We start from the raw sequence: 93,473 nt of genomic DNA, 5'->3' as shown, positions 1-93,473 counted from the left end.
TTCTCGTCACCCGCTTTGAACGAAAGGTTCATACCAAGTTTTTATAACTTGGGCGCGTAGCTCAGGTGGTTAGAGCGCACGCCTGATAAGCGTGAGGTCGGTGGTTCGAGTCCACTCGTGCCCATTTGAATATTTTATGGTCCGTTGGTCAAGGGGTTAAGACACCGCCTTTTCACGGCGGTAACACGGGTTCGAATCCCGTACGGACTATATCATTTCTTGGAGGATTACCCAAGTCCGGCTGAAGGGAACGGTCTTGAAAACCGTCAGGCGTGTAAAAGCGTGCGTGGGTTCGAATCCCACATCCTCCTTTTAGTTGAATAATAGTATCGCGGGATGGAGCAGCTAGGTAGCTCGTCGGGCTCATAACCCGAAGGTCGTAGGTTCAAATCCTGCTCCCGCAATAAGGCTCGGTAGCTCAGTTGGTAGAGCAATGGATTGAAGCTCCATGTGTCGGCGGTTCGATTCCGTCTCGCGCCATTTTATTAATATGATTTTGGAAGGGTAGCGAAGAGGCTAAACGCGGCGGACTGTAAATCCGCTCCTTCGGGTTCGGGGGTTCGAATCCCTCCCCTTCCATAAACCTTTACGGGCATAGTTTAAAGGTAGAACTAAGGTCTCCAAAACCTTCAGTGTGGGTTCAATTCCTACTGCCCGTGTTTGATAATATGGCGGGTGTGGTGAAGTGGTTAACACACCAGATTGTGGCTCTGGCATGCGTGGGTTCGATCCCCATCACTCGCCTATTTATTAATATTGGGGTATAGCCAAGCGGTAAGGCAAGGGACTTTGACTCCCTCATGCGTTGGTTCGAATCCAGCTACCCCAGTTAAACTTGAGCCGGCGTGGCGGAATTGGCAGACGCGCTGGACTCAAAATCCAGTGTCCTCACGGACGTGCCGGTTCGACCCCGGCCGCCGGTATAGCTTAAGTTTACTGAAGAGACAAGATTTGTGGACCTTGTCTTTTTTTTGAGTTACTAATTTTTCCATTATTAAATATTATATCAAGTTTATAAGTCAATAGTTTCTGTTTGCTTGGGGACAAGTGATAATATGAATTAATTGTTATAGTAGAATACCACCTTGTCATTGATTGATTTGAGTGTTTCAAATCATGATTTTTTATTTTTTTTAAACCTTTTATCTATTATATTTTTTATTCTGATTTTATTTCAATGATTTACAAGCCCAATAGAAGTTGGAATGGTGGGGTTGTGTATAGTAATGAAGAAATGGTTGAGAAATTCAGAGATTTTAACAGTTAATTGTTCCTTAGAGATTTTTTAAGATTGTGAAAAAGTGGACCGAGTTTATAGAATAAGCATAGAAAGTGAAAAAGCTATAGAATTGGGAAATCTAATTTCTTCAGTCGAAAATTTAATGAATGTTACCAGCAAGTATACAGGAGTCAAATCTACGAACAGGGTTAAATTATTTATAAATGATGTTTAGTATCTATTTAAAAAATTTGATTATTTCATATTGACTTATCTAAAAAGTTGACTCATATTTTAAGTTTTACTTATTGAGTCAGGTTAGTTGTTGTTAGCATTCAAAAAAAGACAAGGTTTTTTCACCTTGTCTTTTTAGTTTTAGTATTGCTTTTGTTTCAATTTCAATAAGTGCCTTCTTTTTGGAGTATTCTATATATTCGAGGTAACATCATCATCGTATAGATCAGGAGAGAAACCCCTCCAAATATGAATATCAGACCTCCGTTTATGTCCTTTTGAAATAGATAAGTAAATACAATGGTACCTATCGGCATGATAGACGTATTTAGTGTGAACAAAGTACTCATTACTCTTCCTAAATAATTCGTTTCAATGCTACTTTGAAGATAAGTCATGACGACAATATTTAGAATAACGAGAGTAAATGCGATGATTCCCATGAATAAACCGCCAACGGAAGAAATAATCACTTGGGTTTTACTAGTTGCAAATGTAATTCCCAAACCAACGATAGCGATGGTTAGAAGAAAAAGTGGAACGCGAATTCTATAAGAGAGAAGTGTATTATTTTCTTTTTTGTCTGGCAATAGTGACATCGACACACTGGCTGATAACATTCCAACCGCAGACATAGTTTCTAGGATACCTACTGTTGCATTATCTAATAAGAGTTGCTCTTTGACTACAAATGGGACTCCAATGCTAATGGAAGTATAAAAGAAATTCAGTACAACACTAACAAGAATAATATATTTGACAATCTGATTTTCTTTTAAAAATCGGATAATTTCTTTGACTCCATGTTGATGTTTTTCATTCTGTTTAATCTCAGTTTCCTGTTCTTCGTGTTCATAGAAGAATTTCATTGTAAGTAAGATACCTAAAGCAAGGAAATTTGCAATGATTTCTATTAGAATAAAGCCTGAGAAGCCTAACCAATTATAAAAAATGACTCCAATAGCTGGAGAGAGCATGGTTGCAATAGAGATGGCGGTTTGTGTAACAGAACTTAATCGCTGAATTTTTGTATCGTTTACCAACTCGTGGATAGAAGCTGAATAACAAGTATCATTAATGTTAACTGTAATAGAGTGGAGGATGACAAACGGTATTACTAAATACAAGATAGTAGCTGAATTCGTTAAAAAATAAAAAACATAAAACAGAAAGAAGATGAAGAGCCTGAAGATGAAATTATAAATTAAGATCTTTTTATGACGGTATCGGTCTACTAAATTACCGATTGGAACCAAGAAAATCAAACTGACTAAAGGATAGATGATCATATTGATTCCAAAACTCATTGCCGATTTTGTTTGGTCCAGTAACATTAATCCTAAAGCGAAATTAAAAGCTTTTCCACTTAAAGAACTAATAAAACTACTAATAAAGTCTTTGATGATTTGTCTATTAGACATTTCATCACTTATTAAATTCTTAATATTAATCCCCTCCATTCGTGTCAACATTGCTTCGGTTATCTAATCCTATTCAATGAACCTGTGTTGTAAGGTAATTGGAATATTAGATAAACCATAATTTTTGTTATTAAGATTTTATCAATTATGCTAATAAAAGTATATTAAAAAATGTAGAAAGAAAGTATTTTTTAGATCAGCAGTTGTATTATTCAACTACTAAGAAATAAAAGGAATGACTCACTGTTTATGGAAGTAATTATTTAAGAGAGGAGGATGAGTTACCAATAAGTTACAGAAATTTGAAAAATGAGTCTATTTTCGAGATTCGAAAGTCCTAAAACCCTATTAAACCAAAGTTATAAGATTTCAAAAAGTATTCGTAGAACTCAAAATTCAGTGTCCTCATAGAAGTACTGGTTCGACCCCGGCCGTCAGTATAGCTTAAGTTTATTGGATTTTTTATCTCTTTTTTATTGTGTTTACTTTGTTGATTTTAAAGTAAATGATTTAGTTTGTATTAATTTTTTGATTCTAGTTTAACTTTTTATTTGATTCTTTTTTTAATTGTGTTATAATTAACCAGTGAAACATTAACCGGTTAAGTAAAAAGAGGAGGGAAATCATGTCACAGTTAGCTCATAAGATTGATTCTTTTTTAAATGAGATTATATTAAAGGCTGAGAACCAACATGAGATTTTAGTTGGTTCATGTACTAGTAATGTATCTTTAACGAATACGCAAGAACATATTTTGATGTTGTTAGCTGAAGAGATGTTGACCAACTCTGATTTAGCTAAAAAATTGAATGTAAGTCAGGCAGCTGTGACCAAGGCTGTTAAGTCATTAATAAATCAAGGGATGTTGGAGACTTTTAAAGATAAGAAGGATGCTAGAGTAACTTTTTATCGCTTAACTGAATTAGCACAGCCAATTGCTGATGAACATGAACATCACCATGCTCATACCTTGGAAACTTATCAAAGTTTATTGGATAGATTTTCTGAAGATGAACAGCAAGCGATTGAAAAATTTTTGGAGGCCTTAGTGGGAGAAATTGGGAAATGAGATATATAACAGTGGAAAATTTATCTTTCTACTATGATAAAGAACCTGTTTTGGAGCATATTCATTATTTTTTGGATAGTGGAGAGTTTGTTACGCTGACAGGGGAGAATGGTGCTGCTAAGACTACTTTGATCAAAGCTAGTCTAGGTATTTTGCAGCCTAAGCATGGTGAAGTCAAGATTTCTAAGACAAATACTCAAGGAAAGAAATTACGTATTGCTTATCTACCTCAGCAGATAGCTAGTTTTAATGCTGGTTTTCCTAGTACGGTATATGAATTTGTCAAGTCAGGTCGTTATCCGCGTAAAGGTTGGTTTCGTCGTTTGAATGAGCATGATGAAGAACATATCAAGGCAAGTCTTGAATCTGTAGGGATGTGGGAACATAGGGACAAGCGGCTTGGCTCTCTTTCTGGCGGGCAAAAGCAGAGGGCTGTGATTGCTCGGATGTTTGCTTCAGACCCAGATATATTTGTCCTAGATGAGCCAACAACAGGGATGGATGCAGGCAGTAAAGACGAGTTTTACAAGCTCATGCACCATAGTGCTCATAAGCATGGGAAAGCTGTCTTGATGATTACGCACGATCCGGAGGAAGTCCGTAAATATGCTGATCGTAATATTCATTTGGTTCGGAATCAGGACTCACCTTGGCGATGTTTCAATGTGCATGAAAGCGACAATGGACAGGAGGTGAGCCATGCTTAATCTATTTTCCTATGATTTTATGCAGCGAGCCTTTTTGGCAGTTATTGCCATGAGCCTATTCTCACCGATCCTGGGGACTTTCCTGATTTTACGTCGGCAGAGTCTTATGAGTGATACGCTTAGCCACGTGTCACTAGCAGGTGTTGCTTTTGGCTTAGTTCTTGGCTTGTCTCCAACTCTCACAACGGTAATTGTGATCATGATTGCAGCAGTCTTTTTAGAGTACTTGCGGACTATTTATAAGAATTTCATGGAAATCGGGACGGCCATTCTCATGTCTACTGGCTTAGCTATTTCCTTAATTGTTATGAGTAAGGGGAAGAGTTCTAGTTCCATGAGTCTGGATCAGTATCTATTTGGCTCCATTGTGACGATTAGTACGGAGCAGGTGATTTCTCTTTTTGTTATTGCCGCTGTGGTACTTGTCTTAACCTTCCTCTTCATTCGGCCTATGTACATCTTGACCTTTGATGAGGATACGGCTTTCGTGGATGGGCTACCGGTACGGACCATGTCTATTCTCTTCAATATCGTGACGGGTGTTGCGATTGCTCTTATGATTCCGGCTGCGGGAGCCTTGCTGGTTTCGACCATTATGGTCTTGCCGGCCAGTATTGCTCTGCGGATTGGGAAAAACTTTAAATCGGTTATTTTGCTAGCAAATATCATCGGTTTCTTTGGTATGATTGCTGGCCTGTATATTTCTTACTACGCAGAGACGCCGGCAAGTGCTAGTATTACAATTATTTTCGTTAGTCTGTTTTTACTGGTCAATTTGATCAAAAAATTTGTGAAATAGGAGAAAAAAATGAAGAAAATTAGCTTACTATTAGTTGGTTTATTTAGTGTATTCTTGGTGGCTTGTTCCAATCAGAAAAAAGCGGATGGCAAGCTCAATATTGTCACGACTTTTTATCCCGTTTATGAGTTTACCAAGCAGGTGGCTGGAGATGAAGCCAAAGTTGATCTTCTAATTAGTGCTGGAACAGAGCCACATGATTATGAACCTTCTGCAAAGGCGGTTGCGACGATTCAGGACGCAGATGCCTTTGTCTATGAAAATGAAAATATGGAAACTTGGGTACCAGATTTGCTCAATACATTGAAGAATAAGAAGGAAACTGTAATCAAGGCGACTGGAAAGATGCTCTTACTTCCTGGAGGAGAAGAGGAAGACGACCATGATCATGGTGAAGAGGGACACCATCATGAGTACGATCCTCATGTTTGGCTGTCTCCAAAGCGGGCCATTCAAATGGTGGAGCACATCCGAGATAGCTTGAGCAAAGCTTATCCTGAAAAGAAAGCTGCTTTTGAGAAAAATGCTGCAGCTTATATCAAGAAGCTAGAAGCCTTGGATAAGGAATATGAAACTGGTTTGGCTAATGCCAAGCAAAAGAGCTTTGTTACCCAACACGCTGCCTTTAACTATCTAGCATTGGACTATGGTTTGAAGCAGGTTCCAATTTCTGGACTTTCACCAGACAGTGAACCATCGGCTTCACGCTTGGCTGAATTGACCGAGTACATCAAGAAGAATAAAATCAAGTATATCTACTTTGAAGAAAATGCTTCTCAGGCCTTAGCTTCCACTTTGGCTAAGGAAACAGGAGTAGAATTAGATGTCTTGAATCCACTGGAAAGCTTGACCGAAGAACAGACCAAGGATGGGGCAGACTATATTTCGATCATGCAGGCTAATCTAAAGGCTCTTAAGAAAACGACTGATCAAGAGGGAGTAGAGATTGCGGCTGAGAAAGAAGAAGATACTAAGACTGTTCAAAATGGCTACTTTGAAGACAGTGCCGTCAAGGATCGGACCTTGTCTGACTATGCTGGTGAGTGGCAGTCTGTATACCCTTATCTGAAGGATGGTACCTTGGACCAAGTCTTTGACTACAAGGCTAAGCTGACTGGGAAAATGACAGCAGCTGAATACAAGGACTACTATGATAAAGGCTACAAGACAGATGTTTCCAATATCAATATCACAGATAAAACTATGGAATTTGTGGTAGATGGAAAATCCAAGAAATATACTTATAAATACGTTGGTAAGCATACTCTGACTTACTCTAAGGGAAATCGTGGAGTACGATTTATGTTTGAAGCGACAGATAAAGATGCTGGTCAATACAAGTATGTTCAGTTTAGCGACCACAACATTGCACCAACTAAGGCGGCTCATTTCCATATCTTCTATGGCGGTGAGAGTCAGGAAGCACTCTTTGACGAGCTGGAAAACTGGCCAACCTACTATCCAAGTAAATTGACCGGTCAAGAAATTGCCCAAGAGATGTTGACGCATTAATATGGACAAACTTGAGAAGACGGGATTATCCCGCCTTCTTTTTTGTATATCGGAAAATGACGATAAAAATACTTGACAAATTACGATTACAAATGTAAACTAATAAAGTATTGAATTACAAATGTAAATAATAAGGAAGTGTTAAACAATGGAACAGCAAAATATTAGCCAAGCAGAATGGCAAGTTATGCGCGTGTTATGGGCGTATCCGCATAGCCGTAGCACAGAGATTATAGCGCGTTTGGAGGCAGACTTCTCATGGAAGCCGGCAACTATCAAAACACTTTTGAATCGTCTCAAAACCAAAGAATTTATAGCTATGGAAAAAATAGAGGGTAAGTTCTACTATGATGCTCGTATTTTAGAATCAGATCATCTGGAAAGTACTTTGCAGGCTCTCTTTGATAATATCTGTAACACCAAGCATGGAGAGCTTTTAATTTCGATGATTGAGAGAAGTCAGTTCAGCCAAGGAGATTTGCAACTGCTTAGTCAGGCCATTGATAAGAAAAGGGCTTCAGCCCCACTAGAAATTGAATGCCATTGTCCGCAAGGTCAGTGTCGCTGTGGTCGTAGATAAGGAGATTATGATGGAGAAAAAAGAATACAAGCTATCAGGAATGACCTGTGCATCTTGCGCTATGACAGTTGAGATGGCGGTCAAGGATTTAGAAACGGTCGAGGATGTTAATGTCAATCTAGCCACAGAACGTCTCAGTTTAGTCCCTAAGGCGGGATTTGATAGTCAGCAAGTGCTAGATGCGGTAGCTGAGGCCGGTTATCAGGCAGAAGAAAAAGGCATAGCCAAACCGTCTGACGTAAACGAAGAGGCTGTAGCTAGAGTGCAAATTTTACGAAGAAAGAAACAAGAACTACTGATTCTTTTGATTACCGCTTTGCCCTTGCTTTATATCTCTATGGGTAGTATGGTCGGCCTTCCTCAGCCTAGCTTCTTGGACCATATGAAGCATCCCTTGCTCTTCGTCCTTTCTCAACTACTTTTAACGTTGCCTGCTGTGTGGATCGGTCGTGGTTTTTATCAGAGAGGATTTCGTAATCTTATCAAACGACATCCCAATATGGATAGTTTGATTGCGGTGGGAACCAGTGCAGCATTTCTTTATAGCCTCTACTCGGTCAGTCAGGTTTTTCTAGGTCATCATCCCTTTGTCCATCAGCTCTATTTTGAGTCTGTTGCAGTGATTATTACCTTGGTTCTGCTGGGAAAATATCTGGAAAGTTCAGCTAAGGGGAGAACGTCTCAGGCAATTCAGTCTCTGCTTGAGTTAGTGCCTAGTCAGGCGACAGTGATTCGTTATGGTGAGGCTGTGACCATTGATACAGAGGATATCCGAGTTGGAGACATTATCCGTATCAAGCCAGGAGAGCGTATGCCAGTAGATGGCCTTGTGACGGAGGGACAGACCTTTGTGGATGAGTCCATGATGACTGGTGAAAGTGTCCCGATTGAAAAAAAGGTTGGCGATACCATTACCAGTGCAACGATCAATCAAAATGGAAGTATTGATTACCAAGCAACTAGGGTGGGTTCGGATACGACCTTAGCTCAGATTGTTAGATTGGTGGAGGAAGCGCAGGGGTCTAAGGCGCCGATAGCGGCTTTGGCCGATAAGATTTCGCTTTATTTTGTCCCAATAGTGCTGAGCTTGGCTACTTTATCCGCGCTTGGCTGGTATTTTCTAGCTGGTGAGAGCCTTAGCTTTTCCCTGTCAATCTTTATTGCAGTTCTGGTCATTGCCTGCCCTTGTGCGCTGGGATTAGCGACTCCGACAGCTATCATGGTTGGGACTGGTAAAGGGGCCGAAAATGGAATTCTGATTAAGTCTGGACAAGCATTGGAAGCAGCTTATCAACTGGATACTATTGTTCTTGATAAGACGGGGACGATTACGGTTGGTAAACCCAGCCTAACTGATCTGCTGCCCTTGGGTGATTTGAATCGTCCCGACTTGTTGCGACTAATAGCCAGTGCTGAGCAGCATTCTGAACATCCTTTGGCTCAGGCTATCTTAGAAGCTGCTAAAGAGGAGGGACTTGACTTGCTGCCTGTCAGTCATTTTGAGGCTATGGTTGGACGAGGTTTGTCAGCTCAGGTTGAGGACAAGCGGCTTCTAATCGGAAATGAAAGATTGATGAAAGAAAATAACATTGACAGCAGTGCCTTTCAAGAACAGTTGTTGGAGCTATCCCAGAAAGGGAAGACAGCCATGTTTGTCGCAATAGATGGACAGCTGGTAGGTATTTTAGCGGTAGCAGATGAGATGAAGTCCAGCAGTCTGAAGGCGGTGCAAGAGCTCCAGTCTATGGGGCTAGAAGTCATCATGCTGACAGGGGATCGTGAGGAAACAGCGAAAGCTATTGCCCAGAAAGCTGGCATCCAAAAAGTTATCGCAGGTGTATTGCCGGATGGTAAGGCCACTGCTATCAAGGGCTTGCAGGAAGCGGATAAAAAACTGGCCATGGTCGGAGACGGTATCAATGATGCGCCAGCTCTGGTTCAGGCAGATGTAGGAATTGCCATCGGATCAGGCGCTGATGTAGCTATCGAATCAGCAGATGTAGTGCTCATGCATAGTGATCTGCAAGATGTGGTCAAGGCCATCAAGCTTAGCCAGGCGACCATTCGTAATATCAAGGAAAATCTTTTCTGGGCCTTTGCTTATAATACACTAGGCATCCCGATTGCTATGGGTCTGCTGCATCTTTTCGGCGGCCCCTTACTCAATCCTATGTTGGCTGGTCTAGCCATGAGCTTGAGCTCAGTATCGGTTGTCGTCAATGCTCTACGTCTAGGACGCTTTAAAATGAACTAAATATACGGAGGAATAAATCTATGAAACAAACAGTCCAATTAGAAAACTTATCTTGTCAAAACTGTGTCAAACACGTCACCCAGCATTTCCTATCTATGGTGGGAGTGTCAGATGTGGTTGTGGACTTAGAAAAACAGACAGCTCAAGTGACAACGGATAAACTTTATGGTGCATCTGACTATGAAGCGGCTTTAGCTAAAACGATTTATAAGGTCTTATCAGTTGATTAATGCTTAATTTAAGATAAGATCTCACTTTCTTTTGAACCTGTTTGGTCTTTCATTGTAATATTTTGTAAAACATCTTGACTTAATGTTACAATTCTATTACAATGAAATAAAGAACCGGTTAAGGGGAGGAAATTATATGAGTAAGAAGCTACTTATTGGCTTAATCACAGCATTGTTTATCGTTATAGCAGTCGTGTTTATTTATTTTAAATTTTTTACCATTTCTGAAAATAAACCTTCCTCAACAACTTCACAGTCCAGAATTAGCACAAGTCAGTCTAGCCAAAGCTCAACCAAGAAGGAATCAAGTGAGGATTCTAGTAGCGTAACGACTAATTCGACCTCAGAGAAACCTTCAAATGAGACTGGAAAACCGAGTGACCAAGCAGAAGGTAAGGAGCAAATAAAGGCTCGTTCAACTGTATTTGATTTTAATGCGATGACTCATGGGAATTTTACAAGCGTAAAAGGGACATGGAAGAATGCTGAAGGTCAGACAATTACCTTTGATGAGAAGGGCATAGTGGCTGATGAAACTAGCATTTCTTCTTTCAACTATGATGCTGCAGGCAATTTGATCGTAAATGTTCAAACAGGATTAACAGGATATTCAATCTGGTTTGTGATGAAGGGAAATGCCATTGTACCAGAAGGAGATACTTCTGATACAAATCGTGATAGAATTTTTGCAGGTCAAGGAATGCCAGAAGATATCGCAAGTGCAGCTTACTACCGAGTTGATCAGTAAGACGGTTGCTAAATTAATAGAAAAAAGATACAATAAGTCCTATACTAGAAAATAGAAAAGGGCTTATTTTTTAAGCCTGACAAATGAGGAAAAATATGAAAAAAAGAATATTGTTAACAACTATTTTAATAGCTTTAGGAGGAGGACTAGTCTTGTCAGGATGTTCTGGAAAAGGAGAAACAAAAGAGAGCTCAGCTTCTTCAAGTCAAATAGCATCTTCGAAGAGTTCAGTAACTTCGACCAGCTCTGAATCCAGTAAGACTTCAGAAAGTTCTACAAGCCCTAGTCAGGAAGCGGAGAAAAAAATGAACATTAGTGAATTGGCTGATGGAAATTTTGCAAGCATTCAAGGCACATGGCAAAATGATAAAGGGGAACGACTTGTATTTGATGAAAATGGTCTAGTTTCAGCTGAATATGAATTTGGTGGTGCTTCTTTAACCGACTACGGAACAGCAGCTGGCGGTGTATATGGTGGCCAAACAGGAGGTTTCTTGCTAGAATTTGTTCCAAGTGGTGTCAAGCTTGCTGATACAGAAAACTTTAAAGATAGCTCTGATACTAGTCGTGACCGTCTTTGGACTGGGGTTGGTATCCAGTCCTTTGCTGAACAAGGTAGTTTTTACTATCGTATTAAATAAGAGAAGATATTAAAAAGACAAGCTTTTAAAGCTTGTCTTTTTTGCTTTTTCCAATCAGAATGGTAGCAGAAATGGTAATTTCTGTGAGATCAGACCAATCAATTTCTTCCTGCTTAATATGAAAGAGGAGGGGGGTCATGCCAATGAGAGCTTCCTTTTGGATTTCATTGATTGGATAGGTGACAGTAACCTCTTTCTGTTCAAGAATTTCAAATGAGGTCTCAAAATGGTCTAGTATATCTTGGTTGGAATAATCTTGCTTTTGTAGCTGCCCGGCAACCCTTTTGCGGATTTCCTGAACATGCTGACTGGTAGGAATGACCTTGAGCAGGAGTCCTTGTTTAGTCAATACACGTTGGAATTCCTGGTAGTTTGCAGGAGAAAAAATATCTAAAATAAGATCAATGCTATGATTCTTTACAGGGAGTTTGGCCAAATCTCCCACAAACCAATTGATAGAAAGGCTAGTATCAGTTTTGCTGGCTAGCTGGATGGAGTCTTTGGAAATATCAAAAGCATAGAAATCTTTGTCTGGGAATACTTTTTGCAATTTCAGACTATAGTATCCTTGGCCACAACCAACATCTAAAATAGTTTGGGTATCGGGTGATTGTTGCAAAAAAAATTCAATTTCCTGTAAAATATGTTGGTAAAAGCCGGCCTCTAAGATGATTTGGCGCTGAATAAAGTTGTCTTTATCATAGTCTTTTGATTGTCTTATCTGGGGTGCTAAGTTTACGTAACCGTATTTTGCAATGTCAAAAGAATGTCTGTTTGTGCAGACTAGGCTATGGTCTTGAAATTTGAGTTCTTCCTTACAAAGAGGACAAGCAAAAGTTGAGGCTCTAGCAAATCGAGCGATTTTTGGTTTCATGAGTCGTTTCTTTCTGTGAAAATAGAAGATCTTGTTGAAGAAGATATGGAAAAGGAAACCCGTCTGTCTTTCGAGTTTCCTTTAGGTTTAATAAGTCAAGACAAAGTATTTTTTCTTACCACGGCGGATGACGGTCAATTCATTTTCTAATTTGTCTGCATCACTCAGAGTATAGTCAAGGTCTTGGATGCGGTCTCCATTGACGTAGATAGCTCCGTTTTGGACATCTTCACGCGCCTGACGTTTGGAATTAACAACTCCAGCTGTAACAAGTAAATCAACAATGTTGAGGTTGTCTTCTGCTTGGACTTGATAATTTGGAACACCACGGAGTCCTTGTTTCAGCTCTTTAACAGAAAGGTTCTTAATATTTCCTGCAAATAGCTGTTCTGTAATATTTAAGGCTTCTTGGTAAGCTTTTTCGCCATGAACTAGAGTGACCACTTCACGTGCTAAGATTTTCTGAGCCAAACGTTCATGTGGTGCTGCCTCAAACTGCTTGCGGATCTCTTCAATTTCATCTAAACTTAGGAAGGTGAAAATTTTAAGGAAACGAACGGCATCATCGTCCATGACATTCATCCAGAATTGGTACATTTCATATGGGCTTGTCTTGTCAGCGTTCAGCCAAACAGCATTTCCTTCTGATTTACCAAATTTCTTACCGCTAGCATCGGTGATAAGAGGAACAGTAATGACATGTCCAGTCTTGTCAGCTTTACGACGCAAGAGTTCTGTTCCAGCAGTCATATTTCCCCACTGATCAGAACCACCAATTTGCAGAGTAACATTGTGTTTTTGATTTAAGATGAAAAAGTCGTATCCTTGCATGATTTGGTAGGCAAATTCAGTATATGAAATCCCTGTTTCAATCCGTTTTTTAACAGATTCTTTACTCATCATGTAGTTGACTGTGAAGTATTTTCCAACGTCACGTAGGAAATCGATAAAACTGATATCTGAAAACCAGTCGTAGTTATTAACCATTTCAGCTTTGTTCTGGCCGTTTTCAAAGTCAAGCAAGCCTGCAAGCTGCCCTTGGATGCTTTTAACCCAGCCTTCTACGGTTTCTTTGGTTTGTAAACTACGTTCAGCATCCTTAAAAGATGGGTCGCCAATAAGACCAGTTGCTCCTCCAACTAAGGCGTAAGGTTTGTGTCCAGCCAACTGTAGGCGACGGCTTGTTAAGATGGCTACAAGGTGACCAAGGTGCAGGCTGTCTGCTGTTGGGTCATATCCAGTATAATAAGAGACTTGACCTTCTTCTAGTTCTTGGCGCAGGGCTTCTTCATCAGTAGTTTGAAAAATCAACCCACGTTCTTTGAGCTCATCAAAAATGTGCATGTCTGTCTCTCCTTTTCAAAGTTTTAAATTCATTCTCCCATTGTATCACAAACCAGGAAAAGAGTGTAATAAAATTGCAAAAAAACTAGTAAAAAATCTCCCCGAGCTCTTGTAAATCGCGCTGTTCTTGTCATATGGACGAAGATTTTGATATAATAGGCAATACGAGGATATAATATGTTGGAACAAAAAGTAAAAAAGTTTCTTGAAATTTTAAAACCATTTATTAAAAAAATTCAGATCCTATGGAAAAAAGTAGCTGAAAAATCCCGCCTTTTCTTTGGGAAAATCGGGAAGTGGCTGGAGTCAAAGCTGCAAACTGACGGAGAGCCTTGGTCTCCTATGGATATTGGGGCTACTGTCTTGCGAACAATCAAACTTCTTTCGAATACCCTGTTCGTCCTTTTGTTTCTGGGATTTTTATTTGGTGCAGGGATTGCGACTGGCTATGCCTTAAATTTATTTAATAATGTAGCAGTACCCGAAAAAGATACTTTGATCCAGAAAGTTCAAGATATATCAGCTATTTCAGAATTAACGTATGCTGATGGTAGCCTGATTTCGACAATAGATAGTGACCTGATAAGGGTTACGGTGGATAGCTCGGCGATTTCTGAAAATGTTAAGAAGGTTGTAATTGCAACAGAAGATGAGAACTTCATGAGCCATAAGGGAGTCGTTCCTAAGGCTGTTTTACGGGCCACTCTGGGGTCAGTAGTTGGAATTGGTTCTGCTAGTGGTGGTTCCACTATTACGCAGCAGGTTATCAAACAGCAAGTTGTTGGAGATGCTCCTACCTTTAATCGTAAAGCAACAGAAATCATTGACTCCTTAGCATTAGAGCGCTATATGAGTAAGGATGAAATACTGACAACCTATCTCAATGTATCACCTTTTGGTAGAAATAATAAAGGCCAAAATATAGCTGGTGTTGAAGAGGCTGCTAAGGGAATTTTTGGTGTTAGCGCAAGTAAATTAACAGTGCCTCAAGCAGCTTTTATTGCGGGATTGCCTCAAAGTCCAATTGTATACTCTCCCTACACGGCAAAGGGGACTTTGAAAGATTCAAAGGACATGGCCTATGGTTTGGAGAGGGCTAAGGACGTTCTTTATAATATGTACCGGACAGGTGCTTTAAGCCAAGATGAGTACAATCTTTATAAAGATTATGATTTGACCAAAGATTTTTTACCTGCTGGAAATGTTGAAACGGCATCACGTGGCTATCTATATTATCAAGCCAAGTCTGAAGCTGAGGATGCCATGTATCAGTATCTCATCAAGAGAGATAATGTTTCCCAGCAAGATCTGAAAAATACAGCCACTGTTAAGGCTTATAAGGAATTAGCAGCAAAAGAACTAAGTGAAGGTGGCTATACCGTTAAAACCACAATTAATAAGGCAGTTCATAACGCCATGCAAAATGCCGTTGCTGCATATGGTGGAATCCTAGATGATGGAACTGGACAGGTTCAAGTTGGGAATGTTCTTTTAAATAACCAGACCGGTGCTATCCTAGGGTTTATCGGTGGGAGGAATTATGCCGAGAATCAAAATAATCACGCTTTTGATACGGAGCGTTCACCTGGTTCGACCATCAAGCCGATTTTAGCCTACGGGATTGCAATTGACCAGGGGCTGATGGGAAGTGCAAGTGTCCTATCTAATTATCCGACAACCTTCTCAAGCGGAGACCCTATCATGCATGCGGACAGTCGAGGGACGGGTATGATGGATTTGCAAGAAGCCCTGAATACTTCTTGGAATATTCCTGCCTACTGGACCTATAAGCTCCTGCGTGAGAAAGGAGTCAATGTCAAAGGCTACATGGATAAAATGGGCTATTCAATTCCTGACTATACAATTGAGAGTCTGCCATTGGGAGGAGGGATTGAAGTCTCTGTTGCCCAGCATACCAATGGTTTCCAGGCGCTAGCTAATAATGGGACTTATCAGAAGCGCTATATGATTGAAAAGATCAGTGATAGATCAGGTAAAGTTATTTATGAACATAAGGCTAGTCCAGTCCAGGTCTATACACCAGCGACAGCGACTATTATGCAAAGCTTAATGCGAGGAGTCTTGGAATCTGGGTCTACAACGACTTTTAAATCACGACTAGCGCAAGTAAATGGTGGTTTGTTGAGTGCTGACTGGATTGGGAAAACAGGAACTACCAATGTCAATGGTGATATGTGGCTGATGCTTTCAACGCCAAAGGTAACTTTGGGAGGTTGGATAGGACACGATGACAATACTTCGATGGGGGCTCTAACTGGCTATAATAATAACGCAAGCTACATGGCTAATCTTGTAAATGCCATCTATCAAGCAGATCCAAACGTCTTTGGTATTAGTGATCGTTTTAACCTAGATTCTAGTGTTATCAGTTCAGAAGTTTTAAAAGCTACTGGAACAAAACCTGGTCGTACGACCGTTAATGGCCGTGATATTTCGTTGGGTGGTCAAACAGTCACTAGCTACTGGGCTAAGAATGGAGCGCCAGCTCTATCTTATCGCTTTGCTATCGGTGGTACAGATAGTGATTTACAGCAGGCCTGGGCGGCACTTGCTGGCAACCAAACTTCCGACCGTAGGGTTAGAGAAGACAAAGAAAAAGAGAGCGAGACAAGAAACGAAAAAGAGGAAAAAGAAACGAGCAGTTCGAGTAAAAAACAAGAAGATTCCTCTACAGATAAAAATTCTAGTCAAAGCCAGACAAATTAAAATAAAAAGGCTTTCATAATGCCGATAATCTTGCATTTTCAGGCAAAATAAGGTACAATATTATTAATAATTTGTCGTCTGCTTTTTTGAAATATTGTCCAAAAGAGCTTACAGCAGTTAAATCAAACTTTCATAAGTCAGATTTAGCTGCTCTTTTTGTGTCTATTTTTAGGAAAAATGAATCATGTAATCATAATTTAATTTTTCTGAAAATTAAACAAGAGGGACTGATTGTAGCTGTTTTGCAGTTTGACAAAACAGAATAGAGGAATTGCCTCTGAAAAGATTTAATTGAACTCGCCCTAAAAGAGCCGGTAAGAAGTTCCTGGTTAGAACAAAATCATTTTCTTCTGAATCTAAAATCTGGAATTTCTTTAAGCTTTGTTGATGGGCTGCGTATCTTACTATAAAGGAGTAAAAACTTGGCAGGACATGACGTTCAATACGGGAAACATCGTACCCGTCGTAGTTTTTCAAGAATTAAGGAAGTTCTTGATTTACCTAACTTAATTGAGATTCAAACAGATTCTTTTAAAGACTTCTTGGATCATGGTTTGAAGGAAGTTTTTGAAGATGTGCTTCCAATTTCAAACTTTACCGACACTATGGAGCTGGAGTTTGTCGGTTATGAAATTAGGGAACCAAAATATACGCTGGAAGAAGCACGGATTCATGATGCCAGCTACTCAGCGCCAATTTTTGTGACTTTCCGTCTGATTAACAAGGAAACTGGTGAAATCAAGACTCAGGAAGTCTTCTTTGGTGATTTCCCTATTATGACTGAAATGGGAACCTTCATCATTAATGGTGGTGAACGGATTATCGTATCCCAGTTGGTACGTTCTCCAGGGGTTTACTTCAACGATAAAGTCGATAAAAACGGTAAAATCGGCTATGGATCAACTGTTATTCCTAACCGTGGAGCATGGTTGGAGCTGGAAACAGATTCAAAAGACATCGCCTATACTCGTATTGACCGGACGCGTAAAATTCCATTTACGACTTTGGTTCGTGCGCTTGGTTTCTCAGGTGATGATGAAATCTTTGACATTTTTGGTGATAGCGACTTAGTGCGCAATACTATCGAAAAAGATATTCACAAAAACCCTATGGATTCCCGTACAGATGAAGCTCTGAAAGAAATCTATGAGCGTCTCCGTCCAGGTGAACCCAAGACAGCTGAAAGTTCTCGTTCACTTCTTGTAGCTCGCTTCTTTGATCCACATCGCTATGATTTGGCAGCAGTTGGACGTTACAAGATTAATAAGAAGCTCAACATCAAGACTCGTTTGCTGAACCAAACAATTGCTGAGCCTCTTGTGGATGCTGAAACAGGTGAAATCCTTGTTGAAGCAGGAACTCTTATGACTCGCAGTGTGATTGACAGTATTGCAGAGCAGTTGGACAATGGTTTGAACAAAATCACATATATTCCAAATGATTCAGCTGTTTTGACAGAGCCTGTAGAGCTTCAAAAGTTCAAAGTTGTGGCACCAAATGACCCAGACCGTGTTGTGACCATTATTGGGAACGCGAATCCATCTGACAAGGTTCGGACTGTAACCCCTGCTGACATTTTGGCTGAGATGAGCTACTTCCTCAACTTGGCAGAAGGTATCGGTCGTGTGGACGATATTGACCATTTGGGGAACCGTCGTATTCGTGCGGTTGGTGAGCTTTTGGCTAACCAAGTTCGTCTGGGACTTTCTCGAATGGAGCGTAACGTTCGTGAACGGATGTCTGTTCAGGATAATGAAGTTCTCACACCGCAACAAATCATTAATATTCGTCCAGTAACTGCGGCAATTAAAGAATTCTTTGGTTCTTCACAGTTGTCACAGTTCATGGACCAACACAATCCGCTGTCTGAGCTTTCTCACAAGCGTCGTCTGTCTGCCTTAGGACCTGGTGGTTTGACACGTGACCGCGCTGGTTATGAAGTGCGGGACGTGCACTATACTCACTATGGTCGTATGTGTCCGATTGAAACACCTGAAGGACCAAACATCGGTTTGATCAATAACTTGTCTTCTTATGGACACCTTAACAAATATGGATTTATTCAAACGCCATACCGCAAGGTAGATCGTGAAGCTGGTGTCGTAACCAACGAAATCGTTTGGTTGACAGCTGATGAAGAAGATGAGTTTATCGTAGCTCAGGCAAACTCTAAGCTTAATGAAGAAGGTGGTTTTGCAGAGCCTATCGTTATGGGACGCCACCAAGGTAACAACCAAGAATTCCCATCAGATCAAGTAGATTACATGGATGTATCGCCTAAGCAGGTAGTTGCCGTAGCGACAGCATGTATTCCTTTCTTGGAAAATGACGACTCCAACCGTGCCCTCATGGGTGCTAACATGCAACGTCAGGCCGTGCCTTTGATTGATCCAAAAGCGCCTTATGTTGGTACTGGTATGGAATACCAAGCGGCTCACGATTCTGGTGCTGCAGTCATTGCCCAGCATGATGGTAAGGTCACTTATGCAGATGCAGATAAGGTTGAAGTTCGTCGTGAAGATGGATCGCTTGATGTTTATCATATTCAAAAATTCCGTCGTTCTAACTCAGGGACTGCATACAACCAACGTACCCTTGTTAAAGTTGGCGATGTCGTAGAAAAAGGCGACTTTATCGCTGACGGACCTTCTATGGAAAATGGAGAAATGGCATTGGGACAAAACCCAATCGTTGCCTACATGACATGGGAAGGTTACAACTTCGAGGATGCGGTTATCATGAGTGAGCGTCTGGTGAAAGACGATGTCTACACCTCTGTTCACTTGGAAGAATACGAATCAGAAACACGTGATACAAAGCTTGGGCCTGAAGAAATTACCCGCGAAATTCCAAACGTAGGGGAAGATGCCCTACGCAATTTGGATGAAATGGGTATTATCCGTATCGGAGCGGAAGTTAAAGAAGGCGACATCCTAGTCGGAAAAGTAACTCCGAAGGGTGAAAAAGACCTTTCTGCTGAAGAGCGCCTCTTGCACGCTATCTTTGGAGACAAGTCTCGTGAAGTTCGTGATACTTCGCTTCGTGTACCTCACGGTGCTGACGGTGTCGTTCGTGATGTGAAGATCTTTACCCGTGCAAATGGTGATGAGCTACAATCTGGTGTTAATATGCTGGTTCGTGTCTACATCGCTCAAAAACGTAAGATCAAGGTCGGAGATAAGATGGCCGGTCGTCACGGAAACAAAGGGGTTGTATCCCGTATCGTTCCTGTGGAAGACATGCCATACTTGCCAGATGGAACACCAGTAGATATCATGTTGAACCCACTCGGGGTACCATCTCGTATGAACATTGGTCAGGTTATGGAGCTCCACCTTGGTATGGCGGCACGTAATTTGGGTATTCACATTGCAACTCCAGTCTTTGACGGAGCTAGCTCAGATGATCTTTGGGATACTGTTCGTGAAGCTGGTATGGATAGTGATGCTAAGACCGTTCTTTATGATGGTCGTACAGGTGAGCCATTTGACAACCGTGTATCTGTCGGTGTCATGTACATGATCAAGCTCCACCACATGGTAGATGACAAACTCCACGCCCGCTCAGTAGGACCTTACTCAATGGTTACCCAACAACCACTCGGAGGTAAAGCTCAGTTTGGTGGACAACGTTTTGGTGAGATGGAAGTTTGGGCCTTGGAAGCTTACGGTGCTTCGAACGTTCTGCAAGAAATCCTGACTTACAAGTCAGATGATGTCAACGGCCGTTTGAAAGCTTATGAAGCTATCACTAAAGGTAAACCAATTCCAAAACCAGGTGTGCCAGAATCCTTCCGTGTCCTTGTTAAAGAATTGCAATCTCTTGGTCTGGACATGCGCGTTCTCGACGAAGATGATAATGAAGTAGAACTGCGCGACCTAGACGAAGGAGAAGACGATGACGTGATTCACGTTGACGATCTTGAAAAAGCGCGCGAAAAAGCAGCTCAAGAAGCGAAAGCAGCCTTTGAAGCTGAAGGAAAAGAATAAGAATTCACACTGACTAGAAAATGAAGAAAGGTAAGAAATAGTGGTTGATGTAAATCGTTTTAAAAGTATGCAAATCACCCTAGCTTCTCCCAATAAGGTCCGTTCATGGTCTTATGGGGAAGTGAAGAAACCTGAAACAATCAATTACCGCACACTTAAACCAGAACGCGAAGGCCTCTTTGACGAAGTTATTTTTGGCCCAACCAAGGATTGGGAATGTGCTTGTGGTAAGTACAAACGGATTCGTTACAAGGGAATTATTTGTGACCGCTGTGGTGTTGAAGTAACCCGCGCTAAAGTTCGTCGTGAACGTATGGGCCACATCGAATTGAAGGCACCTGTTTCACATATTTGGTACTTTAAAGGAATTCCAAGCCGCATGGGACTCACTTTGGATATGAGTCCTCGTGCTTTGGAAGAAGTCATTTATTTTGCGGCTTATGTGGTCATTGATCCTAAGGATACACCGCTAGAGCACAAGTCAATTATGACTGAACGTGAGTATCGTGAACGTTTGCGTGAGTACGGTGCAGGCTCATTTGTAGCGAAAATGGGAGCGGAGGCTATTCAAGATCTCTTGAAACAAGTAGATTTGGAAGCTGAAATTGCTGTTCTCAAAGAAGAATTAAAAACTGCGACTGGACAAAAACGTGTGAAGTCAGTTCGTCGTTTGGATGTCTTAGATGCCTTCTACAAGTCTGGTAATAAACCAGAATGGATGGTTCTCAATATCCTGCCAGTCATTCCGCCAGATTTGCGTCCGATGGTTCAGCTGGATGGTGGTCGTTTTGCGGCTTCTGACCTTAATGACCTCTATCGCCGTGTTATCAACCGGAACAATCGTTTGGCGCGCTTGCTTGAGTTGAATGCACCTGGTATCATCGTGCAAAATGAGAAGCGGATGCTTCAAGAAGCGGTAGATGCTTTGATTGATAATGGTCGTCGTGGTCGTCCGATCACAGGACCAGGTAGCCGTCCACTTAAATCATTGAGCCACATGCTTAAAGGGAAACAAGGACGCTTCCGTCAAAACTTGCTCGGTAAACGGGTTGACTTCTCAGGACGTTCCGTTATCGCCGTTGGTCCAACTCTTAAGATGTACCAATGTGGTGTGCCACGTGAAATGGCGATTGAGCTCTTTAAACCATTTGTGATGCGTGAAATCGTTGCTCGTGATATCGTGCAAAACGTAAAAGCTGCAAAACGCTTGGTGGAACGTGGAGATGAGCGTATCTGGGATATCCTGGAAGAAGTAATCAAGGAACACCCAGTGCTCTTGAACCGCGCACCGACCCTTCACCGTTTGGGAATTCAGGCTTTTGAGCCGGTTCTGATTGACGGTAAGGCTCTTCGCTTGCACCCACTGGTCTGTGAAGCATACAATGCCGACTTTGACGGTGACCAAATGGCCATCCACGTACCATTGTCTGAAGAAGCGCAGGCTGAAGCTCGTATCCTTATGCTAGCTGCTGAGCATATCTTGAACCCTAAAGATGGTAAACCAGTTGTAACGCCATCTCAGGATATGGTTTTGGGGAACTACTACTTGACCATGGAAGAAGCTGGCCGCGAAGGCGAAGGTATGGTCTTCAAAGATATGGATGAAGCTGTCATGGCTCTTCGCAATGGTTATGTGCACTTGCATACTCGTGTAGGTATCACAACCGATAGCCTGGCGAAACCATGGACTGAGTCGCAAAAACATAAAATTTTGATGACCACAGTTGGTAAAATTCTCTTTAATGCGATTATGCCGGAAGAATTGCCTTATCTGCAAGAGCCAAACAATGCTAACTTGACTGAAGGTGTTCCGGATAAGTACTTCTTAGAATCAGGAAAAGATATCAAAGAAGCCATTCAAGCTCTTGAATTGAATGTACCATTTAAGAAGAAAAATCTTGGTAATATCATCGCTGAAATCTTCAAACGCTTCCGTACAACAGAAACATCTGCCCTGCTTGACCGTTTGAAGAACTTGGGTTACCACCATTCTACTTTGGCTGGTTTGACAGTGGGTATCGCTGATATTCCGGTTGTCGAAGACAAGGCTGAGATTATCGAAGAATCTCACAAACGTGTAGAACAAATCACTAAACAATTCCGCCGTGGTATGATCACAGACGACGAACGCTACAATGCTGTCACTGCTGAATGGCGTGCAGCCCGTGAAAAATTGGAGAAACGTTTGGTTGCCAATCAAGATCCGAAGAACCCTATCGTTATGATGATGGACTCTGGAGCGCGTGGTAACATCTCAAACTTCTCACAGCTTGCCGGTATGCGTGGTTTGATGGCTGCGCCAAACGGACGTATCATGGAATTGCCAATCTTGTCTAACTTCCGTGAAGGTTTGTCAGTACTCGAAATGTTCTTCTCAACTCACGGAGCTCGTAAAGGTATGACGGATACGGCCCTTAAGACTGCCGACTCAGGTTACCTAACTCGTCGTTTGGTTGACGTTGCTCAAGACGTTATCATCCGTGAAGACGACTGTGGAACAGATCGTGGTCTCCTTATCACTTCTATCACAGATGGTAAGGAAATGATCGAACCTCTTGAAGAACGTTTGGTTGGTCGTTATACTAAGAAATCTATTAAACATCCTGAGACAGGAGAAGTCCTAGTTCCTGCTGATGTTCTTGTAACTGAGGATATGGCACGTCAAGTTGTTAATGCTGGTGTGACGGAAGTCACAATCCGTAGCGTTCTAACATGTAACACTCGTCATGGTGTCTGCCGTCACTGTTATGGTATTAACTTGGCAACTGGTGATGCGGTTGAAGTGGGTGAAGCAGTCGGAACAATCGCTGCTCAATCTATCGGGGAACCTGGTACACAGTTGACCATGCGTACCTTCCACACGGGTGGTGTTGCTTCAAGTTCAGATATCACGCAAGGTCTTCCTCGTGTCCAAGAAATCTTTGAAGCCCGCAATCCAAAAGGGGAAGCGGTCATCACTGAAGTCAAGGGTGAAGTTACAGCTATCGAAGAAGATGCATCTACTCGTACTAAGAAGGTCTTTGTTAAAGGTCAAACTGGTGAAGGCGAGTATGTGGTACCATTTACAGCTCGTATGAAAGTTGAAGTAGGCGACCAAGTGTCTCGTGGTGCTGCTTTGACAGAAGGTTCTATCCAACCTAAGCACTTGCTAGCTGTTCGTGATGTCTTGTCCGTTGAAACTTACCTGCTTGCTGAAGTACAAAAAGTTTACCGTAGCCAAGGGGTAGAAATCGGTGACAAGCACATCGAAGTAATGGTTCGTCAAATGATCCGTAAAGTACGTGTCATGGATCCAGGTGATACAGATCTCCTTATGGGAACTCTTATGGATATTACAGACTTTACAGATGCTAACCGTGATGTGGTTATCTCAGGTGGTGTACCTGCGACAGCTCGTCCAGTCCTCATGGGGATCACCAAAGCTTCCCTTGAGACAAACAGCTTCCTGTCTGCAGCTTCCTTCCAGGAAACAACTCGTGTCTTGACTGATGCGGCTATCCGTGGTAAGAAAGACCATCTGCTTGGACTTAAGGAAAATGTTATCATCGGTAAGATTATTCCAGCTGGTACAGGTATGGCTCGCTACCGTAACTTGGAACCACAAGCTATCAATGAAGTTGAAATCATTGATGAAGTTGTGGTGACTCCAGAAGATGTAGAGTCTACTGAAACACTAGTAACAGAGTAAGATGAAAGAAACTCGTTTTAAAAACGGGTTTCTTTTTTATCGGAGATAAGCTTGGTTGAGCCCTAAAAATCTCAGGCTTTGGTATTTGCAAGATGAGAGAAAATTCTCCATTTTAGCTGAATTGCTTGATTATAGAGTATAAAATAAAGCATCTCCATTGATTTTGTCTAAAATATAGAACTAACCATGAGCAAATTAGTTTCATTATCAAAGGATTTTGTATATAATATACGGTACAAAGGAAGAAAATATGTACCGAGTAGTAGAAATGTATGGGGACTTTGAACCCTGGTGGTTTTTAGACGGTTGGGAAAATGATATTATTCAAGAACAACGGTTTGAAAAATACTATGATGCTTTGAAATTCTATAAAATTCAATGGCTAAAATTAGAAACAGAATTTAAAGAATATAAGAGTCGCAGTGATTTGATGACCGTTTTTTGGAATGAAAAGGATCAGAGATGGTGTGAAGAATGTGACGAATACGTTCAGCAATATAGATCAATTATCTTGTTAGAAGATGAAAAGGTTATTCCAAAAAGCAAATACCGTCCAGGTTATGCCAAACAAAATGGGCTTGAGAAGCATCGATCATGCCGAATCAAATAAAATAAAGAAGAAAACCGATAAATTTAATCGGTTTTTTATTGTGTTTACGAATAAATAGTTGAAGAAAGGCTTGAAAAAAACTTTTCGACAAAATTTATTTAAGGGAGGTCTTATGGTTCAAAAAATTGCCCAGGCGATTGTCCGGCAAGCTAAGGAAGAGTGTGCTCAGGATATTTATTTTGTACCCAAGGATGATTGTTATGAACTTTATATGCGGATTGGTGATGAGCGACGCTTTATACAAACTTATGATTTTGACCAATTAGCTGCTGTAATTAGTCATTTTAAATTTTTAGCTGGGATGAATGTAGGAGAAAAACGTCGCAGTCAGCTGGGGTCCTGTGATTATCGCTATGATGATAAGGAAACGTCAATTCGTCTGTCGACTGTAGGTGATTATCGTGGTTATGAAAGTTTGGTCATTCGACTTTTGCATGATGAAAAGACAGAATTGAAGTTTTGGTTTACTCATTTTCCTGAGTTTAGAGAGAAGTTTAAGGATCGAGGGCTGTATCTTTTTTCGGGACCAGTAGGGAGTGGCAAGACCACTCTCATGCATCAATTAGCTCAGCTAAAATTTAAGGGTCAGCAGGTTATGTCCATTGAGGATCCTGTTGAAATCAAGCAAGAGGATATGCTTCAGCTACAGCTGAATGAAACGATTGGTCTGACTTACGAAAGTCTGATTAAGCTTTCTCTGCGTCACCGTCCGGACTTGCTCATCATTGGAGAAATTCGGGATAGTGAAACCGCTAGAGCAGTGGTTCGAGCTAGCTTGACGGGAGCTACAGTTTTTTCAACGATTCATGCTAAAAGCATTCCTGGTGTTTACGAACGCTTATTGGAATTAGGTGTTAGCGAGGAGGAGTTGAAAATTGTTTTACAGGGTATTTGCTATCAACGCTTGATTGGGGGAGGAGGTGTGATAGACTTTGCCAGCAACAACTACCAAGAACACGAGCCGACCGTCTGGAATCAGCAGATTGATCAGCTTCTTGCAGCAGGACATATCCATCCTGAGCAAGCAGAAGCAGAAAAAATTAGGAACTAGCAAGCAAAAACAGGTAATTGAACTGTTTAATAATTTATTCTCTAGTGGTTTTCATTTGGCTGAGACTGTGGATTTTTTAGGACGAAGTGCTCTTTTGGAGCAGAACTATGTTCAGCAAATGCGTCGTGGCTTAGCTAATGGACAAGCATTTTCAGAGATTATGACTGGACTTGGTTTTTCTGACGCGGTAGTAACCCAGCTGTCATTGGCTGAGCTACATGGGAATTTATCGCTTGCCTTGCTAAAAATAGAGGAATATCTGGATAATCTTGCTAAGGTAAAAAAGAAGCTAATTGAAGTAGCGACCTATCCCATGATGCTTCTTGGCTTTTTGGTATTGATTATGATGGGATTGAGAAATTACCTATTACCCCAACTCAGCAGTCAAAATTTTGCAACTCAACTCATTGGTCATTTGCCGACTATTTTTCTACTATCTGTCTTAATGTTACTTGGATTAACAGGAGCGATTTATCTGATTTTCAAAGGCCAGAAACGGATCCCTGTATACTCTTTCTTAGCTCGCCTGCCTTTTGTTGGATCCTTTGTAAAGATTTACCTAACCGCCTATTATGCGCGTGAATGGGGCAATATGATTGGACAAGGTTTGGAACTCAGTCAGATTTTCCAGATTATGCAAGAGCAACGCTCGGTTTTATTTCAGGAAATTGGCCAGGATTTGGGTCAAGCCTTGCAGAATGGTCAAGAATTTTCAGATAAAATTGCTTCTTACCCTTTTTTCAAAAAAGAATTGTCTCTAATCATCGAATATGGGGAAGTCAAATCCAAGCTGGGAAGTGAACTAGAAATTTATGCCCTTAAGACTTGGGAAGAATTTTTTGGTAGGGTCAATCGGACCATGAATCTGATTCAGCCCCTAGTCTTTGTCTTTGTAGCCTTGATGATTGTCTTACTGTATGCGGCAATGCTATTGCCCCTTTATCAAAATATGGAGGTTCATCTATGAACAAATTAAAAAATTTACGTGTGAAAGCTTTTACTCTGGTAGAAATGCTAGTCGTCCTTCTGATCATCAGTGTCCTTATGCTCTTATTCGTCCCTAATCTAACCAAGCAAAAAGAGGCCGTTTCAGATACTGGAAATGCTGCGGTTGTCAAAGTGGTTGAAAGCCAGGCTGAGCTCTATGAACTCAAAAATACAGGAGATCAAGCAACCCTCAGCAAATTAGTCGCAGCTGGGAACATTAGTCAAAAGCAAGCAGACTCTTACAAGGCTTATTATGGTAAGAACAATAGTGAGACTCAGGCAGTTGCCAATTAAGGCCTTTACAATTTTGGAGAGCCTCTTGGTCCTGATGATTAGCAGTTTTATCTTGCTGGCTTTATCAAGCTCTGTTCAAGCTACTTTTGAGCAGATTCAGGAAAAGATCTTCTTTTTAGAATTTGAGCATTTTTATCAGGAAAGTCAGAAGCTTAGCGTATCTTCTCAGAGAAAGCTGGTGCTAGAAATCTCAAACCAAGAGATTTCAAACGGCTATGCTCGTCTTCCAATTCCTAAAGGAATCCAAGCACCTGAATCTACACAGATCTATTTTGATAAGGCTGGAGGTAATTCTTCACTCAGTAAAGTTCAGTTTCAAACCAAGGAAGGACTGGTGACCTATCAACTCTATATTGGAAATGGCAAATTTAAGAAAACGACAAATTAAAGGGACCATCTTACTGGAAGCCTTACTGGCTTTGGGAGTTTTTGCTGTAATTGCAAGCTTGTTACTAGGTCAAATCACGCAATCACGCAAAGAAGCAGCTGCCATTTTAGAAAAAGAGGAGGTCCTGCGGGTGGCCCAGATGGCCCTCCAAACAGGGCAGGACCATCTTTCCTTAAATGGTATTGAAATTCGTATCCAGAGAACGAAGGATCAGATTCGAGTGTTCCATCAGGGAGAGGAGTTGATTGATGTTGAAAAAAGGTAAAGTAGGAGCTTTTACCTTGCTGGAAGCCTTAGTAGCCCTCTTGGTCATCAGTGGTGGCCTCTTGGTTTTTCAAGCTATGACTAAGCTTCTAGCCAGCGAAATTCAGCTTCAAGAGCAGACTAAGGCTAAGGAATGGCTCTTGTTTGCGGACCAGCTAGATGTAGAACTATCTCGTAGCCATTTTGAAAAGGTTGAGCAAAACAAGCTTTATGTTAAACAAGATGGTAAGTCGATTGCCTTTGGTAAGTCTAAAAGCGATGATTTTCGAAAGACGGATGCGAATGGCCGTGGTTATCAACCCATGATTTATGGCTTAGAAGCTGCTCAAATACATAAAGAAGGTCAGATAGTTCATTTGCTTTTGCAGTTTAAGGACGGCCTAGAAAGAGAGTACATCTATCGTGTTGAAGAAGAACATTAAGGCTGGGGTCATGCTCTATGCTCTGCTTATGGCTGCGGTTTTTAGTCTGCTTTTGCAGTTTTATCTCAATCGTCAGACGGCCCATCAGCGTAATCTTTTAGCCCAGCAAGAAAGACAGGAGGCTTACGCTATAGCCTTGCTGACAAAAGACCAGAAGCTAGCTGATAGTGGACAATTTTCTTTTAATAAAGGCCAAAGTCAATACCAGAAAGAAAAGGGCCAGTTGGTTGTCAATGTAGTGATCTCTGATCGGACTTACGACTTTACCTTTGCTATCAAGGAGCCATCAGTCAGGTTGGATAAGGATCAGGATAAAGATAAAAAGTCTGAACTGGAAAAAGAAGAAAAAAAAGAAGCAGAGCCTGCCCGTGAAAAAGAGGAAGCCAAAGACGATAATGGCAAAAAAGATTAAATTTTGATAAGATAAGGAGCGGAGGAAACTATGAATTTTGAAAAAATTGAAGAAGCCTATACGCTCCTTTTAGAAAATGTCCAAGTCATTCAAAACAAGCTTTCAACTAATTTTTATGATGCCTTAATCGAGCAAAACGGTATCTATTTGGATGGACAAACGGACTTAGAAATCGTTAAAAAGAATCATCAGACCTTGAAGAGCCTAAAGCTAAGCAGAGAAGAATGGCGCAGAGCCTATCAGTTCATTCTGATGAAGGCTTCTCAGACGGAGCCTTTGCAAGCCAATCATCAGTTCACACCAGATGCCATTGGTTTTCTGCTGATTTTTATCATCGACCAGCTGATGGTAGCATCAGATATTACTCTTCTTGAGATGGGAAGTGGAACCGGAAATCTTGCAGAGACAATCCTGAACAATAGTCAGAAAGAGATTGATTATCTAGGATTAGAGATCGATGATTTACTGATTGATCTATCTGCTAGTATTGCAGAAGTGATGGGTTCAAAGGCACATTTTGCCCAGGGAGATGCTGTGCGCCCTCAAGTTCTAAAAGAGAGCGACTTGATTATCAGCGATCTGCCTGTCGGCTACTATCCGGATGATCAGATTGCCAGTCGCTATCAGGTAGCCAGTCAGACAGAGCACACCTATGCTCATCATCTGTTGATGGAGCAGGCATTAAAGTATTTAAAGGTTGATGGCTATGCGATCTTCTTAGCTCCTAATCACCTCTTAACCAGCCCGCAGAGCGACTTGCTTAAATCCTGGCTCAAAGACAATGCCAGCTTAGTAGCAATGATTGCATTGCCAGAAAAACTCTTTGCATCAGTCTCTCAGGCTAAGACGGTTTTTGTTCTGCAAAAACAAAAAAATATAAAATCAGAACCTTTTGTCTATGCATTGGCAGATCTACAAAATCATGAAGAAATTACTCGCTTCCGCGAAAGTTTTCAAAAATGGCGCAAAGTTAGTGAAAACTGATCAAAATTCTGGTATAATGAGAACTGAAAACGCTTAAAAGAGGTAAATTATGTCTAAAACAATCGCAATAAATGCAGGAAGTTCTAGTTTAAAATGGCAGCTCTACTTGATGCCAGAAGAAAAAGTATTAGCTAAAGGTTTAATTGAGCGAATTGGACTGAAAGATTCCATTTCAACGGTAAAATTTGATGGTCGTACTGAGAAACAGGTGCTTGATATTACTGACCATACTCAAGCTGTAAAGATTTTGTTAGACGATTTGATGCGTTTTAATATTATTGCGTCTTTCGATGAGATTACAGGAGTAGGCCACCGTGTCGTTGCGGGTGGTGAGTATTTCAAAGATTCTGCTCTAGTTGACGAAGAGGTCATTCAAAAAGTTGAAGAACTATCTCTCTTGGCACCTCTTCATAATCCAGCAAATGCCGCAGGGATTCGTGCTTTTAAGGAACTTTTGCCTGACATTACAAGTGTGGTAGTGTTTGATACTTCTTTCCATACGACTATGCCAGAAAAAGCTTATCGTTATCCATTGCCAACGAAATATTATACGGAAAACAAGGTACGTAAATATGGCGCACATGGTACTAGCCATGAGTATGTAGCACATGAAGCAGCTAAACTTTTGGGCAAACCGATTGAGGAGTTGAAACTTATCACCTGTCATATTGGTAATGGTGCTTCTATTACGGCTGTTGATAAAGGTTTGTCTGTTGATACTTCTATGGGCTTCACACCTCTGGGTGGTGTCATGATGGGAACGCGGACTGGTGATATTGATCCTGCAATAATTCCTTATCTCATGAAACATACAGATGATTTTAAAACTCCCGAAGATATCAGCCGAATTTTGAATCGTGAATCTGGTTTACTTGGGGTTTCCGAGAAATCAAGCGATATGCGTGATATTCATGAAGCGATGCGGGCAGGTGATGCCAAGGCTCAATTAGCTAACGACATTTTTGTAGACCGAATTCAAAAATACATTGGTCAGTATCTTGCCGTTTTGAATGGAGCGGATGCCATCATCTTTACCGCAGGAATTGGCGAAAATTCTGTGACTATTCGTAGACTGGTCATTGAAGGAATTTCTTGGTTTGGTTGTGATATTGATCCAGAAAAGAATGTCTTTGGGCAATATGGGGATATCTCGACACCAGAAGCCAAGGTCAGAGTGTTAGTTATTCCAACAGACGAAGAGTTAGTCATTGCGCGTGATGTAGAACGTTTTAAAAAATAATAGGGGGCAAGGCGTTAGCCTCCCTTTTTTATAGATTGGGAAAGAAATGGAATTCTATTTAAAAAAACTAAAATATTGTTTAATTGTGTTGGTGATAGTGGTCTTGACACAAGTTCCTTTCATTGCAATGAGGTATTTAGAAGACAAACAATCACCAATTAGTGTAGGTGGAATAATCATCCTGTACCTATTTATTATTCTTTTAACGCTCTTTCTTGCTAAAAGAGAAGGAATCCTCACATTTGATTTCAGCTTTTTTAGTTGGTCTTCAGTGGGACTTTTGGCCTTATCTTATTTCCTATCAATTCTCATCGGTGCTTTAGGGTTTATTGTCATGAGATTGGAAGGGGGCTCGCTTATTCCTCGTAATCAAGAGAGAATTCAAGAGGCGATGAGCGAGATCCCACAGATTGTCATGATTATCGCAACGGTGATTGGAGCTCCAGTTCTAGAGGAAGTCATTTTTCGTGGCTTTATTCCCAAGAAACTCTTTCCTAAGCATCAACTGGTGGGATTTGTGATAGGTGCGATACTTTTTGGCCTTTTCCATGGTCCGACTAATATTGGTAGTTTTATCGTTTATGGAGGAATGGGAGCAGTCTTTGCCTATGTAGCCTATACGACAGAAAGGTTAGAAATGTCTATTATGGCCCATATGCTTCGAAATGGAATTGCCATATTCCTCATGTTATTTGCAAATAATCAAGCCTGACGAGAAATTTTCTCGTCTTTTTTCTGAGGAAAATATGATAAAATGTTAGTAATTAAGAATTAGTGAGAGAAATAAGATGGCTCAAAAAAAGATAGATGTTAGAAGACTCGTCCCAGACGGTAAGACAGGTTTGTGCGGGATTCTTAATGTAACCCCAGATTCTTTTTCAGATGGTGGAAAATATAACACTGTAGAATTTGCTTTAGAGCAAGCTCAGTATCTGATTCAAGAAGGTGCCCAGATGTTGGACATTGGTGGGGAGTCTACGAGACCCGGTAGCCATTATATTGAGATTGAAGAAGAAATTGAACGAGTGGTTCCAGTGATTGAGGCTATTCGTAAGCAAAGTGATGTCTTGATTTCAGTCGATACTTGGAAAGCGCCCGTAGCAAAAGCAGCCCTGGCAGCGGGTGCAGATATAATTAATGATATCACCGGATTTTTAGGTGATGAAGGAATGGCGCAAGTGGTGGCTGAGTCTTCTGCGGGAGCTATTCTGATGTTCAATCCAGTTATGGCTCGACCTCACCATTCTAGCTCATTGATCTTTCCCAAGTTTGGCTTTCAAGATGTTTTCACGGACCAAGAATTATCAAGATTTACGCATTCAGAAATTGTAGATTTGATGTGGGCCTTTTTTGATAAATCCTTGGCTAGAGCAAAAGTGGCAGGAATAGAGAAGAACAGCCTCATGCTGGATCCGGGTATCGGTTTTGGTCTTACTAAACGAGAAAACCTAATTCTGTTACAGCATCTGGAAGATATTCATCGGGCTGGTTTTCCAATCTTTCTTGGCGTTTCTCGCAAGCGCTTTGTTGTGAATATTCTGGAAGATGCAGGCATTGAGGTTGATCCAAAGACAGATTTGGGCTACCAAAATCGTGATATAGCCTCTAGTCATTTGACCAGTATTGCAGCCAGTCAAGGAGTAGAAATGCTACGAGTTCATGATATTCCTTATCATAAAATGGCGGTGGAGATTGGTGATGCAATTCGTTTAGCTAACCGCGCTGAAGATTTAACCTTGGGACAATACAAATAAGATGATAGATAGAAACGAAAAACCAGACTTGAGTTGGATTGCAAACTATCGGACGGATACTCCGAACTTTGGCTTAGAACGAATGGAAGCCATGCTGGCTTATCGAGGAAATCCTCATAAGCAACTTTCAGTCATTCATATAGCAGGAACCAATGGCAAGGGGTCAACGATTGCGACTCTTCGAGAACTTCTTCAGTTAAGAGGATTACGAGTTGGAACCTTTACCTCTCCGTATATTGTTTCTTATAATGAGCAAATTGCTATAAACGGACAGGCTATTTCTAATCAAAAGTTGAACCAGCTCTTGCAGATTTATAAAGATTTGTTTGTCCATCAAGGACATCATTCGGCTTTCAAGGGTGTGACTGAGTTTGAAATTATCACGGCCCTGGCCTATGATTATTTTGCTCAGGAAGAAGTGGATGTGGCGATCATTGAGGTCGGTATGGGCGGACTTCTAGACTCGACAAATGTTTGTCAGCCGGATCTTACTGCGATTAGTACGATTGGTTTGGATCATATGGCTCTTTTGGGGTCCACCCTTGGGGAAATAGCAGAGCAGAAAGCTGGAATCATCAAGACTTCAATTCCAATAGTCACTGGTAAGATTGATAGGGCAGCCCTGGAAGTTATCCAGAGCGTGGCAACAAGTAAACAGGCTTCAACATATTTGTATGGACTGGCCTATCAGGTTGACTGGCTCAGAAGCGAAGAAACTGGCGAAGTCTTTTCACTGGAAAATGAATGGCGAGAGTCCAGTATTTACCAAACATCACTCCTAGGATCTTATCAAACAGATAATGCTGCCTTGGCTATTGAGATTTGTGATCTATACTGCCAACAAAAGGGCTTGTCTCTTCTGACAAAGGAAGAAATCGACCGTGGTCTTCTAGCAGTTGCCTGGCCAGCTAGGATGGAAAAAATTTTGGAGCAACCTCTGATTTTTTTAGATGGGGCCCATAATCCGCATGCTTTGAGTCCTCTACTAGCTTCCTTCCAAGAACGCTTTGCTTCAAAAGATAAGAAGATTTTATTTACCTGTATTCGGACCAAAGCACTAGATGAGATGTTGCAGTTGTTTGCTCAAGCAGATGTATCTGTCACATTGACATCCTTTGCGGATGAGCGAGCAGTTTCTGAAGAGGAAATGAAGAGACAAGCCTTCCAAACGGGGATAACCTATCAACCTTGGCAGCAGTATGTAGATAGCTATTTACAAGATGCGCATAAGGATCAAGAGGTGCTTCTGATTACTGGCTCCTTATATTTTTTAGCTCAAGTTAGAGCCTATATATTGACAAAGAAAGAGGAAATAGATGGATCAGCTAAGGATTAAAGATTTGGAAGTGTATGCTTATCACGGTCTGTTTGGAGCGGAGAAGGAATTGGGCCAGTGTTTTGTGCTGGATCTGATTTTGGATTATGATATGACTCGGGCTGCTAAAACTGGTGATCTGACAGCTTCTATCCACTATGGAGAATTGGCTCAGGATTTGACCCACTGGTGTCAGGAAAGCAAGGAAGACTTGATTGAGACGCTGGCTTACAAACTGATTGATCGGATTTTTCTGACTCACCCTTTAGTGCAGAAGGTCAGCTTGGAGGTCAAGAAACCTTGGGCTCCTGTTCCTCTGCCTTTGGACACATGCTCAGTCAAGTTAGTACGTCAAAAGCGGAAAGCATTTATCGCTTTGGGAAGCAACCAGGGCAGTCCATCTGCCAATCTGGATGCAGCTCTGGAAAAAATGGCAGAGCAAAATATAAGAATTTTGCAGGTATCAAGTCGTATCGAAACAGAGCCTTGGGGTGGCGTTGAGCAGGATTCGTTTCTCAATCAAGTTGTTGAAGTTGAAACCTGGCTCAATCCTGAGGAGTTGATGCAGACGCTCTTGGCTATTGAAGCGGATTTAGGACGCGTGCGAGAGATCAAATGGGGACCGCGCGTGATTGATCTGGATATCCTTTACATAGGACAAGAAGAGATATACAGTCCAAACTTGATTGTTCCTCATCCTTATGTGGCTGAGCGAGCTTTTGTCTTGCAATCTCTGGTGGAAATCGCTCCGCATTTTGTAGATCCCGTTCAGAAAAAAAGTATCCGCAAGCTCTGGAGCGAAGTGGAAAAGTAAACTCAAAAACTTGTCATTTAAGGCAAGTTTTTTTTCTTGTCTGATTTTCTTCTGAACTTGCCATTGTAAAATAAGGTCAAATAAAGAAAAGGAGTTCAATATGGAACATATTGTAAAAATTGATCGTGTTTCTAAAAAATATGGAGACAAGCAAATTTTAAAGGATATCTCTTTTACAGCTAGGAGTGGTCGCATTACGGCTTTTCTAGGACATAATGGTGCAGGAAAAAGCTCGACCTTGAGGATTCTCTTGGGCTTAGATCGGGCGACAGCAGGAACTGCGACTTTTGATGGACAAACCTATCAGTCAATGATTTATCCTCTCAAAACAGTAGGTGCAGCTTTTGACGGTATTGGCGGTCTGCCAAATAGAAAGGTTTACGACCATCTGCATATTATTGCTGCAAGTAATGCCATTCCAAAGTTTCGGATTGATGAGGTATTGGAGATGACTGGGATCGCTCATAAGAAAAAGGATTTCTTATCAAGCTTGTCTCTAGGAGAGGGGCAACGCCTGGGGTTGGCAGTAGCTTTACTAGGTGATCCTCAGTTTCTAATATTAGATGAGCCGACCAATGGCTTGGATCCAAGTGGAATTAAGTGGTTTAGAAGGTTTATTCGCAAGCAGGCTGATTTAGGGAAAACAGTCCTTCTATCCTCTCATATCCTGTCCGAGGTACAAATGGTAACAGACGATGTAGTCTTGATTCATCATGGGCAAATTATCGAACAGGGAACGCTAGAAGATGTATTACAAGGAACAGATAGTTTAGAAGAGCTCTTCTTCGACTTAACAGAGGAGGTTTAAGATGAAAGAGACGATGTCCTTATTGCATTCAGAGTGGTTGAAAATCCAATCAACCAAGGCTTTCAGGGTAAGTGTGGTCTTTATGCTGTTATTGGTACCTGTTGTGTCATGGCTAGAGGGACGCCAGTATCTGTCTATCGGTTTAGATGCGACCCCTGAGACGGTTCCCGGTCTGGCAGAAGCTATTGATCCGCTGGAATATCTAGGTCTTAATGGCGCTTCAATGGGTGGTATGGTTTTAGTCATCTTAGCTGGAATTTTGGGAGCAATGGAATTTCAGTCTCATAGCTTGCGAACCAGTCTATTGGCCTGTAATAACCGCCTGAAGCTACTTGTGGGGAAAATATTGACCTTTGGTTTGTTTTCACTCATCATTAGCTTATTATCCATTTATTTGAGCTATATTGTCATGCACTTGGCTTTAGGAAAAGAAGGGCTACATCCAATTTTACTTAATCAAGCTGCCTGGAGTCATCTTTTATGGAAGGCACTAGCTACTGCATTGCTAGGTCTCCTGTCCTTTTTATTGGGGTTGCTTGGGCGGACGATGTTGCTTCCCTTACTCTTTCTTGTGCCCCAGATCTATAATCTGGGAAACTACCTAGCTACCCACACGAGTTGGGGAGCTTATTTGCCACAGCCAGCAGGAGAGTTATTTGTTGCAACGCCGACTTCTCAATATGCCAATAATCCCTTGCAAGGACTCTTGATACTAAGCGTATGGTTGCTAATCATCGGCGGCATGGCCTCTCTGCGCTTTTTGAAGACGGATTTAGGAGGACGCTACTGATGATAATAGCTCTGCTTAAAAGTGAATGGATTAAGTTTCGTTCTTACTATCTCGCTCTTGGTGCAGCCTTGGTAGCTCTAGTAGCTGTTCCATTTTTTCTGATGAATCTTGACTACAGTCAGACAGCAGTTGGCCAGGCAAAGGCTCTGAGTGAGGCTTTGCATGCTCTCTATCTGGCACAGCCTGTTGTCGTTATCTTCACTTCGCTCTATTTTGCGCAAGAGTTTGTCAAGTCAGGGATGCGAACGAATTTTTTAGCTGTATCAAATAGAAAAGTTTGGTTGGCTGTGAAAATCTTATTTTTGAGCTTGTTGCTCTTGGTTCTCTATAGTATCATTATAAGCAGCTGTTTCTTTGTTATGTTAGCTCGGTTTGACCTAGACTTTAGCTGGTCCTTACTAGGGAAATTCCTTTATTACAGCCTTTTTGGTCTTCTCAGCAATCTTTTTCTGGCTCTTTTGGCTGCCGGCCTCGCTTTGCTATTTCAATCTTGGATTGTGCCGGTATCGGTGCTCTTTCCTCTCTTGATTGGTCTCAGCCGTTTATTAGCAACCTTCATCAAAGAAGCAAAATACCTGCCCGATCTGGCTACCCTAAATCTTTTTGAGTATGAAGGGCTTCAGCATTCAATAGATCTATCAGGGCTGGGAGTACAGATGATATGGTTAGCTTTGGTTTGGGGCTCTGCTATATTCTTAACCTTGAAACGAGATGTTCGCTAGAGGTATGCTATAATGGAAATCATGAGACAGTATTGTATTTTGGTGGTTGATGACGACCGGAGCATTTTAAAGCTGGTGAAAAACGTCCTAGAGCTCGATGCTTATGATGTGACGACGCTTGATCGGATAGAAGAGCTAGAGCTGACGGATTTTGTAGGATATGATTTGATTCTGCTAGATGTGATGATGGAGCCTGTTAATGGTTTTGAGCTGTGCTCCTACATTCGTCCTCATCTTTCGTGTCCCATCATATTTTTGACGGCTAAGGAGTTGGAGGCGGACAAGGTGGAAGGGCTCTTTCGTGGGGCAGATGACTATATTGTCAAACCTTTTGGGACCAAAGAATTGCTGGCGCGTGTCAGAGCTCATCTTCGGCGGGAGGAAAGGCGGGAGGAGCGATATTCTGAAATTGCTTCTTGTCAATTTTATCCAGAGCGCTATGAAGTTGCCTGTTTTGGTAAAGTCTTGAAATTTTCAGAGCGAGAGTTTAAGTTACTGCATTTACTTGCTAGCAATTCCAAGCAGATCTTTTCAGCTGAACGCCTGCATACCTTGCTTTACCCAGAAAGCTCAGAAACACAGCTTCGCTCCATCTCAGAGTACGTATACCAGATTCGTCAAAAATGCAAACAAGAAGGGCTGCAAGCAATCGCAACAGTGAGAGGAGTAGGCTATAGATGGCAATTAGAACCCGAAATTTCAAAAGCCTAGTCTGGACAACCAGTTTAAAAATCGTCTTTTTCCATGTTTTGATTTTTGTGCTTATAGGCTATGAATTTACGCAAGGAAGTAATCACGTTCTTTTCACCTTGTTCTTTTGGGCAGGGAGCTTGCTGCTGATTACTTTTTATCATATTTTGAAATTGCTCCGAAAAATCGACAGGGAAATAAAAATGCTAAAGAGCGAGAAGCTTTTAGAAGAAAATCAAAGTCAACTTTTTCGGATTGAGGAAATGCTAGAAGTTTATAGCGATTTACGGAGCAGCCATCAAGAAAATGCTCGTCTTCTAGAAAGAGAGCAGCAGCATAATCAGGAGTTGATTTTACAGCTATCAGCGACATCGCACGATTTGAAAACGCCCCTAACTGTGATTAAGGGGAATGCTGAGCTCTTAGAATTGGCGCAGTTGGGCCAGCCACAGGCAGACTATGCTGCTGAGATTTTGCAGGCCAGTCACAAGATGGAAGAGTATTGCGGCTCTTTGATTGATTACGCTAAGACTTTTCAGATTGATTCTAATCAGTTCAGTCGGCTTTCCTTAGGGAGCTTTTTGGCTTCTCTACAGGACGATTGGGCACTGTTTAGCAAACAAGAAAGCCATCGTTTTTCTCTCCAAGAAGATTGTGATCCTAGCTTAAGTTTGTCTATTCATTTGGACTATCTCAAACGTGCTTTGCTCAATATCTTACTAAATGCACTTGAACATGCTGACCAAGACCAAAAAGAAGTGAAGCTGACGGTATCATTACAACAGGACCAGTTGGTTTTTGCTATCTGGAACAATGGCCCTGTATTTTCAGAGGAGATGCTGCTAGGAGCGGAACAGCTCTTTTACAAGAGTGACCAAAGCCGTAATTCAGCTAATCCCCATCATGGCATCGGCTTAGCCTTTTCTAAGCAGGTAGCTCTCTTGCACGGTGGTCGTCTGACCCTGCTCAATCCAGACCAAGGAGGAGCCTGTGTCGAGTTGACTGTAGCTTTAAAAGACAAATAAAAAGGAAATCAATAAAGATGATAAAAGAGAGTGGGACAGAAATCGGTAATTCGTTAGAATTCGATTTCGTCGTCCCACCTCCGCACAGTTGAGTAGGGCTGTAAAAGCTGATGGAATCAGCGTAGTAGAGCCCACTCAACCACTGCGTCTTGCTCGACAATCCAAAGACAATTGAGAGGCTAGGACTTTTGTCCCAGCCTCTTTTTTTGCCGTTTTCTTCTTGACAAAAGATGTAAAGGAGACTATACTATACTTGAAAAGTGAAGTTTGCTTTACATCGTGAAAAGGAGGCAACCTTGGAAAATCGAATTCAAGAATTACGAAAAAGAAAAAAGCTCAGCCAGGAAGAACTGGCTGAGAAGTTAGAAGTAACTAGACAAACAATTATTTCTTTGGAAAAGGGCCGCTACAATGCTTCGCTCCTTTTGGCTCATAAAATTGCATCCTTTTTCAATTTAAGGATTGAAGAAGTGTTTCTCTTTGAGGAGGATGAATCATGAAATGGACTTATATGCTCAAATGGGGACTAGGTTTTTTAGTAGTCCTTGTCTTAATCTTTCTTCATTTACAGTTCGATTTTATCCCTAAGGAAATCCTGCCTTTTGTGGGAATGTTCCTGATTGTGGTGATGTTGAAAATTTTTCAAGCGTATGAAAAATAGGAGGCCGACATGGAAACATTAACTAAACAAGAATTTCGGAAAAAACTTCAAAGGAAAGTTATCGTGGGACGTATCTTAACTTTTATCATCTTGGTAGGATTGGCCTGGAGCCACTTTCATTCTCTGGATGATAAGCAGGAAGGAGTCATGGTCGGCATACTGCTGGGGCTTTCTTTGATGACTATTCGGTATAATCTTGCCCTAAGACGGGAGGAAAATTTTGAGAAGCTCTACATTCAGGTGACTGATGAGCGCAATCGCATGATTGACGAAAAGACTCGCACTCTACTTTTTAATATTCTTTTGCTGCTGGCAGCATGCTTGAGTGTCCTGTCCATGATTTTCCCAATCATCTTAAGTCTCAATCAGTTTCTGACCGTGACCATTATTCTGGTTTTGGGACTTTACTATCTCTTGCGTTTTATCCTGTCCAAGCGTTATTAAGAAAAAAGCTGGCGACGCCAGCTTTCTAAACAAGCTTTTAACAGAGCTTGTTTTTATTTTCTATAAAGTCGATCATACTGGTAAACGGGGTCCATGGTCACATGGATGCCTAGTTTGCGCAGGACGTTTTTGTCTTCATCAGTCAGAGTGACAGTGGAGTGGGCCTCGCTACCTTTGAGATTACCGAGTTGCTGCATAGCATTTGCTGCATCTTGATTTTCCATGGCTGTGATTGCCAGAGCCATCAAGATTTCGTTTGAGTGGAGGCGAGGATTGCGGCTGCCCAGATGGTTGATTTTTAAGCCTTGGATTGGCTTGACATACTCAGGCTCGATCAGCTTAGTCTCTTTGGCAATATTGGCTAATTTCTTAATAGCATTAATCAATACAGCAGCCGTAGGGCCAAAGAGTTCAGAGGTTTTACCAGTTACTATTTCACCGTTTGGCAATTCCAAGGCCAGAGCTGGCTCGCCAGTGCTTTCAGCCTTATCGCGTGCTATAACTGTTACCTTACGGTCCAGCGGTGTGATGCCCAAGTCGTTCATCAAGAGTTCGATTTTCTTGATAGCAGATTCAGAAACGCGCTCCGCCTTGAAATCCAGAATAGTCTGGTAGTAGCGACGGATGATTTCCTGCTGAGATGCCTCGATAGCTGCATCATTATCTACAATAGCAAAGCCGACCATGTTGACGCCCATGTCCGTTGGAGAAGCATAAGGTGATTTGCCTAGGATGCGCTCCAGCATACGCTTGAGGACTGGGAAAATTTCGATATCACGGTTGTAGTTGACAGTGGTTTCGCCGTAGGTTTGCAAGTGGAAAGGATCGATCATGTTGACATCGTCCAAGTCTGCTGTCGCTGCCTCATAAGCTAAATTGACTGGATGGTGCAGGGGCAGATTCCAAACGGGGAAGGTTTCAAACTTGGCGTAGCCTGACTTGATGCCATTGATTTGGTCATGATACATATTGGACAAGCAAGTTGCTAATTTACCAGAACCAGGACCAGGTGCGGTCACTACGACTAGATTACGGCTGGTTTTGATGTAGTCGTTTTTCCCCATACCTTCAGGAGAGATAATATGGTCCATATCGGTCGGATAGCCCTTGATTGGGTAGTGGATGTAGGAGGCGATACCATTCTTTTCCAGCTGGCTGCGGAAGAGGTCCGCCGCCGGCTGACCGGAATACTGGGTGATGACCACTGAGCCTACATAAATATCCAGCTCGTTAAAGGTATCGATTAGTCGTAGCACTTCCTGGTCATAGGAAATGCCCAAATCACCACGTGCCTTAGAGTGCTCAATGTTGTTGGCGTTGATAGCAATGACAATCTCCACTTGGTCCTTGAGCTCTTTGAGCAGTCTGATTTTATTGTCCGGCTCATAGCCTGGCAGGACACGGGCAGCATGGAAGTCTTCCAGCATTTTACCACCGAATTCCATGTACAATTTGCCCTCAAATTGATTAATGCGCTCCAAGATATGGTCGCGCTGCAGGTTTAAGTATTGTTCAGAATCAAAAGCAATTTTTTTCATTTTCATTTTTACCTCTGCTAAGCATTATAACAAAAAAGAGACATTTTGGGGAGCAAAAGTAGTATTTGAAGATAAATAAAAACAAGCAATCAGAAGAAGAAATTATCAAAATAGAACAATAAAAAAACCAAGGCTATTCAGCCAAGGTTCTTAATAGAAAAGAAAGGAAAAGTGGGAGTTTTAGAAAGGAAGTTCCTCTTCTTCCAAGACTAGGTCAGCCAAATCGGCTCCAGAATTATTTTCACGAATAGCCCGCTGGGCACGACTTTCAAGAAGCTGGAAACCATGTCCAAGGACTTCTGTGACATAGTGAGTCACACCGTCTTTTTCATAACGACGGGTCCGTAGTTCGCCGTCCAGAGAGATCAAGCTTCCTTTGCTGGCATAACTTGCTAGAGTCTCAGCCAATTTGCCCCAAAGGACGATATTGATAAAGTCTGCTTCACGTTCACCATTTTGGTCCTTAAAACGACGGTTAACAGCAATTGTTGCGCGTGTGACAGATTTTTCATTGCTAGTTTTGTGCAATTCTGGTGTGGCCGTCAAACGACCGATAATAATGACTTTATTGTACATATAATTTCCTCCTACTTATTTATTCGTAAGAGAAAGAAAAAAATCGTGAAAATCACGATTTTTTTACCCTTGCCAATGTTTTGCTGGATCAAACGCAGTTCCGACGACTTCAGAGTCGGCTAATTCGATAATGCCACGTTTTTGAGGAGCGTTTGGTAATTGCAATTCACGTGGACTGCACATCATACCATAACTTTTCTCACCCCGTAGTTCACCAGGAAAGATAAGGTTTCCCTTAGGCATCATAGCGCCAGGAAGGGCAACGATAGTTTTGAGACCTACTCGAGCATTGGGGGCACCGGCTACGATTTGAAGAGTCTTATCTGCTGCGACCTGTACTTGACAGATGTTGAGATGGTCACTATCTGGATGAGCAATCATTTCGACGATTTCTCCGACGACAAATTTCGGTTGGAGATCATTGATCAGAGTTTCAGAGAAGCCTTCTTTAGCCAACTCTTGGTTGAGCAAGGCAACCTCTTCATCAGTAAGGAAGATTTGACCACTTTGTTGGATGTCTACAATATCAGATACTTGGAAAATGTTCCAAGCGACGGTTTCGGCTGTATCTTGTCGGAAAATACGAGCAACATTTCCTTTGCGTTCAACAGAAAGTTTTGCATCTTCGTTGTTGGCAACAATCACCATCAAAACATCGCCAACAAATTCTTTGTTATAAGTAAAAATCATTCTTTTCTCCATTTGATTAGTTTAATGACGCTAAAAAATCATTGATTTCAGATTTGGTTTTTCGATTGCGATTGACCAACCGACCTATTTCGTGTCCCTTTTCCAGTACAACCAAACTAGGAATCCCATAGACATCCCAGCGTTTAGCAAGATCGATATAGGCATCGCGGTCTACTTGGATGAAGGTGAAATTTGGATTCCCTGCCTCAATCTCTGGTAGGGAGGGCTGGATGAAACGACAGTCTCCACACCAGTCTGCTGTGAAAAAGAAGACAGTCCTCCCCTCTGACTGAACGTAAGTTGCCAATTCTTCTATATTTTCAGGAATAATCATCATTTTTCCTCATAAGTTAGCTGGCCGTTTTCGTAGACAAAGGTAAAGTGGCGGTCATCTTCAAGGACTACTCCACCAACCAGTTTATCTTCGCTGGACTCATAGAGTTGCACATAGACAGTGGCAATCTGTCCTTGACTAGCAAAGAAGCTACGGACCAGGTGAATAATCTCTTCTCTCTTTTTGGCTAGCTGTTGTTCTTTGACGACTTTTCGCGCGCCCAAGGCAAGACTTCCTGCTCCAAGAAGAGCAGCTGTTGTTAAAATGATTTTTTTAGCTTTCATGACAATATTTTAACACAAAAAAGAAGGGGGAACAATGGCCAAGATAGAAAAGGAGAAATTGACAGGCGAGAGGACTTGATTGAAAATTTTTTACTTGGATATTTCTCCTGTAGAGAGTTAGGCTTTTGCTACCTATCTTTCCCAAAAAGTGATAAAATAGGGGGCAGAAAGAAGGTAAATATGACAGACTTATTTTCAAAAATCAAAGAAGTAACTGAGATTTCTGCAATCTCAGCTCATGAAGGTCCTGTAAGGACTTATTTGCGGGAGAAAATGACTCCGCATGTGGATGAAATGGTGACGGATGGCTTGGGTGGCCTCTTTGGTATCAAGCATTCGAGCCTAGCAGATGCGCCTCGAGTTTTAGTGGCCTCTCATATGGATGAAGTTGGTTTCTTGGTCAGTGAGATTAAGCCAGATGGTACTTTTCGTGTAGTTGAAATCGGTGGCTGGAATCCTCTTGTGGTCAGCAGTCAGCGCTTCAAATTGTTTACTAGAGAAGGTCGGGAAATTCCAGTGATTTCTGGCTCTGTTCCACCTCATTTCCTACGTAGAGCTGGTGGGACACCAACCCTGCCACAAGTAAGCGATATTGTCTTCGACGGTGGATTTGCCAATAAGGAAGAAGCAGAAAGTTTCGGAATTCGTCCAGGAGATGCTATTGTGCCAGATAGCTCAGCTATTTTAACAGCTAATGGTAAAAATGTTATTTCCAAATCTTGGGATAACCGTTACGGGGTTCTCATGGTCAGTGAATTGGCTCAGGCTTTATCAGGACAATCTTTAGGCAATGAGCTATATGTTGGTGCTAACGTCCAAGAAGAAGTTGGTTTGCGTGGAGCTCACGCCTCAACAACTAAATTTGAGCCCGAACTATTCTTTGCTGTAGACTGTTCTCCAGCTGGTGATGTATATGGTGGTCAAGGCGCTATTGGTGACGGAACGCTAATTCGTTTCTTCGACCCTGGTCATCTCATGCTGCCTAATATGAAAGACTTCCTGCTAACTACAGCTGAAGAAGCTGGTATTAAGTACCAATACTATTGTGCAAAAGGTGGAACAGACGCTGGTGCAGCCCATCTCCAAAACGGTGGTGTTCCATCTACAACTATCGGAGTTTGCGCTCGTTATATCCACTCCCATCAAACACTCTATGCAATGGATGACTTCTTACAAGCTCAGGCATTCTTGCAAGCAATTGTAAAGAAGTTAGATCGTTCAACAGTCGATTTGATTAAAAATTACTAAACTGATAATTGTCTTTTGTGATACTGCAATCAGTCAATGAAACCGCTCCGCAGTTACCTGAAGCTCCATGATTCTATTTTGGTCATGGAGCTCTTTTAGTGGGGAAGACTAGATTGGAAGTATAGAAAAATTTTGATTATAGCGATGAAAGGATAGTTGGCTTTTTAGAGCAGATTTTGATTTTTTCTCGCTTTGTAATATAATAATTCTGTATATAAGTGTAGCCTACTAGATAGATTGGGGGTATAAATAGTAGTGAAAACAGAAAAGCAAAGAAGTCATATTCATTTTAAAAATACTTTGTGGCCCCTCTTAGCTCTACTTGTACTGGCTTTATCTTTTGTGTATTTTAAGGGAATTCTTCCGGATCCAAAACAGGTCAAGATTGGGGTGACCTACATGACCATGAATAACGACTTTTACAAGACCTTGAATGCGGAGTTAGAGAAAAAAACTAATCAGCAGGGGAGTCGGCTCTATGTTCGAGACCCTGAGCTGGATGAGGGCAAGCAGAGCCAGCAGATTGACTTTTTCGTCCGAGAAAAGGTAGATGTTATTGTGATTAATCCGGTGAAGAGTAATAGTCCAAGTATCATTTCTTCTCTTCAGAAGGCCAAGAAAGCTGGGATTAAAATCATCGTAGTGGATGCGCCAGTCAGTAAGGAAGTGGCAGTCGATACGACAATTGTTTCAGATAATTACCAAGCTGGTGTTTTAATTGCTAAAGATATGATGAAACGTTTGCCAGCTGCGAATATCCTTCTTTTAGAACATCGAAATGCAGTTTCTGCTATGGACCGCATTCGAGGTTTTGTAGAGACAATAAAAGATCAACCTCGTTACAAGATTGTTTCCCAAAAAGAGACGCTTGGCCAGACTGAAGAAGCAATGCCTCAAGTAAAAAATGCCTTAGACGAAGGAATGGACTTTAATGTGGTCATGGCTCTCAATGATCGGGCAGCGATTGGTGCCCTAGCGGCGATTAAAAATGACGGCTTGAACCGAAAGCTTTCTATTTATGGCGTGGATGGCTCACCAGATATCAAAAACTTTTTGGCTACAACAAACGATATAGAGGGGACTGTAGCCCAATCGCCCATTCAGATGGGACGCAAGGTGGCACAGGTAATTGAGCTGATGCAGGAGGGGAAATCCTACGACAGCCAATATCTGATTCCAGTTCATCTGGTTAATAGGGATAATATCAGTCAATACACAGTTACAGGGTGGCAATAATGAGACCTCAAAAAAGTATATTTTACAGCAAAATAGCCCTGATGGTCATCAATCTGGTTGCCATTGTCTATAATGCTTCTATCTATCTCTTTGCGACCAACTATGTAGCGGCTAAGGGCTTCAGTCACTCGCTCTTGGAGCGTTTGGATGCCATTCCGGGCTCTCCCAGCTTGATTTTTTGGGTATCAATTAGCTTGTATGCCTGCCTGCTCTTGGTCATGTACTATCGCGAGCGCCACCCTAATCAGCTGTCCGTCTATGACAAGGCGACTATTATTGAAATCCTGCTCATGCTGGTCATCTTTTCCGTCTTGCACTCGTCCTACAATGGCTTGATTCTCTTGGTGTTTGCGGATATTTTCTATGGTTCTAAGGAGTTCAATGCTTCTAAAGACAAGAAGTACTGGTTTTCTTTCATTATTTTGAGCTTTGGCATGCTGCTCTTGTCCAACTATGACCTCATGTCGCTCTTTATCAAGCTGCCTTCTCTAGATACCTATATTCGTTTTTACCCAGAGTCTGTTCGGCTGTTACTGCTTTTTGGCAAGAACTTTCTCTACTCCCTCAATATCGTCGTCTTTATGATTTCCTTGCTCTTCTATATCTTGTCGGCTATTACGGAGCGTCATCGGATTGAGGAAGAGCTGCGCATGGCTTCTCAGGCCAATCGCGAGTTGAACTCTTATCTGGCCTTGTCCGAAAAAATAGCAGAAGACCGAGAGCGGAAGCGGATTGCCAGAGAAATTCATGATACATTGGGCCATGCCCTGACAGGAATTTCAGCGGGTATTGATGCGGTCAAGGTCTTGGTCGATATTGATACCAACCGAGCTAAGGAGCAACTCAATAATGTTTCAGTCGTTGTTCGAGACGGTATCCGTGATGTCCGAGGCTCGCTCAACAAAATGCGGCCGGGAGCTCTGGAAAACAACACTTTGAAGGAAGCTCTGATTAAGATTATCCGCGAGTATGAAGCCATCTCCAACTTGGAGATTCATCTCCGCTACGAATGGGATAATATTGACTTGGATATTGCAAAGGAAGACATTGTGTTTCGGGTGATTCAGGAGTCTATTACCAACTCTGTCCGCCACGGCCATGCCAAGACCATCTGTATTGAGCTACTGGAGGAAGAAGAAGCTTATGTAATGACCATTCAGGATGATGGTATTGGTTTTGATGAACTCCACTATGGCTATGGCTTCAAGCAGATGCAGGAGCGCCTAATGATTATTGGCGGAAGCGTTCACTTTGAAAATCGGGACGGTTTCTACACACATATCGAAATCCCAAAAATAGGAGGAAGACATGATTAAGGTTTTAATAGCAGACGATCAGGCCTTGATTCGCGAGTCTCTGCAAATCATCCTGTCAGCCCACGCAGATATTGAGGTTGTCGGGACAGTTGGAGACGGCAAGGAAGTGCTGGAAAAGCTTCATCGGGTACGCCCAGATGTGATTTTGATGGATATTCGCATGCCAGTCATGGACGGTGTTCTCTGTACCAAGGCTGTCAAGGAGCAGTATCCAGATGTTAAGATTATCATTCTGACGACCTTTGATGACGATGAATTTATCTTCTCCGCTCTCAAATACGGTGCGTCTGGTTATATCCTCAAAGGGGTTTCGACAGAAGAGCTTCACGAAGCCATTCAGACAGTCTATCGGGGCGGAGCTATGATCAATCCCAATATTGCCACCAAGGTCTTCAAAATCTTTTCACAGATGGCCCAGTCCAACTTTGCTATCACGGTGACTGAGGAAAATGTTGAGGATATGAGTCGGACAGAGTGGAAGATTATCCAGCAGATTGGCTTTGGGATTTCTAATAAAGAAATTGCTGCCAAGCTTTTTCTATCAGAAGGGACAGTCCGAAATTATCTGTCAGGTATCTTAGCCAAGCTCAACTTGCGTGACCGCACCCAGCTGGCTATCTGGGCTGTTCAGACTGGGGTTACCCAGAGAGATTTTAGTAAGGAAAGCGACAAATGAAGTGGAGATTGAGACATTTGGCCCTGCTGGTTGTCCTGATCATATCTGTTGCCCTAGCTTTTGTATTTTGGGCTTCAGCTCAGGAAAAAGTCCTGCGTATCGGCGTCTATGCTGGCTCCAGCTGGGATGTACCTAACAGCCGCGAAAACAGGGTCTTGGACAGCTTGATTAAAAAATTTGAAAAGACGCATCCTCATGTCAAAGTCGTCTATGAAAGCGGGATTCCCAAGGATGATTACGCCGACTGGCTGGCAGAGCAAGTCTTGAAAGGCGAGCAACCGGATCTCTTTATGGTACCGGAAAACGACTTTAGCGTGTTGGCTTCGACTGGCGCTCTCAAATCCTTGGACACCCTCTTACGGGATGATGAGCGAAAGGCATTTTATCCGGTGGCTTATGAAGCTGGGCAATATCAGGGAGTCAGCTATGCTCTTCCAGTTGAGAGCAATCCTATCATGATGTGTGTCAATAAAGACTTGCTTGAAAAAGAAGGAATTAGCATTCCTGAGTCAGGCTGGACTTTAGAGGATTTCTATGAGATTTGCAAGAAAGTAACCAAAGACACCAATGGCGATGGTGTGGTGGATCAGTACGGTATAACAGATTACACTTGGCAGCAAGCTCTGGTAGCTTATGGTGGGCATCTGACAAATAAATATGGTATCAATGTAGACAGCTCAGAGATGCACCAAGCCCTGTCCTTTATGAGCAAATTAGATATGCTCAGTCGGCACTATAAGGTGACTTCTAATGACTTTGATGAGGGAAGGGTGGCCTTCTATCCTATGAGTCTGGCCCAGTATCGGACCTACAAACCCTATCCTTATCATGTTTCCAAATATTCTAGCTTTTCTTGGACCTGTATCCCGATGCCTACAGCCAACAATCAGGTGATGGGAACACAGGTCAAGACCTCGCTCTTTGCCATGTCTTCTAATACCAGTCAAGAAAAACTGGCATGGGAATTTATGCTTTTGTTGTCGCAGGATAAAGAAAGCCAACAGGCTCTATTTGAGAAATCTCAAGGGACTTCGGTCTTACCATCTGTAGTGAAAAGTCAGCAGTCTAGAGAAATCCTACAAGCAGATGATTTTGGCTTGGATTCTTTGACTTCTGAGAGGTTGGATCGCATGATGAATCGCTCTATCATTGATATCAGTCTAGAAGTAGATCAACATACGATGGAGCGGATGGACTATCTGATTCAAAATGCGATGCAGAATCAAGAGATTGATAGTGCCCTACCTAGTATTCAAAAGGAAATAGAAAGCGGAAAATAATCTGCTTTCTTTTTTGCATTTCAATCACAGAATAAACAAAGTTGACTAGACCAATATGACAATTGTCATATTCTTCCTAACAAATGTCATCTAACTAAAGTGACATTTGACAATATGAAACCGGTTCCACAACCTGTAAAATAAAATCATAAAGAAACCTTCGTCATTTAAAGTCTGAATTGGCTAAGAAGTAGAAGGATAAGGAGGCAGGGAAGATGAAATATCTTGTATTGGTCAGCCATGGTGGCTTGGCCGAAGGGGTGCAAAGTTCTTTAGGAATGTTTGCCGGCGACAAGACAGATCAAGTGATTGCTGTTGGTCTAAAAGCAGGTAAGTCAGTAGACGATTTTGCCTTGGAGTTTCGTCAAGCTTTAGCGGGCTTAGCTGGGGAAGATCAGGTTCTTGTGTTGGCAGATATTGTTGGGGGAAGCCCTCTTACTACTGCCTGCAATGTCTTAGCTGAACTTGGGAAACTAGACACAGCAGTTGTCCTAGGTGGCTTAAACCTGACCATGGCTTTAACAGGGCTAGTGATGAAAGATATGTTAGAAGGCAAAGAACTAGCTACGACCATTCTTTCAGAAGCTTCAGCTGCTCTTCAAGAATTCGAAGTCGCAACCGATAGTGACGAAGAAGATGACGACGATATTTAAATACTTAAAGGAGATTTATCATGACAATTTCATTTGTACGGATTGATGACCGCATGATCCACGGTCAGACAGTTACTCGCTGGGCTAAGGAATATCCTTGTGATGGCTTAATTGCGGTCAATGATGCAGCTGCAGGGAATGCCGTGTTAAAACAGGCTTATAAAGCTGCTTCAGATAAGAAAACTTTTGTTTGGACTAAGGAAGCTTTCAAAGAAAAATCACAAAAGGTCTTGGATTCAGATAGTCGCTATTTCTTAATCACAAAGAATCCAATTGATATGAAAGAAATTTTAGTAGACCAAGGCTTTGTTCCAGCTGATGTTAAAGAAATTATCGTCGGCCCTGCTAATGATCGCCCAGGAGCAACGAAACTAGGAAACAATCAGTCCATTACTCAGGAAGAAGCAGAGGCAATTGAAGCAATTGAAAAGGCTGGTTATAAGGTGAAATTCCAATTGTTGCCAGATGTTTCCATCGGCTACTGGAGTGATTTCAAGTCTAAATTTGGTTTTTAATAATACTATAAGCATTAAAGGAGGCTTATTATGACAATTTCTTGGTTACAGGCCGCTTTGCTGGGATTGTTTGCGTGTTTGTCATCCATGCCTGGTCTAGGTGGTACATCAATTGGTAACTATACTCTGGGACGCCCGCTTGTTGGTGGACTTGTTTCAGGGCTTATCTTAGGGGATATTAAACTAGGGATAGTCTGTGGGGTTGCCATGCAATTGGTTTATATTGCCCTGGTTACTCCTGGTGGTACTGTTTCAGCAGACGTTCGTGCGGTTTCTTATATCGGTATTCCGCTAGCGATGGTAGCTATTACGACACAAGGCTTAGCCCTCGATTCTTCAGATGCAGCAAACTTGGCTAAATCAATGGGAACTTTGGTAGGGACAGTTGGTACCGTTCTATTTTATGGTACAGCAACAATGAACTTGCTCTGGCAACATATTGGTTGGAAAGCTGTTGAAAAGGGAGAATTTAAACGTTTATACGCAGTAGACTGGGGCTTCCCATGGATTTCACACATTGTCTTCTCCTTCTTGCCAACTCTAATCATGTGTAAATTAGGGGCAGATGCAGTTACAGCTTTGAAATCAGCCCTTCCTTTGGATGGAATTCCAATGAAAACCCTCTTTACAGTGGGCTCACTCCTTCCATGTGTCGGAATCGCTATTTTGTTAAAACAAATTGTTGAAAAAGCTGTCGACTTTATTCCTTTCTTTGTCGGTTTTACTCTTGCAGCTTCTCTAGGATTAAATCTAGTTTCTTGTGCAGTCATTTCATTGATTTTCGCTGTTCTATTCTATGAAATTCAAATGGCTAAAAACGTCAGAGCTCAAGCAGTAGCAAGTACAGGCGTGATTGATGACGATGATGAGGAGGATATCTAAAATGGCAAAATTAACGAAAAAAACATTAGGAAAATCTTTCCATCATTGGTACTATGGTAACTTGACCTGCTTCTCACAAGAGCACATGCAGACTTTTGGTTATCTTGCGTCTATGCTACCAATTGTGGAAGAACTTTATCCGAAAAAAGAAGATCAAGCAAAGGCAATGCATACTTATACAGCCTTCTTCAATACTGAACCTCAGCTAGGTGCCTTGATTGTCGGAATTACAGCAGGGCTCGAAGAAGCGCGTGCAAATGGTGCTGACGGAGTGGATGATGAAACAATCAATGGACTTCGTGCTGGTTTGATGGGACCTGTTGCTGGTATTGGTGACTCACTGATTGTTGGGACCCTGATCCCGATTATCTTGGGGATAGCCCTTGGTTTGTCAAATGGAGGATCTCCACTAGGTGCTATCTTCTATATCGTTGTCTGGAACTTGCTAGCTTACTTCGGTATGAAATTTGCCTATTTTAAAGGATACGAACTGGGCGACAAAGCGGTTGAATTTCTTGTTGGCCCTCAAGGACAAGCTATCCGTAAATCTGTATCTATCATTGGTGGTATGGTTATTGGTGCGGTAGCAGCTACTTGGGTGCCTGTTAAAACAGCTTTCCAATTAAAAGACTCATCCGGAAAAGCATTCTTGGTTCTGCAAGATCAATTAGACGGAGTTTATCCAGGACTTTTGACTGCATTATTTATCGTCTTTTGCTGGTGGTTAATGGCTAAGAAAAATCTATCTCCAATCAAAGTGATGCTACTTCTTGTAGTTGTTGCATTTATTGGTGTATTACTTGGCTTCTTTAATCCAGGTTTGAAATATTAAAAGGAGAAATCATGACAGAACAAGAATTGATTCAAGGCTATGAAACAGAAATTCACTATCAAAAACATATGATTGAAAATCTAGGACGTTGGTTTAGTCTCTTCTTTACCATTGCGAGTATCGGTCTTGTTCTGATTTATTTCTTCCGCCAAACCAATATGATTCTTTTCATTGTTGGAATTATCCTAGCAGTGATAGGCATTCTTGCCATGTTAGTATTTGGTTATGGTATCTATAAAGGCCGACTCAATCTTCAAAAAGTCATTGATGATTTTGAAGCTAAAATTCAAATAAAATATTAAGCTAGATGCCCCTGATAAAAAGATTATCGGGGGTTGATTATTAAAAATTTTCAGAAATTTTCTAAAAAAGTCTTGACATTGTCTGAAATTAAGGGTATAGTATTAAACAATAAAAACAAGGAGAAATAAAATGGTTAAACAAACGTCATCACAGACAATTAAATTAAATACCTACTTTTACTTTAGTTTCTTTAGATAGACGTTTGTAGCTTCATAGATACAAACGTTCCCCGTTTGTATCTATGAAGCTAAAGCATTTTATGATGAATCCAGCTGATTAGATATCTTTTCTAACTGACTGGATTAAAGTGGATGATTGATTTCATCTATATCAGCACTTAAAAGCCAGTTAGAATAAAATCTAATTGGCTTTTTGTTTTTGAAAAAAATTAAGGAGCATGATATGAAAAAAACACTACTTTCCTTGGTTAGTTTGGCGATGGCCTTACTTCTTGTAGCAGGATGCAGTTCTTCAAAGAAGTCGGAAAAACAGGTCCATATTGGGATTCTTCAATATGTGGAGCATGAGTCCCTGACAGCTGCTCGAAAAGGCTTTGAGAATGAGTTGAAAGATCAAGGGTATATTGATGGTAAGAATATCAAGATTGACTACCAGAATGCCCAAGGGGACCAGTCCAATCTCCAAACGATTTCAACGAGTCTACTTTCTAAGAATGACTTGGTTCTAGGGATTGCAACACCAGCAGCCCAATCATTAGTCAATCTATCGACTGATACCCCTATTCTCTTTACGGCGATTACAGATCCTGTCTCTGCAAAGCTTGTGAAGTCTATGGACAAGGTTGGCGGTCTAGCAACTGGTACCAGTGACCGAGTTTCTGCAAAGAAACAAGTGGCACTGCTGAAAAAAGTCATGCCCAATCTGAAAAAAGTTGGGATTATGTACACGACCAATGAACGAAATTCAGAGATTCAAGTGCAAGAGGCTGAAGTAGCATTTAAAGAAGCTGGTATTGAAACGGTTGTCAAGGGAATTTCCTCTACTAATGATGTGCAAGATACCACAAAGAGCTTGATGAGTCAGACAGAAGCCCTCTTTATTCCAGCTGATAATACCATCGTTTCAGCGATTACCTTGGTGACAGACTTATCTAAAGAAATGAAGGTGCCTGTAGTGGGTGGTTCTGTTGATGTGGTAGATGATGGGGTGCTCTTTACCTACGGAGCTGATTTTGAAGCTTTGGGTCGCCAAACTGCTAAAATGGCTATTCGAATTATGAATGGAGAAAAGGTCGATGATATTTCAGCTGAAGATCCTGAGACGCTGAAGGCAGTCGCTAATAAAGAAATGGCTCAACTTCTAGGGATTGACATCAGCGCCATTGAGCAAGAGGAGCAGGCAAATGCTCAAGCGAAAAAAACAACTCAGAAAAGCTCTTCTACTAAAAATACTGCAAATCCGAAAGTGAATTCTCTTTCTAAATCCAAGTCGTCTGATTCATCTGGTGGTCTTCTAGATATTGTACTCTCTGCTCTATCTCAAGGTTTGCTCTGGTCTATTATGGCTATTGGAGTCTTCATTACCTTCCGGATTTTAGATATTGCAGACCTGACTGCAGAAGGATCCTTCCCACTTGGTGCAGCAACTACAGCCATTTTGATTATGAAAGGCCTGAATCCTCTTCTAGCCACCATTGGCGGTTTCATTGCTGGAATGCTGGCGGGGGCAGTGTCTGGTTTTCTACATACCAAGATGAAGATTCCAGCTCTTCTGACTGGGATTATCACCCTGACTGCCCTTTACTCTGTTAACTTACTTGTACTAGGAAGTTCTAATCTTTCTCTTTCTGGGCAAAAGACCCTGGTAACTATGATGACAAGTTTACTTAGTCTATCCAAGACTGCTTCTGTCATTGTATTAGGGCTTGCTTTCGTTGCCTTTGTTATCTTACTTTTAATTGTCCTACTCAATACCCAGCTTGGCTTAGCTTTGCGGGCGACCGGAGATAATTTGACTATGGGTGCAGCCAATGGAATTAAAGTTGACCGTATCAAAATTTTAGGTTATATGCTTTCAAATGGATTAATTGCCCTTGCTGGTTCCCTTTTAGCTCAAAATAATGGCTACGCGGATATGAATATGGGAACAGGAACTATTGTAAATGGCTTGGCATCGATTATCTTGGCCGAAGTCATCGTTAAATACCTTCCGCTTGGAAAACGTCTCTGGTCCATTGTGGTCGGATCCATCCTATATCGTTTAGTTCTAGTCGTTATTCTGGCTATGAATGTGGATGCTCAAATGCTTAAATTAGCCTCAGCTATTCTTCTTGCTCTCATTCTTTACGTCCCAGAAATTCGTCAAAAATTGCAGATTAAAGCAAACAAAACCTTAACACCAGGAGGTGACAGCTAATGCCTTTATTAACATTAACCAATATTCATAAGACCTTTGAAAAAGGAACAATCAATGAGAATCCTGTTCTCCGAGGCTTGGATCTTGAAATCGAACAGGGAGACTTTATTTCCGTAATTGGTGGGAATGGAGCAGGGAAATCAACCTTGATGAACTCTATCGCAGGTGTCGTAGAGATTGACGATGGAGATATCTTGCTTGATGGCCAGTCTATCAGAAAGTCTTCAGTAGCTGATCGATCGAAAAGTATTAGTCGAGTTTTTCAAGACCCGCGGATGGGGACAGCCACCAATTTAACGATAGAAGAAAACATGGCCATTGCCTACCGTCGTGGGAAGAAGCGGAGTTTTTTCAAACGCTCGATTACGGAAGAAGAACGCCAAATCTTTAAGGGTGCACTGGAACATCTCGGCCTAGGTCTCGAAAATAGGATGAAGACGGATGCTAATTTCTTATCTGGAGGTCAAAGACAGGCTTTGACTCTTTCGATGGCGACCCTAGTTCGACCTAAGGTTCTCTTGCTGGACGAACATACCGCAGCTCTCGATCCTAAAACAAGTGATATGGTGATGAACTTAACGAAAAAAGTAGTAGAAGAGCAGAAACTAACAACCCTCATGGTCACTCATAACATGGAACACGCCATTGAGTATGGTAATCGCTTGATTATGCTCTATCATGGGAAGATTGTCGTGGATGTGAAGGGTGAAGAAAAGGAAAATCTAACGGTAGCTCAGCTCATGGATCTCTTCCATAAAAACAGTGGTCAAGTACTGAATGATGATGCTCTAGTCCTAGGATAAGACAAAAAAACTGACTGGTTTCTCTAGTCAGTTTTTTAAGTTCTTTGAAGAAAAAATAGTATTTTTTTCTTGACTATTTTTGACCAAGTGATAAAATAATAACTATAGATTAGCACTCGGTATACGAGAGTGCTAAAATTCAATCTCAGGAGGGATACTATGTTAAAACCATTAGGTGACCGAGTGGTCCTAAAAATAGAAGAAAAAGAAGAGAAAGTTGGCGGTTTTGTTATCGCTGGTAACAGTCATGCAGCGACTAAGACAGCCGCAGTTGTAGCAGTTGGCCAAGGAGTTCGTACCTTGACCGGTGAATTGGTAGCACCATCTGTCAAAGCTGGAGACAAGGTTCTTGTTGAAAGTCACGCAGGAGTAGAAGTGAAAGACGGTGAAGAAACCTACCTTCTAGTCAGCGAAGCCAATATTCTAGCAATAGTTGAGTAAGATTAGGAAAGAGGGATAAAAAATGGCAAAAGACATTAAATTTTCAGCAGATGCAAGAAGTGCAATGGTACGCGGGGTCGATATTTTAGCGGATACAGTCAAAGTAACCTTGGGACCTAAAGGTCGCAATGTTGTTTTGGAAAAATCTTTTGGTTCTCCCCTTATCACCAATGACGGTGTGACCATCGCTAAAGAAATTGAATTGGAAGACCACTTTGAAAACATGGGCGCTAAATTGGTTTCAGAAGTTGCTTCTAAAACCAACGATATCGCAGGTGACGGAACAACAACAGCAACTGTTTTAACGCAGGCTATCGTTCGCGAAGGAATCAAAAACGTGACTGCCGGTGCCAATCCAATCGGTATCCGTCGTGGGATCGAAGCAGCCGTTGCAACAGCTGTTGAAGCTCTAAAAGAAACTGCTATTCCAGTTTCTAACAAAGAAGCGATTGCTCAGGTTGCTGCTGTTTCTTCTCGTAGCGAGAAAGTTGGTGAATACATTTCTGAGGCTATGGAAAAAGTTGGCAACGACGGGGTTATCACTATCGAAGAGTCCAAAGGGATGGAAACTGAGCTGGATGTCGTAGAAGGAATGCAGTTTGACCGTGGTTATCTGTCTCAATACATGGTAACAGACAGTGAAAAAATGGTAGCTGATCTGGACAACCCTTATATTTTGATTACAGACAAGAAAATTTCTAACATTCAAGAAATTCTGCCATTGTTGGAAAGCATCTTGAAAACCAACCGTCCGCTTTTGATCATTGCAGATGATGTAGATGGCGAAGCTCTGCCAACGCTTGTTCTTAACAAGATTCGTGGGACTTTCAACGTTGTAGCTGTCAAAGCACCAGGCTTTGGTGATCGTCGTAAGGCTATGTTGGAAGATATTGCCATCTTGACAGGTGGAACAGTCATTACAGAAGATCTCGGATTGGAACTCAAGGATGCGACCATTGAAGCACTTGGACAAGCATCTAAAGTCACTGTTGACAAGGACAGTACTGTAATTGTAGAAGGTTCTGGAAATCCTGAAGCTATTGCTAACCGTGTAGCTGTTATCAAATCTCAAATTGAAAGTGCAACTTCAGAATTTGACAAGGAAAAACTTCAAGAGCGTCTGGCTAAATTGTCTGGTGGTGTAGCTGTGATTAAGGTTGGAGCTGCCACAGAAACAGAACTCAAGGAAATGAAACTCCGCATCGAAGATGCCCTTAATGCAACCCGTGCCGCAGTAGAAGAAGGAATCGTATCCGGTGGTGGTACAGCCTTTGTTAGCGTTTTAGATGCAGTTGCTGGTCTCGAATTAACAGGAGATGAAGCGACAGGTCGTAATATTGTTCTCCGTGCCTTAGAAGAGCCTGTCCGTCAAATCGCTTTCAATGCAGGCTTTGAAGGTTCAATTGTCATCGACCGTCTGAAAAACTCTGAAGCTGGTACAGGTTTCAATGCAGCAACTGGCGAATGGGTTAACATGATTGAAGCTGGAATCATTGACCCAGTTAAGGTGACTCGTTCAGCCTTGCAAAATGCGGCTTCTGTTGCTAGCTTGATCTTGACAACCGAAGCAGTAGTAGCGAATCAACCAGAGCCAGCTAGTCCAGCACCAGCCATGGATCCAAGCATGATGGGCGGCATGATGTAATACAAAAAGATAGTGAGGACTGAGATGAAAATCTCAGTCTTTTTATTCTAGAATCATTTTAATCAAGATTGTTTGAGTCAATTTTCTATGGTAAAATAGAATGAGAAACTAAAGGAGCGGCTTATGATTGATGTAGAAGAAATTTTGAGCAAGATGAATCCCAATCAGAAGATTAACTATGACCGTGTCATGCAGAAAATGGTTCAGGATTGGGAAAAGGATCAGAAACGCCCGACCATTCTTATGCATACTTGTTGTGCCCCTTGCTCGACCTATACCCTAGAATATCTCAGTCAATATGCGGATGTAACAATTTACTTTGCCAACTCCAATATTCATCCTAAGGCGGAGTATCAGAGACGAGCTTATGTGACTCAAAAGTTTGTCAGTGACTTCAATGAGAAAACAGGCTACACAGTTCAGTATTTAGAAGCCCCTTATGCACCTCAGGAATTTTTCCGAAAAGTTCATGGTTTGGAGGATGAACCTGAAGGAGGCGATCGTTGCAAGGTTTGCTATGACTATCGTTTAGATAAAACTGCTGAGGTAGCGGTAGAACTTGGTTTTGATTATTTTGGAAGCGCATTGACGATTAGTCCTCATAAAAATTCTCAGACCATTAATAGTGTCGGTATTGAGGTGCAAAAGGTCTATGCGACTCATTATTTGCCGAGTGATTTTAAGAAAAATCAAGGTTATAAACGCTCCGTGGAGATGTGCGAGGAATATGATATTTATCGCCAGTGCTATTGTGGCTGTGTTTTTGGTGCTCAAGACCAGGGAATCGACCTAGTAAAAGTAAAGAAGGAAGCTGCGGCCTTTATGACGGGCAAGGATTTAGAAAAGGACTACTCTCATATCAAGTTCACAGTGATAGATTAGTTCTTGATAGACTCATAGTCTGTGGCCTATAAAAAAAGAACTGCTCTAAGATAGATTGTTCTGTCTTGGGGCAGTTCTTTTAACTATGTAAGTGTTTAAAAATGTAAACTTGGCTGATCATTATCCAATCGCGTAGCTGTTTGGTAGGCTAAGAAGAAGGTAAAAATAGCTAGGGCAGATAGGATGGGTCTTACAAGCGGTATTTCGGTTTCAATAGCTGAAAACGGTGAGTTCCAGATAAAATGTAGGATAAAAGCCGCTAGGAAGTAGATAAGTCCTGTTTTGAAGTTGCTAGCATTCTTTTTGCGATAGCGAATCATCAAGGTCAAGCCGAAAGCAGTCAAGCCTGTGTAGAGCCAATGTGAGGCGATTGAGCCAACCACGCGTCCCAAAATTCCTGAGATAGCGAAAGAGAAGCCTTCTGACATATCAGATAAGATATAAGAGAAGTCCTCACTGATTTGGAAACCAAATCCCGCTACAATTCCTAGAAGTAAGATAGACTTCAAGTTTTTTACAGGAACTAAGTAGAGAGCAAAGGCTACACCGATCAATTTGAGAGGCTCTTCGACAAGTGGCGCTACGATAGCACTTTCTAAATCATTAATAAAAGAAATAGATAAAGTAGAAACACCGTCATGGATATAAGTGTTGGCAAGACCAGAAGTCCATCCCGCGATGAATAGCCCGCCCAAGAAGGCGATGATTAAGCTGGCAAGTGGAGTCTTCCATTTTTTTTGAACGTGTAAAATGATTAAGCTAGCTGGAACGATATAAAGCAAGGCTAATAAGGCAGCCAGTCCAATAATGCCGTATGCTTTGCCGGATAATTCGCCTAGAGTATAGGTCTTTGTTTCGTACTCGATTCCAATACAGATTAGAGCCAGAAATAGGAGAAATACTAATTTTTTCTTCATAAACTTCTTTCTAAGGTGAGCATAATGTGTTGAGTGATAAGAGGGAATTAGTCGTGATGAATCATGGACAAGATTTCCTGTCTCTGATGAACATTTTCTTTGTAAATTCCTTTTGCAACAGTCGTGACAGTCTTACTACCAGGTTTTTTGATTCCTCGCATAGTCATGCACATATGTTCAGCTTCAACCATGACAAATACACCCTCGGGTGACAAAGCTTCATCTAAGGCCGTTGCAATTTGGGCAGTAAGGCGTTCTTGTAGTTGAGGACGTTTGCTAGCCACTTCAACTGCACGGGCTAATTTGCTCAGCCCGGTGACTTTGCCATTGCTTGGTAGGTAGGCGACATGAGCAACACCATAAAAAGGTAAGAGATGATGTTCACACATGGAATGAAATGGAATATCTTTTACAAGAACGACTTCTTCATGACCTTCCGAAAATACAGCAGTAAATTCATCCTTAGGATCTCGACCAAGCCCAGAAAAGACTTCCTGATACATTTTAGCTACTCGCTTTGGTGTGTCAAGCAACCCTTCACGGTCAGGATTTTCCCCAACTAATTCTAATAGTTGGTAAACAGTCTCTTGCAATTTTTCAAAATCAGACATAAAAAACTCCTCATTAGTCAAACTAGTCCTATTATATCGGAAAGAAACAGGGCCGTCAAATACTTGAGCAGTATCAGAACACCTCGTTCACGAAGTTTTAAAGAATTTCCTTGCTATTTCATAGAGAATCTAGTATAATAGTTATTCGTGAGAAAACCTCACTTACCCCTTGCAAAGTCTTGGGGTCATTAGACCAAAAGGAGGAAAAATCAATGGCTAAATACGAAATTCTTTATATTATTCGTCCAAACATTGAAGAAGAAGCTAAAAACGCTTTGGTAGCACGCTTTGACTCTATCTTGACTGACAACGGTGCAACTGTTGTTGAATCAAAAGATTGGGAAAAACGTCGTCTTGCATACGAAATCCAAGATTTCCGTGAAGGACTTTACCACATCGTTAACGTTGAAGCAAACGACGATGCAGCTCTTAAAGAGTTTGACCGTCTTTCAAAAATCAACGCTGACATTCTTCGTCACATGATCGTCAAACTTGACGCTTAATTAAGAAGGTAGATTCATGATAAATAACGTTGTACTTGTAGGTCGCATGACCCGCGATGCTGAACTACGCTATACACCACAAAACCAAGCGGTTGCAACATTTACATTGGCTGTTAATCGAAACTTTAAAAACCATAATGGTGAAAGAGAAGCAGACTTTATCAATGTTGTCATTTGGCGTCAGCAGGCAGAAAATCTTGCAAACTGGGCTAAAAAAGGTGCTCTAGTTGGAATTACAGGTCGTATTCAGACTCGTAATTATGAAAATCAGCAAGGTCAACGTGTCTACGTCACTGAGGTCGTTGCAGATAACTTCCAACTATTGGAAAGTCGTACAAGCCGTGAAGGCCAGTCTGGAGGTTATACTCCAAATAACTTTGGCGGTAATGCAGCACCAAGCTTCGGAGGCGCTGACTCGTCTCACCAAGTACCGAATTTTTCTCGTGATGAGAATCCATTTGGTAATTCAAATCCAATGGATATCTCAGATGATGATCTGCCATTTTAATTGGACAAACTAGAACTATAATATAAAGGAGAAAACACATGGCTCAACAACGTCGTGGCGGATTCAAACGCCGTAAAAAAGTTGATTATATCGCAGCGAACAAAATTGAATATGTTGATTACAAAGATACTGAGCTTCTTAGCCGTTTCGTTTCAGAACGTGGGAAAATCCTTCCTCGTCGTGTAACAGGAACTTCAGCTAAAAACCAACGTAAAGTAACAACAGCCATCAAACGTGCTCGCGTAATGGCTTTGATGCCTTTCGTAAATGAAGACTAATTTGATTAACAGCAGGCTCTGACCTGCTGTTTTTTTGTTTCATCATTGACAAAATGTCAGTTAGGTGCTATACTGACCACAAGGAGGCAGAAATCATGCGTGATGTCAAGGAAGTAGAGGTACGGAGAGCAGAGATTATGTCTGCAGCCTTACAGCTCTTTGCCCAAAAAGGCTATCTAAAGACTAGAACTCAAGATATTATTGATAAGCTTGGAATCTCACGAGGCCTGCTTTACTATCATTTTAAGGATAAGGAAGACATTCTCTATTGTCTGATTGAAAAGAACTCTGAGCCCTTGCTGAGAAAGCTAGAAAAGATTAGCTATCAGCCAAATGTTGGGGCCAAGGAAAAAATCAGAGCCTTTATTGAGGCGACCCTTATCCCAGAGGAAAGCAGAACACAGGAAAATCAAGTTTTGCAGGAAACCGTCAATTTGGAGACCAATCGCTATGTTTTAGATCGCTTTTATCATAGACTCTGTGAGCGGATGATTGTTTTCTTCACTCATATCTTGGAGGAAGGACAGAAATCTGGAGATTTTCATTTGAAATATCCGCATGAGACGGCTTCTTTTCTCATGACTGCCTACGTCTTTGTGTCCAATGATATCAAGATGAGTCAGGAAGAACCAGAGACTTTGCAGGATTATCTCACCAGCTTCCAGGCAATCCTAGAAAGAAGCTTAGGAATAGAAGAATCTATTTTTTAGAATAATCGGCAGTTTTCTGCCTTTTATTTAGAAACACAACTGACAAAATGTCAGTTCGAACCTTCAATCTCTTAATCTAAATTATAAAAAATTTTACGCCAAAACTGACAAAATGTCAGTTTAAATAAAAGGAGAAATTCATGTTAAAAATAGAACATTTAACAAAAGTATATAGCAATGGTAAAAAGGCTGTGGATGATCTTAGTCTGATGGTGGAGCCTGGAGATATTTATGGCTTCATCGGCGCTAATGGAGCAGGTAAGACATCCACCATTAAGTCCATTGTGGGGATTCATGATTTTGATAAAGGAGAGATTTATATCTGCGGGCACTCTATCAGGAAGGAGCCCTTGCTTTGTAAGAAAAAGATGGCGTTTCTGCCGGATAACCCAGACCTTTATAAAAATCTGACAGCAAGGCAGTTTTTGGATTTTGTAGCAGACATTTATAGGGTTTCTATGGAAAAGAGGCAAGCAGCTATAGAAAAGTATTCTAAAATGTTTGAGCTGGATACGTCTTTGGATCAATTGATATCAGCTTATTCACATGGAATGAAGCAACGATTGGCACTAATAGCGGCCCTCTTGCATGAGCCAGAATTGTTGATTTTAGATGAACCTTTTGTCGGTTTAGATCCGAAAGGCGCATATTATTTTAAGCAAATCATGAGAGAGCTAGCCAGTCAAGGGCATGCGATTTTCTTTTCCACTCACGTTTTAGAGGTTGCGGAAGAACTCTGCAATAAGATTGCAATTCTGCAAAAGGGACGTTTGGTGGCTAATGGAAGGACCTCTGAAGTTAAGGGGACATCTAGTTTGGAACAAGTATTTATGGAGTTACAGGAAGATGACTAATATTCTTTTGCTTTTAAAAGTACAATTATACAGCACATTTTCGCTTAATGATTTAAGGAAAGGACGAGGATTGGGCAGGTATTTTAAGCTTGGTCTGCTCTTCTTGCTTGTTTTGCTATTTTCAGGCTATAATCTTTTGACGGCTTTGAGTTTGGTCAAGTTGGGGCAGGCAAATTTGATTCCAGCCTATATGATTGCCTTGGTTAGTTTTATTATTTTCTTTTTCAGTCTGATGCAGTCAAATGGCATCTTGTTTGACCAAGAGGAACTTGATAGGCTCATCGTATTACCGCTCAGTATTAGGGAAATCGTCTATGAGAAATATGCTTTTCTTTATCTTTTGAACAGTGTGTTTGCCATTCTTCTCATGCTGCCAGCAGGCCTCGTTTGGTTTAGGTATGGTGCGTCCTTGTTGGAGTTGCTTTTTTATCTGCTTTTAATGGGATTTGTTCCTCTTTTACCTCTCTGTTTAGCATCTTTACTTGGCTTGTGCGTGGCCTACATAGCCTCAAAGGCCCCTCATAAAAATCTAGTTGCCTTCCTTTTTTCTCTCCTCTTGCTTTTGGGGATGGCAACAGGCAGTATGTGGGCTATGAGAGCTGGACTGTCAGGGGAAAATGTTGGTCTCGTGCTTACCAAGCAGCTGACCTCTCTCTATCCTCCGGCAAGCTTGTTTTTTAACCTTCAGCATTTTTTGTGGGCTAGCCTTCTGTTGATGTTTGCATCTTTTGTGCTGACAGGACTCTTTCTAAGGTATTTAAGTAGAAATTATTTAAAAATGAATCAGATGATAACAGGGGTGAAGTCAGAAAGCAAAGTCTATAGAAGCTGGCAGAAGTCTCCCTTTATGGCTCTTTATAGGAGAGAAGTTGCGAATTTTGTGAGTTCCTATCTTTATATGCTCAATAGTGGACTAGGAACCATTTTAATCATCGTTTTAGCCATCTTGCTTTGTTTTATGAGTTCTGATGTCCTCTTTTCTTCGATAGGACTCAGCGATAGCCGAGAATTTTTACCCCTATTACTGGCTGGCTGTCTCAGTATTTCCAATCCTGCAGCTGTCAGTATTTCCTTAGAGGGTGAAGAGATTTGGCTGCTTCAGACGCTCCCGGTTTCTATGAGGCAGATAATGATGGCAAAGCTGGCCTTGACGGTGTCTTTACATTTCGTGGCCTTGCTGCTGGGCTTGCCTGTTCTGGCCTGGCGTTTCTCGCTAGGAGTCTTGCAAGTAGTGGACTTGGTCCTTATTTCACTGGCTTATTCTCTATTTACAGCTCTTCAGGGACTTGTGGTCAATTTTCATTTTCCTAAGTTCATCTGGGACAATGAAATGATTGTTATTAAGCAAAGTTTTTCAACTATCTTGTCTGGAGGAATTGGCATCTTGGTTCTTGTGTTCCCTCTTTGCTTATCCTTACTATTTGGTATGGACTTGGAGATTTCGTTGCGAATCTCAGCTCTTGGACTTTTGCTTTTGGCAGTCGTCCTTTATAGGCATTTAATAAAGCAAGGATATTTTAAGGAGGTCCATGGCTAATGAAAAAGAAAGATTTATTCGTTTTGTTTCTCTTGGCAGTAATCTTATTTCTGATTATCTGCCTGATGCCAGAGCGGGTTCCCATTCATTTTAACAGTGCAGGAAAGGCGGACATTGTTGTCAACCGCTTTTGGTTGATTCTCAGTTTGCCCATTCCCTACTCTCTTTATTGGAAATATTTCCGAAGCAAATAAAAAAGAGGTCAGTGAACAATTTCTAAGAGAAGCAAGGTGTGAATAGTGTGGAAGATTTCAAGCAAGAAAATTGTTTGGACCTGCCTTTTTTATTAGCGTAAATTCGTTTATATCAAAATATTGGCCAACAGAGATATAAAGCAGGAGATTTTTTCTGATTCAGTATTGAATAGAGTAGAAAAAGTGCAGTAGTAAGTAAAGTTGCTATATTTCTTGGACAAGCAGACTAGGTGTGGCCATCAAAAAAGAACCCCTTATGAACTGAATATAGCTTTCTATACGGTTCATAAGTGGTTCTTTTAAATTTATTCTTTGCAATTAAGGTGATGGTATCTTTTTTACCCATGCTCTTAGAAAGCTTAGATCATTAAAGATAAAAATTAGAAAAATTATTTGGCAGAAGTAATATCCCCAATCAAGCTTATAAATGTCTCTTTGGATGGTGATGGAGAACATTGTGTAAACCATTAAGACAAAACTAGCTATAAAAAATAGAAAAGATTGTAAACTTGCTAGAAAAGGATAGTCTTTGTTTTTTAAAATGAATTTCAATAAAACGGCTAGGGCAGGAAGAACAGATAGAAAAATAAAGGAATTCTTAAAATAGGAATTGTTCAGATCTGCAAATTCTTTTCCACCAAAAATAGGATTATTATTTTGGAATAGATAAATTTGTGATGTTTTATCGTGTAAAAAAGGCATACTAGCAATAACTAAGTAAAGTGCAACTAATAATCCGATTTGCCAAGGGAAACTTACTTTAACCTTTTCTTTATTCTCTGACATCCCTATCTCCTTTCTCTAATTTTTCCTTGCTCAACGACGACAAAATCACCTTCTGCTTCATCAATCGTCCCTAGGACGTAGGCTCCATCTGGCAGGCTTAATTGTTCTAACAACTGTTGGATTTGGTCTCTTAGGTGGATATCTTCTCTGTCGACTCCTTTGGGCAAGATAATTTGGACATAGACAGCTCCTTGTGACAAGGCATGATTTAATGAAAAATCGTACAATTCCTCAAGGATAGAATGTTTATTTTTAGTAGCATCTTCAATGCGATCGCTATACCAAGTTTCACCTCTAACAAAATTAGCTTGATCAGATAGGGTGCTTCTTAACTTAGCTGATGCTCCACTTAGATCTGGAGTTTGATTTAATTTTCTTGTTAAAGACTCTTCTAACTTGGTCCGTTCGGGATTGATTTCCAGCATTTTTTCAATCATTGGTAAATAAACTCTGATAGATTCATCATAAGTCGTCCCTAACTCAGATATAGGGTTGTATCTATCAGATAAATCTATTTTGTCATAATAAGGCATGACTAATTGTTTAAAGCGTACGGATTTTTTCAAGGGCAGAGAAATATTCTTGCCGTTAATTTTTTCAGTATAAGTAAAATTAACATCAATGCCCGTTCTTTTTTCAGCCCAGGAAAAGCCTGTAATCTTAATCTCTCCAGGGAAATTCCGATTAGCATAAAAACCCTTGAGATTGGCCTCTAGATTCTTATAGAAAAACAGGAACAAGAGTGCTAGAAAGCACACGAGGACAAGCATACTTTTCCACTTGTCAGAATTAATCTTCAATATCTTTTTCAATAGCATCCTCCTTAATTACTTGCTTGAACTCTTGATCTGTTTCTACATACTCTTCCCGGCCAGTTTTTGTATATCTGCTCCTAATGGTCCAGTGAAAATAGGAGGCATCAGGATATAAAATCTTTGTCAGAGTTTCACTATCATCTAAGGTCATATTTTCTTTTAAAACTAATAAATAACCATACTTCTTAAGTGTTGCAAGTGTTACGTTATCCTCAGTTTTAACATTACTGCTACTATGATTCTTGTCGGAAGAATTGCCAGTTGAAATTGAGTCTTTATCGTCTTTTTTGTACTCAAACCAAGGTCCGTAACTATGTATATTACTCTCGTCATCACTATATGCCTCAGTAATAAATGATGGATCTGAGAGTGCACGATAGATTCCTCCATAGCCGAATTGGATCGTCTCTTTGGGGCGTTTTTTTGTTGCCTTTTTATTAGTCAGATTGATATAAATTTCGTTATTGTAGTCTATCTGGATTTTTACATAGTCATTTTTTCCATCAGAATACATCTGATTATCTAATTCGCCATTTATAGATACATATCCCATATCTTGAACAATCTTTAAGGCATCAATCGTTTGACCTTCTCCTTTTTCTTGTCCTAGTTGGTAATAACGAATTCGGAAGTATTCTTCCTTATCCTTCTTTTTCAGTGTGCCATCATATTGCTTGGAATCTTGAACTGCTAGATATTTCCGACCTACGGCAAAAATAGATGAGCCCCGTTCATTATCGTCTTCCTTAAAAGAGAGGGCTATCATAGGAAATTCAGGCTCATTCTCTCCAATTGTTACATAATTCGTTAAACGCAAATTCTTCCCTTTATAAACATAATTTCGTTCTTTAACTACATAAGTAGCTTCTTTTACAAAAAAGAAAGAACAAGCACCACCAACAATAAAAACGACCAGCGCTGCTAAAGCATAAATTTGCCACATTTGCCAAGAGAAATTCTCTAGCTTCTTCATCCTACACTCCTTTAAGATAGATTATGCACTATTATATCATTTTTGGGTAAGATTTCTGCTAAAAGTGGCAGAAAAGTATGATAGAATGGTATTATTATATTTTTATTAGGGAAGCGAATATGGATCAAACACGTTTCAAAAAAATCATTAAAATATCTAGTTTCTTTTTTCTCGCTCTAGTAACCTATCTGATCTATTATCCGACGATTAGTCCTGAACCTGCAAAAAGGGAAGTGGTTAGCAAGAATCATAGTCGGACCGAGTCAGAAGATCGATATCGAATAGGTGTTAGTCAGGTAAATGACTTTCAGAAAATCGGAAATATTGCCCTGGCTATCGATAAATTTGGGAAGGTCCAGGAGAAAGATGGCTATTTAGTTGCTCAGAATTACAAACTCCCCGAGGATCCGTATCCTGACGAGGGGAAGGCTTTTTATGATAAAAAAAACACGGAATATTTTTATCAGATTGATATTTACAAAGAGGACGAAGGGATTCAGTCATTAAAGAAGGTCGATGTACGAGCCCTCCTTCTTAAAGAAAAGAAAAAATATAACATTAAGAGTACTGCGAAATTAGACGTGCTTGACTCGTCTCCAGATGCTCCATATATAGAAATAGAGCTGGAAGAGATTGATGGCGACTCTAAAAAAGCATCTCTGATTATTGACTTAAAGACGGCAAAGAGTCGGATTGCTCACTACATAGGAGCTGCACAAGAAGAAGTCTTAACTGCTAGCGATAATAGTGAATTTAAAATTGCTCAAAGTAATCCTGTTTTTGCTGACCGTTTAAAGAGCCTAAGCTTTATTCTTGATGCTAAAAAAGATACAAATCCCTATGATAACCAAGAAAAGCAAAATCAAGAAAAAATTATCATGATGAGACCATATCAGGGTGGAGACCTAATCAATCTCTACCAAGAATATCCTCATGCCCTCGAAATGGCTAAGAAAGGTAGTTTCGCTATCTATCCATTGTTTAAATACACCCAGGATTCCACTCAACAAGCCTCTGATTTTGCTAGCCTCTTTAATTATCCAGGAGAAGCTCCTTTTTGGTCTGCTCAAAAGAAACAAGAGTATGAAGCAGAACAAATCGTAAAACAGAAGAAAAGTCCTGAAACCCCACTTCCTTATGACTTGTTTATAAAGAAGGTGCAGGAGGAAGGGAAAATCAATTGGGCAGAAGGGATTGTCCCGATTGGACTTGATATCGATAGTGAAGAAGTAGTTACTGTTGACTTCAAAAAAGGTCCGGTTTACACGCAGCATTTCGATCTATATGACCACATAAGTGCCTTAGGAAGTTTGACTGATCTTAGCTCTACCAATACGATGCTAAATCAAGTTAGTTTCGATAAAACCAGACGCTATGGAATAAAAACTGTAAAAGACGTCAGCACTCTTATTGATGAATCTAAGCGGTCTAACCCAGCCGGCCCGCAATATATTAATTGGCTTCAATATAACCCTAGTAGCCCTTTGTCTGAAACGTATATGAATACCGTTAAGGAGATTGTGGAGCAAGGACCTCTGTATAGAATTTTCTCCATATTTAGTCTTGAGGTAGGACAGATGACGGTTAGTCAAGCCGAAACTAATGACAATCTTGTGGCAGGATCAATTTCTGTAATGGTTCAAAACGGCAACCAGGCTTTAGTTCCTCTGCAGTTTAAGATAAATAATTTTCATGATTTAACCCCTGATAAAATGATAAAATCGGGACGAATTATCTATGTCCTTATAGATGGTCAGCTTCGTCGAGTAAAAGTTCCGGAGGAAAGATAAGTGAGTCAGATCCTTATAAAGATAAAAAAACTATTTCAAAATAAAATCTTTTTGAATATTGGTGGCTATACTTTAGCATTTGCAATTGGTTTATTTTTGGCTTCTTATGTTGCTGAAAAACAAAAAAACACTATACACTCTCAGCAAAGTCAGACTGAGCAGCAAGAGGTTGGTAAAAATAGGCCAGATAAGGATGCGACTTTTAAGATAGAAAAGCTTGGTGATAATCTCTATATGGTCGAGAATCCTAATTTGGCCATCTTGTCTGACAAGTATATCTTGCAACAAGAGATGAATTACCCCAACAAAACTTTTTACTACGATAGTTACCAGCAATTTAGTAGAGATAAGAACAAGAATAACCACCTAAAAATTAGACTTCTAAACCAAGCTGAAGGGACTTACAAAGATTATGACCTACTCCAGTTGGCTCAAAAGCTACATCCTCAAGCTATTCCAGGAAAAGTGAGTCACCAACTGTACCAAGATCCTCAAGACAGTCAACTCTATTTTGCTTTTGAGGTATATCTACCAGGTGGATCAAATGCAAGCTACTATTCTAGTTCAAGTAGTGGCTCCTTTACCCAGACTCTTTATACGAATATTGAAAATGGTCAGACTTTTTCTCTGGATCGCTATTTCGAACCTCTAACAGCCCATTCGAAGCAACCAATCTATTCAGCTACTGACCTGGATGATAAATTGAATCGTTATGGACTAGTCTTGGCCAATAAAACACAGAATATTACTCTCATCAAGGGAGGAGAGGATTTAAATATCAAGAGTTTGAAATTAAGTAAAGAATTACCTGGTATAGAAAAGAAATTTAGTGCCGGATGGAGCTTATTGATAACTGGCGATGATTCTTATGAAAAAAGTCTAAAGCTTCTAGCTGCTGAAGGGGAAATCGATCTTTATACTAATATCAAACTAGATGGTTCGTACTCATCCGATAAGAAAGATCATCTCTTAAAATCTTATCAAGATTTTCTAAACCTCTACCAAAAAGGTAAAAACTAACTTGCTTCTTTTCTGGCAAAGTTGATCGGACATGGTTGAGAGAAGCTTATACACTTGATAACACTTAAAGAATGTATTCATAGCGATCAAGGACGGCTTTCGTAAAAGGAGACCAAGTAAATCCCTGCTTTTGCAGGGGTTTTTTATTATTCTTTAAAGTGTTAAAATGAGATGAGAATCTGTTATAAGGAGTATGATATGGGTGAAGAGCGAATCGTCAGAAAGATGCTTTTTGAGGATATTGAAGGATTATCAAATGCTTTTGTTGAGCAGGGATGGCCTGAGCGAAAAGATATTCTGCACAAATATTTTCTTGAGCAAGAGGAGGGAGAACGCCAAGTTTTGGTGGCTCTTGTTGGCAGATTTTTGGCAGGTTATATAACAGTCATTCCATCAGCAAATCACGGACCTTTTGCAGGCCTTTATCCGGAGTTAACTGATTTTAATGTTTTTGAAAGCTTTCAAAGGCAGGGGATTGGCACGGCTCTAATCGAAAAAGCAGAGCAAGAAGCCCTGAAATATTCAGATGTGGTTACCTTGGGAGTGGGATTACATAAGGGATATGGGCCGGCACAGCGCTTATATATTAAAAGAGGATATATTCCAGATGGTTCTGGACTTTGGTTTAACAATGAAGCCCTTGCCCCATATGCTCCTTGTGAAAATAGTGATGACCTAGTACTTTATTTTTCGAAAAAAAGAAAATAAAAAAATTCCTAAGCTGGTTTGCTTAGGAATCAAAAAATTAGTAGCGTCTCGGGTTAGCTGTGGCGCTTTTAATGTTGAATTTTTTCTTGAGGTACCAGCGTCCTACTAGGGCAAGACCACCAATCATTATGACAAGGAGGTTTGGCAATTGCGGATTAAGGAAGCTTGGTAGGAAAGCACTAAGAGTGAAGGCTACCAACCAAAGTAGGACAGCACCACTCATAACAATGGCAGATTTCCAAAAAGGTGGTTTAGTACCGTATTCTTGGTCCGGTTCATAGTAGCGATAAATGAAATGGTAGAGTGAATAGAAAACCAAACCTCCTGTTAGACTGCCCAGAACTAGGGTAGTAAATCCGTAAGGATTCGGTGTTTTTGCAAAATAGTTAACTGCTCCTTGGAAAATAGATAAAAGCCCGAAAATCAAAAGAGCAGAATCCAAAATCATGAGGCGCGGATCGTCATTTTGTGCAGGATTTTCAGCTGCTTTTTTCTCTGCAGCGGTTAATTGCTGAACCCAGGCAGTTGGGGATCCGTAGAGACCACGGGCAGTGATTCCTTTGGATTGGTTTTCAAGGATGGTAGGAATAATTTCCTCTAGGAGGACTTTGATTTCCTCATCGGTTTTCCCAGCTTCAATCAACTGGTGAGTCGCAATGCGAATAAATTCTTGGTTCTTCTTGCTAAGTTTGTCTATAGATACTTGTGACATAGGCTTTCCTTCTATCAATTAAAATAGTTTTTTGTGCATGAGGTAAACGGTGAGAGAACCGCTGATGGCAAAGGCGATAAACATGATAATCCAAAAGGCATGCGGTTCGCCATTGAGAGGGATGTCGTTGTTTTTAAAGTTCATACCATAGGCAGAGAAAATCATAGTTGGAATGGACATAACGACCGTTACCAAGGCCAGAGTTTTCATAATGTTGTTCTGGTTATTGGAAATAATGGACGCAAAGGTATCTGTCATCCCACGCAGGATATTTCCGTAAATATCTGCCATCTCGATGGCCTGCTGGGTCTCAATCAAGGTGTCTTCTAGCAAGTCTTCATCCTCTAGGTATTTTTTGATATTACTAGTGGCGCTGGTCAGTTTTTTAATCACGCGCTCATTGGTTTTGAGAGAGGCCTTGAAGTAGACAATGGTTTTTTCCAACTCCATGAGTTCAATCAACTCTTCGTTTCGCGTAGACTGGTGTAGCTGGCTTTCAATCTGCTCGCTCTTACGGTCAATAGAACGTAGGGCTGTCAGATATAGCTCGGCATTACGATAGAGAATCTGAAAGATAAAGCGTGACTTCATAAAGGTGTAAAAGTTGCGCAGGCGACGATGGATGAAGATATCCAACAAGGGGAGTTTTTCCAAACAGGTGGTGATAATAGCATCCTCTGTCAGAATGATACCAAGCGGAATAGTGATATAGTAGGTCTTGTTGTTTCTTTCTTCAGTGATGGGGACGTCCACGATAATCAAAGTATAGTCATCTTCGATGGTTACCCGGGACATTTCTTCCGCATCGAGTGGCGCCCGTAAGTCGGTGATATCAATGCCGAAAGCATTGGCAATTTCAACTGATTCGCTCTGGGAAGGATTGACAAGATTGATCCAAGTACCCGATTCGAGGGAGTCGATCTCTTTGAATTCGGTCGTAGTAGATAAAAAGACTTGTTTCATGCTCTTTTCCCTTTCCAGATTGTTTTTTAAACACCGTACTATTATACTATAAATTCACGATTTTTGGGGCAAAAGAATAGAGAAAATTTTGATATAATAGAGAATGTTTAAAGTGAAGTGAGGTTAAGATGCAAGATAAAATTGTGATCCATGGAGCGCGAGCTCATAATCTAAAAAATATTGATGTAGAAATTCCTAGAGACAAGCTGGTTGTGGTGACAGGATTATCCGGTTCAGGTAAGTCTAGTCTGGCTTTCGACACTCTCTATGCTGAGGGGCAACGTCGCTATGTTGAGAGTTTGTCAGCCTATGCTCGGCAGTTCTTAGGTAATATGGAAAAGCCGGATGTGGACTCAATTGATGGTCTTAGCCCGGCTATTTCCATCGATCAAAAGACGACTAGTAAAAATCCCCGTTCAACTGTAGGGACTGTCACTGAGATCAATGACTACTTGCGCTTGCTCTATGCCCGTGTTGGAACGCCATACTGTGTCAACGGCCATGGAGCTATTACGGCTTCCTCTGTTGAGCAGATTGTTGACAAGGTCTTGGAATTGCCAGAGCGTCAGCGCTTGCAGATTTTGGCGCCAGTTATCCGCAAGAAAAAGGGCCAGCATAAGACTGTTTTTGATAAGATTCAGAAAGACGGTTATGTCCGTGTGCGCGTGGATGGCGATATTTACGATGTGACGGAAGTGCCAGAGCTTTCTAAGAGCAAGCAACATGACATTGAGGTTGTGGTAGACAGAATTGTCATCAAAGAGGGAGTGAGAAGTCGTCTTTTTGATTCGGTCGAAGCTGCTTTACGGATTGCAGAGGGCTATGTAGTTATCGATACCATGGATGGGAAAGAACTACTCTTCTCTGAACATTATGCTTGTCCGATGTGTGGCTTTACAGTGCCAGAACTTGAGCCACGTCTTTTCTCTTTCAATGCGCCCTTTGGCTCTTGTCCGGACTGTGATGGCTTGGGAGTAAAACTAGAAGTAGACCTAGATCTTGTGGTGCCAGATTCTAGTATGACTTTACGAGAAGGTGCACTGGCACCCTGGAATCCGATCTCTTCCAACTATTATCCGCAGATGCTAGAACAGGCGATGACCTCCTTTGGCATTGACATGGACAAGCCTTTTGAAGAGCTGAGTGAAGAAGAAAAGCAATTGGTTTTCTTTGGATCAGATGGACGAGAATTCCATTTCCACTATGAAAATGAATTCGGAGGCGTGCGAGACATTGACATACCTTTTGAGGGAGTAGTTACCAATATCAATCGTCGTTACCATGAGACCAATAGTGACTATACTAGAACTCAGATGCGAACCTATATGAATGAGTTGTCCTGTGTAGCTTGTCATGGCTATCGTCTTAGTCCTCAGGCCTTGTCGGTCAAGGTTGGAGGCGAAGCTGGTTTGCATATCGGTCAGATTTCAGATCTGTCTATTGCAGATCATTTAAATCAATTGGATAAGCTTAGCTTGACAGACAACGAGGCGACTATTGCTCGGCCTATTATTAAGGAAATTCATGACCGGCTAACCTTCCTCAATAACGTTGGTCTTAATTACCTGACTCTATCTCGTTCTGCTGGTACATTATCAGGAGGCGAAAGCCAGCGGATTCGCTTGGCGACCCAGATTGGTTCTAACCTAAGTGGCGTCCTCTATATCCTGGATGAGCCCTCTATTGGCTTGCACCAACGTGACAATGACCGCCTGATTGCCAGCCTCAAGAAGATGCGTGACCTAGGAAATACCCTCATCGTGGTTGAGCATGATGAGGACACCATGCGGGAGGCAGACTGGCTGATTGATGTCGGGCCGGGAGCAGGAGTCTTTGGTGGTGAAATCGTAGCGGCTGGCACTCCTGCGCAAGTGGCTAAGAATAAGAAGTCTATCACTGGACAATACCTATCAGGCAAGCGTGAAATTCCAGTACCACTGGAACGTCGTGTAGGAAATGGGCGGTTTATCGAAATTACAGGCGCAGCTGAAAATAATTTGCAAAACATTACAGCTCGTTTCCCACTTGGGAAGTTTATCGCTGTGACGGGAGTTTCGGGATCCGGCAAATCAACCTTGGTCAACTCTATTCTAAAAAAGACCTTGGCTCAAAGACTCAATCGTAATTCGGAAAAGCCTGGAAAATTTAAAACGATCTCTGGAGTAGATTATATAGATCGTTTAATCGATATTGATCAAAGTCCAATTGGTCGGACACCGCGCTCTAACCCTGCCACCTACACTGGAGTTTTTGATGATATTCGGGATCTTTTTGCTCAAACCAATGAAGCCAAGATTCGTGGCTATAAGAAGGGCCGTTTTAGTTTTAACGTTAAGGGTGGCCGTTGTGAGGCCTGCTCGGGTGACGGTATCATCAAAATCGAAATGCATTTCTTACCGGATGTTTATGTTCCTTGTGAAGTTTGTCATGGAAGACGCTACAACAGTGAGACCTTAGAAGTACACTACAAGGAAAAGAATATCTCACAAATCTTAGATATGACAGTCAATGATGCAGTTGATTTCTTCAAACATATTCCAAAGATCAATCGGAAGTTACAAACAATTAAAGATGTGGGCTTGGGGTATGTTACTTTAGGACAGCCAGCGACTACTTTATCGGGTGGTGAAGCCCAGCGGATGAAGTTGGCTAGTGAGCTCCACAAGAGATCGACCGGCAAGTCTCTCTACATCTTGGATGAACCGACGACCGGACTTCATACAGAAGACATTTCTCGTCTGCTAAAAGTTCTGGATCGTTTCGTTGATGATGGAAATACCGTCTTAGTTATTGAGCACAATCTAGATGTGATTAAGACAGCTGACCATATTATTGATTTAGGCCCAGAAGGTGGTGTCGGTGGTGGAACCATCATCGCAACAGGAACTCCAGAAGAAGTAGCGGCCAATGAAGCCAGCTACACAGGACACTATTTGAAAGGAAAGTTAAAATAAGATTTTAAAAACTCTGCTTTTTTAGGCAGAGTCTTTTTTATAATAAATTACGAATTTTTTCTTTTATAAATGGGTTAAGAGAATAGTGTTTATCAAGATATTCTAGGAGTGCCTGAGCAGATTCAGAGATTCGTTCGTAACCTTGCAAAAAGTAGGGTAATTGTTTGGCCTCATTTGGATAACCTTTTTCAAATCGTCTGTTGCTGTTAAAAATATCTATAAAATCAGATTTAGAAATTTTTTCCAAATTGATTAATTCAGTCCAAAGCTTGACGGATCTGTTTTGGATGAAATCATAAGCAGCCAATTTTTCGCCTCGTTGATAGCGACCTAGTCCTATATATAGATTGCATAAAATTTCTCCCAACAGCCATTCACGGTCTCTATTTTCTTTTGATGGCAATCTTTGTGGCTGGCAGATTGTTCCATCAAAACCGACTTCCTTCCAGATAATCTTGCCTTCAGCGAAGGGAATGTTTGCTAGTTCATGAGCTTCAAAGACAGCAAATTCACAAAAAACATCATCTTCAAATAGAACTTTATGTCCGTCCACTGTATTTTGGTAGTGAAATGCAATTGGTTCTAGCTTACTTAACCAGGTTAGGTCCTGGATATAGGCCTGCTTGTAGCCATCTTTTACAATAACAAAGAAATCCAAATCGGAGTACTGATCCAATCGTTCTCTTTCTGCTCCGCAAGAACCAAGTGCCAGCATAGCTAGTGCTTGTCTAGAATCTTTTAGAGACTGAGCAATATCATCTAGTCTTTGTAATAGTAATTCTGTTTTATTCATATCGTTACCTCATTCTTTCTTGTTTACAGACATTATATATTTAGCGCTTTCAAATGTCAATTTTATCTAATCCTAACTATATAGATTGTATTATTTTCGGTTTTTTTTGCTATAATAAATTGAATCATTTTACGGAGGTTTTCTCATGTTATCAAGAGTTGAAAAATTTGAAGCAGCATTGGCTCAGACAGAATGTGATGCTGTCTTAGTAACCAATTTAAAAAATATATACTATCTGACCGGCTTTAGTGGAACAGAGGCGACAGTTTTCATCAGTAAGACACGCCGTATCTTTCTGACGGATGCCCGTTATACACTGATTGCCAAGGGAGTTGTCCAAGGTTTTGACATTGTTGAAACGCGTGATGCACTTGGTGAGATTGCTAAAATTATAGCGGACGACAAGCTGGAAAAAATTGGCTTTGATGACGAGATTTCCTACGCTTACTTCAAGATGCTAGAAAGTCTTTTCTCAGGGTATGAACTGGTGCCAATGACCGGTTTTATTGAGAATCTCCGCATGATTAAAGATGAGCAAGAAATCGCGACCATCCGCAAGGCCTGCCAAATTTCAGATCAAGCCTTCCTAGATGTACTGGACTTTATCAAGCCAGGTGAGACGACAGAGCTAGCGGTTATGAACTTTTTAGATGCCCGGATGCGTCAGCTAGGTGCTTCAGGTGCCTCTTTTGACTTTATCATCGCTTCAGGCTACCGCTCTGCTATGCCTCACGGTGTGGCTAGTGAAAAGGTCATTCAAAATGGCGAAACCCTGACCATGGACTTTGGCTGCTACTACAATCACTATGTCAGCGATATGACACGGACAATTCATGTGGGGCAGGTGACAGACGAAGAGCGGGAGATTTATGATATTGTCCTGCGCAGCAATCAAGCTCTGATAGAAGCTACTAAGGCTGGGCTTAGCCGAATTGATTTTGACCGAATTCCGCGGCAGATTATTAACGATGCTGGCTACGGTCCTTACTTTAGCCACGGGATTGGCCACGGTATCGGTCTGGATATCCATGAGATTCCTTACTTTGGCAAGTCAGAAGAGCCGATTGAGGCGGGCATGGTCCTGACCGATGAGCCGGGTATTTATCTGGACGGAAAATACGGCGTCCGCATCGAAGATGATCTCCTCATTACAGAAACAGGCTGCGAAGTCCTAACCCTTGCGCCAAAAGAATTGATTGTAATTTAGATTAAGGAATCTTTTCTTCCCCCATTCATTTTAAAGTATAAAAAGAGGCTTATGAAAAAAGGTATTTTAGTATTTGCGACCATCTTTCTTGTTCTGCTCTTCTTTTTAACCCCTGCAGTTGATGCTGGTGTGGGGAATTCTGAAAGTGGTGGTAGCAGCTTGATTGATTCGGGTGGCGGAAGCAGTTGGTCTGGAGGTGACAGTTGGTCTGGTGGCTCGAGCAGTTATAGCTCAGGCTCTGGTTCAGGTTCTTCGGGAAGTTTTGCCGTTGTTGTCATCGGTGGTGTTATTGGTTTACTATATAACTTAGTAAAAGGTACAGATGACACTAGTTCTTCAAGTAATGAATTAAAAAGAACGACTGAGGAAAGAGCCGGCAAGCCGATTCAGAATAATCTCGAAGCGATTAGACAACTGAAACAACAGGATCCAAACTTTGATGAAGAGCGTTTCTTGTCACAGGTGAAGGTGATCTACCTTCGACTTCAATCTGCCTGGACCGAGAAAGATTGGGCTTCGGTTCGTGGCTTAGAAAGCCCGAGTCTCTATGACCAGCACAGCACTCAGCTACAGGAGCATATTCGAGCAAAAACGACCAATGTCTTGGAACGTGTACGAGTGGAAAATTCTAAGATTAAAGACTTCTATCCAAATCCGCAAGGACATGATAGACTGGAAGTGATCCTGTCATCGACTATGAGGGATTATATCAGGGACGATGAAACAGGGCGAATTATCGAAGGTGATCCAACCAAGGACTTATTTACAGTCTATCGCCTAAACTTCATTCGTCTGCATGATGTTAAAACTGAAGAAGTCACGAAGACTGATATTCTTAGTGACCACTGTCCAAACTGTGGGGCTCCTCTGACGATTGACTCTGTTTCCAAGTGTGAATACTGTCAGGCTTCCTTGGTACGAACAGCTCAGGATTGGCTCTTGGACACCTATGATGTTGTCGATGAAATTGAATTTTATAAATAGGAGATAGTATGGGATTTATTAAAGCAGCCCTTTCTGGGAGCATCAGTAGCTTTCGTGATAGCAAGTTTAAAGAAGCGGTTGTTCTGCCTGAGTCAGTTCCGTCAGAAGCCTTGGCAGTTAAAGGTGTTCTGTTGACAAAAGACCCAGACGATCAATCTCGACACGGCAATCAAAATACCGGTCTTTTAACGGATGGCTCTCTGGTAATTGTTCCTCAAGGCTATGTGGCTTTATTGGTCAACAATGGAACTTTTCTGGGAGAACTTTTGGAAGCTGGTAGCCACGAATGGCAAGCTGGCGACAATGCTTGGTTACTAGAAAAAGGTGGGATCAAAGGAACTTGGGAAAACTTTAAGAATCGCTTCTCATTTGGTGGACAAGTTGTGACCCAACAAGAAATTATTTATTTCAAGATCCAGCCTTTCACAGGCAATAAATTTGGAACTCAAAACCCTGTTGAATACTTTAGTGAACGCTATCAACAACTGCTTAGCATCAGATTTTACGGGCTGTATGATGTAAAAATTTCTGATCCAGTTCTCTTTTATATTAGTTCTGTAAGTCGTCAGATTACAGTGGATCAACCATTTACCTTACAAGATGTAGCAAAAGGGACCCTGCGCCAAAATCTGCCACCAAAGATTGCGGTTGCCATCGCAAAGTATACTGCTGACAATCAAGTGGACATCTATAGCCTCAATGCTAATCAAGAAGTCTTTAATGAACTTGCAAAACAAGAGGTCAATCAAACTTGGACGAGCTTATATGGTTTGGAAGTAACCAATGTCCTCCTTGAAGACCTAAGCTATGATGAAGATAGCATGGCGACTGTTCGCAAGCTTGATAGTGAGTTAGCGGCTATGAAATACAACACGATTGAAATTGAGGAGCGCAGGGCGCGTAATGAGGCTCTGATTGCTGCAGCCAAAAACGAAGGCGGAAACGGCATGAATCTTTTGATGGGGATGAACCTTGGCCAAGCCTTAGGTGGAGAACTCCAACAACAAGTTTCGTCTTCTCAAGGCAAGGAAAAAACATTTTATATTGAGGTGGATGGGAAATATGTCCATGTCAAGAAAGATGAAGAGGGAAATATCGTTCCAGTAGACTGAAGTAAGTGTACGGTATGGTATGGTGAACAAGTCTGAAAATTTAGTAGCTGCAACTAATTGGAGTTGATTGTTATTTGAGAATTATTAGGCTTTATGGTACAATAAAGAGTAAATTATTTATTAAAGAGGTAAAAATCACATGATTGAAGCAAGTAAATTGAAAGCTGGTATGACTTTTGAAACAGCTGATGGCAAATTAATCCGCGTTTTGGAAGCAAGCCACCATAAACCAGGTAAAGGAAATACGATCATGCGTATGAAGTTGCGTGATGTCCGTACTGGTTCAACTTTTGATACAAGCTACCGCCCAGAAGAAAAATTTGAGCAAGCTATTATTGAAACTGTTCCAGCTCAATACTTGTACCAAATGGATGACACTGCTTACTTCATGAATACTGAAACCTATGACCAATATGAAATCCCAGTAGTCAATGTTGAAGATGAATTGAAATACATCCTTGAAAACTCTGACGTAAAAATCCAGTTCTATGGAAGCGAAGTGATTGGTGTGACAGTGCCAACAACTGTTGAATTAGTTGTAACTGAAACTCAACCATCAATCAAGGGTGCTACTGTAACTGGTTCTGGTAAACCAGCTACTCTTGAAACTGGTCTTGTCGTTAACGTTCCAGACTTTATTGAAGTTGGACAAAAATTGATCATCAACACTGCAGAAGGAACTTACGTTTCTCGCGCATAATATAGAAGAGGTAATCACTATGGCAACTGAACAATTAGGTGAAATTGTTATTGCGCCACGCGTTTTGGAAAAAATCATTGCGATTGCAACTGCAAAAGTAGACGGAGTTCACTCTTTTGCAAACAAGAGTATGTCAGATAGCTTAGCTAAGCGTTCTTTGAGTCGTGGGGTCTATCTTCATACTGCGGATAATGGCGATGTAACAGTGGATATTTATCTGTACTTGGAGTATGGTGTAGGGGTTCCTACCGTTGCTATGGCTATTCAAAAGGCTGTGAAAAGTGCTGTCCATGATATGGCAGATGTAAGTTTGTCAGCTGTTAATGTCCATGTTGCAGGTATTGTTCCAGAAAAATCTCCAAAACCAGATATGGCTGATTTATTTGACGAGGATTTCCTCAATGAGTAAGGTAATGGTAGACTCAAGACGTGATTTACGTGAGCGCGCATTTCAGGCATTGATGAGTCTGGAGTATGATGGGGATATAGTTGAAGCTTGTCGCTTTGCTTATCTACATGATAAGGAAGAAGAGGAACAAGTTGAACTTCCGATCTTCTTGCTCAATCTAGTTAATGGCGTAATGCAATCCAAAAGTGAGCTCGATGATAAGATTACTCAGTATTTGAAGGCTGGTTGGACCTTGGATCGTTTGACTCTGGTAGAGAAAAATATTCTGCGTTTAGGTTTGTATGAGCTACTAGAATACGACGAGACACCACAGCTTGTTGCAGTTAACGAGGCTATTGAGCTGGCGAAAAAATTCTCAGATGAAAAATCAAGTAAGTTTATCAATGGGATTTTGAGTCAATTTGTTACAGAAGAATAAAAAGCCGAGATTCTTATCTCGGCTTTTTTGCGGTAAGGAATCTAAAAAGAATGCAGATGGAGCTAGTGGTGAAGTAATACAAAAGATCAAAACCCTTACGTGAAGCTAGTCCTTCAAAAAATAGCAAATTATTAGATGCTAAGCTAGGAGTCTTTCTTGACAATCATTATGAAAACGTTATAATTTTATTAGATTAATATTAGGAGGATGTTTTTTTATGAAAGCAACGAAAGCTACCGTAACCATTTTTTCTGCATTGGCATCAGTTATTATTCTGACGAGCTGTGCTTCGAAATCAACAGAAAATAAGACAACAGAGAGCAGTACATCGGATAATAAGATTTCGATGACCTATGAACAGCTTCGTTCGAGAGAAAATACCATGTCTACTCTTTGGTATCAAAAGGCGGCTGAAACCAAGGCTTTGTATTTACAAGGCTATAATGTTGCAACGAATCGTCTGAAAGAATTATTAAAAACACCGACAGAAAAACCTTATTCCATCGTCTTAGACTTGGATGAGACTGTACTGGATAACAGCCCTTACCAAGTGAAAAATGTAAAAGATGGCACAGCATTTACACCTGAAAATTGGGATGTTTGGGTCCAAAAGGCGGAGGCTAAAGCCGTTCCAGGAGCAAAGGAATTCCTCCAATTTGCTAATGAAAATGGTGTACAAATTTACTATGTTTCTGACCGTGCGGCTAGTCAGGTAGATGCAACCATTAAGAACCTAGAAAAAGAAGGCATTCCTGTTCAGGGACGTGACCATTTGATGTTCTTGGAAGAAGGCGTCAAGTCAAAAGAAGGACGTCGCCAAAAAGTTCAAGAGACAACAAATCTAGTTATGCTATTTGGGGATAATTTAGTTGACTTTGCAGACTTCTCCAAAAAATCTTCTGAAGAGCGTGACAAAAAATTGGACGAACTTCAAAAAGAATTTGGCGAAAAATTCATCATCTTCCCTAACCCAATGTATGGATCATGGGAATCCACAGTTTACAAGGGCGAAAAATTAGACGCTAAGGGTCAAGTTGAAGAACGTGAAAAAGCCTTAGAAAGCTTTGATAAATAGTCTGAGAGTTTTTTGAAAGATTAGACATAAAAAAGACAACCTCCTTTTTTGAGGTTGTCTTTTTTGGGATAAAAATCAAATACTTTTGCCAGGTAATAGACTAACTGGTAGGAAATAACCAGTCGTTTGAACTTCTTGACCAGCAATCTTTTTGAGGAGTAGGTCCACAGATAGATGAGCAATATCTTTCAGAGGTTGCTTGATAGTTGCCAGCTGTGGGTAGTAGTTCTCCACAAAGTAGGTGCCATCGTAGCCAATGATTTTTAAATCTTCGGGAATCTTGATGTCCAGCTCTTGAGCGACCTTCATAATTAAAATGGCTGTCAAATCATCTGAAGCAAAGATAGCATCTGGCTTCTCATGGGTCAAAATGTGCTTGATTTCCATTTCCTTTCGGACGGGAGAATAATCACTAGATACATTGATGATTGGGGCGTCTGGAAGAACAGAGGCGAAGCCAGCATGGCGCAGACCAGTCGGGGAATTAGAGTTGTCATTGCCAGTAATCATGATGATGTTTTGGGCTCCAGCCTTGACCAAGGTCTGAGCAGCCAGCACTCCGCCACCATAGTTGTCTGAAGAGACAACTGGGATATCCGGAGAAAGATTGCGGTCAAAGGCAATGATTGGAGCAGTCACGCGATTGTAGTCCTCAATGCCTAGATTGTGGCTACCGGAAATAATGCCGTCCACCTGATTGGCTTCCAGCATCTCAAGGTATTCACGCTCCTTATCAGAGTCATGCTCACTATTGCAGATGATAGTTTTATAGCCCTGTTTAAAGAGCTCATGCTCCAATTTACCAATTAATTCTGCATAAAAGACATTGCTGATATTAGGGAAAATGAGTCCAATTAGCTTGGCCGACTTTCCTTGGAGGCTGCGCGCCAGATTGTTGGGCTTGTAGGCCAATTCTCGCATGGCTGCCTCAACCTTAGAAATCGTTTTGTCGGATAAATAGCCTTTTCTGTTGATGACGCGGGAAACAGTTGTTGGGCTGACTCCTGCAAGTTTTGCTACATCAGTTAGCTTTGCGACCATAATCTAATTCATAGTAAGTACCGGTTGGATTGCCCTTGGTAATAGCAATGCCTGTCTGGTCTTCTCTCGGGAAGACACGGCCGGAAAATACTTTCTCTCCTTCATTGATGAAAATTTCAAAAATTGATTTATCTATAAATATACTAGCATTTGTTGCTTTTTTGTCAATGTTACAGCTTCGGCTGGTTTCAAAGTCTAGAGCAAATGGCTCACCCACCTGACTACGATCAACCGTTACTAGACCTGCTTTGAGGTCAAAATTGATGCGTAACCCCTTGCCATCCTTGTCTGCAAAGAGAACGATTTCGTGTTCATTGTCCGCAGCGAGATTCAGTTCTAGTTCGTAGCTGTTCTTGCTTTCTGACAGAGCAGTGAAAGGCTGAGATTCTGCTCGTAAATCCTTGATAGCAGGCACTGGGTATTGGTAGAGCTTGCCGTCTTTCAGACTTAATTCCTTGACGAGAGAGAATACACCTTGATGGTCGAATCGGTCAGAAGGGTACTCCACATCAGGCAAGCCCAGCCAGCTGACAGCAAGTGCACGACCGTCAGGTGCATTGAAGGCTTGGGTGGCGTAGCAGTCGAAGCCGTAGTCCAGATTTTGGATAGGGCTAGGATTAATCAAAGCAGCGTTATTTATGTCAAACGATTGACCTATTTTATACATGTTTGGATAAATGTTGCCATAGTCCAGTACGTCTTTAGACAAGCCTTGAGGGCAATAGAGTAGTACTGGCTGGTCATTGATGAAGACAAGGTTTGGACACTCCATCATATAGGCCGTTTTGTCATTGGCGAAGTCTAAATCGCCGACGACTTCCCAGTTGGTATAGTCGTTATCAACAGCCTTGTAAAGCTTGACATAGCCTTGCTTGTCTAGATTTTGTCCTCCGACAATGGCATAGAACTGCCCTTTGTAGTTAAAAATCTGTGGATCGCGGAAGTGGTCAGTGGCTTCAGCAGGTTGCTCAATCAAGACCTTATTAATTTTTTCCAGCTTGCCTGATTTGTCTAACAAGGCGCCAATCTGATAGGGATGACGTACCCAATTCTCATCACGAACATTGCCGGTGTAGAAGAGAAAGAGCTTGTCGTCAAACTGCATGGCAGAGCCAGAGTAGGCACCGTGGCTGTCTAGTGCGGTGTCTGGCAGTACACGGAGCCCAGTTTCAGTAAAGTGAACTAGGTCATCGCTCTCCAGCTGAACCCAGCACTTGAGACCGTGAGCTGCTCCGAAAGGAAAGTTTTGGTAGAAAACGATCCACTTGCCATCAAAATAGGAAAAACCGTTGGGATCATTGAGTAGTCCAGTCTGAGGTTCCACATGGTAGCTGGCCCTCCAAGGGGATTTTGCAATATTTTCTTTAATCTGCTGTACTTCATCCTGAGTCCAGTCTTCGTAGCGTCTGTAGCGTTTTTCAGTTGTCCAAGCCAAACCATATTCCTCCGTCATGTGTTTTTTCTTACTACTATAGTAAACGTTTTCCGCCTAAAAATCAACTTTAAACATATAAAAAATAAAATTTCTGCAAAACGCTTGACATATTTTTAGATCATGGTAAAATAATATTCGTAAAGGTGATTAAATCGCTTTCAAAAAAGTTTAATAAATTTAATAAGGAGATTTTTGCAAATGGATTATTCAAAAGTTGCAAAACAGGTTATTGATGCTGTTGGAAAAGATAATCTTGTGGCAGCAGCACATTGTGCAACTAGATTGCGCCTTGTGTTGAAAGATGACAGTATTATTAATCAAAAAGCATTGGACGATAATGCTGATGTTAAAGGGACTTTTAAAACAGATGGTCAATATCAGGTTATCATTGGTCCTGGTGACGTAAACTTTGTTTATGCTGAGATTATAAAAGAAACTGGTCTTAAAGAAGTTTCAACTGATGATTTGAAGCAGATTGCTGCTAGTGGGAAGAAGTTTAATCCTATTATGGCTTTGATTAAACTCTTGTCCGATATTTTTGTACCAATTATTCCAGCCTTAGTTGCAGGCGGTCTTTTGATGGCTTTAGGTAATTTCCTTACCTCTAAAGGATTGTTTGGATCTCAATCGTTGGTTCAAATGTATCCAGCTATTAAGGGCCTTTCTGATATGATTCAGCTCATGTCTGCAGCCCCATTTTGGTTTTTACCAATTTTAGTTGGTATATCAGCTGCAAAACGCTTTGGTGCTAACCAGTTCCTAGGTGCATCTATTGGTATGATTATGGTTGCACCTGGTGCAGCAAATATCATTGGTTTGACAGCAAAAGATCTTATTGGTAAAGCGTCAACAATTGGTGCCTATACAGAATTTTGGGATATTTTTGGCATGCATGTTAAGCAAACAAGCTATATTTACCAAGTTATTCCAGTTCTAGCTGCTGTATGGATTCTATCTTACCTTGAAAAATTCTTCCATAAGAAGTTACCGTCCGCTGTAGATTTCACTTTCACTCCATTGCTATCTGTTATGATTACTGGGTTCCTGACATTTACAGTCGTAGGTCCAGTAATGCTGTTGGTATCTAATGGTATTACAGATGCAATTGTTTGGCTCTACAACACAACAAGCTTTATTGGTATGAGCATCTTTGGTGGAACGTATTCATTAATTGTAATGACTGGACTTCACCAATCTTTCCCAGCCATCGAAACGCAATTGCTTTCTGCTTGGCGAAATGGTAGTGGACATGGTGACTTTATCTTTGTTGTTGCATCTATGGCCAACGTTGCTCAAGGTGCAGCTACATTTGCAATTTTGTTCTTAACTAAGAATGCTAAAACCAAAGGTCTTGCATCATCTGCAGGTGTCTCTGCCCTCTTGGGTATTACAGAGCCGGCTCTCTTTGGTGTAAACTTGAAATATAAATTCCCATTCTTTTGTGCCCTTATCGGATCAGCAGTAGGAGCTCTCTTTGCAGGTCTTTTCCAAGTTGTTGCGGTGTCTCTTGGTTCAGCTGGTTTCCTTGGATTCCTTTCAATTGATGCTAAGTCAATTCCGTTCTATTTCTTATGTGAAGTTATTGCTTTTGCGATTGCCTTTGCTTTGACTTATTTCTACGGTAAGACAAAGGCAGCAGATGTTTTTGCTGCAGAAGCTACTGTTGAGGCAGCTGTTGAAACAGTAGAAAAAGAGGTTGCTGAAGAGCAAGTAGTTGAAAATGAAAATTCACTCCAAGATGAAACAATTCTTGCTCCAGTTGCTGGGGAAGTTGTCGCTCTTGCAGATGTTAATGATCCAGTATTTTCAAGCGGAGCTATGGGGCAAGGTTTAGCAATCAAGCCAAGCGAGGGAGTTGTCTATGCTCCGGCTGATGCAGAGGTTACGATTGCTTTTGCGACGGGACATGCATATGGTCTTAAAACTTCTAATGGTGCAGAAATCTTGATTCACGTTGGTATTGATACGGTATCAATGAATGGTGAAGGCTTCAATCACACTGTAGCTCAAGGTGATAAAGTCAAAGCCGGTGATGTTCTAGGAACATTTGATTCAGCTAAGATCGCTGCAGCAGGTCTTGAGGATACTACAATGGTTATCGTGACGAATACTGCGGACTATGCTTCTGTAACTCCAGTAGGTCAAGGGACAGTAAGCAAAGGTGATGCTGTTATTGAAGTAAAAGCCTAAAAATTTAAGTATAATATAGAAAAACAGATATTCAAATATGGATGTCTGTTTTTTTGTATTTTTCTTTCAAAAATACAACCTTGTAGAAAATAATAAGGATAGAAACTCAAACGATTACACTTGTAAATTTTTTTTAAAAAAATTGAGCATAATTTATTGACAATCCTTTTGTACCATGTTACAATTACAAATGTAAACGAAAAACACAAAACAAAATATCGTTTGCAATTCTTGAAAATGAAGAGGTATAAATATGAATAACAATTACAACAATTTTAATAATATGGATGACTTATTTAATCAATTAATGGCTGGAATGCGTGGTTACAATAGTGAAAACCGTCGCTACCTAATTAACGGTCGTGAAGTGACGCCAGAGGAATTTGCGCAATATCGTGCGACTGGTAAACTACCTGGTCAAGGAGCGAGTGAACAGGACTTACAAACTGCTGGTCATGGACCTAAGCAAGATGGCATCCTGGCTAAGCTGGGTCGTAATCTGACTCAGGAAGCGCGTGATGGAAAGTTAGATCCAGTCATTGGGCGTAATAAGGAAATCCAAGAAACAGCTGAAATCCTTTCTCGTCGGACTAAGAACAATCCAGTTCTGGTCGGAGATGCAGGTGTCGGAAAGACCGCTGTAGTGGAAGGTTTGGCTCAGGCTATCGTCAATGGTGATGTACCAGCGGCTATCAAGAACAAGGAAATTATTTCTGTTGATATTTCTGGTCTGGAAGCTGGTACCCAGTATCGTGGTAGCTTTGAAGAAAATATCCAAAACTTAGTCAATGAAGTCAAGGAAGCTGGCAACATCATCCTATTCTTTGATGAAATCCATCAAATTCTAGGAGCAGGATCTACCGGTGGAGATAGCGGCTCTAAGGGACTAGCGGATATTCTCAAACCAGCGCTTTCTCGTGGTGAGTTGACAGTTATCGGGGCTACTACCCAGGATGAGTACCGTAACACTATTCTCAAAAATGCGGCTCTAGCTCGTCGTTTCAATGAAGTTAAAGTCAATGCACCATCTGCAGAAGATACCTATAAAATCCTTCAAGGTATTCGTGACTTGTACGAAAAGCACCACAATGTCATTCTACCAGATGAAGTGCTGAAAGCTGCTGTAGATTACTCTGTTCAGTATATTCCACAAAGGAGCTTGCCAGATAAGGCGATTGACCTTGTTGATGTAACGGCAGCCCACTTGGCAGCTCAACATCCAGTGACTGATGTCCATGCGGTCGAGCATGAAATCGCTGAGCAAAAAGACAAGCAGGAAGCCGCTGTTGAAAAAGAAGATTTCGAAGCAGCCCTCAATGCTAAGACTCGCATTGAAGAGCTTGAAAAGAAAATTCAAAACCACACTGAGGATATGAAGGTGACAGCTACAGTCAACGACGTGGCAGAATCTGTTGAACGTATGACGGGCGTACCAGTATCTCAAATGGGTGCTAGCGACATTGAGCGCCTCAAGGGCATGAATGACCGTCTCAAAGCTAAAGTAATCGGCCAAGACAAGGCTGTAGAAGCTGTGGCTAGAGCTATCCGACGTAACCGTGCAGGCTTTGATGAAGGGAATCGCCCAATTGGTAGCTTCCTCTTTGTTGGTCCGACAGGTGTTGGTAAGACGGAGCTTGCTAAGCAACTAGCTTTGGATATGTTTGGTACTAAAGAAGCCATCATTCGTCTGGATATGTCTGAATACTCTGATCGGACTGCTGTTTCCAAGCTAATTGGTACGACTGCGGGCTATGTCGGATATGATGATAACAACAATACTTTGACCGAGCGTGTTCGTCGAAATCCTTACTCTATCATTCTCTTGGATGAGATTGAAAAGGCTGATCCACAAGTAATTACCCTTCTCCTTCAAGTTCTGGATGACGGTCGTTTGACAGATGGTCAAGGGAATACTGTCAACTTCAAGAACACGGTTATCATTGCAACTTCCAATGCTGGATTTGGATACGAAGCTGGCTTAGAAGAAGATGCTGAAAAGCCTGATCTGATGGACCGACTCAAAGCTTACTTCCGTCCAGAATTCCTCAATCGTTTCAATGCGGTTATTGAGTTCTCTCATCTCAAGAAAGAAGACTTGATGGAGATTGTCAATCTAATGCTGATTGAAGTAAATCAAACCTTGAGCAAAAAAGAAATTGATCTTGCAGTATCTGATGCAGCTAAGGAATTCCTACGTGACGCTGGTTATGACCAAGTCATGGGTGTTCGTCCACTCCGTAGAGTTATCGAGCAACAAATCCGTGACAAGGTGACTGACTTCCACTTGGATAATCTAGATGCTAAGCATTTGACAGCTGATTTAGAAGATGGTGTCTTGGTTATTAAGGAAAAGGAGGGGGCTAAGTAAGTCCCTTTCTCTTGAACTTTTAAAAGATAGACCAGCTATTAGTGATGTTAAAAAAGTCTTTTAAAATCGTCTTTAAAGCCTTTTGTAGTCAGGTCGAAAGAACAGTCCTCTCTTGTAAAAAAAAGAGAAATTTGTTATAGTAATGAAGACATGAAAAACGAAAGGAGACGACTATGGGATACCAAATGATTATCATGTTTGTGGTCATGGCTGGATTGATTTTCTACATGAACCGCACACAGAAAAAACAAGCGGAAAAACGCATGGAAAGCTTGAATAAGCTCCAAAAGGGTTATGAGGTCATCACAATTGGCGGTTTGTATGGAACTGTTGATGAAGTGGATACTGAAAAACGGACCGTTGTTTTGGATGTTGATGGCGTTTATTTGACTTTTGAATTAACAGCGATCAAGACAGTCTTACCACAAGCTGAAGCAGAAGTTGATCCTGAAGCAAAAGTAGCGATTGAGGCTGCTGGCGTGGAAGAATCTGCTATCGAAGAATAAGAAAAAGAATCTGAGGATCTCGGATTCTTTTTTTACCTTTTTATCAGAGTCTGTAGTTTGGGGACATTTCTTGAAAATTAAAAGAGGAAAGCCTATAATATAAGAAGGTAAGGCCTTTCAAAGGGGTAAGAGGTTAGAATGAGGAGTTTTACGAAGCTTCTTAGCCTAGTTTTGGGAGACTGATGTCAAAAAACTTGCTAAAACAACACTTTTATTAGATTTATGATATAATAAAATGATTAAAATTTAGGATAAAGCTATGTTTCACTTAAAAAAGAAGGAAAAAGTAACCATCCCCCTACAGGTGCCAAAGCATATTGGGATTATTATGGATGGAAATGGCCGTTGGGCTAAGAAGAGACTGCAACCACGTGTGTTTGGACATAAGGCGGGTATGGAGGCTTTGCAGAATGTCACCATTGCAGCCAAAGAGATGGGCGTCCAGGTTTTGACGGTCTATGCTTTTTCAACAGAAAACTGGTCTCGACCAGAAAAAGAAGTCAAATTTATCATGAACCTGCCTGTTGAGTTTTATGAGCGTTATGTGCCAGAATTGCACAAAAACAATGTGAAGATTCAAATGATTGGCGATGTGGCTAGATTACCTAAGGCTACATATGATGCCTTGGTTAAAGCAGAAGAGCTAACCAAACTCAATACTGGCTTGATTTTGAACTTTGCCTTGAACTATGGTGGACGGGCAGAATTAACTCAAGCCATTCGCAATATTGCTCAAGAAGTTTTGGATGCCAAGTTTAACCCAGGTGATATTAGTGAGGAAATGATTGGGGATTATTTACAGACTAGTACCCTGCCTCGTATTTTGCGAGATCCGGATTTGATCATCAGGACTAGCGGGGAACTACGTCTCAGTAATTTCCTTCCTTGGCAAAGTGCTTATAGCGAATTGTATTTTACAAAGACCTTGTGGCCGGATTTTAATGAAAAATCTTTAAAAGAAGCTATCGAAGAATATAGTAAGCGCCAGAGACGCTTTGGTGGTGTTTAGGAGAATATATGGATAAGGATTTACAGACGAGATTGATTTTTGCGGGAGTGGCTCTTGCAATTTTCCTTCCTTTGGTCGTATTAGGAGGAGTCGCTTTTCAGATTGTTGTAGGCATTTTAGCCATGTTGGCAGTACATGAATTGCTCCGAATGAAGGGTCTAGCGACGACAACTCTTGAAGGTATGTTGGCTATGTTAGCGGCCTTTGTCTTAGCAGTTCCGATTGAGTATTATTTTACCTTTTTGCCGATTGATGGCAATGTGATTGCTTATACTCTAGTCGTCTTTTGCTTATTGGGTTCTATCGTCGTTGGTAGCAATTATACTTTTGATGATGTGGTCTACCCGATTGCAGTTAGTTTCTATGTGGGATCAGGTTTTAATGCCCTTTTAGATGCTCGAGTTGCAGGCCTAAACAGGGTGCTTTTGGCTCTTCTAATTGTTTGGGCAACAGATAGTGGTGCTTATCTCTTTGGTCGCCGTTTTGGGATGAAAAAGCTAGCTCCAACAATTTCACCCAATAAAACTGTTGCAGGTGCCCTCGGTGGTATCGCGTCTGCGATGGTAGTCACCTTCATTTTTGTTTTGATTGATGGAAGTGTGGCTGCTCCGCATAATCGCTGGCTTTTGGTTTTATATGCTATTTTCTTTAGTATAGCTGGACAGTTTGGAGACTTGGTGGAAAGCGCCATTAAACGTCATTATGGTGTCAAAGATTCTGGTAAGTTTATACCTGGCCATGGTGGTGTTTTGGATCGCTTTGACAGTTTGCTCTTTGTCTTCCCTCTGATGCGGATTTTAGGTTTATTCTAATTTGTTTAAGATGTGCAGAGTTGGAGATAAGTGGCTTCTTCTGCCTGGAATAAAATTTAATGAAAAACAGAGTACTGGGAGACACTCCCAGCCTCTTTGATTTAGACTCCAGTAGTCAAGATTTAGAAAGGAATGTGTGGTAAGGAAAGTATGGGAATTATGGGACTCCTCACCTTTATCATTGTTTTTGGCATTATTGTAGTGGTCCATGAGTATGGGCATTTCTACTTTGCCAAAAAGTCAGGCATTCTCGTTCGAGAATTTGCCATTGGAATGGGACCGAAAATCTTTTCTCATATTGGAAAAGATGGAACAGCCTATACCATTCGGATTTTTCCTCTAGGTGGCTATGTTCGCATGGCTGGCTGGAGTGACGATACAACCGAAATCAAAACTGGAACACCTGTCAGTCTGACTCTGAATGAAGAAGGCAAGGTTATTCGAGTAAATCTATCTGGCAAGAAGATTGACCAGACAGCCCTGCCAATGAATGTGACAAGTTTTGATTTTGAAGATAAATTAGAAATCACTGGTTTGGTTCTTGAAGAAAGTAGAACCTACTCAGTTGATCACGATGCAACTATCGTTGAAGCAGATGGGACTGAAGTTCGGATTGCGCCTTTGGATGTTCAGTACCAAAATGCAACAATCTGGGGTCGTTTAATCACAAACTTTGCTGGCCCTATGAATAACTTTATTTTGGGTATCGTGGCTTTTTGGATTCTAATTGCTCTGCAAGGTGGGGTTCAAAATCTGGACACAAATCATGTACAGGTTGCTCCAAACGGCGCCTTGGCTCAAGCTGGTATAAAAAATAACGACCAGATTCTAAAGGTTGGTCAGACAGAAATTTCAAACTGGGATGATTTGACTCAGGCAGTTGAAAAAGAAACGAAGGATCAAAAGAATCCCAAACTTAATCTGACGGTTAAAAGCGGAAACGAGACCAAAGAAGTAACAGTCAGTCCTAAAAAAGAAGGCGGTCGTTACTTATTAGGTGTCACGCCAGGTATGAAGTCGGATCTGATGTCCATGCTAGTAGGTGGTCTGACCATGGCTTGGGATGCGGCCTTCCGTATTTTAAATGCTTTGAAAAACTTGATTTTCCATCCTAGTCTTAATCAACTGGGAGGACCTGTTGCTATCTTCCGTGTCAGCAGTCAAGCGGCACAAGCTGGTCTGGATCAGGTGATTAGTCTATTGGCTCTGTTATCAATCAATATTGGTATTTTCAATTTGATTCCGATTCCAGCTCTTGACGGTGGAAAGATTGTTCTCAACATTATTGAAGCAATTCGCAGAAAACCGCTCAAGCGCGAAACAGAGACTTATGTAACTTTAGCAGGTGTAGCGATTATGGTTGTGCTGATGATTGCTGTGACCTGGAATGATATTATGCGTACATTCTTTTAAGTAAGGGCAAGTGAAGATAAAACATAGATTGCTAAAGGGCCTTCACTGCCTTCAAATGTAATTAAAGGAGTTTTTATGAAACAAAGTAAAATGCTAATTCCAACCTTGCGTGAAATGCCAAGTGATGCGCAGGTTATCAGTCATGCCTTGCTTTTGCGGGCGGGCTATGTTCGCCAAGTGTCAGCGGGAGTTTATTCTTATCTGCCATTGGCCAATAGAGTTATTGAAAAAGCTAAAAATATCATGCGCCAAGAATTTGAAAAAATTGGTGCAGTAGAAATGTTGGCGCCAGCTTTGCTAAGTGCAGATCTTTGGCGTGAATCAGGGCGTTACGAGACCTATGGTGATGACCTCTTCAAGTTAAAGAACCGTGAGGGATCAGACTTTATTTTGGGACCAACCCATGAAGAAACCTTTACTGCCCTAGTGCGTGATTCAGTGAAATCTTATAAACAATTACCGTTGAATCTGTATCAAATCCAGCCAAAATACCGTGATGAAAAACGTCCTCGTAACGGTCTTTTGCGGACGCGAGAGTTCATCATGAAAGATGCTTATAGCTTCCATGCAAACTATGATAGTTTGGATGTGACTTATGATGAATACAAGTCTGCCTATGAAAAGATCTTCACTCGTAGCGAGATTGATTTTAAAGCCATCATTGGAGATGGTGGTGCTATGGGAGGAAAGGATAGCCAAGAATTCATGGCGATTACTCCAGATCGAACAGACTTGGATCGTTGGTTGGTATTGGATAAATCCGTTGCAAGCTTGGACGAAATCCCTGCAGATGTTTTGGAAGCCATTAAGGCTGAGCTAAGCAACTGGATGGTTTCTGGTGAGGACACTATCGCTTACTCTAGTGAGTCAAGCTATGCAGCCAACCTTGAGATGGCAACGAATGAATACAAGCCGAGCAATCGAGTAGTAGCTGAAACTGAACTGGT

Annotated in this window: 92 protein-coding genes and 10 tRNA genes (1 of these 102 cut by a window edge); 84 read left to right on the top strand and 18 right to left on the bottom strand. The window is 41.2% G+C overall.

The features are described from left to right. The first annotated feature begins 50 nt into the window (after positions 1–50). The 10 genes from PCY09_RS08270 (at position 51) to PCY09_RS08225 (ending at position 923) form a co-directional block, all read left to right on the top strand. Positions 51–124 (top strand) — tRNA-Ile (locus PCY09_RS08270). 14 nt (positions 125–138) lie between these two features. Beyond that, positions 139–210, top strand: a tRNA-Glu gene (locus tag PCY09_RS08265). A gap of 11 nt (positions 211–221) precedes the next feature. After that, positions 222–311 (top strand) — tRNA-Ser (locus tag PCY09_RS08260). A gap of 19 nt (positions 312–330) precedes the next feature. Beyond that, a tRNA-Met gene (locus tag PCY09_RS08255) sits at positions 331–404 on the top strand. Positions 405–407: 3 nt separating this feature from the next. Beyond that, a tRNA-Phe gene (locus PCY09_RS08250) sits at positions 408–480 on the top strand. A gap of 18 nt (positions 481–498) precedes the next feature. Further along, positions 499–579: transfer RNA gene (locus tag PCY09_RS08245), tRNA-Tyr, on the top strand. Positions 580–588: 9 nt separating this feature from the next. Next, positions 589–659, top strand: a tRNA-Trp gene (locus PCY09_RS08240). 12 nt (positions 660–671) lie between these two features. Then, a tRNA-His gene (locus tag PCY09_RS08235) sits at positions 672–744 on the top strand. A 13-nt stretch (positions 745–757) separates the two neighbouring features. Continuing rightward, positions 758–829: transfer RNA gene (locus tag PCY09_RS08230), tRNA-Gln, on the top strand. A 10-nt stretch (positions 830–839) separates the two neighbouring features. Further along, positions 840–923, top strand: a tRNA-Leu gene (locus PCY09_RS08225). 694 nt (positions 924–1,617) lie between these two features. Here PCY09_RS08225 and PCY09_RS08220 read toward each other — a convergent pair. Further along, complete coding sequence (locus PCY09_RS08220; protein WP_008810082.1) at positions 1,618–2,874, bottom strand: MFS transporter; 1,257 nt, start codon at positions 2,872–2,874, stop codon at positions 1,618–1,620. 625 nt (positions 2,875–3,499) lie between these two features. On the opposite strand from PCY09_RS08220, the gene PCY09_RS08215 reads away from it, so the two are divergent. The 9 genes from PCY09_RS08215 to PCY09_RS08175 all read left to right on the top strand — a co-directional run bounded on the left by PCY09_RS08215 (position 3,500) and on the right by PCY09_RS08175 (position 11,414). Then, positions 3,500–3,943, top strand: a complete 444-nt coding sequence (locus PCY09_RS08215; protein ID WP_125397372.1) for a zinc-dependent MarR family transcriptional regulator — start codon at positions 3,500–3,502, stop codon at positions 3,941–3,943. After that, entirely contained in the window at positions 3,940–4,650 is a 711-nt protein-coding gene (locus tag PCY09_RS08210; protein ID WP_125397373.1) for a metal ABC transporter ATP-binding protein, read from the top strand. Before PCY09_RS08215 ends, PCY09_RS08210 begins: the two co-directional genes overlap by 4 nt. Beyond that, positions 4,643–5,449 (top strand): metal ABC transporter permease, encoded by an 807-nt coding sequence (locus tag PCY09_RS08205; RefSeq protein ID WP_125397374.1) that lies wholly within the window; start codon positions 4,643–4,645, stop codon positions 5,447–5,449. The genes PCY09_RS08210 and PCY09_RS08205 overlap by 8 nt, the downstream gene beginning before the upstream one ends. 9 nt (positions 5,450–5,458) lie before the next feature. After that, positions 5,459–6,961, top strand: coding sequence for a zinc ABC transporter substrate-binding protein AdcA (locus PCY09_RS08200; RefSeq protein WP_125397375.1), 1,503 nt, complete (start codon positions 5,459–5,461; stop codon positions 6,959–6,961). 148 nt (positions 6,962–7,109) lie between these two features. Then, positions 7,110–7,541 carry a CopY/TcrY family copper transport repressor gene (locus PCY09_RS08195; RefSeq protein WP_008810077.1) on the top strand — a complete coding sequence of 144 codons (432 nt, stop codon included), beginning with the start codon at positions 7,110–7,112 and terminating at the stop codon, positions 7,539–7,541. Between the two features lie 7 nt (positions 7,542–7,548). Beyond that, the gene (locus PCY09_RS08190; RefSeq protein WP_080927985.1) at positions 7,549–9,795 is read left to right on the top strand and encodes a heavy metal translocating P-type ATPase; all 2,247 of its coding nucleotides are present in this window, start codon (positions 7,549–7,551) and stop codon (positions 9,793–9,795) included. Between the two features lie 20 nt (positions 9,796–9,815). Continuing rightward, on the top strand, positions 9,816–10,025 hold the full coding sequence (locus tag PCY09_RS08185) for a heavy-metal-associated domain-containing protein (RefSeq protein ID WP_061601802.1): 210 nt from the start codon (positions 9,816–9,818) through the stop codon (positions 10,023–10,025). Positions 10,026–10,161: 136 nt separating this feature from the next. Further along, positions 10,162–10,773: a DUF6287 domain-containing protein gene (locus PCY09_RS08180; RefSeq protein WP_008810074.1), complete on the top strand. Its 612-nt coding sequence runs from the start codon at positions 10,162–10,164 to the stop codon at positions 10,771–10,773. Positions 10,774–10,868: 95 nt separating this feature from the next. After that, the gene (locus PCY09_RS08175) at positions 10,869–11,414 is read left to right on the top strand and encodes a DUF6287 domain-containing protein (protein WP_061601801.1); all 546 of its coding nucleotides are present in this window, start codon (positions 10,869–10,871) and stop codon (positions 11,412–11,414) included. A gap of 25 nt (positions 11,415–11,439) precedes the next feature. Here PCY09_RS08175 and PCY09_RS08170 read toward each other — a convergent pair whose 3' ends face one another. Continuing rightward, a complete protein-coding gene (locus PCY09_RS08170; protein ID WP_125397376.1) occupies positions 11,440–12,288 on the bottom strand; it encodes a putative RNA methyltransferase in 849 nt (282 codons plus the stop codon). An 87-nt stretch (positions 12,289–12,375) separates the two neighbouring features. Next, positions 12,376–13,632 (bottom strand): tyrosine--tRNA ligase, encoded by a 1,257-nt coding sequence (gene tyrS / locus PCY09_RS08165; RefSeq protein WP_008810069.1) that lies wholly within the window; start codon positions 13,630–13,632, stop codon positions 12,376–12,378. A 177-nt stretch (positions 13,633–13,809) separates the two neighbouring features. On the opposite strand from tyrS, the gene pbp1b reads away from it, so the two are divergent. From pbp1b to PCY09_RS08040, 25 genes are all read left to right on the top strand, one after another. Further along, positions 13,810–16,359, top strand: coding sequence for a penicillin-binding protein PBP1B (gene pbp1b, locus PCY09_RS08160; RefSeq protein WP_301556706.1), 2,550 nt, complete (start codon positions 13,810–13,812; stop codon positions 16,357–16,359). Between the two features lie 422 nt (positions 16,360–16,781). Further along, a complete protein-coding gene (gene rpoB / locus PCY09_RS08155; RefSeq protein WP_045634166.1) occupies positions 16,782–20,348 on the top strand; it encodes a DNA-directed RNA polymerase subunit beta in 3,567 nt (1,188 codons plus the stop codon). Positions 20,349–20,388: 40 nt separating this feature from the next. After that, positions 20,389–24,036, top strand: coding sequence for a DNA-directed RNA polymerase subunit beta' (gene rpoC / locus PCY09_RS08150; RefSeq protein ID WP_125397377.1), 3,648 nt, complete (start codon positions 20,389–20,391; stop codon positions 24,034–24,036). Between the two features lie 250 nt (positions 24,037–24,286). After that, positions 24,287–24,646: a DUF1033 family protein gene (locus tag PCY09_RS08145; protein ID WP_125397378.1), complete on the top strand. Its 360-nt coding sequence runs from the start codon at positions 24,287–24,289 to the stop codon at positions 24,644–24,646. 112 nt (positions 24,647–24,758) lie between these two features. Beyond that, positions 24,759–25,697, top strand: a complete 939-nt coding sequence (comGA, locus tag PCY09_RS08140; protein ID WP_125397379.1) for a competence type IV pilus ATPase ComGA — start codon at positions 24,759–24,761, stop codon at positions 25,695–25,697. Then, positions 25,630–26,664 (top strand): competence type IV pilus assembly protein ComGB, encoded by a 1,035-nt coding sequence (gene comGB / locus PCY09_RS08135; protein WP_125397396.1) that lies wholly within the window; start codon positions 25,630–25,632, stop codon positions 26,662–26,664. The genes comGA and comGB overlap by 68 nt, the downstream gene beginning before the upstream one ends. Next, positions 26,661–26,978, top strand: coding sequence for a competence type IV pilus major pilin ComGC (gene comGC, locus PCY09_RS08130; RefSeq protein ID WP_045634162.1), 318 nt, complete (start codon positions 26,661–26,663; stop codon positions 26,976–26,978). The genes comGB and comGC overlap by 4 nt, the downstream gene beginning before the upstream one ends. Then, positions 26,938–27,366 (top strand): competence type IV pilus minor pilin ComGD, encoded by a 429-nt coding sequence (gene comGD, locus PCY09_RS08125; RefSeq protein WP_125397380.1) that lies wholly within the window; start codon positions 26,938–26,940, stop codon positions 27,364–27,366. Before comGC ends, comGD begins: the two co-directional genes overlap by 41 nt. Next, positions 27,338–27,631: a competence type IV pilus minor pilin ComGE gene (gene comGE / locus PCY09_RS08120; RefSeq protein ID WP_045634160.1), complete on the top strand. Its 294-nt coding sequence runs from the start codon at positions 27,338–27,340 to the stop codon at positions 27,629–27,631. Before comGD ends, comGE begins: the two co-directional genes overlap by 29 nt. Continuing rightward, positions 27,615–28,052: a competence type IV pilus minor pilin ComGF gene (gene comGF, locus PCY09_RS08115; protein ID WP_125397381.1), complete on the top strand. Its 438-nt coding sequence runs from the start codon at positions 27,615–27,617 to the stop codon at positions 28,050–28,052. The genes comGE and comGF overlap by 17 nt, the downstream gene beginning before the upstream one ends. After that, the gene (comGG, locus tag PCY09_RS08110) at positions 28,033–28,464 is read left to right on the top strand and encodes a competence type IV pilus minor pilin ComGG (RefSeq protein WP_227250393.1); all 432 of its coding nucleotides are present in this window, start codon (positions 28,033–28,035) and stop codon (positions 28,462–28,464) included. Before comGF ends, comGG begins: the two co-directional genes overlap by 20 nt. A 30-nt stretch (positions 28,465–28,494) precedes the next feature. After that, complete coding sequence (locus PCY09_RS08105) at positions 28,495–29,448, top strand: class I SAM-dependent methyltransferase (protein ID WP_125397382.1); 954 nt, start codon at positions 28,495–28,497, stop codon at positions 29,446–29,448. A 49-nt stretch (positions 29,449–29,497) separates the two neighbouring features. After that, a complete protein-coding gene (locus PCY09_RS08100; protein WP_008810056.1) occupies positions 29,498–30,688 on the top strand; it encodes an acetate kinase in 1,191 nt (396 codons plus the stop codon). Between the two features lie 46 nt (positions 30,689–30,734). Then, positions 30,735–31,400, top strand: coding sequence for a CPBP family intramembrane glutamic endopeptidase (locus PCY09_RS08095; RefSeq protein WP_125397383.1), 666 nt, complete (start codon positions 30,735–30,737; stop codon positions 31,398–31,400). Positions 31,401–31,476: 76 nt separating this feature from the next. Beyond that, positions 31,477–32,442, top strand: coding sequence for a dihydropteroate synthase (gene folP, locus PCY09_RS08090; protein WP_125397384.1), 966 nt, complete (start codon positions 31,477–31,479; stop codon positions 32,440–32,442). A 1-nt stretch (position 32,443) separates the two neighbouring features. Then, entirely contained in the window at positions 32,444–33,778 is a 1,335-nt protein-coding gene (locus PCY09_RS08085) for a folylpolyglutamate synthase/dihydrofolate synthase family protein (RefSeq protein WP_185760637.1), read from the top strand. Next, positions 33,759–34,571 (top strand): 2-amino-4-hydroxy-6-hydroxymethyldihydropteridine diphosphokinase, encoded by an 813-nt coding sequence (folK, locus tag PCY09_RS08080; RefSeq protein WP_301556705.1) that lies wholly within the window; start codon positions 33,759–33,761, stop codon positions 34,569–34,571. Before PCY09_RS08085 ends, folK begins: the two co-directional genes overlap by 20 nt. Before the next feature lie 100 nt (positions 34,572–34,671). Then, positions 34,672–35,379 (top strand): ABC transporter ATP-binding protein, encoded by a 708-nt coding sequence (locus tag PCY09_RS08075; RefSeq protein WP_125397385.1) that lies wholly within the window; start codon positions 34,672–34,674, stop codon positions 35,377–35,379. Between the two features lies 1 nt (position 35,380). After that, positions 35,381–36,169 carry a lantibiotic ABC transporter permease gene (locus PCY09_RS08070; protein ID WP_125397386.1) on the top strand — a complete coding sequence of 263 codons (789 nt, stop codon included), beginning with the start codon at positions 35,381–35,383 and terminating at the stop codon, positions 36,167–36,169. After that, complete coding sequence (locus tag PCY09_RS08065; protein ID WP_125397387.1) at positions 36,169–36,891, top strand: lantibiotic ABC transporter permease; 723 nt, start codon at positions 36,169–36,171, stop codon at positions 36,889–36,891. Before PCY09_RS08070 ends, PCY09_RS08065 begins: the two co-directional genes overlap by 1 nt. A gap of 12 nt (positions 36,892–36,903) precedes the next feature. After that, on the top strand, positions 36,904–37,602 hold the full coding sequence (locus PCY09_RS08060) for a response regulator transcription factor (RefSeq protein WP_125397388.1): 699 nt from the start codon (positions 36,904–36,906) through the stop codon (positions 37,600–37,602). Beyond that, on the top strand, positions 37,569–38,606 hold the full coding sequence (locus tag PCY09_RS08055) for a sensor histidine kinase KdpD (protein WP_125397389.1): 1,038 nt from the start codon (positions 37,569–37,571) through the stop codon (positions 38,604–38,606). The genes PCY09_RS08060 and PCY09_RS08055 overlap by 34 nt, the downstream gene beginning before the upstream one ends. A gap of 296 nt (positions 38,607–38,902) precedes the next feature. Beyond that, the gene (locus tag PCY09_RS08050) at positions 38,903–39,106 is read left to right on the top strand and encodes a helix-turn-helix transcriptional regulator (protein WP_002896748.1); all 204 of its coding nucleotides are present in this window, start codon (positions 38,903–38,905) and stop codon (positions 39,104–39,106) included. After that, positions 39,103–39,267 (top strand): hypothetical protein, encoded by a 165-nt coding sequence (locus PCY09_RS08045; protein WP_185759708.1) that lies wholly within the window; start codon positions 39,103–39,105, stop codon positions 39,265–39,267. Before PCY09_RS08050 ends, PCY09_RS08045 begins: the two co-directional genes overlap by 4 nt. A gap of 9 nt (positions 39,268–39,276) precedes the next feature. Beyond that, positions 39,277–39,711, top strand: coding sequence for a hypothetical protein (locus tag PCY09_RS08040; RefSeq protein WP_125397390.1), 435 nt, complete (start codon positions 39,277–39,279; stop codon positions 39,709–39,711). Between the two features lie 53 nt (positions 39,712–39,764). Here the strand turns inward: PCY09_RS08040 and PCY09_RS08035 are convergent, their stop codons facing one another. The 5 genes from PCY09_RS08035 to PCY09_RS08015 form a co-directional block, all read right to left on the bottom strand. Further along, the gene (locus tag PCY09_RS08035) at positions 39,765–41,249 is read right to left on the bottom strand and encodes a DUF1846 domain-containing protein (protein ID WP_125397399.1); all 1,485 of its coding nucleotides are present in this window, start codon (positions 41,247–41,249) and stop codon (positions 39,765–39,767) included. Positions 41,250–41,429: 180 nt separating this feature from the next. Continuing rightward, positions 41,430–41,825, bottom strand: coding sequence for a single-stranded DNA-binding protein (locus tag PCY09_RS08030; RefSeq protein ID WP_046164720.1), 396 nt, complete (start codon positions 41,823–41,825; stop codon positions 41,430–41,432). A gap of 63 nt (positions 41,826–41,888) precedes the next feature. Continuing rightward, the gene (gene ytpR, locus PCY09_RS08025) at positions 41,889–42,515 is read right to left on the bottom strand and encodes a YtpR family tRNA-binding protein (RefSeq protein ID WP_125397391.1); all 627 of its coding nucleotides are present in this window, start codon (positions 42,513–42,515) and stop codon (positions 41,889–41,891) included. Between the two features lie 16 nt (positions 42,516–42,531). Then, a complete protein-coding gene (locus PCY09_RS08020) occupies positions 42,532–42,849 on the bottom strand; it encodes a thioredoxin family protein (protein ID WP_046164718.1) in 318 nt (105 codons plus the stop codon). Further along, the gene (locus PCY09_RS08015; protein WP_125397392.1) at positions 42,849–43,133 is read right to left on the bottom strand and encodes a DUF4651 domain-containing protein; all 285 of its coding nucleotides are present in this window, start codon (positions 43,131–43,133) and stop codon (positions 42,849–42,851) included. Before PCY09_RS08015 ends, PCY09_RS08020 begins: the two co-directional genes overlap by 1 nt. Positions 43,134–43,313: 180 nt before the next feature. On the opposite strand from PCY09_RS08015, the gene pepA reads away from it, so the two are divergent. The 15 genes from pepA (at position 43,314) to PCY09_RS07940 (ending at position 58,221) form a co-directional block, all read left to right on the top strand. Next, a complete protein-coding gene (gene pepA, locus PCY09_RS08010) occupies positions 43,314–44,381 on the top strand; it encodes a glutamyl aminopeptidase (RefSeq protein WP_125397393.1) in 1,068 nt (355 codons plus the stop codon). Positions 44,382–44,663: 282 nt separating this feature from the next. After that, on the top strand, positions 44,664–45,617 hold the full coding sequence (locus tag PCY09_RS08005) for a substrate-binding domain-containing protein (RefSeq protein ID WP_227250395.1): 954 nt from the start codon (positions 44,664–44,666) through the stop codon (positions 45,615–45,617). After that, the gene (locus tag PCY09_RS08000; protein WP_301556704.1) at positions 45,617–46,933 is read left to right on the top strand and encodes a sensor histidine kinase; all 1,317 of its coding nucleotides are present in this window, start codon (positions 45,617–45,619) and stop codon (positions 46,931–46,933) included. The genes PCY09_RS08005 and PCY09_RS08000 overlap by 1 nt, the downstream gene beginning before the upstream one ends. After that, complete coding sequence (locus PCY09_RS07995; RefSeq protein WP_012130913.1) at positions 46,926–47,609, top strand: response regulator transcription factor; 684 nt, start codon at positions 46,926–46,928, stop codon at positions 47,607–47,609. Before PCY09_RS08000 ends, PCY09_RS07995 begins: the two co-directional genes overlap by 8 nt. Next, complete coding sequence (locus PCY09_RS07990) at positions 47,606–48,889, top strand: ABC transporter substrate-binding protein (RefSeq protein ID WP_061601777.1); 1,284 nt, start codon at positions 47,606–47,608, stop codon at positions 48,887–48,889. The genes PCY09_RS07995 and PCY09_RS07990 overlap by 4 nt, the downstream gene beginning before the upstream one ends. 215 nt (positions 48,890–49,104) lie before the next feature. Then, complete coding sequence (locus PCY09_RS07985) at positions 49,105–49,542, top strand: PTS sugar transporter subunit IIA (protein ID WP_060970982.1); 438 nt, start codon at positions 49,105–49,107, stop codon at positions 49,540–49,542. Positions 49,543–49,562: 20 nt separating this feature from the next. Continuing rightward, positions 49,563–50,057: a PTS sugar transporter subunit IIB gene (locus tag PCY09_RS07980; RefSeq protein WP_008810035.1), complete on the top strand. Its 495-nt coding sequence runs from the start codon at positions 49,563–49,565 to the stop codon at positions 50,055–50,057. A gap of 30 nt (positions 50,058–50,087) precedes the next feature. After that, positions 50,088–50,939 (top strand): PTS sugar transporter subunit IIC, encoded by an 852-nt coding sequence (locus tag PCY09_RS07975; protein ID WP_008810034.1) that lies wholly within the window; start codon positions 50,088–50,090, stop codon positions 50,937–50,939. Position 50,940: 1 nt separating this feature from the next. Continuing rightward, a complete protein-coding gene (locus PCY09_RS07970; RefSeq protein ID WP_048777245.1) occupies positions 50,941–51,771 on the top strand; it encodes a PTS system mannose/fructose/sorbose family transporter subunit IID in 831 nt (276 codons plus the stop codon). A gap of 11 nt (positions 51,772–51,782) precedes the next feature. Next, positions 51,783–52,073, top strand: coding sequence for a hypothetical protein (locus PCY09_RS07965; protein WP_012130909.1), 291 nt, complete (start codon positions 51,783–51,785; stop codon positions 52,071–52,073). Between the two features lie 403 nt (positions 52,074–52,476). After that, entirely contained in the window at positions 52,477–54,450 is a 1,974-nt protein-coding gene (locus PCY09_RS07960; RefSeq protein ID WP_125397395.1) for an ABC transporter substrate binding protein, read from the top strand. Further along, the gene (locus PCY09_RS07955) at positions 54,450–55,253 is read left to right on the top strand and encodes an ABC transporter ATP-binding protein (RefSeq protein WP_008810030.1); all 804 of its coding nucleotides are present in this window, start codon (positions 54,450–54,452) and stop codon (positions 55,251–55,253) included. Before PCY09_RS07960 ends, PCY09_RS07955 begins: the two co-directional genes overlap by 1 nt. 159 nt (positions 55,254–55,412) lie before the next feature. Continuing rightward, complete coding sequence (groES, locus tag PCY09_RS07950; protein ID WP_045504448.1) at positions 55,413–55,694, top strand: co-chaperone GroES; 282 nt, start codon at positions 55,413–55,415, stop codon at positions 55,692–55,694. Between the two features lie 22 nt (positions 55,695–55,716). Continuing rightward, entirely contained in the window at positions 55,717–57,339 is a 1,623-nt protein-coding gene (gene groL / locus PCY09_RS07945; protein WP_045634142.1) for a chaperonin GroEL, read from the top strand. Between the two features lie 123 nt (positions 57,340–57,462). Continuing rightward, entirely contained in the window at positions 57,463–58,221 is a 759-nt protein-coding gene (locus PCY09_RS07940; protein WP_045634141.1) for an epoxyqueuosine reductase QueH, read from the top strand. A gap of 95 nt (positions 58,222–58,316) precedes the next feature. Here PCY09_RS07940 and PCY09_RS07935 read toward each other — a convergent pair whose 3' ends face one another. Both PCY09_RS07935 and folE read right to left on the bottom strand, forming a co-directional pair. Next, the gene (locus PCY09_RS07935) at positions 58,317–59,138 is read right to left on the bottom strand and encodes a PrsW family glutamic-type intramembrane protease (protein ID WP_045773435.1); all 822 of its coding nucleotides are present in this window, start codon (positions 59,136–59,138) and stop codon (positions 58,317–58,319) included. A 47-nt stretch (positions 59,139–59,185) separates the two neighbouring features. Beyond that, complete coding sequence (gene folE, locus PCY09_RS07930) at positions 59,186–59,749, bottom strand: GTP cyclohydrolase I FolE (RefSeq protein WP_045634139.1); 564 nt, start codon at positions 59,747–59,749, stop codon at positions 59,186–59,188. 212 nt (positions 59,750–59,961) lie between these two features. Between folE and rpsF the strand changes: the two genes are divergently transcribed. From rpsF to PCY09_RS07895, 7 genes are all read left to right on the top strand, one after another. Next, positions 59,962–60,252, top strand: coding sequence for a 30S ribosomal protein S6 (gene rpsF, locus PCY09_RS07925; RefSeq protein WP_002896497.1), 291 nt, complete (start codon positions 59,962–59,964; stop codon positions 60,250–60,252). Positions 60,253–60,268: 16 nt separating this feature from the next. Then, positions 60,269–60,760 (top strand): single-stranded DNA-binding protein, encoded by a 492-nt coding sequence (locus PCY09_RS07920; RefSeq protein WP_012130902.1) that lies wholly within the window; start codon positions 60,269–60,271, stop codon positions 60,758–60,760. Between the two features lie 38 nt (positions 60,761–60,798). Next, entirely contained in the window at positions 60,799–61,038 is a 240-nt protein-coding gene (gene rpsR, locus PCY09_RS07915) for a 30S ribosomal protein S18 (protein ID WP_000068664.1), read from the top strand. Between the two features lie 53 nt (positions 61,039–61,091). Beyond that, entirely contained in the window at positions 61,092–61,748 is a 657-nt protein-coding gene (locus tag PCY09_RS07910) for a TetR/AcrR family transcriptional regulator (RefSeq protein ID WP_080927983.1), read from the top strand. A 140-nt stretch (positions 61,749–61,888) separates the two neighbouring features. Continuing rightward, entirely contained in the window at positions 61,889–62,602 is a 714-nt protein-coding gene (locus tag PCY09_RS07905; RefSeq protein ID WP_048777243.1) for an ABC transporter ATP-binding protein, read from the top strand. Beyond that, positions 62,529–64,139: an ABC transporter permease gene (locus PCY09_RS07900; RefSeq protein WP_125397209.1), complete on the top strand. Its 1,611-nt coding sequence runs from the start codon at positions 62,529–62,531 to the stop codon at positions 64,137–64,139. The genes PCY09_RS07905 and PCY09_RS07900 overlap by 74 nt, the downstream gene beginning before the upstream one ends. Beyond that, positions 64,139–64,333 carry a DUF1648 domain-containing protein gene (locus PCY09_RS07895; protein ID WP_048777241.1) on the top strand — a complete coding sequence of 65 codons (195 nt, stop codon included), beginning with the start codon at positions 64,139–64,141 and terminating at the stop codon, positions 64,331–64,333. Before PCY09_RS07900 ends, PCY09_RS07895 begins: the two co-directional genes overlap by 1 nt. A 318-nt stretch (positions 64,334–64,651) precedes the next feature. Here PCY09_RS07895 and PCY09_RS07890 read toward each other — a convergent pair whose 3' ends face one another. The 3 genes from PCY09_RS07890 to PCY09_RS07880 are packed head-to-tail and all read right to left on the bottom strand — an operon-like array spanning position 64,652 to position 66,907. Further along, positions 64,652–65,119, bottom strand: a complete 468-nt coding sequence (locus PCY09_RS07890; RefSeq protein WP_125397208.1) for a hypothetical protein — start codon at positions 65,117–65,119, stop codon at positions 64,652–64,654. 2 nt (positions 65,120–65,121) lie between these two features. Next, on the bottom strand, positions 65,122–65,937 hold the full coding sequence (locus PCY09_RS07885; RefSeq protein ID WP_008809858.1) for a hypothetical protein: 816 nt from the start codon (positions 65,935–65,937) through the stop codon (positions 65,122–65,124). Next, on the bottom strand, positions 65,909–66,907 hold the full coding sequence (locus PCY09_RS07880; protein WP_008809857.1) for a hypothetical protein: 999 nt from the start codon (positions 66,905–66,907) through the stop codon (positions 65,909–65,911). The genes PCY09_RS07885 and PCY09_RS07880 overlap by 29 nt, the downstream gene beginning before the upstream one ends. Positions 66,908–67,026: 119 nt before the next feature. Here PCY09_RS07880 and PCY09_RS07875 point away from each other — a divergent pair, with 119 nt between their 5' ends. The 3 genes from PCY09_RS07875 (at position 67,027) to PCY09_RS07865 (ending at position 70,425) form a co-directional block, all read left to right on the top strand. Further along, complete coding sequence (locus PCY09_RS07875) at positions 67,027–68,697, top strand: hypothetical protein (protein ID WP_227250317.1); 1,671 nt, start codon at positions 67,027–67,029, stop codon at positions 68,695–68,697. Beyond that, positions 68,698–69,717, top strand: coding sequence for a hypothetical protein (locus tag PCY09_RS07870; RefSeq protein WP_125397206.1), 1,020 nt, complete (start codon positions 68,698–68,700; stop codon positions 69,715–69,717). It abuts the gene before it with no gap. Between the two features lie 198 nt (positions 69,718–69,915). Beyond that, a complete protein-coding gene (locus tag PCY09_RS07865; RefSeq protein ID WP_008809854.1) occupies positions 69,916–70,425 on the top strand; it encodes a GNAT family N-acetyltransferase in 510 nt (169 codons plus the stop codon). A gap of 37 nt (positions 70,426–70,462) precedes the next feature. Here PCY09_RS07865 and PCY09_RS07860 read toward each other — a convergent pair whose 3' ends face one another. Together PCY09_RS07860 and PCY09_RS07855 are read right to left on the bottom strand one after the other, a co-directional pair. Beyond that, positions 70,463–71,137 (bottom strand): DUF1129 domain-containing protein, encoded by a 675-nt coding sequence (locus tag PCY09_RS07860; RefSeq protein WP_020992710.1) that lies wholly within the window; start codon positions 71,135–71,137, stop codon positions 70,463–70,465. Positions 71,138–71,155: 18 nt separating this feature from the next. Further along, the gene (locus PCY09_RS07855) at positions 71,156–72,100 is read right to left on the bottom strand and encodes a magnesium transporter CorA family protein (protein ID WP_045773444.1); all 945 of its coding nucleotides are present in this window, start codon (positions 72,098–72,100) and stop codon (positions 71,156–71,158) included. A gap of 128 nt (positions 72,101–72,228) precedes the next feature. Between PCY09_RS07855 and uvrA the strand changes: the two genes are divergently transcribed. Next, the gene (gene uvrA, locus PCY09_RS07850) at positions 72,229–75,054 is read left to right on the top strand and encodes an excinuclease ABC subunit UvrA (protein WP_125397205.1); all 2,826 of its coding nucleotides are present in this window, start codon (positions 72,229–72,231) and stop codon (positions 75,052–75,054) included. Positions 75,055–75,091: 37 nt separating this feature from the next. Here uvrA and PCY09_RS07845 read toward each other — a convergent pair whose 3' ends face one another. After that, complete coding sequence (locus PCY09_RS07845; protein WP_008809850.1) at positions 75,092–75,847, bottom strand: hypothetical protein; 756 nt, start codon at positions 75,845–75,847, stop codon at positions 75,092–75,094. A gap of 145 nt (positions 75,848–75,992) precedes the next feature. On the opposite strand from PCY09_RS07845, the gene PCY09_RS07840 reads away from it, so the two are divergent. The 7 genes from PCY09_RS07840 (at position 75,993) to PCY09_RS07810 (ending at position 81,752) form a co-directional block, all read left to right on the top strand. Beyond that, positions 75,993–77,054: a Xaa-Pro peptidase family protein gene (locus tag PCY09_RS07840; protein ID WP_061601771.1), complete on the top strand. Its 1,062-nt coding sequence runs from the start codon at positions 75,993–75,995 to the stop codon at positions 77,052–77,054. A 51-nt stretch (positions 77,055–77,105) separates the two neighbouring features. Continuing rightward, positions 77,106–78,038 (top strand): Tim44-like domain-containing protein, encoded by a 933-nt coding sequence (locus PCY09_RS07835; RefSeq protein WP_125397204.1) that lies wholly within the window; start codon positions 77,106–77,108, stop codon positions 78,036–78,038. An 8-nt stretch (positions 78,039–78,046) separates the two neighbouring features. Beyond that, a complete protein-coding gene (locus PCY09_RS07830) occupies positions 78,047–79,150 on the top strand; it encodes an SPFH domain-containing protein (RefSeq protein WP_125397203.1) in 1,104 nt (367 codons plus the stop codon). Positions 79,151–79,289: 139 nt separating this feature from the next. Then, positions 79,290–79,850 carry an elongation factor P gene (gene efp / locus PCY09_RS07825; protein WP_009754238.1) on the top strand — a complete coding sequence of 187 codons (561 nt, stop codon included), beginning with the start codon at positions 79,290–79,292 and terminating at the stop codon, positions 79,848–79,850. 19 nt (positions 79,851–79,869) lie between these two features. Further along, positions 79,870–80,259 carry an Asp23/Gls24 family envelope stress response protein gene (locus PCY09_RS07820; RefSeq protein WP_008809845.1) on the top strand — a complete coding sequence of 130 codons (390 nt, stop codon included), beginning with the start codon at positions 79,870–79,872 and terminating at the stop codon, positions 80,257–80,259. Continuing rightward, on the top strand, positions 80,252–80,677 hold the full coding sequence (gene nusB / locus PCY09_RS07815; protein ID WP_045504424.1) for a transcription antitermination factor NusB: 426 nt from the start codon (positions 80,252–80,254) through the stop codon (positions 80,675–80,677). Before PCY09_RS07820 ends, nusB begins: the two co-directional genes overlap by 8 nt. Before the next feature lie 217 nt (positions 80,678–80,894). Continuing rightward, positions 80,895–81,752, top strand: a complete 858-nt coding sequence (locus PCY09_RS07810) for a 5'-nucleotidase, lipoprotein e(P4) family (RefSeq protein ID WP_125376282.1) — start codon at positions 80,895–80,897, stop codon at positions 81,750–81,752. A gap of 75 nt (positions 81,753–81,827) precedes the next feature. Here the strand turns inward: PCY09_RS07810 and PCY09_RS07805 are convergent, their stop codons facing one another. Together PCY09_RS07805 and PCY09_RS07800 are read right to left on the bottom strand one after the other, a co-directional pair. Further along, a complete protein-coding gene (locus PCY09_RS07805; RefSeq protein ID WP_061601767.1) occupies positions 81,828–82,793 on the bottom strand; it encodes a LacI family DNA-binding transcriptional regulator in 966 nt (321 codons plus the stop codon). Beyond that, positions 82,774–84,228, bottom strand: a complete 1,455-nt coding sequence (locus PCY09_RS07800; RefSeq protein ID WP_125397202.1) for a sucrose-6-phosphate hydrolase — start codon at positions 84,226–84,228, stop codon at positions 82,774–82,776. The genes PCY09_RS07805 and PCY09_RS07800 overlap by 20 nt, the downstream gene beginning before the upstream one ends. A gap of 198 nt (positions 84,229–84,426) precedes the next feature. Here PCY09_RS07800 and PCY09_RS07795 point away from each other — a divergent pair, with 198 nt between their 5' ends. From PCY09_RS07795 to PCY09_RS07765, 7 genes are all read left to right on the top strand, one after another. Then, complete coding sequence (locus tag PCY09_RS07795; RefSeq protein WP_053794344.1) at positions 84,427–86,418, top strand: sucrose-specific PTS transporter subunit IIBC; 1,992 nt, start codon at positions 84,427–84,429, stop codon at positions 86,416–86,418. Positions 86,419–86,671: 253 nt separating this feature from the next. Further along, positions 86,672–88,786: an ATP-dependent Clp protease ATP-binding subunit gene (locus PCY09_RS07790; protein WP_125397201.1), complete on the top strand. Its 2,115-nt coding sequence runs from the start codon at positions 86,672–86,674 to the stop codon at positions 88,784–88,786. Positions 88,787–88,959: 173 nt separating this feature from the next. Beyond that, positions 88,960–89,292 (top strand): preprotein translocase subunit YajC, encoded by a 333-nt coding sequence (gene yajC, locus PCY09_RS07785; protein WP_012130881.1) that lies wholly within the window; start codon positions 88,960–88,962, stop codon positions 89,290–89,292. Positions 89,293–89,551: 259 nt separating this feature from the next. After that, on the top strand, positions 89,552–90,301 hold the full coding sequence (locus PCY09_RS07780) for an isoprenyl transferase (protein WP_008809837.1): 750 nt from the start codon (positions 89,552–89,554) through the stop codon (positions 90,299–90,301). Between the two features lie 8 nt (positions 90,302–90,309). Next, positions 90,310–91,113 carry a phosphatidate cytidylyltransferase gene (locus PCY09_RS07775; RefSeq protein ID WP_061593962.1) on the top strand — a complete coding sequence of 268 codons (804 nt, stop codon included), beginning with the start codon at positions 90,310–90,312 and terminating at the stop codon, positions 91,111–91,113. Between the two features lie 156 nt (positions 91,114–91,269). Continuing rightward, the gene (gene rseP, locus PCY09_RS07770) at positions 91,270–92,526 is read left to right on the top strand and encodes an RIP metalloprotease RseP (RefSeq protein ID WP_185760626.1); all 1,257 of its coding nucleotides are present in this window, start codon (positions 91,270–91,272) and stop codon (positions 92,524–92,526) included. 75 nt (positions 92,527–92,601) lie between these two features. Continuing rightward, positions 92,602–93,473 carry the beginning of a proline--tRNA ligase gene (locus tag PCY09_RS07765; RefSeq protein ID WP_125397200.1) on the top strand. It continues 979 nt past the right edge of the window, so the window shows 872 of its 1,851 coding nt (coding positions 1–872); the start codon lies at positions 92,602–92,604; its stop codon lies beyond the right edge, outside the window.

This window comes from Streptococcus sp. SG2 (assembly GCF_030439925.1).
GTDB lineage: Bacteria > Bacillota > Bacilli > Lactobacillales > Streptococcaceae > Streptococcus > Streptococcus gordonii.
This window is presented reverse-complemented; position numbering and strand designations above follow the sequence as displayed.

Coding starts and splice junctions, on each gene's coding strand:
- PCY09_RS08220 (WP_008810082.1), bottom strand. CDS start 2,874: ATGTCTAATAGACAAATCATCAAAGACTTTATTAGTAGTTTTATTAGT.
- PCY09_RS08215 (WP_125397372.1), top strand. CDS start 3,500: ATGTCACAGTTAGCTCATAAGATTGATTCTTTTTTAAATGAGATTATA.
- PCY09_RS08210 (WP_125397373.1), top strand. CDS start 3,940: ATGAGATATATAACAGTGGAAAATTTATCTTTCTACTATGATAAAGAA.
- PCY09_RS08205 (WP_125397374.1), top strand. CDS start 4,643: ATGCTTAATCTATTTTCCTATGATTTTATGCAGCGAGCCTTTTTGGCA.
- PCY09_RS08200 (WP_125397375.1), top strand. CDS start 5,459: ATGAAGAAAATTAGCTTACTATTAGTTGGTTTATTTAGTGTATTCTTG.
- PCY09_RS08195 (WP_008810077.1), top strand. CDS start 7,110: ATGGAACAGCAAAATATTAGCCAAGCAGAATGGCAAGTTATGCGCGTG.
- PCY09_RS08190 (WP_080927985.1), top strand. CDS start 7,549: ATGATGGAGAAAAAAGAATACAAGCTATCAGGAATGACCTGTGCATCT.
- PCY09_RS08185 (WP_061601802.1), top strand. CDS start 9,816: ATGAAACAAACAGTCCAATTAGAAAACTTATCTTGTCAAAACTGTGTC.
- PCY09_RS08180 (WP_008810074.1), top strand. CDS start 10,162: ATGAGTAAGAAGCTACTTATTGGCTTAATCACAGCATTGTTTATCGTT.
- PCY09_RS08175 (WP_061601801.1), top strand. CDS start 10,869: ATGAAAAAAAGAATATTGTTAACAACTATTTTAATAGCTTTAGGAGGA.
- PCY09_RS08170 (WP_125397376.1), bottom strand. CDS start 12,288: ATGAAACCAAAAATCGCTCGATTTGCTAGAGCCTCAACTTTTGCTTGT.
- tyrS (WP_008810069.1), bottom strand. CDS start 13,632: ATGCACATTTTTGATGAGCTCAAAGAACGTGGGTTGATTTTTCAAACT.
- pbp1b (WP_301556706.1), top strand. CDS start 13,810: ATGTTGGAACAAAAAGTAAAAAAGTTTCTTGAAATTTTAAAACCATTT.
- PCY09_RS08145 (WP_125397378.1), top strand. CDS start 24,287: ATGTACCGAGTAGTAGAAATGTATGGGGACTTTGAACCCTGGTGGTTT.
- comGA (WP_125397379.1), top strand. CDS start 24,759: ATGGTTCAAAAAATTGCCCAGGCGATTGTCCGGCAAGCTAAGGAAGAG.
- comGC (WP_045634162.1), top strand. CDS start 26,661: ATGAACAAATTAAAAAATTTACGTGTGAAAGCTTTTACTCTGGTAGAA.
- comGD (WP_125397380.1), top strand. CDS start 26,938: ATGGTAAGAACAATAGTGAGACTCAGGCAGTTGCCAATTAAGGCCTTT.
- comGE (WP_045634160.1), top strand. CDS start 27,338: ATGGCAAATTTAAGAAAACGACAAATTAAAGGGACCATCTTACTGGAA.
- comGF (WP_125397381.1), top strand. CDS start 27,615: ATGTTGAAAAAAGGTAAAGTAGGAGCTTTTACCTTGCTGGAAGCCTTA.
- PCY09_RS08105 (WP_125397382.1), top strand. CDS start 28,495: ATGAATTTTGAAAAAATTGAAGAAGCCTATACGCTCCTTTTAGAAAAT.
- PCY09_RS08100 (WP_008810056.1), top strand. CDS start 29,498: ATGTCTAAAACAATCGCAATAAATGCAGGAAGTTCTAGTTTAAAATGG.
- PCY09_RS08095 (WP_125397383.1), top strand. CDS start 30,735: ATGGAATTCTATTTAAAAAAACTAAAATATTGTTTAATTGTGTTGGTG.
- folP (WP_125397384.1), top strand. CDS start 31,477: ATGGCTCAAAAAAAGATAGATGTTAGAAGACTCGTCCCAGACGGTAAG.
- PCY09_RS08085 (WP_185760637.1), top strand. CDS start 32,444: ATGATAGATAGAAACGAAAAACCAGACTTGAGTTGGATTGCAAACTAT.
- folK (WP_301556705.1), top strand. CDS start 33,759: ATGGATCAGCTAAGGATTAAAGATTTGGAAGTGTATGCTTATCACGGT.
- PCY09_RS08075 (WP_125397385.1), top strand. CDS start 34,672: ATGGAACATATTGTAAAAATTGATCGTGTTTCTAAAAAATATGGAGAC.
- PCY09_RS08070 (WP_125397386.1), top strand. CDS start 35,381: ATGAAAGAGACGATGTCCTTATTGCATTCAGAGTGGTTGAAAATCCAA.
- PCY09_RS08065 (WP_125397387.1), top strand. CDS start 36,169: ATGATAATAGCTCTGCTTAAAAGTGAATGGATTAAGTTTCGTTCTTAC.
- PCY09_RS08060 (WP_125397388.1), top strand. CDS start 36,904: ATGGAAATCATGAGACAGTATTGTATTTTGGTGGTTGATGACGACCGG.
- PCY09_RS08055 (WP_125397389.1), top strand. CDS start 37,569: ATGGCAATTAGAACCCGAAATTTCAAAAGCCTAGTCTGGACAACCAGT.
- PCY09_RS08045 (WP_185759708.1), top strand. CDS start 39,103: ATGAAATGGACTTATATGCTCAAATGGGGACTAGGTTTTTTAGTAGTC.
- PCY09_RS08040 (WP_125397390.1), top strand. CDS start 39,277: ATGGAAACATTAACTAAACAAGAATTTCGGAAAAAACTTCAAAGGAAA.
- PCY09_RS08035 (WP_125397399.1), bottom strand. CDS start 41,249: ATGAAAAAAATTGCTTTTGATTCTGAACAATACTTAAACCTGCAGCGC.
- PCY09_RS08030 (WP_046164720.1), bottom strand. CDS start 41,825: ATGTACAATAAAGTCATTATTATCGGTCGTTTGACGGCCACACCAGAA.
- ytpR (WP_125397391.1), bottom strand. CDS start 42,515: ATGATTTTTACTTATAACAAAGAATTTGTTGGCGATGTTTTGATGGTG.
- PCY09_RS08020 (WP_046164718.1), bottom strand. CDS start 42,849: ATGATTATTCCTGAAAATATAGAAGAATTGGCAACTTACGTTCAGTCA.
- PCY09_RS08015 (WP_125397392.1), bottom strand. CDS start 43,133: ATGAAAGCTAAAAAAATCATTTTAACAACAGCTGCTCTTCTTGGAGCA.
- pepA (WP_125397393.1), top strand. CDS start 43,314: ATGACAGACTTATTTTCAAAAATCAAAGAAGTAACTGAGATTTCTGCA.
- PCY09_RS08000 (WP_301556704.1), top strand. CDS start 45,617: ATGAGACCTCAAAAAAGTATATTTTACAGCAAAATAGCCCTGATGGTC.
- PCY09_RS07995 (WP_012130913.1), top strand. CDS start 46,926: ATGATTAAGGTTTTAATAGCAGACGATCAGGCCTTGATTCGCGAGTCT.
- PCY09_RS07990 (WP_061601777.1), top strand. CDS start 47,606: ATGAAGTGGAGATTGAGACATTTGGCCCTGCTGGTTGTCCTGATCATA.
- PCY09_RS07985 (WP_060970982.1), top strand. CDS start 49,105: ATGAAATATCTTGTATTGGTCAGCCATGGTGGCTTGGCCGAAGGGGTG.
- PCY09_RS07980 (WP_008810035.1), top strand. CDS start 49,563: ATGACAATTTCATTTGTACGGATTGATGACCGCATGATCCACGGTCAG.
- PCY09_RS07975 (WP_008810034.1), top strand. CDS start 50,088: ATGACAATTTCTTGGTTACAGGCCGCTTTGCTGGGATTGTTTGCGTGT.
- PCY09_RS07970 (WP_048777245.1), top strand. CDS start 50,941: ATGGCAAAATTAACGAAAAAAACATTAGGAAAATCTTTCCATCATTGG.
- PCY09_RS07965 (WP_012130909.1), top strand. CDS start 51,783: ATGACAGAACAAGAATTGATTCAAGGCTATGAAACAGAAATTCACTAT.
- PCY09_RS07960 (WP_125397395.1), top strand. CDS start 52,477: ATGAAAAAAACACTACTTTCCTTGGTTAGTTTGGCGATGGCCTTACTT.
- PCY09_RS07955 (WP_008810030.1), top strand. CDS start 54,450: ATGCCTTTATTAACATTAACCAATATTCATAAGACCTTTGAAAAAGGA.
- groES (WP_045504448.1), top strand. CDS start 55,413: ATGTTAAAACCATTAGGTGACCGAGTGGTCCTAAAAATAGAAGAAAAA.
- groL (WP_045634142.1), top strand. CDS start 55,717: ATGGCAAAAGACATTAAATTTTCAGCAGATGCAAGAAGTGCAATGGTA.
- PCY09_RS07940 (WP_045634141.1), top strand. CDS start 57,463: ATGATTGATGTAGAAGAAATTTTGAGCAAGATGAATCCCAATCAGAAG.
- PCY09_RS07935 (WP_045773435.1), bottom strand. CDS start 59,138: ATGAAGAAAAAATTAGTATTTCTCCTATTTCTGGCTCTAATCTGTATT.
- folE (WP_045634139.1), bottom strand. CDS start 59,749: ATGTCTGATTTTGAAAAATTGCAAGAGACTGTTTACCAACTATTAGAA.
- rpsF (WP_002896497.1), top strand. CDS start 59,962: ATGGCTAAATACGAAATTCTTTATATTATTCGTCCAAACATTGAAGAA.
- PCY09_RS07920 (WP_012130902.1), top strand. CDS start 60,269: ATGATAAATAACGTTGTACTTGTAGGTCGCATGACCCGCGATGCTGAA.
- rpsR (WP_000068664.1), top strand. CDS start 60,799: ATGGCTCAACAACGTCGTGGCGGATTCAAACGCCGTAAAAAAGTTGAT.
- PCY09_RS07910 (WP_080927983.1), top strand. CDS start 61,092: ATGTCAGTTAGGTGCTATACTGACCACAAGGAGGCAGAAATCATGCGT.
- PCY09_RS07905 (WP_048777243.1), top strand. CDS start 61,889: ATGTTAAAAATAGAACATTTAACAAAAGTATATAGCAATGGTAAAAAG.
- PCY09_RS07900 (WP_125397209.1), top strand. CDS start 62,529: ATGGAAGGACCTCTGAAGTTAAGGGGACATCTAGTTTGGAACAAGTAT.
- PCY09_RS07895 (WP_048777241.1), top strand. CDS start 64,139: ATGAAAAAGAAAGATTTATTCGTTTTGTTTCTCTTGGCAGTAATCTTA.
- PCY09_RS07890 (WP_125397208.1), bottom strand. CDS start 65,119: ATGTCAGAGAATAAAGAAAAGGTTAAAGTAAGTTTCCCTTGGCAAATC.
- PCY09_RS07885 (WP_008809858.1), bottom strand. CDS start 65,937: ATGCTATTGAAAAAGATATTGAAGATTAATTCTGACAAGTGGAAAAGT.
- PCY09_RS07880 (WP_008809857.1), bottom strand. CDS start 66,907: ATGAAGAAGCTAGAGAATTTCTCTTGGCAAATGTGGCAAATTTATGCT.
- PCY09_RS07875 (WP_227250317.1), top strand. CDS start 67,027: ATGGATCAAACACGTTTCAAAAAAATCATTAAAATATCTAGTTTCTTT.
- PCY09_RS07865 (WP_008809854.1), top strand. CDS start 69,916: ATGGGTGAAGAGCGAATCGTCAGAAAGATGCTTTTTGAGGATATTGAA.
- PCY09_RS07860 (WP_020992710.1), bottom strand. CDS start 71,137: ATGTCACAAGTATCTATAGACAAACTTAGCAAGAAGAACCAAGAATTT.
- PCY09_RS07855 (WP_045773444.1), bottom strand. CDS start 72,100: ATGAAACAAGTCTTTTTATCTACTACGACCGAATTCAAAGAGATCGAC.
- uvrA (WP_125397205.1), top strand. CDS start 72,229: ATGCAAGATAAAATTGTGATCCATGGAGCGCGAGCTCATAATCTAAAA.
- PCY09_RS07845 (WP_008809850.1), bottom strand. CDS start 75,847: ATGAATAAAACAGAATTACTATTACAAAGACTAGATGATATTGCTCAG.
- PCY09_RS07840 (WP_061601771.1), top strand. CDS start 75,993: ATGTTATCAAGAGTTGAAAAATTTGAAGCAGCATTGGCTCAGACAGAA.
- PCY09_RS07835 (WP_125397204.1), top strand. CDS start 77,106: ATGAAAAAAGGTATTTTAGTATTTGCGACCATCTTTCTTGTTCTGCTC.
- PCY09_RS07830 (WP_125397203.1), top strand. CDS start 78,047: ATGGGATTTATTAAAGCAGCCCTTTCTGGGAGCATCAGTAGCTTTCGT.
- efp (WP_009754238.1), top strand. CDS start 79,290: ATGATTGAAGCAAGTAAATTGAAAGCTGGTATGACTTTTGAAACAGCT.
- PCY09_RS07820 (WP_008809845.1), top strand. CDS start 79,870: ATGGCAACTGAACAATTAGGTGAAATTGTTATTGCGCCACGCGTTTTG.
- nusB (WP_045504424.1), top strand. CDS start 80,252: ATGAGTAAGGTAATGGTAGACTCAAGACGTGATTTACGTGAGCGCGCA.
- PCY09_RS07810 (WP_125376282.1), top strand. CDS start 80,895: ATGAAAGCAACGAAAGCTACCGTAACCATTTTTTCTGCATTGGCATCA.
- PCY09_RS07805 (WP_061601767.1), bottom strand. CDS start 82,793: ATGGTCGCAAAGCTAACTGATGTAGCAAAACTTGCAGGAGTCAGCCCA.
- PCY09_RS07795 (WP_053794344.1), top strand. CDS start 84,427: ATGGATTATTCAAAAGTTGCAAAACAGGTTATTGATGCTGTTGGAAAA.
- PCY09_RS07790 (WP_125397201.1), top strand. CDS start 86,672: ATGAATAACAATTACAACAATTTTAATAATATGGATGACTTATTTAAT.
- yajC (WP_012130881.1), top strand. CDS start 88,960: ATGGGATACCAAATGATTATCATGTTTGTGGTCATGGCTGGATTGATT.
- PCY09_RS07780 (WP_008809837.1), top strand. CDS start 89,552: ATGTTTCACTTAAAAAAGAAGGAAAAAGTAACCATCCCCCTACAGGTG.
- PCY09_RS07775 (WP_061593962.1), top strand. CDS start 90,310: ATGGATAAGGATTTACAGACGAGATTGATTTTTGCGGGAGTGGCTCTT.